This window comes from Enterococcus sp. DIV0008, assembly GCF_050542615.1.
Classification (GTDB): domain Bacteria; phylum Bacillota; class Bacilli; order Lactobacillales; family Enterococcaceae; genus Enterococcus_D; species Enterococcus_D innesii.
This window is the reverse complement of sequence record NZ_CP172937.1, coordinates 2,863,581-2,978,923: the sequence shown is the minus strand read 5'-3', so window position 1 is coordinate 2,978,923 and position 115,343 is coordinate 2,863,581. Positions and strand designations below refer to the sequence as shown.

The following is a 115,343-nucleotide window of genomic DNA, read 5'->3' as shown; positions in this document are numbered from 1 at the left end:
CTTGATCAGTGCATTGGATCAGCCAACCGATGGGGAAGTGTTTTTTGAAGAAAAAAATATCAAAACGATCGGTTATGAAGAATATCGCCGCAACAAGATCAGTTTGATTTTTCAAAGTTACAACTTGATCCCTTATTTGACGGCTTTAGAAAACGTCCTTGTTTCAATGGCGATTTCAGACAACAAACTACCAGATCAGCACGATCAAATTGCGTATCGTTTGCTGGACTATATCGGCATCAATTCCACGAAAGCCGATCGTTTCGTCAATCAGCTTTCCGGTGGGGAACAGCAGCGGGTCGCCATCGCTCGTGCTTTAGCGACCAACGTTGATATCATTTTAGCCGATGAACCTACCGGGAATTTGGATGAAGGCATGGAACAAGAAATCGTGGATATTTTTAAAGAACTAGCGGCGATCCACAACAAGTGCATCATCGTAGTGACCCATTCGACTGAGATCGCCAAGCAGTCAGATCAGACATTTTATTTAAAAAAAGGTGCGTTGACAGCCTATGAGTGATTTTTTATCGAAGTTTGAAGAAGAACCGAAAGAGCCAGACAAGGAATCAGCTACAGCTAAAGCACCTTCTTCCCGTGCTTCCCGCAAAGAAAAAGGTTCAGCTTCTTTAGAAGAGGGGATCGAACACGATCCCTCCTTCAAAAAGAAGCGGCGGAAAAAAAGGCTGCTGGGACTAGCTGCCCTGCTCGGACTCTTTATACTCAGCGGCTTTTTATTTTTCCAATTGGCGTATGTCCGGTTGGATAACTTTGTGGACAAAGAGATCTCAGAGGTCAGGGAATGGGCGGCGGAACATGATCTTGCGGTTGCTGTCACACCAGCTTATAATGAAGCCCCAGCCAATCAAGTGATTGCCCAAGAAGAAGCTGCCAGAAGCCGAGTCAGAAAAAGAAGCACGTTGCATCTAACGGTTAGCCAAGGACCAGATCCAGAAGAGAAATTGGCGTTGCCAGACTTTATGGAAATGACCAGAGACGAGGCAGCAGAGTGGATCGAAAAAAATCAAGCCAGCAATTTGACGATCGTCGATGAATACCACGATGAGATCGAGGAAAAAGCACCGATTCGAGTAGAATTTACCAATAAAGAAGTCTCACGAGAAAACTATCATCGTCGAGATGTCGGACGAGTCTTTTATTCAAAAGGCGAAGAAACCTTTGAAAAAGATATTGAGGTACCTGACTTTAAGGATAAAACCCGTTCAGAGGTAGAAACATGGGGGAAAGTCCATGAGCTGGACCTAGAAGTCAAAGAACAGGCTTCAGACACTGTGGAAGAAGGCAAAGTCATTGAACAAAGCGTGGCACCAAAAGAAAAAATCGCGAAACGGGATGCGTTTCAAGTAACGATTTCCCTAGGAAAAGGAGTCACCGTACCGGACTTTTCAACGATTTTACCAGATGATGCCCAGGACGCTGTTGAGGGCGTCAATGTACGGGTGCGGATGCAGTTTACTCAGAGTCTGGCTTACGGACAGCTGATCTCCCAAAGCGAGTCCGCCGGGACAGTCCTGACTAGCAAAGATGACCAAGGGATTGACGTCGTCTACTCCGCAGGTCAACCGTATATCAGAGATTATCGTCGAGGAGAATACCTTGAAGGAGATCTGCAAAAGCTTTTCTTTGATGAATTCCGTTCAAAAGGGGCGAACATCAGCTATCAAGTCCGTTACGTCAACTCAGCAGAACCCTACGGAACGATCGTGGGGATGAGCAAGTTCAATCAGTTTCTGCCGTTAGAAGATACGATCACCTTTGATATCAGTTTAGGCAATCAGACAGCCCCAGCGGCACCTGATCCTGAATAGTCGCTTTCTTTTTTTAGTCAACCTGCAAAAGGAGGAAACCCATGCGTCATCAAGAGAATTTTCAAGAACTTAGGAAAAAGCTGTTTGTCTTTTTACTAAGCGGTATGGTAGCATTGTTGCTACACATGTGGATTCATCAATCAAGTGTACACATGCGGATCGTTTCAACAGAACGTTTTATTGGAGAACAATTGGAATGATCCTAAAGGAATGATTGTGCTTACCGAAAAGTGATTGAAAAAAGAAATGATGAGTGTAAAAGGGGGACTGACCGATGCGGATCTTATTCGTAGAAGATGAGCCATCGATCGCAGAAGCGGTTGCCAGCTTATTGAAGAAACACCATTATTCCGTTGATTTGGCCTTTGACGGCGAAACCGGATTAGATTATGCTACGAGTGGTGTATATGACATTCTCGTTTTGGATATCATGCTGCCAAAAATCGATGGGATCACATTGCTAAAGACGTTACGCAAGAAGAACATCCGGACGCCGATCATTATGTTGACGGCCAAAAGCGAAGTCGATGACAAGGTGCTTGGCTTAGATGCAGGAGCCGATGATTATTTGACGAAGCCTTTTCAAATGAAAGAGCTGCTGGCGCGGATCCGTTCGCTAGGCAGAAGAAAAGACTTGGATTACCAAGAAGACCAGTTAGCATTTGGCAATGTGGTCTTGGCGCGTAATGAGCTGCAGTTGGCTACGAAGACCAATCAAGTGGTGCTGTCACCAAAAGAAATGAAACTGATGGAGCTATTTTTAGCCAGACCTAAAGTGATTTTATCAAAAGAAACCATCATCAATAAGATTTGGGGCTTTGATCCCGATGTGGAAGAAAACCGTGTTGAGATCTATGTATCTTTGCTGCGAAAAAAACTGACGCTGCTAGAAGCGGATATCGGCATTCGCACGATCCGCAATGCCGGGTATATTTTGCAGAGCAAGGAGCCGCCATGTTAAAAAAATTGCGAAATAAAATGCTATGGTTCAATATGGCATTGACCTCGATTATTGTCTTAGGTGCCTTTACCTTTATCTATATTTTGAATGCCACGCAAATCGAAAATGAGATTCAATCACTAATCTCGCAAGAAGCAAACAGTTTAGGTGCGGCACCTCTAGAGGAGGACGAAGTAAGGCAATCACTAATCGATCCAGAATATCCAATGATTTTGACCGTCATCAATAGTACCAGCGATCTCAGAGAAATTGGCTTAGTTGTCAGCGATCAAGTCGACGTTGAGATCCAAAGTGATGATGAGGGTGTCGATGAGAGCGAACTGTATGCCGCTTTGGTCGATACAGCAACGAAGCAAGGAGCAGTACCAAACGAGGTGAAGTTGAATGATCGTTATTGGCGCTATTCCCTCTTTTTGGTGGCTTCTTTCAGCCATTATTCCATCAATAATGAGTCAATGGGAATGTATTCCACCAGCATCAATAGCTATGAGCCATATTACCAAGTAATGTTTTTTGATGTCACCGATTATAAGACTAGTCTGAGAAATCTAAGAAACACGCTTTTGCTCATCGGCGTTTTAGCTTTAGCCAGTATTTATATCGCTAGCTTTTATGTCGCCAATCGAGCCTTACGACCAGTTGAGCTGGCTTGGCGCAAACAAAAAGAGTTTGTTTCTAACGCATCCCATGAGTTGAAAACACCACTGGCGATCATTCAAGTCAATGCTGAGGTATTAGCTGGCAGTCCAGAAGAAACCTTGGAAAGCCAAATGAAATGGCTGGAAAACATCCAGTTAGGTTCCGAACGGATGGATGAGCTAGTAAATAGTTTATTGATGCTGACCAAATTCGAAAGTGCCGAGCAAGAAGTCGTGCGTTCGGTGATCGATGCCAGTCAAGTCGTGCAAAGTGTTTATCAAAGCATGGAGGCCATTGCGCTGGAAAAAGGGATCCACTATCAGGAACAGATCGCTAAACAGGTGCGCCTTGAAAGCAATGAGCAAGCCTTGCGGCAATTGACCATGATTTTGGTAGACAATGCCTTGAAATATACACCTACTGGAGAAACCGTCACAGTGGTACTCGTTGAACGCCAACGAAAAACGGTGCTGCAAGTCTCCAACAGTGGTTGCCCGATCCCTGAAGAAAAAATTCCCTATGTCTTTGATCGCTTCTACCGCGGGGATCCTTCTCGCAACCATCAAGACGGTGGCTATGGGTTAGGTTTAGCCATCGCCAAAGCCATCACAGAAATGCTGCAGGCGCAAATCAGTTTGACGGTGGATCAAGACGGCGTCAATCACTTTGAAGTTTTATTTCATTGAAAAATGAGCTTTACCGTTAGGAAATAAAAGATATGTTGCTGCGCTCATCAAACCTTTTGCCGCATCTCGAGAAAGTCTCGCTTCCTCGAAATGCGGCTATTTATGCAGCAAAACGCATTTTTAGGAGAAGGGGACACCAAGGGAAAAAGTTTTTTTATTTCTCCTTGCAATTTTCACAAAGTTCGGCTATGATAGGTGTGTAATCGGTTACACAGGAGGGGAGCAACATGCCAACAATTAAAGATGTCGCCAATTTAGCTGGCCTTTCCGTGGCGACAGTTTCAAGAGCCATGAATGGGACTGGCTATGTGAGCGAAAAAGCCCGTGAGAAAATCCATCAGGCGATCAATGAATTGAATTATTCCCCCAATGAAGTCGCACGTTCGCTGTATCAGAAAAAGTCAAAATTGATTGGTTTGCTACTTCCAGATATATCCAACCCGTTTTTTCCGCTAGTAGCCAAAGGCGTCGAAGACTTTCTACAAAAAAAAGGCTATCAAGTCATCCTTGGCAACATTCAAGAAGACAATGAGAAAGCCAATGAATATTTACGTGCGTTTGAGCAAAACAATGTGGCGGGGATTCTTTCCGCTGTCGAAAATAAAAATCGTACCCAAAGCAATATTCCGACGGTCGTCTTGGATCGGATCGATCAAGATGTCGAATATGGGGTTTATTCGGATGACCTTCAAGGGGGCGAACTTGCTGCTGAAGCGATCTTAAAAGGTGACCCCAAAAAGGTAGTCGTGATTGCTGGGCCTGAATCTGTCACCCGTGCTCGGGATCGTTTATTGAGTGTTGAATACACATTGAAAAAAGCACAAGTTCCTTATGCACTAGTGAAATCCACATCCTTTCTCTTAGAGGATGCGACCTTGACAGCGAAACAAGTTTTTTTAGAACATCCCACTGTCGATAGTGTGATTGCCCCAAGTGATACCCATGCGATTGCCATCATGCAAGAGGCTTATCATCATGGCGTAAAGATCCCAGAACAACTTCAAGTGATCGGCTATGACGATATTCCCATCAGTAAATTGGTGGTGCCACGCTTGACGACGATCCATCAGCCTGCTTATCAAGTAGGTTACAAAGGAGCAGAAATGCTCTTTGCATTGATCAACGATCAATTTATTGAACAGAAAAAAATCATCCTTCCTGTTCATTTAGAAGAAAGAGAGACAGTAAGAAATGGAGGAACGTCAATTGAATAAGATCATCGTCATTGGTAGTATGGCAACAGATTTTGTAGTCACTACGAAGGTGAAACCCAATCAAGGAGAAACGGTTTTTGGGGAAAAATTTGACACGAACTTTGGCGGCAAAGGAGCAAACCAAGCCATCGCCGCTAGCCGTTTAGGTGCAGAAGTAGCAATGCTAGGCCATGTAGGAACTGATCGTTTTGGAAATGAAATCGTCGAAAACTTAAACGTGAACGGCGTTTCTACGGAGAATGTGGAACCCGTTACACATTCTCCATCTGGTGCCGCGCATATCATTTTGCATGAAAATGACAATAGCATCATTGTCATACCCGGTGCCAATAATGCGCTTGATTTAGCTCGCTTTTCCGAAATAAAAGGAAACATCACAGAGGCTGATTTAGTGATTTTGCAAAACGAGATTCCCCAAGAAGCCAATGAAGCCATCATCGACTGGTGTTGGGAAGCAAAAATCCCTGTTTTATATAATCCAGCACCTGCGAGAAAGCTCAATCCGCGTATGTTATCTAAGGTGGGGTATCTGACCCCTAATGAACATGAGTTTAAGTTACTTTTTCCCAATCAAAAGCTTGCTGACGTTTTAGCAGCCTACCCTAATCGATTGATCGTTACCCTAGGTGCCAAAGGAGCGATTTTTCACAACGGGAAGTCGGAGGTCTTAGTTCCTGCCTTTCCAGTTGCTGCGGTCGATACTACAGGAGCTGGGGATACCTTCAATGGTGCATTAGCAGTAGGGATTTTAGCAGGTGTTCCCTTAGAAAACGCCATTGCCTTTGCCAACTTAGCAGCAGCGATCTCCGTCAAAGGATATGGTGCTCAAGGCGGAATGCCTACATTAAAGGAAATGAAGGAGAGTCCATTGTATGAAGAAGCATGGGGCATTAAATAGTGAAATCGATAAATTATTGGCGGATTTAGGCCACACCGATCAGCTTACGATCGGGGACTTGGGGTTGCCAGTACCCACAGGGGTGAAAAAAATCGATCTGGCATTAAAACTAGGTAGTCCGAGTTTTGAAGAGGTGTTATCGGTAATGCAACAAGAGATGGCAGTCGAGGCGATAGTTTTAGCAGAGGAAATAAAGACGGAGAATGCGGAGCAGTGGCAATTGATTCAAAAAACGTTCCCGAATGTTCCGATTCGTTTTGTTCCACATGAGGCATTCAAAGAAGAAACAAAGGAAAGCAAAGCCATTATTCGAACAGGGGAGGCGACACCCTATTCGAACATTATTTTACAAGCAGCCGTTATCTTCTAAAGAGACAGGAGGAAATCATGTGCAAGTCGAGATGAGCAATATTGAGAAATCCTTTGGGAAGAATCAAGTGTTAAGAGATGTCTCATTAACATTGTACCCTGGAGAAATCCATGCCCTAATGGGAGAAAATGGGGCAGGCAAGTCAACGTTGATGAACATTTTAACTGGGTTACATGCCAAAGATGCAGGGACGATTTTGATCGATGGCAAAGAAACGAACTACGCCGATCCGAAGGAAGCCGAACAAGCCGGTGTGAGCTTTATCCATCAAGAAATGAATAACTGGGAACAGATGACTGTATTGGATAACTTATTCTTGAATCGGGAATTGAAAACCACCTTTGGGCTACTAGATACGAAGAAAATGGCAAGCAAAGCGCAGGCAGTCTTTGAACAGTTAGGGATTCAGATCCCCCTTCAAAAAGAAGTGGATGAACTTTCAGTCGGGCAACAGCAAATGATCGAGATCACGAAAGCGCTGATGACTGATGCCAAGGTGTTGATCATGGATGAACCGACTGCTGCCTTGTCGGATAAGGAAATTAATAATTTGTTTCAAATCATTCGTCGCTTGAAAGAAAACGGCGTAGCGATCGTTTATATCTCTCACCGAATGGAGGAGATTTTCAAAATAAGTGACAAGATCACTGTGATGCGGGATGGTCTATCGATCGATACGAAAAAGACGGAGGATACAACGATGGAAGAGGTCGTGAAGAAAATGGTCGGTAGAGAGTTAGCTGATTATTATCCAGAAAAACAAGCGCAGATCGGTGAAGTCGTTTTTGAAGTAAAAAATTTAACAGCAGCTTCTAAAGTTTACCAAGGCATCAATTTTCAAGTCAGAGCAGGTGAGATCCTTGGGTTCTCAGGTTTAATGGGTGCTGGACGCACAGAAGTCATGCGAGGAATATTTGGTTTAGATGAAATTGAAAGCGGTACCTTAATCGTCGAAGGGCAAGAAGTGAAAAACTCTTCGCCTTCAAAGGCAATCGCCAATGGCTTTGGCTTTCTAACAGAAAATCGGAAAACGGAAGGCTTGGTCTTAGACTTTTCCCTGACCGATAATATCAGTTTGCCCAGCATTGATAATTTTGTCAAAACAGGCATGGTCGATAGCAAGACTGAAGCCAGTTTCGTTGCGTTAATGATCGAGCGCTTACGCATCAAAACGATGAGTGCCCAGAATTTAGCCAGCGAGCTTTCTGGTGGAAATCAGCAAAAAGTGGTTTTGGCGAAGTGGATCGGTGTCGGACCAAAAGTATTGATTTTAGATGAACCGACACGCGGAGTAGACGTAGGTGCCAAACGAGAGATTTATCAGCTGATGAATGAGTTAGCGGAACGTGGTATTGCGATTTTGATGGTTTCTAGTGATCTACCAGAAGTGCTAGGTGTCAGCGATCGCATCATTGTTTTACACGAAGGAAAAATATCAGGGGAACTCTCTCGGCAAGAAGCCACACAAGAGAAGATCATGACGTATGCGACAGGAGGAAACTAATATGGAAAAAAGTGGTATGAAAACAAAACAACTCTCGGAATCAATTAGTAAATTGGGACCTTTACTCGCTTTGATTGCTCTAGTGGCTGCTGTCACTGCCTTAAATCCAAGCTTTTTATCACCCAGTAATTTGTTGAATCTTTTGCGGCAAGTCGCAGCGAATGGCTTTATTGCATTTGGAATGACCTTTGTCATTTTGACTGGGGGCATTGATTTGTCTGTAGGGTCCACCTTGGCACTTTCCAGTGCCTTGACAGCAGGAATGATGGCCAATGGGGTGTCACCTTTAGTCGCTATTTTGATTGGGTTACTAAGCGGAGCGATCCTTGGTGCGTTGAATGGACTACTGATCTCAAAAGGAAAAATGGCGCCGTTTATCGCAACCTTAGCAACGATGACGATCTATCGGGGCGCTACCTTAGTGTACACCAATGGAAATCCAATCACTGGACTAGGTGACAGCTTTCTATTCAGCTTTATTGGTCGTGGGTATCTCTTCGGGATTCCTTTTCCAGTCGTATTGATGTTTCTCGTGTTCTTTCTTTTGTTCTTGTTGCTTCATCGCACCGCCTTCGGACGAAAAACCTATGCCATCGGTGGCAATGAAAAGGCCGCTTTTATTGCTGGGGTGAAAATCGATAAGATAAAACTGATCATTTATTCGATCTCTGGATTGATGGCTTCAATCAGTGGCATGATCATCACTTCTAGGTTGAATTCTGCGCAACCAACAGCAGGGCAAGCCTATGAGATGGATGCGATTGCAGCAGTCGTTTTAGGTGGTACGAGCTTATCTGGTGGAAGAGGCAGAATTTTTGGCACGTTGATCGGGGCATTGATCATTGGTACGTTGAACAATGGTCTAAATCTATTGGGTGTCTCAAGTTTTTATCAACAAATCGTTAAAGGGATCGTGATCGTAATTGCAGTGTTACTGGATCGGAAAAGGAAATAAAAAATAGGAGGATCTATTATGAAAAAAATGTTTTTATTGGCAGCAGGCTTATTGGTACTTTCTGGATGTGGAGCGGCAACATTGGACAATGGTGGCAGTAGTGAGACACAAAGTGAGGAAAAAGCAGCTTCAGAATTGACAGTTGGTGTATCGATCTCCACCCTCAATAACCCGTTTTTTGTTTCCATGCAAGAGGGGATCAATCAATTGGCTGAGGAAAATGACACCGATGTACGCTTTGTTGATGCCCAAGATGATACTGCCAAGCAAAGCAATGATATTGATGATTTGATCCAACAAGGCGTGGATGTGCTTTTGATCAATCCCGTTGATTCTGCTGCTATCGTCCCAGCTGTTGAAGCCGCTAATAATGCCAACATCCCAGTTATTGCCATCGACCGTAGTAGCGATGGAGGAACGCTTTTGACGACTGTTGCCTCCAATAATGAAGAAGGCGGGAAAATGGCAGCAGAATTTATCCTCGAACAATTAGGGGAAAACGCAAAAGTGGTAGAACTTGAAGGCGTCCCTGGCGCTTCTGCAACCAGAGAGCGGGGAAAAGGCTTTGATGATTATGCCAAAGACAAACTGGATGTTGTTGAAAAGCAATCCGCAAACTTCAATCGAGCAGAAGGATTAACGGTTATGGAAAATATCCTCCAAGCCAACAATGACATTCAAGGCGTCTTTGCACAAAACGATGAAATGGCTTTAGGGGCAGCCGAAGCGATTGGAAACCGAGAAGGCGTAGTGATTGTCGGGTTTGACGGTACTGAAGACGGTCTCAAAGCCATCGAAGAAGGTAGAATGACGGCAACGATCGCTCAAAAACCAGAAGAAATGGGCCGCCTTGCTTTGCAGGCAGCGTTTGACCATTTCCAAGGGAAAACAGTCGCTGAACAAATCGATTCACCATTAGAGTTGGTGAAAAAATAATTTGGCGCTCAATGCATTTCCTACTTTTAACATCGAAAGCCCCTCTTTGGCTGACCATTCAGGTCACCAAAGAGGGGCTTTCTTTAATGCGTGATGTTTCGTTTACTTGTTGCTAGTTAAATCCAATAAGCGGTCTTTCAAGTCTTCTTCTAGATGACCCAATTCCACTTCGGCAGCCCGACGTTTTTCTTTTCCTTCTTTTTGGATCCGTAATGTTTCTTGGATCGTTTCCACAAGGTCGTTTTGTGTTTTTTGCAATGTTTCGATGTCGACGATGCCGCGTTCGTTTTCTTTCGCTGTTTCAATAGCAGAAACTTTCAACATTTCTGAGTTTTTCTTCAATAGATCATTGGTGGTCTCAGAAACTTGACGCTGTGCCGTAACTGCATCTTTTTGACGCAATAAAGTCAAGGCAATGACTACTTGGTTTTTCCATAGTGGGATCGCTGTATTGACAGAAGCTTGGATTTTTTCTGCTAACGCTTGGTTCGTGTTTTGGATCAGGCGAATTTGCGGTGCCTGTTGGATCGTGATTTGACGTGCCAAGCGCAAGTCATGAGTCCGTTTGTCTAAACGATCTAGGAATTGCGTGTAATCGTTGGCGATCTGTACGTCCATTTGATCATTCGTTTCTTCTGCTTTTTTCATAGCTTCAGGAATGATTTTGGTTTGCAATTCTTGCATCTTCAACTCGCCAGCGGCAATGTAGATGTTCAATGCATCGAAGTAATCTTTGTTCTTTTGATACAATTGTTCCAACATCAGGTTGTCTTTTAGCAAACCGTCTTTTTCTTTATCCAATTTGACGGCGATCTTGTCGATTTGGGCACCGATTTTTTGGTATTTAGCGGTGATTTCAAAAATGGATTGTTTGACTTTACCAAACATCCGCTTGAATAAGTTACCTTCACCTGCACGCAGTTCGTCCGGATTGGCTTCTTGCAAGCGATACATCAACTCCGTCAATGAGTCGCCCACAGGTCCAATATCGGCTGCTTGGACATGGTTTAACATGGATTGTGAAAACTCCCCAAGTTTGGTTTGGGCAGCTGCACCATAGGTGATGACCGCTTGTTGGTCAGTTGCATCGATCTTGCTGGCTAATTCTTGGGCCTGTGCTTGACGCTCTGGCGGTAATTTATCAATCAAACGCGGTGCCGTTTGCTGTTCTTTCAGCTGACTGATCTCCGCTTGTTGAGTGGTGGTCAAAGTGTCGACAGGGGTTGAAAATGGGTTGTTCAATAAATCGTCAAGCGTATCCGTTACGGGTTTTGCTTGATTTGGTGTTTCACTCATAATAACTCCTCCTAATAAGTGTCTGCTTTCGAAAAAAATCTAGCCCAGGCTAGATTTTTTTTTTTAGATTCTTTTCTTGTTGCCAATCAGAATCTATCCCTATTCATTATCTCGTTTTATGCTTTGTTTGGCAATGGATAACTCAACATCCATGTCATCAAGATCGTCTGCTACAAATTGGGAGTAGTCTTTGGCGATCAAGGAAGCCATTTGCTCGATGATTTGGGTGCTTTCTTCGATTTTATCATAGGTCTCACGACTTTTGATCTCATGGCTATTGATTTCAATGAACTTATCGGTCAAATCGACCATATTGGGCAAGTGGGTATAAAGGAAATGACTTGCCAAAGGCAGCTTGGTTGGTTCTTTTACGAGTTCTTTGAAAAGAGCTTTTGAGGCACGCAAAGCATCGTGACGCAAGTCAATGGCTTTTAACTTGTTATTGCTAGTGATATTTTTTTGGTATTTATCGATTTGGTGTTTCGTCTGATTCATCGTTTCCCGGAACAATTCGATCTCACGAGTAGTCATCCCGCTTTTCAAGTAATGGGCTTCTCTTTCTCTCGTTAAAGAAGGCAAAACTTGTGGATCGGTTGCTGGAACTTTACGTCCTCTGATACCGACGTAGACTAAAATCGCACCGACGATTAATAATAGGCTCGCAAATGAATCGCCTACTACGTTAAAAATAATACTGATGAGGACGATCGCACCAACGATCAGCCAGATGTTTTTTTTCATTTTTCCTCCTCCTAAAAATCTCTTGGACAAGTAGATTGGGTTATTCGACATCTTTATTTTAGCATGTTCACTAAAAGAAAAATATCAGACTTGGGGTGGATTTTCCGATATTTAGTAAATTCATAAGCTTTCTTGCTATTTCTTAAGAAGATATTTTTTCCAAATTATGCTAAAGTGTTTGATAGATAAGACGTATGAGGAAAGTTAGGTGTCGATAGATGTTAGAATTTAAAGATTTTGAAGAAAAAACGATCCAACGAAATGAAATTTTCCATGGCAAAATCATTGATGTAGTGGTTGATGATGTCTCCTTGCCAAATGGCGGGACCAGCAAACGAGAACTCGTCTTTCACCCAGGCGGTGTGGCCGTGATCGCCTTGACGAGTGAGAACAAGATGCTGTTCGTTCGCCAATTCAGAAAACCATTAGAGCGAGTGATTTTAGAGATACCAGCAGGAAAAATCGATCCAGGAGAAGGTGCTCGTCCGGATTTGACTGGCGCCCGGGAATTAGAAGAAGAGACTGGCTATCGTGCAAAAACGCTGGAGCACGTTTCTTCTATGTACCTTTCACCAGGCTTTGCGAATGAAATCTTGCACGTCTATTATGCGAAAGAGCTGGAAAAAGTGACAAATCCATTGCCGCAAGACGAAGACGAAGTGCTGGAAGTCTATGAATTGAACTTAGAGCAGGCACAAGCCGCTATCGCTGATGGAACGATCTGTGATGCGAAGACCGTGTTTGCAATCCAATTTTGGGAGTTGCTGGAATTGAAACGGAGGAACGGACTTGCCTAAAGAACCATTGATCACCCGCAGTGAGCTTCGACGCCGACGCGAAGAAGAACAAGCGGCAGCTGAACGCAATCAGCAAATCGTAGAAAAACAAAGCAAGAAAGAATGGAAACAAAAAGAAAAACAAATCGATAACCACTACCGAAAAGTGCGCAAGAAAAACAAAGAAATCACGAAGACCCGTGCGGGCGAGAACCAAAAATCTCGGGATCTGAATCGCTTTTTAATGAAAGCCATCGTGATCGTCACTTTATTGTTAGTCGTCGTCGGTTTAGCGATCTTTTTGTTGTGATTCATCTAGTACTAAGAAAAAGCCGCCCCTGCATCTTCTGCAAGTGCGGCTTTTTTGTTATTCGGTCGGCTTTTTCAAAATAGCTAAAAACATGGCAGCTGGCTGATTCATGAACAAATGATCCGCTTCATGAAAAACGGTAAAGGAAGTGTCGGTAAACCCAATCGCCTCTGTCAGTTGAGTCAATGCAGCAGGGTCAAACCCATTATGAACCAGCGGGTGAGACACGGCGGGATTTTTGAGGAAATCCACTAGGTAAAGGGTTCCTCCTGGCTGCAGTAAGGCGTATAGTTTTTCCAGCATAGCGGCTGTGTCAGGAATATGCAGCAAGACGAGGGATAGCAGCACCGCATCTGCTTTTGCTTGCAAGGATTCTTGCAGCAGATCGTGGACAGTTGCAGAAGCATTGGCCAGCTGCAGTTGGTTGATTTTTTTTTCAGAAACCTCGATCATGTTAGGGGCAGTATCCCAGATGGCTAAGTGCTGGACATAAGCTGCTAAGGGCAGACTTACCAGGCCGGTACCGCCGCCGATATCGATCAAGGTTTGGTGCTGGTTGTCTTTAAAATAAGGGTCAAGGGTTTGGGTGACCAAGTGTGCTAACGCGATTCGCTCAGGGGTATCGTATTTTGCTGCCATGGCGTTGAAAATTTCAGACATAAGTGCCTCCTTTTATAATGACAAAAAACTGTTCGTTTCGTCAAAACTAGTTTATCATGAAAGGAGAAAAACACGTCAGTAGATACGTGGGAATTTCTGTTGTTTTTCATTTCAAAGGATGAAAAATAAACGAGAAGCAGGAGGCAAACACATGAAAATTGGTATTATTGGTGCAATGGAGGAAGAAATCAAGGCGTTGCGGGAACAGTTGATTTCACCGCTTTCTTGGGAACGCGGCGGCGCACTATTTATTTCAGGAAGTATCGGCAATCATGAAGTGATCGTTGTTCGTTCAGGTATCGGCAAGGTTCTGGCATCGATCACCACTAGCTTACTGATCCAACAATATGGGGTCAATATGGTGATCAATACTGGATCGGCTGGTGGGATTGGTGCCGGTTTACAAGTAGGGGATTTAGTGATCTCAGATACAGTGGCGTATTTTGATGTCGATGTGACGGGATTTGGTTATGAATATGGCCAGCTGCCTGGCGGGATGCCCTTGTATTATGAAGCCAGCCGCTACTTGATCAGTGAGATGACGAAAGCCGCAGAAGCGACCCATCATACCGTGAAAAAGGGATTGATCGTTACCGGCGACAGTTTCATCAATGACCCGCAAAAAGTACAGGAGATTTTAGGACATTTTCCAGATGCCTTGGCTTGTGAGATGGAAGGAGCCGCGATCGCACAGACCGCACAGCAATTCAATATTCCTTTCTTGATCGTGCGCGCGATCAGCGACACCGCCGACCATGCAGCGACTGTCTCTTTTGATGAGTTTATCTTAGAAGCTGGCAAGCGTTCCGCTGAAATGGTCTTGGCATTCGTTGAAACATTAAAGTAACTTAAAAAACAGGAGAGCCGATCCGTAAGAGGAGGAAGGAAGCATGAGAGCATTACTATCGATTGATTATACGTTTGATTTTGTTGCAGATGAGGGACGATTGACCACGGGGGCTGCTGGGCAAGCGATTGAAGCTGCCTTAGTGGCTCGCACGCAAGCCTTTATCGAAGCCGGTGAGTATGTCGTTTTTGCCATTGATCGTCATGAGGAAACAGATAACTATCATCCTGAAAACCGTTTGTTCCCACCCCATAATCTTGCGGGCAGTGCAGGTCGACATCTTTACGGCCGTTTAGCCCCGCTTTATGAAAACTATCAGGAAGCGCCAAATGTCTATTGGATCGACAAGCGCCATTACTCAGCGTTTAGCGGTACCGACTTGGACATCCGTCTGCGGGAAAGAGGGATCACGGAATTGTACTTGACCGGCGTTTGTACCGATATCTGTGTCTTGCATACAGCAGTGGATGCCTATAATTTAGGCTACCAACTGGTGATCGATGCAGATACCGTTGCCAGCTTTGACGCGGTCGGACATGAATGGGCACTGCGCCATTTTGAAAATACCCTTGGCGCGAAAATCATTTCTGCGAAGGAGGAAGCGTAAATGGGATGGATGGATCAATTAAAAGCAAATTTCAGCTTCAGTGAACTGACTAGTCTTTATCAAGCGTATCAAAAGGGAGATCTTGATGTGAAGGCATTGTTGAATAATGACTTCTTGCAAAAGTATACGGATTTTCAGAATTTGGATGAGTTTATGGCTAAATTAGGCATCCAGAATGAAAACCAAATCTTCGACTTTCTAAAAGACCGCCCCAATCGGCAAAAAGCCGATCAAGTCGTCAATGAGCATTCCCAATTCGATTCTGTGATCAGTATGATGAAAAAAGCTTTGCAGAAATAAACAATTGGCGAAGAAAAAGCGCAAGCAGAAAAATCTGCTTGCGCTTTTGTTTACCAAATCTGCACACGATCTTCTGGTGCACGATACATAGGGTCACCAGGTTTGATATCAAAGGTTGTATAGAATTCATCGATATTTTGAACTTGGATATTGGCCCGTAGTTTAGCTGGTCCGTGGACATCGATCGACAGTAAGAGCTGTTGGTATTGTTCTTTGGCTTTTGTACGCCAGATCTTTGCCCAATTGGTGAAGAAGTCTGCTAAAGAAACATCGCTTTCTTTTTGCGCTGCTTCTAGCGCACAGCTTAGTCCGCCTGCGTCGGCGATGTTTTCAGAAACAGTCAATGTGCCGTTGACGGTACCGCCGGCAAAGGGCAGGCCATCAAACTCGTCGATCATCGCTTGAGCTAAGCGTTCAAAGTGGGCCAAATCTTCCTCTGTCCACCAATTGTTTAAATTACCATATTCATCAAATTTTGCCCCGTTGTTGTCAAAGGCGTGGGAAATCTCATGAGCAATGACCGCGCCGATCCCCCCATAATTTGCGCTGGTGGATTGCTCCAAACTATAAAAGGGTGCTTGTAAGATTGCCGCTGGGAAAACGATCACGTTTTTAAATGGGTGATAGTAGGCATTCACGGTAGCGGCGGACATTTCCCATTCCTCACGATCCACGGGCTGCTGCCATTTTTTGAAGGCATCTTCTCGGAACAAACGATTGAAATGCAGGGCATTTGCCAGCAGACTTTTCTCTTCATCGGTATGCAACTGGTCATAAATGACAGGAACTTGATCAGGGTACCCGACATGGATACCTAAACGATTCAATTTGATAATCGCTTTTTGGCGGGTTTCTTCACTTAACCACGTGTTGTTGCGCAAACGCTCTTGGTAGACAGCAATCATTGTTTCCACCATATGTTTGACGTCTTTTTTCGCTGTTTCCCCAAAGTACTTGCGTCCATAATAATCACCGATCACTTGACTGAAATGACCCATCGTTAAGTAATAAGCCGCTTTTTGTTGGGGAGCCGCTTCATCGATCCCTGATAAGTAGCGACTGTAGGTTCCGCCTAACTGACGCAATTCTTCACTCAGATAACTAGTATAGCGCAAGCTTTGGTTGACGATCATCCAGCCTTTCAAGAGTTCAAAATGGCTATCAGAAACAATAATGTCAAAGGCTTCAAAGTAAGCGGGTTCCGTTACGATCAGCTCTTCCGGTGTACCTGGTAAAAGGGCCGTCAAGAGTTGTCTAAAATCGATCTTGCTAGCTTGCTTTGCAAATTCCTCCAAGGAGCGAGGATTGTAGTTTTTGCTATAATCCGCACTTTCTTCCGCACTGCGGACGTGAGGGGCGATCAATTTATCAAATGCGATCGCTTGCTCTACCAACGATTCCGCTTCTGCTTGGTCTTTTCCGTAAGCAACTAACACGTTGACGGCCATCTCAAAGTAGACTTGTAGCATTTCGCCTGCTTGGGGATTTTCTGTGTAATAGGTTTTATCCGGCAAAATAGTAGCAGGCGGATAGACCGATAAAGTATTCATTTGCGCATTTTTCATGTCTGCATCGACATCTAGTTGAAAAGGTAAGGCGATACCATCTAAAACGAAACTTGCCAGTTGCTGATTCAATTCCTCATAAGAACGCAATCCTTCGATTTTTGCTAATAGTGCATTTGCTTCAGTAGCGCCCGCTGCCTCTCGTTGGGCAAAATCGCTGGCTAAGCGGTAAAAAGCCACAGCATCCTTCATACGGCCTTTTGGCGTAGCATGGGGATCGTGTGCCATATTTTCAAATTCTGCGATCATTAAGGAATCGATTCCGTCAACGAGATCTTGGAATCCACCCGTAGCGGGTTTATCTGCTGGAATAACAGCGGTCTCCAGCCACTCGCCATTTACATAGTCATAAAAATCATCTTTTAACAAGGTTGTCATGTCTTTCGCTCCTCTCGCTTTCTACTATTATGAAACAAAATCTGTAAGGACGCAAAGAAAAGTTTTCTAGACGAAAAAGGGTTTTGATCCAAGTAGGAGGAGAATCTAAGGTATAATAAGAAAAAAGGCAGGTGAACGAGATGGAACAAGTAGAGTGGAAAGGGATCGCCGAAGAGCGGTTTCGTCCGTATAAGCAGTGGGTCACTCCTTCAGGGTATTTATGCGGCACCTATGCGGCAGCCGTCTTTTTGGCCTACTATCAAGATTACATCGATGAAACGATCATCCCGAAAGCGTTTCGCAGAAAAAAACAGCGGGATCTGACAGTAGTGACGGAAATGCTGCGTGTGCTGATTCAGCCTCATGGGTTGCCGACGATCGCTTGGCAAGTCAGTCATGGATTGACTCGGTTTTTCGATCAATTCCAATTGCCTTACCGCGGACGTGCGACCGTTGTTGGCGGTTGGCATCGAGCGTGCAAACGAATCGACGAAGGTAAACCGGTGATCATCGGTATTTTGAAGCCTTTAGGTAGCACATATGGCAATCATTGGGTCGTGGCTTACGCCTACGCTGAAACCGCCAGCGGAGAACGCTATTTTAAAGTTCATGACAACTGGGGTAACTACAAAAAAGTGATTCCCGCCAGTTGGGTAAACGGTACCGTCACACTTCCTTGAACGAGAAGGTTAAAAAAACAGTCACTTTGTGCTAGAATAGAAGAAAACAACCACATTCATTGGAGGCAATCATGGGCGAAAGTTATAAAGATAGTTCGTTGAAAATTTTTAGTTTAAATGGAAATTTACCATTAGCAGAAAACATTGCGAAAGTTTTCGGTACAGAACTAGGGAAGTCAAAAGTGACACAGTTTAGTGATGGAGAGATTGCCATCAATATTGAAGAAAGTGTGCGGGGCGACCATATTTATATCATTCAATCGACGAATGAACCCGTCAATGATCATTATTTAGAGTTGTTGATCATGATCGATGCGATGAAACGGGCTAGTGCGAAGACCATCAATGTCGTTTTGCCTTATTACGCATATGCACGGCAAGACCGAACTGCCAACCCGCATGAGCCGATCACTGCAAAATTGATTGCCAATATGCTGGTGGAAGCAGGGGCTTCTCGGATTTTGACGCTTGATCTGCATGCCGTTCAAGTTCAAGGATTTTTCGACATCCCAGTGGATAATCTCTTTACGATCCCATTGTTTGCCCATTATTATCGCGAACAAAAAATGACTGGTGACGACTATGTCGTTGTTTCACCAAAAAACAGCGGTGTCCAACGGACCCGTAGTTTGGCAGAATACTTAGATACAGCGATCGCGATCGTCGATCAAGATGAAGCCGATGGCGGCTATGTGATTGGTGATGTCGTTGGGAAAAAATGTATTTTAGTTGATGACATTTTAAATACCGGCCATACATTGGCAAAAGCGGCAGACTTGTTGAAGGAAGCTGGTGCCAGCGAAGTGTATGCTTGTGTGTCTCACGCCTTACTTTCGCCGCCAGCTAAAGAAATTTTGGATCAATCAGCGATTGAAAGGATTTGTGTCACCGATTCTTGTTGGACCAGCGAAGAACGCCATCCAGAAAAACTGCACTACATTTCTTGTGCTGAATTGATGGGGGAAGCCGTTCGCCGCATTCACGAAAATACACCAATGAGTCCATTGTTCCGCCTGGAAAGCAAAGAGTATAAATAAAAATATGAAAAGCACCCGCTATCCTTAGGGACAGCGGGTGCTTTTGCGTGTGGGGGAAGTGGACCAAACACAGTGGATCAGTTCAACTGATTGCGGTTCAAGACCGTTTCTCGTTTGATCAGCTTATGTGGTACGACCAGCTGTACGCCGTTTGAATCTTCATGATTCAATTGCGCCATCAGCCGTTCGGTAGCGATTTTTCCTAAGGACAACACGTTGATATCGATACTAGTCAAATACGGGTGTGTCAAAGTAGCAAAGATCGAATTGTTGAAACTGATGATGGATAAATCGTCGGGAACTTTGTAGCCATACATCGTCGCTAATTGAATAATCCGCACAGCAAACAGATCATCGATCACGACGATGGCCGTTGCTTGGGATTCTTTGATCGTTTCTTCAAACGTGACGTAATCTTCTGCTTTTTCAAAGGTCAATGCTGGATAAAAGGGAAGATTTGCCAGCATCATGGCTTTTTGGTAGCCGAAGAAACGCTCGAAATACAGATTTTCATGGGTCGTATTAGTAGCAAATAAAATCTTCGTATGCCCTTGGGCGATCAGATGCTCGGTTGCTTGCTTGCCTAACAACTGGTTGTCATTATCGACAAAAACGATTTTGTCTTCATTGCTGTATGGTTGACCAATCAAGGTAAAGGGGACTTCTTTTTCGACCAGATAATCGATGATGGGGTCTTTTTCATCGGAATAGACCAAAATAAAGCCATCTACTTGTTTTTGCAGGTGCATCCGTTCCACGTTTTTTAGTAATGTAGCAAAGTCACGGGCGGAGGCAACGGCAACCGTCATTTGATGATGGCGGGCCTCTTCATTGATGGCTTCGATCGTTTCTAAATAAAAGGGGTTTCCTAGTCGTTCTTTCGAATCAAGAGGCGGCAAGATCACGCCGATGGCACTGGATATCTGTTTGCCGAGATTTCGAGCTGCAAGATTGGGGACATAGCCCATTTCTGCCATTACTTTGCGCACTTTCTTCTTGGTATCTTCAGAAATGCTGGGATGATCGTTTACGACACGAGAAACCGTGGATGTAGCGACGCCAGCCTTTTTGGCGACATCTTTGACCGTAATGCTCACTGATTTCCCTCCTTTTTTAGCTTATAGTATCACAAAGTGTCGGCACAAGGGTAGAGCCAATCAAAAGAAAGAAGAAATGCAGACATTTCTTCTTTCAGAAGGCTTGTTTAGTTAATCGCTGTACTGATTTCGTCTTCTAAAACATAGTCTTTGCCATACACCTTGATTGGCAATGCCTCACCGCTGATTTTTTTCAAAGTCACCGTCGACTCATTGACGGAAACGAAGAGCAGACGTCCACGATAGTTGATGTGGAAGGCATAGCGGCTCCACGTTTTAGGTAAGAATGGCGCAAACCCTAAGTGGTCGTGATCGGTTTTCATTTGAGCAAAGCCTTGAACGATCGCTAACCAGCTGCCGGTCATAGAAGTGATGTGCAAGCCATCATCGGTATCATTGTTGTAATTGTCCAAATCAAGACGAGCAGTCCGCTCATACATTTCCAACGCTTTTTCTTCCATACCTAATTCCGCTGCCAAAATCGCATGAATACTTGGGGAAAGGGAAGATTCATGCACTGTCATCGGCTCATAGAAATCAAAGTTCCGTTGTTTTTCTTCTTTGCTGAATTGATCGCCGAAGAAGTAGATCCCTTGCAAAACATCGGCTTGCTTGATAAAGCAAGAGCGCAAGATATGATCCCACGACCAATTTTGGTTTAACGGCAAGTGTTTTGGATCAAGATCGGAAACGGGCATCAAGTCTTTGTCTAAGAAGGTATCATGCTGGACGAACACACCAAGCTCTTGGTCTTCTGGGAAGTACATATTGTCGATGATGTCTTGCCATTTAGCTTGTTCTTCGTCTGAGATCGTGACAGTCGCTTCGTCTTTGAAGGCTTCATAGCTGGCTAAGGTATAAGCTAAGACCCAAGTAGCCATTTTATTGGTGTACCAGTTGTTATTGATATTGTTTTCGTATTCGTTTGGTCCTGTAACGCCATGGATCATGTATTTTTGCTGGCGTTTTGAATAGTGGACACGATCTGCCCAGAAACGTGAGATCGCGCTTAACACTTCTAATCCTTCTTTTTTCAGGTAACTTGTATCGCCAGTATAATTCGTATAGTTGTAGATGGCATAAGCGATGGCACCATTTCGGTGGATTTCTTCGAAAGTGATCTCCCACTCATTGTGGCATTCGATCCCAGTGAAGGTCACCATTGGGTAAAGGGCACCTGCTAAGCCTTGTTTTTGCGCATTGATATGGGCTTGCGGCAATTGGTTGTGACGGTATTTCAACAAGTTGCGGGTCACTTCTGGTTTTGCTAATGCCAAATACAATGGGACTGCATAGGCTTCGGTATCCCAGTAAGTCGCACCGCCATATTTTTCACCAGTAAAGCCTTTCGGTCCAATGTTCAGACGCTCGTCTTCACCATAATAGGTTGAGAACAATTGGAACAGGTTGAAACGAATCCCTTGTTGCGCCGCAGCATCGCCTTCAATGATCACATCAGCTAAATCCCAGCGGGCTTTCCAAGCAGCGACTTGTTCTGCACGCAACGCATCATAATCTGCTTTGTATAAAGTGCCTAATTCGGTGACTTTTGCTGGATGATCATGAGCGGGAACATCACGACTCGTAACGATCAAGACTTCTTTGATCAATGAGAAGGTGTCACCGGCTGCCCCAGAAAAAGCAAAGGTATCAGCGACGCAAAGTTCGCTTTTCACGGAATCGATCGGTGTTTGGCTATGACGCATAGCAGAAGTGACAGTGAAGCGTTCAATGTCAAAATTATTTTCTACAGTCCGAGTGGTCAAGTAATGGAAGGTTTCGGTTTGGCCATGATCTAATTCTTCCCAGAAACGTTCGTCGTAGTTGCTGTCTTCGTTATGGACGTTGTTATCTAGTTTAGAAACGACTTTGATCTCAGCGTCGCCTTCAATGATCTCAGCATCCATCTTAATGAGGGCAAGTTCACGTTTTACGATGCTCAAGAAGCGTTCAAAAGAGAATTTAACCGTTGCACCTGCCAAAGACACAGTGTAGTTACGGCGCAAAATCCCAGTTTCCATGTCTAGTTCTAAATAGAAATCACTTGGGCTGATTTTTGCTAAGTCGACTAACTGGTCGTTGACAAATAGGTCCATCGCAATAAAGTTGACCGCGTTGATCACTTTGCCAAAATAATCAGGATAGCCGTTTTTCCACCAGCCAACACGGGTTTTGTCTGGGTACCAGACACCTGCGATATAAGTACCTAAGTGATGGTCGCCGCTATATTGTTCCTCAAAGTTGCCGCGCATTCCCATGTAGCCATTCCCGATGCTTGTTAGCGACTCTTGCAGTCGACGATTTTCTTTATCTAAGGTAGATGTCGCGATTTTCCATGGATCGATCTCGAACAATCGTTGGATTTTTTTCATGAAAGTCCCTCCAGAATCTTTTTGATATCTCTATCATAAGCGCAAACGATTGCATCGTCAAGTGAAAGTTGTTGCGTTTGTAGATTTTCCTGTTGGGAAACATAAAGAAGGAAAGATTCAGTTAGATAAAGGCGAAAAAGCGAATAGAATACCTTTTGATATTTCTGGGTTTACAAAATCTTTTTTCTCCGTTAGAATGAAATCATTAAGAAACCGATTGCGTAAATCGATTCAGGGAAGGAAGAAGGAAGATGAAAAAATTATTGAGCTTCGAATTTTGGCAAAAATTCGGAAAAGCGCTAATGGTGGTTGTCGCTGTTATGCCAGCCGCTGGTTTGATGATCAGTATTGGGAAAACGATCCCAATGATCAATGCCGACTGGGCATTTTTGATCACTACAGGAGGCGTCATTGAAAACATTGGTTGGGCAATTATTGGTAACCTGCACTTATTATTTGCATTAGCTATTGGTGGTAGTTGGGCAAAAGAGCGAGCTGGTGGGGCATTTGCTGCTGGGATCGCCTTTATTTTGATCAACCGGATCACTGGTTCGATCTTTGGCGTGACAAGCGCGATGTTAACCGAAGAAGGCGCCTTCACTCATACGTTGTTTGGGACAAAGATCATGATCGACGGCTTCTTTACTAGTGTACTAGAAGCACCGGCTTTGAACATGGGCGTCTTTGTCGGGATCATCGCCGGTTTTGTGGGGGCAACAGCCTATAACAAATACTATAATTTCCGCAAATTACCGGATGCGCTTTCCTTCTTTAACGGCAAACGCTTCGTCCCTTTCGTGGTGATTGCCCGTTCAGTGGTCGTCGCATTAGTATTATCGATCGTTTGGCCTTACATTCAAGCCGGTATCAATAATTTCGGTTTATGGATCGCGCAATCACAAGAAAGTGCGCCCGTTTTAGCACCGTTCTTGTTTGGAACCTTGGAGCGGCTGCTCTTACCATTCGGGCTGCATCACATGCTGACGATCCCGATCAATTACACCGAATTAGGTGGAACCTACACGATTCTTTCTGGAGCACAAGCCGGCACCCAAGTCTTTGGACAAGACCCCTTATGGCTTGCTTGGGCAACGGATCTAGTGAACATGCGCAATGCTGGCGATACGTCACAATATCAATTTTTATTGGAAAACTTTGTTCCTGCCCGCTTTAAAGTTGGACAAATGATTGGTTCCTCTGGGATCTTGATGGGCTTGTCTTATGCCATGTATCGCAATGTCGATGCGGACAAACGGCACAAATATACCTCTATGTATTTATCAGCTGCCATCGCTGTCTTCTTGACAGGGGTAACGGAACCGTTGGAGTTCATGTTTATGTTTGCTGCCGTACCGCTTTACATCGTTTATGCAGTCGTACAAGGGGCTGCGTTTGCGATGGCGGATATCGTCAACTTACGGGTCCACTCTTTTGGGAATATCGAGTTGTTGACCCGTACCCCAATGGCGATCAATGCCGGCTTAGGACAAGATTTGATCAACTTTGTGTTAGTGACCATCGTCTTTGGTGTTGGGATGTATTTCTTGGCCAACTTCTTGATCAAAAAATTCAACTTTGCAACACCAGGTAGAAACGGCAACTACGAAACAGAAGGAGCCAGCGATGCGCCAGCAACAGCTTCGGCGGATGGCAATTTGAACCCAGATTCGCAAGTCGTGAAAATCATTCATTTATTAGGCGGACGTGAAAATATCGCCGACGTTGATGCATGTATGACCCGTTTACGGGTCTCTGTGAAAAATCGAGAAGCGGTCGGCGATGAAAAAGCATGGAAAGCCGCAGGGGCTTTAGGCTTGATCGTAAAAGACAACGGCGTGCAAGCAGTCTATGGACCGAAAGCAGATGTTTTAAAATCAGACATTCAAGATATCTTAGATTCTGGTGTCACGATTCCCGAACCGACGGCTAGTCAAGCACCAGTAGAAACCACTACCCACCAAAGCCAAGGCGTGACCGCTGAACTAGCTGCCGTTGCCACTGGAGAAGTGATGCCGATCACCTCTGTCAAAGACCAAGTGTTTGCGGAAAAAATGATGGGTGACGGTTATGGCGTGCGCCCAGAGCAGACGATAGTTGTCGCACCAATCAGCGGGAAAGTCACCAACATCTTCCCAACGAAACATGCGATTGGCTTGCTTTCTGATGAAGGCATCGAAGTATTGGTTCACATGGGCTTAGATACCGTTGACTTAAACGGTGCCCCCTTTACGGTAGCTGTCACTGAAGGACAACAAGTGGCGGTAGGTGACAAGTTAGCGGAGATGGATCTCGCTGCAGTAAGTGCTGCTGGCAAAGACACCACCATCGTTGTAGTGTTGACCAACAGCGATCAAATCGATTCCTTTGAATTGACCCAAATCGGTAAGCAACAAGCAGCCGCAGTTGTTGGAATCGTAAAATTATAATAAAATGACAAGCGGGTCGACTCTTTTGTTGACCCGCTCTCTTTTATTTTTTAAAGGAATCGTACAAGCAAACCGAGAGAAGGAGCCTTATTCATGAAGGTATTAACATTGAACACCCATAGCTGGTTAGAAGAAAATCAGCTCGAAAAATGCAAAATGATCGCCAAAGAGATTGCAACAGGCGACTATGACATCATCGCCTTGCAAGAAGTCAACCAAACGATCGCTGCTCAAACCATCGTTCCTGATGGGCTTTATTGCCCCACAGATACGCTGGTGGAAATCAAGGAGGACAATTTTGCTTTACGCCTAGTGGAAGAACTGCAACTGTTAGACTGTGATTACTACTGGTCATGGACCTACAGTCACGTAGGCTATGACATTTACCACGAAGGCAATGCCTTATTGTCCAAACAGCCCATCATTGCCAAAGAATACCTTGCTTCACAAGCCACGGATGTCTGGGATCATACCACACGCAAAAACCTGAGCGGCGTGACTGAAGCCGATGGACAGATCGTACAAGTCGTTAGCTGTCATTTTTCTTGGTGGCAAGACGGTAAATTTGCCTACGAGTGGCAACAGACAGAAGCATTTTTAGCAGAACGGGCAGATACCTTATTGATCCTAGGAGATTTCAACAACGATGCGGCCAGTTCTGGTCATCAACTCGTCCTTGACAGCTCCTTACAGCTGCAAGACAGCTTTTTAACGGCTACCGAAACGATCGGTGAAGCCTCTGTCGTTAAAGCTATTGATGGTTGGCAAGACAATCGAGAAGCATTGCGGATCGATTATGTTTTTGCATCCAATGACCTGCAAGCAACGGAATATGAAGTCGTTTTTGACGGAACGCGTACTCCGATCGTCAGCGATCACTTTGGAATCAAAGTGGTTTTTGCTTCAAAAACAGAGCCAAACTAGCAGAAACGACAGCAAAAAGCAGTGCCAACCGGCACTGCTTTTTTTGGGGGGGAAGTTAAATCGCTGATCGAACAAGGAGGAAAAAGAATAAACTCAATAAAAGAATGAATGCTAATGCCCCATAGGTAAAACTCTTTTCGCCCCAAGTTGCGTTTTCCTCCTGACTCGAAAGACTTCTTCTTGTAAAAAAGACGAGTCCTGCGCCGATGACATTCGCTGTCAGTAACTGCTGGAAGAAGATCAGGAATAAATACTGTCCCAAAAGGCCTTTTTTACTCATGGAAAACCGTTGAATAAAGTACAGGCAAGCCCCTTGCAGCAAAAGGAGACTACTTAACAAGACCCCTAAAGCGGCTAACGGTTGCGAGTTGAGGTACTGGGCAAAGGTCATCCCATGGTTGAAGGCAGTCAAGGAAAGATAAAGATAGTAAGCACCGGCGATCAAAAGCCAATAACTCAGTAAAATCAATGGAAACGCCCATTTTCGTTTAGTCATGGTTGCCCTCCTGTAAAGTGAATAGTCCGTAGGAACGGATCAAATAATCAATCAAGCAGCTCAGTCCGATCAAAGACTGACTAGGGATTTTCTTGCGGCCGATTTGAAAAAAATCGCAATAATAGGTCAGATGGAACGTTGAATGGCGAGCAAAATAATTATCTCCTGGCGCACTCAATGTCAAAACGGGAATCTGACGAATCGCAAAAGTCGTCAGATTCTCTTTGACGTTTTCTGTTTCGCCGCTGAGTGAGGCGATGATCACACAATCTTCGGCAGTGATCATCGGCATGACCATATCAAATTCCGTTTTGTTCGGCAATACGATCACTCGTTTTTCCATAGAAAGCATCATTTTGGAAAACTCCTCCAGTGCTTTCTTTTGGGAAAACCCAGTTGGGTAGCAGTAGATGGTTTTGCTGCGGTCAAACAAGCGGTTGAGGGCAGCTAAGTCTACCGTTTTTAAATAGTTGAGGGTGGCGAAAATATCCTCTTGTTGTTTTTCAAAAATCGTTTTTTGCTGCGAAATCGTTGTTATCTGTTCTTGCTGATGCCGTAAAAAATATTTGAACTCGGAATAGCCAGAAAAACCAAGTTTTTTCGTCAACCGTAAAATAGATGACTTTGAGACGTGAACCTGCTCGGATAGCTCGACGATCCCCATAGATAAAACGGTATCGCCGTTGGAAAGAATATAGTTCAGAATGCCACGATCAAGTTCACTTAACTCCGATTGGTGCTGTTGAATCAAATACTGTAATTTCACAAAAACCCCTCCTTATGGATTAAGTATAGCTGAAAAGCCAGGAGGGGAGGCGAAGAACGCTGGCTAGTGTAATTCTGGCCAAAAGGCTTGATTTGCTTCAATCAATTCATCGAGTAATTCTTTGGCTACACGGGCATTTGGGACCACTTTTGAAAGAATCAGTGCTTGCCATAGCTTCTGATAAGAACCCTCTGCCCAAGCTTCCACGACTAATTTTTCTACGGCTACTTGTTGTTCCATCAATCCTTTTTGGAAGCGAGGGATCTTGCCTTGTGTGATTGGTTCTGCTCCGTTACTGCCGACGATACAAGGCACTTCTACCATTGCTTGCTCATCAAAGTTGACGATCGCTCCTTCGTTAGGCACGATCAACAGCATCCGTTCTTGCGTGTTATAAGCAATCGCTCGTGCAAGGTCAACAATGTAGCTGGCGTGTTCATCCACTTCAAGCGTGGTGTCAGTCGCTGTTTGGTTTTCTACGATGCGTTGGCATTCACCAAAGACGTGTTTTTCGCGGCCAGCCATGACTTCATTTGCCCGTGTAAAAGATGGGTTGGTGTGCGCCACTTCATCTTGAGGGAAAAAGTAATACTTCAAGTAGGTATTTGGCAAAGTGGATGGATCAACCTCGTACACTTCTTTTGCTTTGGCAAAGGTGTGCATCCAGCTGGCATCAGCATGTTGGCTCGCTTCGATTTCTTCTGGCAATGAATAGCCGTATTTTGCCACATGCGCCTGGATCTGTGGCAGCAAATCATTGCCAGCTTTGTCTCGTATATCTGTCCACCAGCCAAAGTGATTCAAGCCATAATAGCGAACCACCAATTCTTTACGAGAAGCTAAGCCGATCGCTTGCGCCATCCGCTCTTCGATTCCCACTGGCATATCACAAATATTAATGATCTTAGCATCAGGGCGTAATTTACGAGTAGCTTCTGCGACGATCGCTGCAGGATTGGAATAATTCAACATCCACGCATCAGGAGAATATTTTTCCATATAATCGACTAACTCCAATACACCGCCGATAGAACGCATCCCATAAGCGATCCCGCCAGGACCACAAGTTTCTTGGCCGACCACACCATATTTCAAAGGGATTTTTTCATCCTTTTCGCGCATTGCATACAAGCCAACTCGGATATGCGCCATCACAAAATCGACATCCTGAAACGCGGTTTCGGGATCAGTGGTTGCTAAAAAGCTGATTTCGGGTGCACGTTCTTTCAATAAAATCTCACAAGCTTGTGCCACTTTTTCTTGTCGTTCTTCCAAATTGTCGTAAAACTTGATTTGGCGAATCGGAAAACGATCCAAGTGTTCCAAAAGCATCAAGACGATTCCTGGGGTAAAAGTACTGCCGCCTCCGGCGATCACGATTGAAAATTTTTTCATTTTTGTTTCCTCCTTAGTCTGATACAGCTAATAATTTTTCGAATTGTTCTCTCACTTGTGGCACATCCAGGCCAACGATCACTTGGAAGGCGTTGCCGTTGCGAACGACACCATGGGCACCAGCGCCTTTAAAGATATCATCTGGCAGCACTTGGTCTTGATCTTTGACGGTGATTCTTAGGCGAGTGGCACAATTAGTGACTTTATCAATGTTGTCGCGACCGCCAAACCCTTCTAAGTAGACTGCGGCTTGTTCGGTGTAGCGATTGGCACCAGCAATCACTGGAGTTCCAGTGTTGGCTTGTTTTTCTTTGTAATCTTTTTTGGTGTACAGTTTGACTTCGCTATTGTTTTCTTCCCGTCCTGGTGTGGCTAACTTAAATTTGAGGATCAAGAAGCGGAAAACAAGGAAATAAAGGGCAGTAAAGGCTAACCCGATCACCAGCTGCGTGAAGATCATACTGCGATGATTTTGAAATAGCGGAATCCAGACCTTCGCTAACAGATCGATCAAGCCGCCCCCCATATCTCCAACGACCCCGAAGGCAAACATCGTTGCCGCCATGGTCGCTGCTAAAACAGCGTGCACCGCAAAGAGGGGTGGTGAGATAAAGAGGAAGGTGAATTCCAATGGCTCGGTGATACCAGCTAAAACGGCAGTTAAAGTGGCAGGGATCAAAATCGCTAAGACCTTCTTTTTGTTCTCAGGCTTGGCTGTGAAATAAAAAGCAGCAGCGATCCCTGGAGCAGCAAAGATCTTAGAATTGCCATGTAAAGCAAAGCCCCCTTCAGGGAAAAGCTCTTTCAATGGTCTGGTGGATTGGGCAAATTCTTGTAAATGTGCCATCCAGTATTTGGAGATTCCTTCTTCGACGACAGCGGGACCAAAAACAAAAGGGGTATACACGAAATGATGGAGACCTGTGGGAATCAATATTCGCTCTAAGAAAGTATAGAGCCAGACCCCAAAGACCCCAGCACTTGCTAGAAACCCTTGCATGGACCCAATGCCAGCTTGGACTTTCGGCCAAATCAATGCGATCAAGAAAGCAACTGGCAGCATTAAAAAGAAACCGAGGATCACGACAAAGGAAGAGCCTTGGAAGATTCCGAGAAAATCAGGCAGCTTCGTATCGAAAAACTTGTTGTGAAGATAGACGACGATCGCCGAAATAAAAATTGCTCCGATAATACCAGTATCTAATGTTTTGATGCCAGCGATCATTTTCAAGCCACTCTCACCGCCGGGATCAGCTGCAAAGTTGACACCGAAGAAGTTACCAAAGTACTCGATCATGCCAGAAATAAAATAATTACAAGTAATATAGACGACAAAGGCTTCCATTGCCGCTCGCGCATTGGCTTTTTTTGCGAGACCGATCGGTAATCCAATGACAAATAATAATTCCATTTGGTTGAAGACCGTCCACGCTCCGTTTTCAATGATCGTCCAAATGTTGTTCCAAGTAGAGCCTTCAGTGGCGATGCTCCCCACAAGCATCGGATTTTTAAAGATAATACACAGCGCGACCATGATCCCTGAAAAGGAAAACAAGAGGACCGGGGTAAACATCGCACCGCCAAACCGCTGAACTTTTTCCATCATAATTTCTTAACATCTCCTTTCAATTTTTACTACAACCTCAGTATAGAAAAGAAAGATAGCGGTTACAATAAAACGAGGCAGCATAGGAACGTAGAAGCAAACAAAGAGAAAAGGTGGCAACTGTGGGGAAATTTCCCATAAAAAAACAAACCTGCGAAAAACAGGTTTGTTTGCTACGTACGTGTATTTAAATTTCGACGTTGCCATAACGATTGGCAAGGGCGGTGCGGATCAAGCGCTCTGCCAAATGCTCATTTCTTGCGAGAAGCGGTCCGTGGAAGTAAGAGCCGAACACATTGCGGTAAACCACGCCTTCGGTTTGGTCTTCACCATTGTTTCCTTGTCCTTGGATGACTTTCCCCAATGGTTTTTCCCCTTTACCTAAGAAAGTACGACCATTATGGTTTTCAAAGCCATAGTAGGTCTCATCGAATTCTTCATTGTGGATCACGATGTCACCGATGAACCGGTTGTTTTCTTGGCTCAAGGTGTAATGATCCAAGGCGCCGATCCCATTGATTTTCTCGCCGTTGGCACCGATGTAGTAATGACCCAGCAATTGATAGCCGCCGCAGATCGCCAGCATGACGCCATCATTTTCGATATAGCTGGTCAAGGCTTCTTTTTTTGATTGGATATCTTGTGAAACGATCACTTGTTCAAAATCTTGTCCCCCACCGAAAAAGACGAGATCATATTTTTCAGGATCGAAGGGCTCGTGAATGCTGACGACTTCTGCGTTGAAGGTCACGCCTAATTTTTCGGCCACGTAGCGCAGCATCAAGAGATTGCCGTTGTCGCCATAAGTATTCAAAAGATTTCCATACAAGTGGGCAACATTCAGTTGATACTTAGTCACGACTCATTCCTCCTTTGATATAGCCTTTTTCCGCAAGTTTTTTGCGTAGCTGCAAGACTGCAGTGTAAGTCGCTAAAATATAGACTTTTTCTGTAGGTAAGTCTGCGATTTGCTTGATGACGTCATCAAGTTCAGGGGTTTCAATGATTTTCTCTTCAGGGATCCCTGCAACTTTTAGCCGCAACGCCATATCTTTGTGACGATCACCACCAGCGATCACTTGAGGAATCCCCATATCGGCAAACGCTTCATGGTCGCCATCCCAAATCCAGCTGACGTCGATCCCATCTGCGTAGTTGGCATTCAACAAGCTGACTAGCGAGAAAGGATAGGGTGACAGGCCGATCATATCAATGACTTGGTTCAAACCAACAGGGTTTTTAACTAAGACTAACGTACATTCTTTGTCCCCGATGCGGATCACTTCTTGGCGACCAAAGACTTTTTCGTCATAGGCCAAACCAGCTTTGATTTTTGCAGGTGCTACGCCATAATATTCCGCAACCGCAGTTGCCGCCAGCGCATTGTAGACATTGTACATCCCACCGACTTCGATGCGATAGTCATTGCCATCGATCACAAAATCAGCAGAGGTGTTGTCCATTGCGGTCATTTCCGTCAGTTTATAATCCAATTCTGGTCGATGGAAGCCGCAATTTGGGCAGTAGTATTTTCCAAGATTGGCATAGGTGATCATTTTATAATGCAAAATGTGATGACACTCAGGACACAACACGCCATCCGTATTGTAATGGGCCATCTGCTCTTCATCTGGCAAATGATCAAATCCATAGTATTTTCGCGGATTGACAGTTGCCACCGAATTGAACAGTGGCGAATCCCCATTGCAGAGGATCGTTGCTTCCGGTGAGTTTGCGGCACCTTCAACGATCATTTTATAGGTCGTATAAATCTCGCCATAACGGTCCATTTGATCACGGAAAATATTGGTGAAAACGAACAATTCCGGTTTGATGTACTTCGTTACTTTGCTGAGACTGGCTTCATCAATTTCTAAAACCGCAAATTTTTTGCCTTTTTTAGGGCGTGCCGATAGAAAGGTTGAAACGATCCCTTGGACCATATTGGCGCCGGTGGGGTTCGTCAATACTTCATCAAATTCTTGGCGCAAAATATTGACAGTCAAGGCAGTTGTCAATGTTTTGCCGTTGGTGCCTGTGATCACGACGACTTGGTAATCTTTCGCCAAATGATCTAATATATGTGGATCAACTTTTAATGCTAATTTACCAGGCAGGCTTGAGCCGCCTTTGAAAAAGTTCTTTAATACCCATTGAGAGGTCTTACCGACTGAAACAGCCAGATGACTTCGTATTCCCATAATGTAACCCTCCATTAGAGCGAATGCTTTCATTGTGCAAATTCAATTTATCATACCATATACCAAGAAAAAGGTTAAATTGCTTTTGCGATTCTTTAAATTTCTGCAAAGACCATTCTGATAAATGGCTCTTTTACTTGCGCTGATCAAAGGCTTGAAAAGCAAAACAGCAAACCTTCTGTCAGGTTTGCTGCTGCTTTAACCGATAATGATTTTTTCCGTTGGGTACTCGTAACCTAAGTCACGTGTTTCTTTTGGTACGAATAACATCAAAGTGTACAGCATACCGACACGGCCAATAAACATCAAAAGAGCAATCACGAGTTTGCCAATAGTTGATAAATCGCCCGTGATTCCTAAAGAAAGCCCTGTGGTTCCAAAGGCCGAGGAAACTTCAACAATGATGGCAATCAAAGGAATATCCTCGATGGCGGTCAAGAATAAGACACAAAAGAAGCACATGCCCATCGAAAGCATGAAGACTACCACCGATTTGCGGACGTCATCTTGATCGATGCGGCGACCAAAGATATTGATATTGTCCTCACTTTTTAAGAAGGCATAGAGGTACAGCCCAATGATGGCAATGGTCGTCGTCCGAATCCCGCCACCAACAGAGCTGGGACTACAACCAATAAACATTAGCAAGGAGAAAACGATCAACGTCGTGGTTTGGAAGTTGCCTAAGTCATGGATCTGCAAGCCAGCATTCCGCGTTGTCATAGAATAAAACATGCTGTTCATCCACATACCACTAAAGCTGTAATCTTTGAATAAATAATCTTTCTCAAGGAAAAAAATCGCCAATGTGCCGCCGACAAAGAGGATCACAAAAGCCAAAACAGCAATTTTTGTGAACAAAGAAAAGCGAAAAGGCAAGCGGCGGCGTTGTTTTTTCATTTTAAAAAGGACCCATTCCCGAAAGTCCATGATCACTGGAAATCCGATCCCCCCGATAAAAATCAAAATCATGATACACGTCAGGAAGAAATAATCATGGGAAAACGGCAAGATGGAATTGCCCGTCACATCAAAGCCAGAGTTGGTCACAGCAGAGATCGCTTGATAAAACCCATAAAAGATCGCGTCTCGCCAATTGTCATAATACCCGTAAAGATGAAAATAAACAGCGAAGATCGTGCCTGCTACCAACTGACAAACTAAAATGATGGTAAACGTCGTTCGAATCATCCGAACGATCCCGCTAAGCTTCGGCTGGTTCATATCCGTCATGATCAACTGGCGCTGCTTTAAACTGATTTTGCGCCGTGAAACGATCGCAAAAAAGGTCGAGATCATCATGATCCCTAAACCACCGACTTGAAAGAGGACTTCCAATAAAATGACCCCGCGGTCGTTAAATACGTCATTGATCGGGAAGGTAGTCAACCCTGTGACACTGACCGTGCTGACCGCCATAAAGAACAGATCGATAAACGCGACATGAGAGCCGGGTTCCCGAAAGAAGGGGAGTGAAAAAAGCCCCAAAGAGACCACCGTCATCACGATATAATAAAAAACGATCACTTGGATCGAAGACACATTCTGGGAAATAAATGTTTTGCTCCTGCGCTGTGTCAAGCGAGCAAAGCGGGTAAAGTTCATTACAAAAAACCCCTCACTAAATAAACTATCCCCAGTATACCAAAGAACCAAGTAGATTTGAAAGAAAGCAGGATAGAATTTATGAGCAGCAGAAATTGTGCAAGGAAAAGCTTTTGGAAAGTGTCGTTGAGAAGAAATGATCAGACTGTGCTTCTTGCGGCAGCTTGATTGTTTAAGAAACTTAAAAACTCGAAGCAAATCAGTAAGGATTTCTCGATTTCAGAAGAAAACGCTAGCAATTTATGAGAAGATAAAAGAAGTAAAAGATAACAGCGACGATCCGCACGGAACAATAGCGAGAAAGCGGACAAAAAAGCGTATCAAATTTTTTGAAAATCGAGACGGAAATGGGGAAGATCATGAAAGACGTAAAAATTATTTTTTTCGATGTTGATGGCACACTGATCGATATGAGCAAAAAGCAAATCTCTGAAAGAATGTTAGCCACATTAAAAGCCTTGAAGAAGCAAGGGATCCTGTTGTGCATTGCGACTGGCAGAAGTCCCATCGCGTTGCCGCAATTTGAAGGCGTGACCTTTGATGCGTTTTTGACCTTTAACGGATCGTATTGTTTTAATCAAGCCGAGGGGATCCACCAAAACCCCATTCCTAAAAAAGATGTTCAGCAAATCATAGAAAATGCCACGGCACTCAAGCGTCCAGTAGCGATCGCTACGAAGGACCGAACGGTTGCCAATGGCAAAGATGCTGATTTAGTTGAGTATTTTTCCTTTGCCCACCAAGAAGTGATCGTGGCAGAAGATTTTGATGAGGTGATCCAGCAGCAAGACATTTTCCAAGTGATGCTTGGCTCAGGGAAAGAAGACTACGCCAAAGTGATGGCAAATACCACAGAGGCGAAAATCACCGCTTGGTGGGATCGGGCAGTCGATATTATTCCAGCCAGCAGCGGAAAAGGAAGCGGCATTGCCAAAATGCTGGCTTACTATGGCTTGGATAAATCCGAAGCCATTGCCTTTGGGGATGGCAACAATGATATTGAGATGCTGGAGGCAGTCGGCTGGGGTCTAGCAATGGACAATGCTTCGGACAAGTTAAAAGCAATCGCCGACGAAGTGATCGGTCACGTAGCCGAGGAAGGCATTTATCATTACTGCTTAGAAAACGGGCTATTGGGTGAAGTCGTGCAGTGATGGGCAATGCGCCAGTTGCTGTCGCCCGCTAAGAATATGCGCAGCCAGGATCGCTACTGCGTGTCTGTTTCATCAAATAAAAAAACTGTTTCCGAAATGCATTAGGGAAACAGTTTTTTTATTATAAAGTTGTTTAGCAATGTGTACGGTTTACAGCGCCTCCACCGCTTCGATCGCCTGATAGACTTTTTCGGGTGTGATCGCAGGATCGATCAAAATAAAGGTTTCTTCTTCTTTGACAGCATAGGTCAGAACCGAGGCGAAGTAATCCCGATCAAGGCGCGTCACGTGGAGATCCTTCAGCTTCATTGGCAAGTGCAAAGCTTCGTAAAACGGCCGTAATTTTTCAATCACATCAAAATCATTGGTATAGGCAAGCTGGACCCAAATGCAGTAGGCGACTTTGTTGCCGTGCAAGACGCTATGGGTCTCACTCAAATAAGACAAGCCGTCATGCAGCGCATGCGCACCGGACGTGCGGCCAAATTCGACTGCAAAACCGCCAACTTCGCCTGCCAAAGCAATGATCGCATCGGTGATGCGGGCAAAGGCGGGGGTCAGCTGCCCGGTTTCTAAGTCTTTGACGGCTTGGATCGCATCGGCAATCAGCAAGTTTTTGATCAAAAGAGCGCTTTGGAAACCTAGCCGTACTAAGGCAGTCTTGTCGTCTTCTGCCATGTTGCGGACGATGGCTTCCATTTCATAATATTTGGCTAAGGTATCAGCGATCCCTGCGATAAAGTAATCAACAGGTGTGGCTAGTAAAAAACGGGTGTCGACGATCGTCATGTAGGCACCTTTTTTGGCATAGTCGATTTTACAAATCGTATGATCGGGGTAATAGGCGACGATCACCGGGGTGAAGGGGGCACAGTTAGAAACCAATGTAGGGATCACGATCAATTCTGCACCAAGGGTTTGGGCGGTGATTTTTGCTGTATCAGCGACCTTGCCACCGCCGATTGCCACCACGGCATCTGCTTGCTGAATCGCTTCAGCTAAGGTTTGCGCATTTTCATAACTCGATGATCCATCGTAGCGGTAGATCGGGTAGTCGAATGAATGAGGGTAATAGTTCGAAAACACATCGAATGACTGCTCCCCAGTAATTACTGCTACCTCTTGGAACTCTCGTAAATACTCCGGCAAATCAGTTAAGACCCCATCGCCCGTAATATACCGATTAGGACCTGGACGGACTTCATTGGCTAACATCAAACAAACACTCCTTTATAATCGTCAGAATTTTCTAATCAGTGTATCGCGAAAATGCCCTGACTGTCAATTTCCTTTTGGCAAAAAAAAACAGAAAACAGCCGATCTGCTGACGAGGCAGATCGGCTGTTAGTGATGAATTGTAAGGAACGTTCCCCAAAAAGTTAAGCCCAGTTTTGGCGAATAAAGCCGGCTCGACCGGAGCCTTCGCTATAAGCATTGTAATGGGCTGCATTTTTTTTGTAAAAATCTTGATGATAGTCTTCTGCAGGATAAAAAGGTTCTGCTGGTTCGATCTTCGTTACGATCGGACGGTCAAAGCGGCCACTAGCTTGCAACTGCGCCTTTGATTTTTCCGCAATCGCTTTTTGTTCTTCACTATTGTAAAAAATCACTGGACGATAGGAATCACCACGGTCGGCAAACTGACCAAACGCATCTGTGGGGTCTGTCTGTTGCCAATAGATGGCAACCAATTCTTCATAAGAGATGACTTCAGGATCAAAGGTGATCTCAACTGCTTCGGTGTGACCGGTGGTACCTGTCGTTACTTGTTGGTAGGTTGGGTTAGGCACATGGCCACCAGTAAAGCCAGAAACCACTTTGAGGATGCCTGGCAGCGAATCAAAAGGCTTCACCATGCACCAAAAACAACCGCCAGCAAAAATTGCCGTATCTTTCATAGGTATTCCTCCTTTGCTTCTATGGTATGCTTCTAGTAGAGAAAAACAAGAGATATGCTTAGAAAACAGGGCAATGAAGAAAGGAAGTTTGCATGGAAAGTATTTTGATTTTACTTCGAGGTAATTCTGGCAGCGGCAAAACCACTATTGCCAAAGCTGTTCAGCACGTTTTTGGGGAAGAGGCAGTGCTGATTTCACAAGATGTTTTTCGGCGAGAAATTTTTTGTGTCAAAGATACCCCTAATAATTTAGCCAGCGGTTTGATGAAAAAAGCTGTCCTATATGCGAAGGGGAAAGTGCCGGTGGTACTTGTTGAAGGAATTTATTCTCGTGAAAAATACCAAGACTTTCTCGACTTTCTAATGAAACTCTTTCCCAAAAAAAAGCTAGTTTATTATTTTGATCTTTCTTTTGAGGAAACGGTCAAAAGACATCAGACCCGAATGCAGCGAGACTATTTTTCCGAGGAAACGATGCGTAAATGGTGGCTTGAGCGAGACTTGCTTTTCCCAAAAGGATCTTCAGAGGAAAGACTGATCAAAGAAGGCCTAACGATAGCAGAAACGGTCGATCAGATCATCGCAGATTATCAAGAAACAAGAAGGAGTGATTGAATATGACGCGAATCATTGAACAAGGAACAGACCAAGAATTGGCTGCGTTAGAAACAGCATTAACAGCTTACACAAAGCACCAAAAACCATTTACACAAACAGAGACCTATCAGAACTTTAGCAGTGTAATCAAAAAAGAGGGTGTGGTGATTGCTGGTGGCATTGCCTACGCCTCAATGTATCATATCGGCTATCTTGACACCCTGTGGGTCAAAGCATCCGAGCGGGGAAAAGGGTATGGCAAGCAGATTCTTACGGATCTTGAACAGCAGTTGAAAGCATTTGGCTGTGAAAACTGTCAGACGGCGACCTTTGATTTTCAAGCGCCAGATTTTTATCAGCGAATGGGTTATGACGAAATTGGGAGAATCGCCCATACGCAAAATCAGCTAACAGAAATTTTTCTAGTAAAGAAATTACATGATTGATTCCAAATTGATTCTCAAATAAACCTTTGAACAAGGAAAAAACCAATGAGAGAGAGGCACAACCAATGTTAGATAAATCAATTCCATATGCAGAAATCTGGATGAAGCGAGCGCACAAAAACACACCGATCCAGCCCCTTCAATCCGATAACTATTCGCTACGCAGCTACCAAGCAGGAGACGAAAGGCACTGGGCACGGATCGAAACATCCGTCGGAGAGTTTGACAATGAGGCCGAGGCATTGGCGTATTTTGAAAAGGAATTTATGCCCGAGCAAGCACAGCTAGGACAGCGAATGTTTTTTGCCCTTGATCAATCAGGTACACCGGTCGGTACGGCTACCGCTTGGAAAAAAGCCAAGCAAGACGGCACACTGGTTCCACTAGTCCATTGGGTAGCAGTAATGCCGCAAGCCCAACGCCAAGGGATCGCTCGCGGCTTGGTCACGCAAGTCGTTTCTGTCTTGGAGGCAGCCAATGAATCGATGTATCTTCATACGCAAACTTGGAGCCACGCAGCAATCAAGCTCTATCAGCAGCTTGGATTTGCGATCATTGCAACAGATATCAATGGGAATGAAAATCCAGAATACCCACTGGCTTGTCAAGTATTGGCAGAAGTGGCCCAAAAAGCCAGAAACGAGTAAGAGATGCTGGCGGAAAAAAATCCGTTAACTTTTCGTAAAACTCTTGCGTAAAAGGCGGCATGTGTCGAATTTAAGTCTGTAAAAATTCTCCTTTTTCAAGTATAATACCAAAGGAGTATGAGGAAGGATGGGCGAGATGGCACAGCTTTTTTTTAAATATGGCGCAATGAATAGTGGGAAAACGATCGAGATACTGAAAGTTGCTCACAACTATGAAGAACAAGATAAACCAGTCGTGATCATGACAAGCGGATTGGACACGAGAAGTGGCGTGGGAAATGTTTCGAGTCGCATCGGCTTAGAACGAGACGCGATCCCGATTTTTGATGAAACGGATCTGTTCCATTTGATCAAAGACCTGGGTTATAAACCTTATTGTATTTTGATCGACGAAGCGCAGTTCCTAAAGAAGCATCACGTGCTGGCTTTCACCAAAATCGTGGATGAGTTAGGTATCCCTGTGATGGCCTTCGGTTTGAAAAATGATTTCCGTAATGAATTATTTGAAGGCTCAAAATACTTGCTGCTTTACGCAGATAAAATCGAAGAGATGAAAACCATCTGCTGGTTCTGTCATAAAAAAGCAACCATGAACTTGCACTATATCGACGGAAAACCCGTTTACGAGGGCGATCAAGTACAAATCGGCGGCAATGAAGCGTATTATCCAGTTTGCCGCAAGCATTACTTTCACCCGGGAATGAAAAAAGAAGGAGAATAATCAATGTACGATCAGTTACAAGCAATCGAAGACCGTTACGAAGAATTAGGCGAATTACTAAGTGATCCAGCCGTGATCTCTGACACCAAACGCTTCATGCAGCTTTCAAAAGAAGAAGCCAATACACGGGAAACGGTGGAAGTCTACCGCCGTTACAAAGAAGTCGTTGAAGGAATCAAGGATACCGAAGAAATGCTTGGGGAAAACCTTGATGCGGAAATGGCAGAGATGGCCAAAGAAGAACTCTCTGACTTGAAAAAAGAAAAAGATGTTTTAGAAGAACGCATCAAAATCTTGTTATTGCCAAAAGATCCGAATGATGACAAAAACATCATCATGGAGATCCGTGGTGCAGCAGGCGGCGATGAAGCAGCCTTATTTGCTGGCGATCTTTTCAATATGTATCAAAAATATGCGGAAAACCAAGGTTGGAAAGTCGAAGTCATGGATGCCAACGTCACTGGGATCGGCGGCTACAAAGAAGTCATCATGATGATCACTGGCGACAACGTCTTTTCAAAATTGAAATATGAGAGCGGCGCCCACCGAGTGCAAAGGGTACCGTCTACCGAATCACAAGGCCGAATCCATACGTCTACGGCAACGGTCGTGGTTATGCCTGAAGCAGAAGAAGTCGAAATCGATATCGCAGACAAAGATATTCGAACCGATATTTACCATGCCTCTGGTGCTGGTGGTCAGCACGTCAACAAAACAGCTTCTGCTGTTCGTTTGACGCACTTGCCAACAGGGATCGCTGTTGCGATGCAAGATGAGCGTTCACAGCTGAAAAACCGTGAGAAAGCGATGAAAGTCTTGCGGGCACGGGTCTATGACCAAATGCAGCAAGAAGCACAAAGCGAATACGATGCAAACCGTAAATCAGCAGTGGGTACCGGCGATCGTTCTGAACGGATTCGGACCTATAACTTCCCACAAAACCGCGTAACAGATCACCGTATCGGGTTGACTATTCAAAAATTGGATCAAATTTTAGCTGGAAAACTCGATGAAATTGTTGATGCACTGATCGTTTACGATCAAACATCAAAATTAGATGAGATGCAAAATGGCTAAAACCTATCGAGAAGTCCTTTCACGGGCTTCTTCTTTTTTAGAAACGAAAGGGCTGGACGGGTATGCGATCCAATACCTGTTTTTACAGCGAAAAAACTGGCAGCAACTCGATTGGCTGCTGCAGATGGACCAACCCATCCTAAGGGAAGATGAGGCACAGATCGCAGCAGATCTTGAACAGCTGCTACAGCATGAACCCCCGCAATATTTACTGGGGTATGAAGAATTTTATGGGCATCGCTTAAAAGTGACTCCTGCAACCTTGATCCCGCGTCCAGAAACCGAAGAGTTGGTGGAAAAGTGTTTGGCAAAAGTACCAGCAGATCAGCCACTACGAGTCGTAGACATCGGTACAGGTACTGGAGCGATCGCCATTGCCTTAAAATTGGCACGTCCCCAGTGGACCGTAAGTGCCGTGGATCTTTCAGCAGAGGCATTAGCCGTTGCTAAAGAAAATGCGGTAACCTTAGGCGCAGAGATCCGCTTTTTCCAAGGAAATACTTTAGAACCTGTGGCAGATCAGCAATGGGATCTGATCATTTCCAACCCGCCGTATATCAGTGCTGAAGAGTGGCCGCTGATGGATATCAGCGTACGGGAAAAAGAGCCTAAAATGGCGCTTTTTGCTCAAGAACAAGGGTTAGCGATCTATAAACAATTAGCACAGCAAGCACCGAAGTGTTTGGCGCCAAGTGGGCAAATGGCGCTAGAAATCGGCTTTCAGCAAGGACCCGCCGTTCAACAACTGTTTGCAGCCGCTTTTCCCAACAAAGAAGTCACCGTAGTAAAAGATCTTGCGGGTCAAGACCGGATGGTGTTCGTCAGTCATCCACAAGATGTGGATAAATAAATTTTTTTACACAGGAAAAATTACAAAAACCTTATGAAATGAACGTCTTCTAAATAAACCGAGTTATAAACAGGGTTATCCACACTTGACAAACGACTTATCCACAAAATGTGGAAAAGAAACCAGAAAATGTTGATAAGTGTGGAAACTTCTCAAAAAAGGATGTGGATAAATTGTGGAAACAAAAATTTTTGATCAATCACAGTTAAACGAAGCAGCAGCTATTTTAGCTGAAGGGGGATTAGTGGCGTTCCCGACGGAAACCGTCTATGGACTAGGGGCTAGCGCGCTTTTGCCCAATGCTGTTGCGCAAGTATATCAAGTCAAAGGACGACCTAGTGACAACCCTTTGATCGTTCATATTGCCGAGCCAGAGCAGTTGGAACCGTTTGTGGATAACAAGCATCCCTTCGCTGATAAATTGATGGAAACTTTCTGGCCGGGGCCCTTAACCTTGATCTTTTCGATCAAAAAAGACAGTTTACCTAGCATCGTTACTGGCGGCTTATCCACAGCGGCTTTTCGGATGCCCAACAACACCAAGACGTTAGCGTTGATCAAACAAGCCCAACAGCCATTGGTTGGTCCTAGCGCGAATACATCTGGTAAACCAAGCCCAACATCAGCTGCGCATGTTCAGCATGATCTGGCAGGCAAAATTGCTGGCATCTTGGATGATGGGGTGACGCAGATCGGTGTCGAATCAACAGTCTTAGATTTGAGTGACCCAACGGCGCCGCCGGTCATCTTACGCCCTGGTGCGATCTCTAAAGAACAGCTTGAAGCAGTCTTACAAACGAAAGTCCTCGTCGATCAGCACTTAGTAACAGAAAGTGAAGCACCCAAAGCGCCAGGCATGAAATACAAGCACTATGCACCGAATACTAACGTCATGATGGTCAATGACCAAGATTGGTCGGCAGCCATGGATTGGGCAAAAGAACAGCAGCTTAAGGTAGGTGTTTTAGCTGGACCGACGATCGCCGAGCAAGTCCGCTTTGAAGCGGCAGCCATTTATTTATTTTTTGATGACAGTGTGGAAGCCGCGACAAAAGGGCTGTTTGCGGGGTTACGGGCGTTAGATGAATCGATTGCTGAGCTAGATATCTTATTTGCACCCACGTTTCCAGAAAGCGGCTTAGGGGCTGCTTATATGAATCGGTTGAAAAAAGCTGCAAATCAAAGTTTCTTTCAAGAAAATTAGCAAAAAACCAGAATTCATTATAGGTAGCTTATGAAGAAATGTGATACAATGCTACCATTAAGGTAAAGGGGTGTTGTAAGCATGGATTATCAAACGTTTGATCCCGAATTGTGGCAAGCGATCGAAAAAGAAACGAATCGTCAACAAAACAATTTGGAATTGATTGCGTCTGAAAATATCGTTTCAGAAGGTGTAATGGCTGCGCAAGGTAGTATTTTGACAAATAAATACGCTGAGGGTTATCCAGGTCGTCGTTACTATGGCGGTTGTGAATTTGTTGATGTGGTAGAAAACTTAGCAATTGAACGGGCGAAAAGTATTTTCGGTGCGGCATATGCCAATGTTCAACCGCATTCTGGTTCTCAAGCCAACACAGCAGCTTATTTAGCGTTGATCGAAACAGGCGATACAGTATTAGGGATGGATCTTTCCGCAGGCGGTCATTTGACCCATGGCTCACCAGTGAATTTCAGTGGCAAGACCTATAATTTTGTTAGTTATGGTGTTGATCCTGCAACAGAAGTCATTGACTACAATGTCGTTCGTATTTTGGCGCGCAAGCATCAACCGAAACTGATCGTTGCCGGTGCCAGTGCTTACTCACGTACGATCGATTTTGCGAAGTTCCGTGAAATCGCTGATGAAGTTGGCGCAAAATTGATGGTGGATATGGCGCATATCGCTGGTTTAGTAGCGGCTGGTCTTCATCCAAACCCAGTTCCTTATGCGGACATCACGACTTCTACGACCCATAAAACATTACGCGGCCCTCGAGGCGGCTTGATTTTAACAAATGATGAAGACTTAGCGAAAAAAATCAATAGTGCCGTTTTCCCTGGCATCCAAGGCGGACCATTAGAGCACGTGATCGCAGCGAAAGCTGTCGCTTTTAAAGAAGCACAAGATGAGTCGTTCAAAGAGTACTCTGAACAAGTCATCCGCAATGCGCAAGCAATGGCGAAAGTCTTCAACCAAGCACCACAAGCCCGCTTGGTCTCTGGTGCAACAGACAATCACCTATTATTGATCGATGTGCGTGGCTTTGATTTGAACGGAAAAGAAGCAGAAGCCTTGCTGGATCAAGTCAATATTACCGTCAATAAAAACTCGATTCCTTTCGAATCATTAAGTCCTTTCAAAACGAGTGGGATTCGCGTGGGGACACCAGCGATCACTAGTCGTGGCTTTAAAGAAGAAGATTGTGTCGAAGTAGCGAAATTGATCGTCAAAGTTTTAGAAAAACCAAATGATGAAGCCGTCTTGGCAGAAGTAGCGGCGCAAGTCAAAGAATTGACGGACAACTATCCACTTTACAAAAACAAATAAAAGGGGACTGTGACAGAAGTTAAGGTCAGACAAGACGTCTCACGCGTTTTTCCTGCGCTCCAGCTCTTTTTGATCACCAAAAGTGAAAAAGGGGCTAGAATGAACGTAGAGGCGTGTTACATGCCGTCTTGTCTCCTTCCTTCTAACACAATCCTTTTTTTGAGGAAAAGCAGCATTGCCTGGGGCAGATGGTTGTAACAAGAGCCGATTTGCTTTAAAATAAGAGAAAAACCAAAGGAGATTTTTTTAAATGGGTAAATTTCAAGTAATCGATCACCCGCTGATCCAACACAAATTAACAATGATCCGCGACAAGAACTGTGGAACAAAGGTTTTCCGTGAAGTTGTTAATGAAATCGCAATGTTGATGGCGTATGAAGTGTCTCGCGACATGCCGCTTGAAGATCTAGTGATTGAAACACCAATTGAAGAATCAACACAAAAAACACTATCTGGTAAAAAGGTAGCGATCATTCCGATCCTGCGCGCAGGTCTAGGCATGGTTGATGGTATCCTTGAATTGATCCCAGCCGCAAAAGTTGGTCATATCGGGATGTACCGTGATGAAGAAACGCTAGAACCACACGAATACTTCGTAAAATTACCTGAAGATATCGATGAACGTCAATTATTTATCGTTGACCCAATGTTAGCTACGGGTGGTTCAGCGATCATGGCGATCGATGCACTGAAAAAACGTGGTGCTTCAAACATGAAATTCGTCTGCTTAGTTGCTGCACCAGAAGGCGTGAAAGCATTGCAAGATGCCCATCCAGATGTTGACATCTACACTGCAAATCTTGATGAACGCCTAAATGAACACGGCTATATCGTTCCTGGTTTGGGCGATGCCGGTGACCGTCTATTCGGTACAAAATAAATCAATACAAATACGACAACGGCAACTGCTTCAAGTTTTGCCTCGTCAATGACGCCATGGAAGAAGATCGACAGCCAAAACGGTTCGATCGGTTATCCATGGCTTTTTTTGCGTTTTTCAAAAAAACAGACAATGAAAAAAGGAGAAAATCAACTGATTTTCTCCTTGCATTAAACGGGTTATAGTTTGGTTAATTGTTTGTAATTGATGATCAATACACCATTACTTTGCGAAACTAATTTCTGGTTTTCTGGGGTTTCGTTCAGCTCGACCACCGCAGAGTTTTTCAACTGCTTTGTGATGGTACCAGTTTGTTTCTTCCCATGGAACGTGAACATGACAGGAGTAGCGACCTCAAACGTTGAACCTTCTTGTGACGGGACAATTGTTGTTTCGAATTTACCAAATGTTGCCATGTAAAAACCTCCTTGATACTTCTATTATATCACAATTTTCGGAAAATTTCAGTAAGTAGATTTTTTTCAGCAGACCTCTTTACAAAACAACCGTTTTTGCATATAATTTTCTTTGTGCCATACAACGCCAGCTTAGCTCAGTTGGTAGAGCAACGCACTCGTAACGCGTAGGTCACAGGTTCGAATCCTGCAGCTGGCATAAGAAATGAAAAACCATGAATCTTCTTTTAGAGGATTCATGGTTTTTCTTTTGCAGGCGATAAGTAATCTAAATTTTTCCTGATTTACCCGATAACTGTTCTTATTCGCCCATTAGCATTACATGGCATGTCCTATTTCGCACACGATTTTGATCGAAATCAACAAAATAGATATAGCCTACAGAGCCGATCTCTAGCTTGCCATTACTTAAAATAAAGCTTTCGCTTGCACCGAAAAAACTCGAGCGAATATGTGCATCGCCGTTTAAAATCGTTGCTGGATCTGTTGGGTAGTTTGGATCGTCCAGACTCATCAAAAATTCTAAATGCTTTGGTCCAGGATAACGATAATCGGTATTTTCTGATAGTTCACGAGGAATAATTTTATCGAGAATTCGGTTTAAATCAACTTGAAGAAATTCATCTCCGTTAAAGTCTGTATCATGCATGTATTCTTCAAAGATAACAGAACAAGTCGTATGGGGAGACTGTACGAGACAGATTCCATTTGAAATTCCGCTTTTTTCAACCATTGCTTTCACTTCTTCTGTGATGTTGTGGTAAGACACTCGATTCCCGTTAGAAGTTAACGTCAGTTGCTCTTTTAAAAATTTCACAGTGTTAATCCTCCTTTTTGTGCTTCACCGCTTGTTTGATCATTTCTGTAAGGGTTTGAACTGGATCATCTGCTTGCACAATACCGCTTGTCCCTCCGGTACCATCAGCACCTGACGACAAAGCTTTTTCAACATCGGCAGCACTAGATATACCAGCAGCCTGCAAAATCAGGATTTCTGGATCAATTTCCCGAACAACACGATTTGTTTCCGTCATGTATTGAAGATCACTGGTTTGTCCTGTCCCAATTAGTTCGGTTGGCTCGCAAACCATCACATCGGGTTTTAGGGAAGCCGCGGCTCTCGCTTCAGTCAATGAATTCGCACAGACAATTGTTAAGAGACCCAATTCATTTGAGCGCTGAATCGCTTTAGTCAGTTCTTGCAATGTCATGGGGTGTTCAGCATGGTTTAAAAAGGTAGCTTCAGCTCCGGCTTCTGCCACTGCTTCGGGTAAAACATAGCCCATTCCACGACCAATTTTGATTCCGTCTAAATGTTGGACAGTGACGAATAAATGTGTTGTTGCCTGTTTAATTAAAGAAACGTCTGCATGCTGAACAGTAAATAGAATGTCGATGTCATACAAAGATGACAACTCATCAGCAGCTTTTGCCAATGCCAATGCTTGTTTTCCATAAAGATAGGCTTTAGGATTGATGACAAAGAATGGCGTTCTTAAAGTTCTTTTTTTCATTAGCTTTCTCCTTCACGGTAAGGTTTGGTATGAAAGACTGTAAAATAGTGCTCGAGTGTCTTGGACATTCCATTGCTTGCTGAATGAAGTAAATCGAAATAGTCATTTGGTTGATTTTTGTGAATTTCATTCATAGCAGCAGTGACAAAGTCAGTAAAAATATTTATTTTCCGGATACCTTCTAAGGCACATTTTTCAAGGTTTTCATCGCCAGAAGAGGATCCGCCATGCAGAACAAGAGGAACATTGACGGCATGGTGTATTTCCTTTAAAACGTCAAAATTTATTTTGGGTATCCCTTGATAATGTCCGTGAGAGGTGCCAATAGAAACTGCCAACGAATCAACCCCGGTTAATTTGGCAAATGCAACAGCCTCAGAAGGTTCTGTGTAAATAGATTGACTATTTACGGCTGATTCCAGACTGTTTTCCGACCCAACGTGCCCGATTTCGGCTTCAACAACGACACCATTTTTATGAGCGTAATCGGCGATCTCCTTTGACCGACGGACATTTTCTTCGAATGACTCCTCAGAAGCGTCGATCATTACGGAAGTAAAACCTAAATGAATGGCTCTTTTGATGACCTCTTCATCGGTACCGTGATCTAAGTGCAAAGCGATAGGTGTAGTGCTTTTTTTTGCTAAAAATTTTCCAATCATGGCAGCCTCTTCTAAAGTCAACATGTTCATATGGGACTGAGCGAAGGCCAATATCAAAGGCTTGTTTAAACGTTCAGCAGTCTCCGCGTATGTTCTTGCACTAGTTAAGTCGAAAAAATTTGCTGCGGGTAATGCATAATTGTGTTTTTCTGCATGTGCGAATAGTTCTTTTGTTGTGACCAACATAGGGCATTCTCCTTATTCTTTGATTTTCTTTTCGATTTCCGCGTACATTTCTTCTGTACCAATCCCTGTTAAGAGTGGCAGCCCCATAATTACGCGATCTTTGATTGAGTCTGGAACAACCGTTGTACTCACCACGATGTCATAGTTATCAATTTTATTCATCTCATCTGCCACTTTGGATTGATACAGTTTCACTTGATCAGTCATCCCTTTTTCTTTCAGCCATTCTTTTACCTTATTTGTTACAATTGTTGAAGTTGCAACACCTGTACCGCACATAATCAATAGTTTTTTCATTATCATTTCCTCCTATAATTTCGATGTTTGTTTCTTGGGACGAATTTTATTTACATAAATCAATCCAAACAAAACAGAGACGCCAATTATGGCTAAACCGCCCCAGCTTAATATTTTGGTTAAGCCGACATAAAGGAATGTGGTCCATAAACCACCTTCAGCCATAGCAGTGATCATAGAGTTTCCTTGTAGATCAAAGTTTGCGGATCGAGCAGCAGTAGTGACAAGCGGTGCTGCCCACGAAGTAATATAGAGAATGCTTACCATATAAATCGTTCCAGCAATTACTGTTCGAATGATGTTTCCTCCAAAAACAGCAGCCATCAAGCAAATCAGAAAGGGAATGGTTGCTAAATCACCAAAAGGCAAGGTCGTATTGCCAGGTAGAACTACGGCTAACAAAATAGTGATCGGAACTAGCAGCAATGAGGAAGAAAGGACAGCTGGATGACCAACCGATAATGCTGCATCCATACCGATGTAAAGCTCTCTTCCAGGAAACCGTTTTTTGACGAATTCATTTGCAGATTCAGAAATAGGCGTTAGACCTTCCATCAGTAAAGCAACCATTTTAGGCATCAAAACCATCACAGCGCCTGTTTGGACGGCTAATTGGCCGACACCTGCTGTGTCATATCCGGCAAGTATTCCCATGATGAGACCAATCAAAAAGCCCATAACAGTAGAGTCACCAAAGACACCAAATTTTTTCTGAATGGTTTCTGGATCTGCTTTCCAATCTTTTAGTCCCGGAATACGATCAAAGAGCCAATTCATCGGAAGTGCAAAGATGAATCCTGGTGCGGCGGTACCATGAGGAAAAGTGATATTAGGAAATCCGTAGAACTTATTAATGATCGGACCTAAAATATCTCCCATTAAAAGAATCATCATCAAATAGATGACGGTGGCCGCGATCCCCATTGCAAAGTCTCCAGTGAGGGCATAAATCAGAGAAGAGATGAAGGCTGCGTGCCAAATATTCCAAATATCTACATTCAATACTTTAGTCAGCCCTAAAATGATGAGTAAAACATTTAGGACCACACCAATCGGAATCGCAAGGCTTCCTAAAATCGTCCCGTAAGAAATTGCCGCTGCGGCAGGCCATCCGACATCAATCGTTGTCAAATTTAATCCTAGACGTTCAACCATATGCTGGGCGGCAGGACCCAAGCTGCTGCTTAGAAGGTCAATCACCAAATTCAATCCAACAAACCCGACACCAACAGTTAAGGCTGAAGTAAAGGCTTTGCCAGGCTTGGTTCCCAAAATTATTCCAAAAATAAAAATTAAAATAGGCAAAACAACGATTGAACCTAGATCAACGAACCACTGTAATGCATTTAACATAATTGTTCCTCCTTTTTATTGCAGTCCATTTTTTTCAATAATCGAAAGATACGCTTCTTTAGTCGTTACTGAGGATAGGGCTTCCAAAACCCCTGGTGTTTGAAACATAGAGATAAGATTTTGTAGCATACCCAATTGCTCATGTGGTTCCTTCAATGCAAGCATGAACAACAGAGATACATCGATTTTCTTTTCTTGCGAACCCATTTCAATAAATGAAAGGGGAGAGGCAAGTGACATAAAAGCGACTTGGGATCGTAAAACAAATTTGCTGTCCGTATGTGGGATCGCTACCCCAATGCCGTTAATTTTTAAACCTGTAGGAAAGGTTTCTTCTCGCTGTACGATATTTTGATAGAACTGATCATTTACACAATGAGTTTTGATGAGTTCGTCTGCTAATAGTCGAAAAGCTTCCTCTTTTGTTTTAGAATCTTTTTCAAGTAACACGATTTGGTGATCAAAAAACATGATCAATTTCCTCCTCTTAACAATCTTTGATACAGTTCTTCTTGCGTTTGACTATTAACGATCCATTGAATTTCTTCGGCTGAGTTAAACAATCCGTAAATCGAAGCGATCAACTCTTTTGCCTCGATCATGTTTTCTTCAGCAATCGCAAGCAAAACAATTAGTTGGATTTTTGTGTCTCCCCAAGTAATTGGCGCATCGAGGGTGAGAAAAGCAAGTTTTGTTTCTTTCACTGTATGTGGATCAGCATGTGGAATGGCTACTCCCGTCTTTAAGCCAGTGCTTCCTAGTTCCTCTCGTTCAAATAGAGAATGCTTAAATTTTGTTGTAACAAGCTTTTTTTTCAGATAATCATCTGCTAAAAAATCCAGTACATCTTTTTTTGTTCGAAACTTTTTTTTGACAAAAAGGAAAGTAGGATCTAAATATTTTTGTAATAAAGTCGTTTTCTGGTATTTTTTTGAGTAAAAATTTTTCTCATTCTCATTAAGATTAGATATCTTTGCTGAGATTCTTCCTATTTCTTCGGTAGTAGGAAGCGGCGAAATATAAATAACTGGCGGTGCTGTAATGTCCAATGGAATAGTTGATATGATCAGATCAACAGTTTCAAGAGATGTACTGACCAGTTTACTCAAAGGAATGATCTCCAATACGGTATCAGCAGCGATCGTTTGTTTGATACGGTTAAAAATCAACTCCGATGTAGCAAAACCAGATTGGCAAACAATTAGTATATGGTTAGTAATTTTTATCTTTTCAAAGGCTAGCTGAAAATGGATCGTCAGAAAAGAAACTTCGTCTTCTGTTAATAAGATTTGAAATCGCTCCTCTAAATCTCCAATTGCATATTTGGTCAATGTATACATTGTTGAGTATTGTTTTTTGATACTTTTTATCAGTGGGTTTTTCAATAAAATTCCTGTCTTTGATCGATGGATCATGGGAACGATATGAGCCAATAATGTTTGCAGCAATAATTTATCTTGTGTCAGATCTGCGTTTAACATATGTGACATTTTTTGAATAATTTGTTTCGTACAATTTGTGATAGTAGATTCGTGAGGCTCATCCATTTGACCAAAAGGCTCGATGCCGTGTGCTAATAACAAGGAACATACATATTGAATATCTGTATCACTAAATTGAACAGGTAGTTGCTGTTGGATCATTTCAGAAAAATCAACCGCGATCATATAGAATTTCATTCGTCTAAGTTCGTCAAATACTAGCTGCTCTTGTTTTTCAATGTGTTTATCTATAAGAAGTCTTGAAAGAAAAATTCGCAATGAAAGCTTCAAAGATTCAATAGAATAATTATTGACTGGATGGCCGATTGTTTGAGTCATGTCTGAGACAAATTTCTTCGTTAAATCGAGAACCTTAGAGTCAAAGAGATTGTTGACCAAAAGATTTTCACTGGCTTTGGCGTCGGTATACTTCTCTAAAAAAGATTTGAATACGTTTTGAGCAGCAGATTCAACTGAGGTTAGCTTGAGTCCGCTAGTAGTCATTTTTGTTGATACTTGATGGAATCGACAGAAAGCAACGATTTCATCAACATCTTTCTTTATTGACTGGTTGCTAATATAAAAATATTCAGAGAATTCCTGATAATGCATTGGTTTTACTGAAAACAGATAGTTAGCGAAAATAAAGATTTTACGATAATTAGGTGAAAATAGTTCGAGTTTAGTCTCTTTTTTTGCTAACAATCGATAACCATTCTGTTTTGCTGATTCAGAACCAGATAAAAAGATTCCTTTTCTTGGTACTTTTTTGAGAGCTAGTCCCGAATCTTTTAGTTTCTTTTCTAAAGTCGTTAAATTGTTATAAACCGTTTTTTGGGATACATTTAACTGCTTTTGAAAAAAAGAGGCAGGGCGAAACTCCGTTTGTTCTAATAGTAGTTGCAACAGCAGTTGTTCTCGATTATTTAAAATCATTGGTTCACCTCCGGAAGCGCTTCCTTAATTGTATTCTAGTGAAATTATGTGGTGGCGTAAATAACATTTCATTACCACATTAATGTGGTAAATAGGCTCGTCGTGCATCAATTTATATTTTGGACAAAGTAGTTAAGAGTAGTCATATGTTGCTATCTATTTGAAACGAAAACTAGGTGGCGATCTATCATGGAGTTAAAGTTGCTTTATTCTGTTACATTGAGGAAAGATTTATCAAAAATAAAGAAGAATACTTAGAATAAGATATTTTTATTAAGTAAGGAGAATAGACGAATTCAGCGAGTTTTCATTGAAAAGTATGTCGCTGAACTTCCTATCTAGTACATATACGATCGTTTTACTCTGATTGATCAGATATGAATCAGAATATAGCCCTTCTTTCACTGTAATTCTAAACAATTTCGGATTGTTTTTAACCCTCTTTTCCCGAAAATCATTAAAGTTTCTAAATTTTTTGTGAATGCTCGTGGACAATCCTTTCTTTTCTCCTCAAATATCACTATAATGGATAAAGATTCTACAGAAGAGAGTGTGGACATGGAAAATTCACGAATAAAAACGAACGATAATCGAATTGACTACGGTGTGATTCTACCCGTATTTTTATTATGTCTGATTGGTGTGGCGTCCTTGTATGTGGCGTTGACCCACGATCCAAATAACCCGAATATGTTGCGAACTTTAGGGTTTCAAGCTTTATGGTATGTGCTAGGTATTATTGCGGTGATTATTATCATGCAGATCAAATCAAAATGGCTTTGGAAATTGACGCCCTATATTTATGGAGCCGGATTAGCCGTCATGTTGGCGCTTTTGAAATTTTACGACCGGACAATGGCTGCCTCGACAGGGTCAAAAAACTGGTTCCGTTTTGGGGCCTTTACTCTCCAGCCGTCAGAGTTGATGAAGATCGCCTATATTATGATGTTGGCCTTAGTCGTCACACAGCACAATGTCAAGCATCGGGAACGAGATCTGAAAACAGATGGGTTGCTGATTGCGAAAATGTTGGCCGTCACGATTCCAGTACTGATCCTGATCACCTTGCAAAACGACTTTGGTACGATGTTGGTCTTTCTGGCGATTTTCGGTGGGGTCTTCTTGATGTCGGGGATCTCTTGGCGAATCGTTGTGCCAGTGATTGCGGCATTCGTGATTCTCGGCGGCGGAACGATTTTCTTAGTGACTACCGATGTTGGTCGTGAGTTGCTGTACAATACAGGGATCTTTAAAGAGTACCAGTTCGCCCGTATCGATTCGTGGCTAGATCCTTTTCATGATACCCAAGGGCAATCCTTCCAATTGGCGTACGCTCTGATGGCGATCGCCTCTGGCGGGATGTTCGGGAAAGGATTTAATGTCAGCGATGTGTATGTACCAGTCCGAGAATCCGATATGATTTTTTCGGTGATCGGTGAGAATTTTGGGTTTATTGGCAGCGCGTTTGTCATTTTATTGTATTTTATTTTGATCTATCGGATGATCCGCGTATGTTTCGATACCAACAATGAATTTTATGCTTACTTGGCAACTGGGATCATTATGATGATTCTCTTCCATGTGTTTGAAAACATTGGCGCAAACATCGGTCTCTTACCGTTGACGGGAATTCCACTGCCGTTTATTAGCCAAGGAGGATCTGCCCTATTAAGCAATATGATTGGGATCGGTTTGATTTTATCGATGCGCTATCAAGCTGAGACCGCACCAAAAACACTTTAAGGAGTTCACATGATTACATTTTATTGGTACCCAAAATGCAGTACATGCCGAAATGCGAAGCGTTGGTTAGAAGAGCACGAGATTCCCTTTGAAGCGATCGATATGGTGACCACACCGCCTCAACCGGAACAATTGCTGGCTTGGATCCAATCAAGCGAAGCACCGTTAACCCGTTTCTTTAACACAAGCGGCATGAAATACCGTGAATTGCAATTAAAAGAAAAAGTGCCGACCATGACTGCCCAAGACGCAGCCGACGTGCTGGCAACCGATGGTATGTTGATCAAGCGCCCACTGCTAGTTAGCGGCGACCGCTTTTTGATTAATGGATTTAAAGAAAATGAATATGAAGGAGTCTTACTAGAATCATGGAAAAGAAATGCTTAAGAAAAAAAGATAATTTGTGGGTTTTGTTTAACGGGAAAGAATATTGTGTCGGTTTAACAAAAGAAGCGCAAGAAGAACTTGGTGCGGTCACGTTTGCTTCGATTCAAAAAGCAGGAACTGCTTTAAAACAAGGAGAGACCCTTGTTGAGCTAGAAGCGGAAAAAGCAGTCAGTGAATTTCCAAGTCCATTGACGGGCGTGATTTCTTCCGTAAATGAAAAAATCGATCAATCCATTGATACCTTAAATGATGAAGACGAAATGAATGCTTGGCTGGTCAGCTTCAAAGAGGTTGACCCAAGTCAATTTGAAGCTTTGTAAGTCAAATCTGTAAAAACGACTATTTTTTCAAAAAGAATTGACAGTCGGATAAGACGTTGCTATAATTTGCTCAATAAATGAATGCTTTGAAAAGAAGAGTACATGTTCTTAACGTACACAGAGAGCCCTGTTTGGTGCAAATGGGCAACGGAGAGAGGATGGAAGATGGTCTTTGAGCATGAGAGGTGAGTGGAAACAAGCCTATCACGGGAGGCACCCGTTACAGTGCAGCAGTATGCGAAGCAATTCAAGTACTGAGCGAGGCTGTTGATGTGAATCGACAGTAAATCAAGGTGGTAACGCGGAAGTTGTGCTTTCGTCCTTTGTAACAGTATAATGTACAGAGGATGAAAGCTTTTTTTGTGTTTAACCAACCAAAGAGGAAAGATGGGAATAACATGGCATTAATCGAATTGTCGCATGTAAAAAAGTCATTCGGCAAAAAGCAAACGGCTGTCCACGCCGTCAATGATGTTTCACTGCAAGTGGAAAAAGGCGATATCTATGGAATCGTCGGCTACTCTGGTGCTGGGAAAAGTACATTAGTTCGTTTGTTGAACGGCTTAGAATTGCCGACAGCAGGAGATGTAGTCATTAACGGTCAAAATATTTTGGCATTGAAAAACAAAGAATTGAGAAACTTCCGCAAAAAAATCGGCATGATTTTTCAGCACTTTAATCTATTATGGTCTCGAACGGTGGCGGAGAACATCGAATTGCCATTGGAGTTGGCAGGCGTTGAAAAAGCAAAACGCCGGCAACGAGCGCAAGAGCTGATCAAGTTAGTTGGGTTGGAAGGACGGGAAACTGCCTATCCGGCACAATTGTCTGGCGGACAAAAGCAAAGAGTCGGGATTGCTCGTGCACTAGCGAATGAACCAGAAATTTTGCTGTGTGATGAAGCAACGAGTGCGTTAGATCCACAAACAACAGAAGAAGTGTTGGATCTCTTGCTTTCCATCAATAAAAAATTACATTTGACGATCGTGCTGATTACCCATGAAATGAACGTCATTCGCAAAATCTGCAACAAGGTCGCGGTGATGGAGCACGGGCAGATCGTGGAAGAAGGATCAGTACAATCGGTTTTCCGTAACCCGCAGCAGGAAGTGACCAAACGTTTTGTTCAGCAAGATTTGGAACCAGAAGAAGATGTCGAAGAACTACGACAAGCCTTCTTACGAGAAAATCCGCAAGGGCATTTAGTGACCTTGACATTCACACAAGACAACGCCAATGAACCAGTCATTTCACAAGCGATTCGCCGCTTTCAGATCGATGTCAATGTCGTTTATGGAAAGATCCAACAAACCAATGAAGGATCCTTTGGCGGCTTGACGGTCTTATTGACAGGTGAAGCAAATGAGATCGAAAAAGCGATCACCTTTTTCAAAGAGCAGCAAGTAGGCGTGGAGGTGATTGAACGTGGATAAGTCATTTGTAGAAACCTATTTTAATTTTGAAAAAGTCGATTGGGCCAACATGCAGCAAGCAACCCTAGATACCTTGTTTATGACTTTCTTCTCCATGGTTTTAGTGGTTGTGATCGGTTTGCTTCTAGGATTGGCGCTTTATTCACTAGGGCGTAAACAAACGGCGGGAGCCAACATTTTCTATAATGTGGTTTCCATCATCAGCAACGCCTTTCGCTCAACACCATTCATGATTTTAATGGTCTTGATCATTCCCTTTACAACGTTATTAGTCGGTTCGTTCCTAGGGGCAAAAGCAGCGATCCCAGCATTAGTTTTATCGGCTGCGCCGTTTTATGCTCGGATGGTGGAAATTGCTTTTCGTGAAGTCAATCCTGGTGTGATTGAAGCTGCAGAAGCGATGGGCGCTAGTTACTGGGAGATCATTTATAAGATCGTGATCCCAGAAAGTGTTCCGGCATTGATTTCAGGACTGACAGTCACAACGATCTCAATGATTGGTTATACCGCCATGGCAGGCGCGATTGGTGCCGGTGGGCTAGGCGCTTTGGCTTGGCAAGAAGGATTTCAACGTGGAAATTACACTGTTACCCTTGTCGCAACAGTGATTATTTTAATTATCGTTTTCATTATCCAAGGGGTCGGCGATTTCCTTGCGAAGACCACCGACAAACGGTAAATGAAACGAAGAACAAAAAGTGGAAAATATGGGAGGAAATGGATATGAAAAAGATTTTTGGTATTGCAACAACGTTATTATTAACTGCCGCTTTAGCTGCTTGCGGAACGGGCTCAAATTCAGGAAGCTCTGACTCATCTGCGGCTGAGGGAGAATCAACAAAATTAGTGATCGGTGCATCAGTTACCCCTCATGCGGAAATTTTAGAACAAGCCAAACCTTTACTAGCAGAAGAAGGCATTGACCTTGAAATCAAAACCTTCGATGATTATGTGTTGCCAAACAAAGCATTGGAAAATGGTGATATCGATGCCAATTACTTCCAACACATTCCTTATCTAAACAAACAAATCGCAGACAATGGCTATGACTTTGTCAATGCCGGTGCGATCCATATCGAGCCAATGGGTCTTTACTCAAAACGAATCTCTGATATTTCGGAACTAGAAGATGGTGCAACGGTTCTTACCTCCACTTCTGAATCTGACTGGGGTCGTATCCTAACGATTTTACAAGATGCTGACTTGATCACCTTAAAAGACGGCGTTGATACAGAAACGGCAACCTTTGATGATATTGCTGAAAATCCGAAAAACTTAGAATTTAAACATGACGTCGATCCATCTCTTTTGGCGACTGCTTATCAAAACGACGAAGCAGACCTAATTGCCATCAATGCGAACTTCGCCTTCGGAATCGATTTGAATCCAGCGGATGATTCTGTTTTGTTAGAAGCGGATAATTCTCCTTATGTCAACGTGATCGCTGTCCGCAGTGGTGATGAAGATAGCGACAAAATCAAGAAATTGATCGAAGTGTTGCATTCAGACGAAATCAAAGACTTTGTTGAAAAACAATGGCAAGGTTCAGTGAAAATCGTTGATGCTGACGCACAATAATTTACTGATAGTAAAATGATTTTAAAAAGAGCGTACCGCTATTCAAGCGGGCGCTCTTTTTGTTGGGGAAAGGCAATGATCGGTTGGAAAAAAGAGAGCTCTTGCCAAATGCATTCATAAAGCAAGGGAAGCTCAGGGTGCTTCTTTAAAAGTTTTTCGTAATGGGGAAGCTGTGTCAATAAAGCCTGGACCAAACGTCGGGAACGTTCAGATAAGCGAGGGTTTAGTGGCGGATAGACAAATAAATTGCCTTCCAACAATGCCCCCAGCAGATGGGTTTGAAAAATTTTCGGCAAAAGAACCTCTAACGGCTGTTGGAGCGGATGCTCCAACAAAATCGGCGTGATGATTCGTCGCAAAAGGAAGGCTTCTTCTGTTGGCACATAGAAAGGTTCCAGTGTTAGCAGCTGTTTCCATAAAAATAAGTAGCTGCGTTCACCAACTAAATAAAAACGTGGCACAAAACATGTTGGATAAATTTGCTGAGTAAACGGGGCGGGGGTGCTAGGATAAAAAGCCTTTGCTCGTAACTGATGGATCTTCTTCAGTTCTTGAAACGCTTGTTTGGGGGAAAGCGTTGGGTTTGCTAAGAGGGTAAGGCGAAAAAGCAAATAGCGCAGTTGTCGTTCATTGCCAGTAATCAAAGGATAGCTGCGGCGATCGATAGCTAGTTGATAAGGTGCTAAAAAGCTGGAAAAGGCTGAAAAGCGCCGATGCAAACTGGATGGGCTAAGATAATAGCGTTTGTAGAGATCTGCAAAGGAAATAGTCGGCATTTTTAACAAGAGCAAGAGAAGCTGATAATTCACGCTTTTGTTGAACAGTGCAGCAATCATTTCTGTATGGGACAGGGAGTGGCCGGTTGATGGCTGCTGCAAACGATGGATTGCGCGAATATGTCCTTGTTCTACATCATAGTGGAAGGAAAGATCCTCGTTTAAATAGCTTGATAACAGTCGACGGATCGTTTTGACAGAGAGATTTTGGGCGGCAGCAGCTTTACTCAAGGGGAGGGGATTTTCGGTTAAGAGTGTTGTGGACAGTCGCAGCATTTGCATAATATCTTTTTCAAGAATATTTTTCAACATCATGCACCTCTTTCAGCTGAATTTTACAACTGTCCTTATTATAAGGGAAATTCACTCGTTATTTTAATGCACAAAAAATAGTCAATAAAACGTAATAAAAAACGAGGTTTTTTGTCGAGCATTTATTTGAAATTGCTGCTAGATAAAATTAAATGAGAGGAGGGATGCAAAAAAAAACCACCTTCTAAAACAAAAAGGGTGGTTTTTTATATAGGTATCGTTATAAAAAATCAATATGAATGGACGTTAACGGGTCTCACTAGGCAATAAAATCGTTTGCCGTTGCCCATCGTCATATACATAGACTTTTTGGGGATACAGGTCGGAATACCGGTACGGTAGATCAACACCAAGTTCGATTTGACTTTGGGCTTGAGAAAAAAGCAGGGTGACACGACCATGATTGTTTTGGACTTCAAAGGTGAGCAGATTTGTCAACGGAATAAACCCTTTTAAATCAAGATCAATGATTAACCATATACTATCGATCAGTTCGCTAGGTAGTGTTTGAACAATACCGCCAGAAGCGTAACGACTGCGGTGATCATCAAATGTTTCAAACATAATAAACCCCTCCTTCAAGTAGGCTTGCCATTAACATCAAATTTGTCTATTTATCATAATGAAGAACCGTCAAAAATGCAACTACTTCTGCTTTTCTTTTTGGTCAGCGACGCATTTTAAATATTCTCTTAAAAATTTGTTGGGATGGTTGGACAAAGTTTTGCAATGACGCCTTTCAGCGGAAAATAGCCAGTTGCAGCGCACTAGCCCTTCGTAAGAATGAAAAAGACTCTTAAAGGGAAAGCCCTTCAAGAGTCTTACATTTCTTAGAACTGTCTGTTGATTGAAGACGCGATTATAAGAATGTCGGTCTATGATTATTCTTCGTCTTCACCGATAACTGCTGGCTCAGCAGCTTCGCCGGCTTCTTCATCTTCAGAGATTTCTTGTGGTTCAGTAACCGCAACGATTTGTTCTTCTGGATCGGTCACGATCGTGTACTCGTCGTTCTTAGGCAGATCAGCCACTGTTAATGAATCACCGATCTCTAATGACGTTACATCGATCTCAACACGTTCCGGCAATTTGTCTGGTGTTGCTGATACAACGACTGTATACAAGTTTTGTGCTAGAACACCACCAGCTTTGACACCAGCAGATTCGCCAATCAAGGTTACTTCTGCTTCTACTTCGGTTTCTTCATTCATATCGACAGATAGGAATTCAACGTGGGTTAAATTGCGTGTGAAGGTATCTGATTGATACTCTTTGATCAGTGTATTAACTTTTTTACCTTCTAAACTAATCGTAATAACGGTATTCAATCCATTTTCACGCAAGATCTTTTCTAATTCTGCTGCATTGACAGCAATCGGTGTGCTTTCTACTTTGTACCCATTGACAATTGCAGGTACTTTTCCTTCGTGACGCAACTTGTTCCGTAAAGAACGTGGGCGAACTTCTCTTTTCGTAACTTCTAATGATACTGACATAACTCAATTCCTCCTAAAATTTTCTCGTTAATAACGAGATTTTTTAAGCAAATTTTGTTAACTCTGCACATTAAGTGGTACGTGAGTGAAAACACGCAAAAGGGCAGTTGTGTACACAACTGCCCCAGAAAGTTTTGGTTCAACTTTTCTCCACCAGGTCATAACGCTGTGTATGAGAAACTATATTTACTTTACTCTTTAACCTTACGCAAAAAGACAAAGAAAGTCAAATCATATGAAATCCCAGCAGTTTCCTTTCGCTAGATCCTGAGCTATAATAGCCACTATGGAGAAGAACTTATGCGTTTAGATAAAGTGATCGAGCAACAATTGAATACTTCTCGGAAAGAGATGAAACGGTTGTTCCAGCAAGGAAAGGTCCTTGTGGATCAAAGGATTGAGCGAAGACCTGAGCGCAATGTCGATAGCGCCATCCATCAAATCATCGTTGCGGGTCGGCAGTTGGAGACGCAGGAACGCTATTATATCGTCAACAAGCCCAATGGTGTTGTTACAGCGAATGTTGATCAACAGCACCAGACAGTGATCGATTTGATTGCACCAAAGGACCAGCACCCAGATCTTTATGCCGTCGGTCGATTGGATCGGGACACGGAAGGGTTGGTATTAGTTACGACGAATGGTCAGTTAGGCTATGACTTGCTGCATCCCACGAAAAAGGTGACCAAGCGATATGAAGTGGTGGTCAATGACTTGGTGACCCCTGAAGATGTGGCGGCATTTGCCACAGGGATCACCTTTCATGGTGGTGTCACTTGCAAACCAGCTGCCCTAACGATCATCGATGTCCGAGCGGATCGTTCCTTTGTTTCGTTAGAAATTGCTGAAGGCAAGTTCCATCAAGTGAAGAAGATGTTTCTAGCTCGGGGAAAAAAAGTGATTCAGCTGAAACGAACAGCGATGGGTTCGCTGGTTCTACCAGATGATTTAGCAGTGGGCAGTTATCGCTCGTTGACGCAAGAAGAATTAAAAGGATTGGCGGCGCATTTCCGCTGAGAAAGAGGGAGAAAATGAAGTATAAAACATTATTATTTGATGTCGATGACACGATCCTCGACTTTCAAGATACCGAAGATCAAGCCTTAAAAGCACTATTTGAAGCTCATGGCTTGGAAATGACCCCAGAGCGCAAACAAAGCTATCAAACCATCAATCATGATTTGTGGCAGCAGTTTGAGCAAGGAAAAATCACGAGAGACCAAGTCATCAATGAGCGTTTCGGCTTGTTTTTTGAAACGCAAGGCATTCAGGTCGATAGTTCAGCAGTTGAATTGGCGTACCGAGAATTTCTAAATGAAGGACATAAACTGTTAGACAATAGTGATGAGGTCTTAGCGGAGTTAGCGCAACATTTTGACCTATACGTGGTGACCAACGGGGTTTCTGAAACCCAATACCGCCGCTTGGAAGATGCCAAATTAAAGCCCTATTTCCGTGATATTTTTGTTTCAGAAGATACAGGGTATCAAAAACCAATGAAAGAATATTTTGACTACGTGTTTGCTCGCATACCAAACGTAAAAAAACAAGAAACAGTCATCATTGGCGATTCACTGACTTCAGATATCTTAGGCGGACAATTGGCAGGGATTGATACGATTTGGTTCAATCCAAAGAAAAAAAACAGTGGTGAGATTCAGCCTACTTACGAGATCGAACGTTTGCAGCAATTACTTCCTTTATTACAGCACTGATTCTACAGAAACAGTAGTAATTTGCCGAATTTTCGCTATAATAGAACCAGTGTGAATTTTTTAAGATGAAAGAGGTTAATTGAATGACGAATGGCAAGCCCATTATTATTGGTGTGACAGGTGGATCAGGTAGTGGAAAAACAAGCGTGAGTCGGGCGATCTTTAATCATTTCCCCAACCATTCTATTATGATGCTTGAACAAGACTCCTACTATAAAGACCAAAGTGATCTGAGCTTTGAAGAACGGTTGAACACCAACTATGACCATCCTTTTGCATTTGATACTGATTTGTTGATCGATCACTTGCAGCAGCTGCTTGCATATCAAACGATCGAAAAACCTGTCTATGATTATGTCGCTCATACTCGCAGCGAAGCAACGATCATTCAAGAACCCAAAGAAGTCATTATCTTGGAAGGGATCTTGATTCTAGAAGATGAGCGATTACGTAATTTAATGGATATTAAACTTTATGTTGATACAGACGATGATATTCGGATTATTCGCCGAATCAAACGTGATATGGAAGAACGTGGCCGGACGTTGGATTCTGTGATCGAACAATACTTGACGGTGGTAAAACCAATGTATCATCAATTCATCGAACCGACAAAACGGTATGCTGATGTCATCGTACCAGAAGGCGGCGAAAACCACGTAGCCATCGATTTGATTACGACCAAAGTAGCGACCTTCTTATCCTAAGTTTTTTTAACCGTCGATGGGAATGTTTCTATGAAAAGTAACCATTGATTCATGAAAAAACTGCTGATAGGCACTCTTTCTTGAGAAATGCGTATCAGCAGTTTTTGATTTTATAAAAAAACAGTAGTATTCCGACTATTTTTATGGTAAAGTAATCCTCATGCGACGAGTCGAGAAGGTCTAGCATTAGCTGACCAGATTGATAGCAGAGGCACACCGCGTAAGCAACCTACCGGATTTGTAGGGTGTCGGAATATTCCTTTTGTGGAGATAGGGTATTCTACTAGCAATAGTACTGTGAGTGAAGAAAGCTGTGAACATTTTTGTTCACAGCTTTTTTTGTTTATTTAAGTGAGGGAACAGCGATAAATGGTGGAAGATTCTCCCCAAGGATGGTAACCAGTGCCAATCGGTTCAAAAGCAAACTGCTCATAAAAAGTAGAAAGATCCGTACATAGATACAGAGAATCAAAACCAGCTCCAGCAGCACGTTGCTTGGCTTTTTCGATCAAAAGGCGGGCACCGCCTTGGCCACGCCACAAAGGGTCCACATACAAGGCGCAAAGCCAAGGGGTCAAATCCATCCGACTGATGAAGTCGTTGGGGATCAAGCCGCCGCAGCCGATGATTTGATAACGTCCGTCTGCTGCGATTTCTTCGTTGACCAGTAGCAGCCATTGCGGCAAACTGCTTGTTGAAAAACTATGGGTCAGGCTGTCTTCATAAACCATGAGGGAGTCGGGGCTAGCCCACTGATTTTGGAAGTAACGAATGGCTTCTGCCAAGTATTCAGGGTGTTCTTTAAGGGTGATGACCTGCATTTGTTTTTCTCCTTTATCCTTCTTTAGGTAAGCGAATCTGAAAAATAACCCCTCGTGGCTGCAAATCTTTGACCTGGATTTGTCCTTTGTGCTCTTCGACGATTTGCTTGGCGATCGCTAAGCCTAAACCATAGCCGCCGGTCTCCTTGGAGCGGGAACGATCCTCGCGGTAGAAGCGGTCAAAGATGCGAGCTTTCTCTTCATCGGAAATAGTTGGGCCAGTATTTTTGACCTCGAGCAGCCATTGCTTGTTAGAAATCTCCGATAAGAGCGTAATTTTATCACCGCTGCTGGTATATTTTAAGGCATTATCTAGGAGAATCACGAGGACTTGATGAATTTTCTTTTGGTCAAAGCAAGCGGTCGTTTTGGCAAAATTTTCGACAATAAAATGTTTTTGATCCAATTCGGCAATTTCTTTGAAAGGTTTGACTAAGTCATCGATAAACGGAGCTAATTCGACGGTTTCTTTCGTTAACAGCAGTTGATTGGAATCACTGCGGGCGATCGTCAGCAGGTCCGCCGTTAAACCAGTCAGCCGCCGGGTTTCCGCTAACGCTTGGGCAATGCTTTCAGATTCTTCAATGATCGTATGATTGGGCTTGGTAAACAGGCGCTCCAGACTGTTTTGAATGATCGTCAATGGTGTGCGCAGCTCGTGAGAAGCATTTTCGACAAATTCTTGTTGTTTCTTCCACGAGGCTAAAATCGGGCGCATGTTCAAGCTGGAAAGCAAGTAGCTGATCCCGATCGAGAGAATCCAGAAAAAAATCATCGATAAAATCAAGATGGTTTGGAAATTGTTCATGGCATTTTTGATTTGATTGGTGTTCGCTAAGACTTGGATATAGCCGACCCCGGCGTCATTGGTTGGGGCTTTAGTGGTGATTGAGCGAAACAAAAGGGTTTCTTCTTCCTCTGACAAGGACTGATCCACCACTGAAAAAGACGTGATACTGTCTAAGTGGCTCGTATCTAAAGATAGACTTGCCAATTGTGAAAAACGTCCGCCTAAGGTCTGTTTGTTTAAAATCTCGCCGTCCTCAGACCAGAGGATCAACTGGGTATTGAAGCGATTGGTCCCAGGGATCTTTGGCATGGCACTATCCGGCGGCAATACCTCTAGATTGGATTGCGAAGCGCTGATCTCTGCTTGGATCAAGCGGGTATCTTTGACTGCTTGTTCCAAAGAAATGTCGGTTTGTCGATAAGCCGATTGGTTGAATAATTGGAGGACGATGGTTCCTAAAAGTAAGAAAACCAAGGCAAAGGCACTGACATTTAGGAGAAAAGAGTGCAGTCGTTGTCTCTTAGTGCGTTCTTTGTTCATAGACTAGGCTCCTTGCATGATATAGCCGACATTTCGCAACGTGCGGATCTCTTTGTCGATTCCTGTCTGGCGCAAGTGTTTTCGCAGATTGCTCATGTAGACTTCGACGACAGTTAGGGTCGTTTCTGAATCAAATCCCCAGATGCGATCAAAAATCTGTTCCTTGGTCAAAATAATGTTTCTATTTTGTAGAAAATAAAGCAGTAGCTCAAATTCTTTCCCTTGAATCGGTAAAAGCTCTCCTTGGTAGCTGACCTCGTTGGTGCCAAGGTTACAGAGCAATCCATTATATTCCAGTGTATTTTCATTGAACAAACCTAAGGAGCGTTTTAGTAACGCTTTGATCCGCATCAATAACTCTTCCCGATAAAAAGGCTTAGTCAAATAATCATCAGCCCCTTTTTGAAAGCCGGTTACTTTGTCTTCTAAGCCGTCTTTAGCGGTCAAAATCAGGACGGGTGTTTGGAGTCCTTTTTTTCGCAATGCTGAAAGCACCTCATAGCCGTTCATCTCAGGCATCATCAAGTCAAGAATAATCAAGTCATAGATCCCCGTTTCTGCCTCGTACAAGCCTTCGCTGCCATCATATGCTTGCGTGACTTCACCGATTTCGCTGATGATTTCTTTCATATTTTCAGATAATGTTTTGTCATCTTCGATTACTAATAATTTAATCATGTTCCCACCTCTTTAAGGATAAGAATAGCACGAATAGCATAAAAAATGCTTAAAAAAACTGTTTTGTCTTAAGCTGCATTTAAGATAGCTGCCGTAAATTCAGTGCATGGATTTCAAGGGAGGAACATTTTATGAAATTAAAAAAAGTCTTTCAAAGAAAAGAGACGAAATATCTATTAACTAAGGAGCAATTTCCAGCATTTCTTGGCGAGTTGCAGCAAAAAATGGCGATCGATGAATATGGGCAACACACGATTATGTCCTTGTATTACGATACCCAGGATTACCGCTTTATTCGTCATTCGATGGACAAACCGAAATACAAAGAAAAATTTCGGGTCCGTAGCTATGGGGTACCGACAGAACAACAGTTGATTTTTTTAGAGATCAAAAAGAAAGTCAGTGGCGTGGTCTACAAACGCCGCGTTCCGATGCCCTATGCTGACTATTGCCGTTGGATGCAAACGGGGGTCTTGCCGTCAATGGAGGAAGCCCCGCAAATCGCCGCGGAGATCCACTGGTTATTTAAGAAAAACCCGGACCTACTGCCGAAAGTCTTGATTGCCTATGATCGCCTGTCGCTGTTTGTTGATGATGATAGTGAATTTCGCGTGACGTTCGATCAAAACATTCGCTTTCGCACCTGTGATCTCATGTTAGGTTCTGGCAGTGACGGTGCGCTAGTCGCACCGAAAGTCGGAGTGTTGATGGAAGTCAAAGCCCTCGGCTCTTATCCAATATGGTTTGTGGAACTACTGAACAAATACAGTGTGCGCAAAGGCAGCTTTTCAAAGTATGCCCAAACCTATCAACGGCATTTATTCAAGAAGGAGGAACGGTTACATGTTATCTAGTCTATTTTCTGGCGATACGAGCACCCTTGAATGGAGTAGCTTATTGATCTGTATCGCCGCCTCATTGCTTTTAGGGTTATTAGTGGCAGCGATCCATATGATCCGCAATGTCTATACGAAAAACTTCGTCATTACCTTGGCAGTCTTACCGATTCTCGTTCAATCGGTGATCATGCTAGTCAACGGCAATCTTGGCACAGGGGTGGCGATCTTAGGCGCTTTCAGTTTGATTCGTTTCCGCTCGGTTCCCGGGGGTTCTAGAGAGATCACCAGCGTCTTTTGGTCGATGGGGATCGGTCTGGCAACTGGGATGGGGTATGTCGGCTATGTGGTCATTTTTTCCATTATCGTGGCGCTTTTCTTGACCCTTTTATATACGGTACCCTTTGGCGATCGACAAGCTACGAGTGAACGGGAACTGAAGGTCACGATTCCGGAAGATTTGGATTATCCGCAATTATTCGATGATCTCTTTGAAAAATATACGCATTCTGCCAAACTGACATCGGTTCGAACGACGACGATGGGAAGCTTGTATGAATTGCGCTATCAGTTGCTGTTAAAAGACCAAGCGCAAGAAAAGCAAATCATTGATGAAGTTCGGGTTCGTAATGGCAATTTACCTGTTGTTTTAGGCAAGCTCACCGCTAACCGCGATGAGCTGTAGAAGGAGGAACCTTTTATGAAAAAACTCATTTATCCACTCTTGCTCTCATCGCTGCTCTTAGGCGCTTGCGGGCAAACCGATAGTACTAGCACGAGCAGCAGTTCCAGTTCCGCAGCAGCTGTTTCCGGTTCGGCCGCAGTGACCAACGTTTCAACGACCCTTGATGATTCTGTGGACTATTACGGTAGTTACGAAGAAGAAGATGTTGATGCTTCCTACGATGAGTCAACTGCTACGCAACTTGAATTGAATGGCAGCGACACGACGGCTGTTGATGGCGTTTCAGTGGAAGACCAAACCGTGACGATCACCCAAGCCGGCACCTATGTCGTCAGCGGGTCGTTAAGTAATGGGCAACTGGTTGTCAACGTCAACAAAGAAGAAAAAGTCCATCTGATCTTTGCCGGTGTCACGATCACCAATGAAGACGGGGCGGCCGTCGTCATCGAACAAGCAGAAAAAGTCATCACGACCTTAGCCAGTGATACGACGAATACTCTGACGGATGGCAGCAGCTACACCTTGGCTGAAGGCGAGACAGAACCAGATGCTGCCTTTTATAGTAAAGAAGATTTGTCCATCAACGGCGATGGGACGCTGGTGATCACAGGAAATTACAGCAACGGACTGCGCAGCAAAGATGATTTGGTTTTAGCAGGTGGTACGATTGAAATCACAGCGAAAAACAACGCCATCAAAGGAAAAGATTCCGTATCGATCTTGGCGGGGAACTACACACTGAACACCACTGAAGGAGATGGCATCCAAGCGAATAATACGGAAGATGCGGAAAAAGGCTACGTTGCGATCGATGGTGGTACCTTTACGATCCAAAGTGGTCGTGACGGGATCCAAGCAGAAACAAATTTAAGCGTACAATCAGCTGATATTACGATCAAAACGGCTGACGGGGCACAAAGTCAATCGCTAGTGACGGATGAAAGTTACAAAGGATTGAAAGCTGGCGGTGTGATGACCATCAGCAGTGGTACCTTTGCGATCGATAGTGCGGATGATAGCCTGCATGCCAATGATACGATCAACATTGCAGGTGGCACGATCACTGCCAGCAGTGGCGATGATGGGATTCACGCCGACAATGAATTGACGATCTCCGACGGAACGATTTCTATCGAAGAATCCTATGAAGGACTAGAAGCAAGTGTAATCACGATTGCTGGTGGCACGACACACGTCGTGGCTAGCGATGACGGGATCAATGCCGGTGGTGGCAGTGATACGGATGAAACAACGGGACAATTTGGTCAAGACAGTTTTGGTGGCGGCCCTGGCGGTGGCGATACCGCGGATGACAGTAAACAGATCACGATCACTGGTGGAACGTTGGTCATTGATGCCGAAGGGGACGGCCTAGATAGTAATGGCAATGTCACCATGAGTGATGGCGTCGTCATCGTAAATGGTCCAACGACCGGAGGTAATGGTGCTTTGGACTATAACGGCACATTTGAACTCACCGGCGGCGTCTTGTTAGCGGCAGGCACGACCGATATGGCCATGAACGTTAGCGGTGGTAGTCAACAGTCGATCGGAATCAGTTTCGATCAAACCCAATCAGCAGAGACCCTAGTGACCTTAAAGGATAGTCAAGGACAGACGATCTTGTCTTATGCACCAAGCAAAAGCTACCAACACGTGGTTCTTTCTAGCCCAGATTTGACCGATAGCAGCTATACATTGGTCAGTGGGGGAACAAATGATGCACAAGCAGTCTCCGGTTATTATGCTGGCGGAACCCTTAGTGATGGGACAGAATTAGGAACATTGTCCGTCACGGATACGATCGCTAACTTGACCCAATCAGGTGCAACGGCGACAACCAATCAGATGGGCGGTGGTTTTGGTCGTTAGTTGAAGTTTCGCCAATCATCACCAAATGTTTATCCAAAAAATCAACAGATCGCAGGAAGCAGCTGCGGTCTGTTTCTACGATTCAAAAAATCAGGAGATGGTTTAAGTTCAATTTAAGCTAGGATCCTTATAGTCGAAAGACAATAAATAGCTATTCAGGAGGAACAAAGATGAATTTTTTGAAACGAGGTCTTCAAAGTTTATGGGCGAAAAAAGGCCGGAGCCTGTTGCTGATCGCCGTATTTTCTGCAATCTTGATTTTTGTATTAGCGGGTTTGACGATTCGCAGTGCGGCATTGGTAGCGACTGAAAATGCTCAGAAAAGTGTTGGCGCAACTGTGACGTTGCAAGCAAACCGCGAGCAGGCTTTTCAGCAAAGAAGTTCTTCTTCTGACAGCGATGACCAAAGCACCCGACCAGATCCAGGGAGTTTTCAATCGACGCCCGTAGCGATCACTGATGCCCAAGCGATCGCTGATTTAGACGGGGTTGCTTCATATAGTTTTGAAGTCAGTACCTCGGCTGATGCCGTCAGCGGGATCGAACCGATCTCTAGCAGTGACTCCTCGACAGAGTCAGGAACAACCGATAGCAGCGAATCGGGGCAAATGGGCGGTATGCCAGGAGGTATGCCTGGTGGGAATATGAGTACGGGTGATTTCCAAATCACTGGCGTATCAACCAGTGCGGCGTATACGACTTTTTCGGAAGGAACAGCGACGATCACGGATGGAGAAGGCATTACTTCTGAGGATGAAGGTACGAACCAAGTCCTGATCGAATCCTCACTAGCTGAAGCGAATGATTTGGCGGTCGGAGATACGTTTTCGATCACTGATGCAGAGGACAATGAAGTAGAAGTGACCATCAAAGGGATCTATGAAACGAGTGAAGTTGGCAACAGCATGAGCCAAATGTTTAACTTTCTCAACCCAGCCAACACGATCTTTGCTTCGTATACCCTTGCCAATACGTTGAGCGGCAATGAGGACACCATTGATTCGGCCACCTATACCTTGAGTGATCCGTCTGAAATGACAGCATTCGTGGAAGAAGCAGAAGGGTTGATCGATACAGAAACCTACAGCATCCAAACCAACGATCAAATGTATCAATCGATGCTGACACCGTTGAATAATGTCGCTAGCTTTGCCAAAAATATTATTGTCTTAGTTGCTGCTGCCGGTATTATTATTTTGACGTTGATCGTGATGATGTCGATTCGGGAACGTCGCTATGAGATTGGCGTATTGCTCTCTTTAGGTGAGTCACGGGCCAAAGTGATTCTACAATTTTTCACAGAGATTTTTGTCTGTATGGTGTTTGCTTTAGGGATTGCGGCCGCTAGCGGCAATCTTGTCGGTAATGCTGTCGGAGAGCAATTATTGGCGCAACAAACGGAGACGACGACTGACCAAGCAGCCACTGAAAACGCTGGTCCTGGAGGCGGGGAGATGCCGCAAATGGGCGGCAATCGTGGTGGTTCTTTCCCATCCTTCACCCAATCAGCAGAAGTGGAGTCCTTAGAAATCACCGTTTCCCCTCAACAAATTGGTCTATTGGCATTACTCGGTCTAGGGATCAGTTTTGGCTCGATCTTACTCTCTTCCGCGGGCATTTTGCGGTTGAATCCGAAAAAAATCTTGGTTTCTTAGGAGGAACGACATGACATTACGAACAGAACAATTAGGCTATTGGTATCAAAGCGAAGCAGAAGCGCTGTTTCGTGGCGTTGATTTGACCTTTGAACCTGGCAAGATGTATGCGATCTTAGGTTCCAGCGGATCGGGGAAAACAACCTTCTTGTCGCTGATCACGGGCCTAGATACCCCGAAAGAAGGAAAGATCCTTTACAACGAAGAAACGTTAGCGAAAATCGGATTGCGGGAATATCGTCGCAAAGATGTTTCCATCGTGTTCCAAGCCTATAATCTACTGCCTTATATGTCGGCACTGGACAATGTGATCACAGCCATGGCGATCGCCAAGTCACAGCAAGCCGATAAAAAGGCCTATGCTTTAGCCAACTTAGCCAAAGTTGGCATCACAGAAGAGCTGGCACTGAAAAAAGTGACCCAATTATCGGGTGGGCAACAGCAGCGGGTCGCTATCGTTCGCGCGTTGTGCTGTGAGCATGAGCTGATCGTAGCCGATGAACCGACTGGAAACTTGGATGAAACGACCTCCAAAGAAATCGTTAAACTGTTTCAAGAAATTGCCCATGAGCAAAAAAAATGTATTATCTTAGTGACCCATGAACAAGAAGTAGCAAAGGCTTGCGATGTCGTTTATGAGCTGAAGGAACGAGCCTTTTCTAAAGTTGATAGGTGAGCTTAACTGCTCGTTAGTGAAAGAAAGATCGTCATTCTAGTTCCCTCATTGAGCAAGACTGAAATGAAAATACCGCAAAGTCTGCTTGCATCTTCTAGGTGCTCCTCTTACAATAGAAGTAATTGTAAACGAAGAAATTTGTGAGAGGAGCAAGCAGATGCGGCTTTTTATTGACGGCGACGGTTCGCCAGTGAAAAATGAAGTGATTGAACTGGCTCAGCAGTATCAGCTGCCGGTAGTGATCGTGACCAGTGTCGATCATTATACGACCAAAGATTATCCTGCCCACGTTCACTTTGTCTATGTCGATAAAGGCTCGGATCGCGCGGATTATGAAATCGTGAAGGAAATAGAACCCGGCGATTTTCTCGTCACTCAAGATTATGGCTTAGCCTCGTTGGTCTTGCCGAAAAAAGCGCGGGTTTTTCACCATAATGGCACAGAGTATTTGCCAGAAACGATCGATTTTTTACTCGGACAACGCTACTTAGGTGCGCAGATGCGTAAAGCAGGCAAGCGCACAAAAGGACCGAAGCCTTTTACGAAAGAGGATCGGGAAGCCTTCAAACGAATCTTTGAAAACGAATTGCGACAGACCCTTGCAAAATAAGCACCCTCAAGACCCAGCTTCTGCATGAAACACGGGAATTGAAGGTGCTTATTTATTTCTTACGAAAACGATCATAGAAGTATTTACCAACTAAAGCCACAATCGCGAAAAATGCCAAGGTATATCCGAAGATCCCCATCTGATGGACGAAAGCTCCTTGTTGCGGACTGGCCACCACCAATAAAGAAGAACCAAGGATGACCGCAGCTAGAATAATACCGATCACCAGTCGATTGACCATCTGATCAAAGCGGTCCAATAGCTGTTTTTGTTCGCGGATTTCTAGATTCAACCGGTGTTTACCAGTCGCAAACGTGTCTAAGACAGCCAAGGTCCGATCAGGAAGATGGCTAAGTGCCCGCAAGCTTTTTGCGGTTGCCAAGGCGCTTTTTTTCACCTCATCTTCAATACTCAGCTGCTGTAGGAAATATTTTTGTGCAAAGGGCTGAGTGACTTCCATCATTGACAATTCGGGGTCTAAAGCTTTGATTACACCTTCCAAGGTGCCAAAAGCCTTGATCAGCAAGGTGATGTCTCGATGCATCTGCAGTTGGTTATCATGGCAGATTGTGATGACTTCCGCCATCACTTTTTGCAAGTCGATATCCTTTAGCGGCATATTATAGTAATTTTCAACAAATTTTTGTAGGTCTTGGTAGAAGGCGACTTCGTCAAAGGAACTGCCGCTGCTGTTGCACAACCGCAAGACAGCTTTACCGACTTCTTGGGTGTCTTGGGTATAAAGAGCAATCAACGCATCGGCTAAACGGCTGCGTAAAGACTGATCCAAATGCCCCATCATCCCAAAGTCCAAGAAAATCACTTGGTAAGGCGGCATGACCGCTTCTTCTTGCCATTTCAACGAATAATCGACACCACCAAGGACACCGACGCGCTGCTTGACCTGAAATGGTTTTGGTCGATTGGCTTGATCTGTGAAGACATGTAAAAAAAGATTGCCAGGATGCGGATCAGCGTGAAAGAAGCCATCTTCAAAGACTTGCTTCATAAAGTTTTCGACTAATAGCGTGCCCACTTGTTTTTTCACGGCTTTCACGGACTGATTGTCATAAACGATGTCTTGATTGTTGCGGGTCAGCAAGCAATTCAAGCTTTCACCGGCCATGTAATCCATGACTAATACTTTTTGAGTACACCATTCGGGATAAACTTTAGGCAATGCCAACTGCGGGTCTTGGTGATTGTTGCGGTAGAATTCCTGTGCATTTTTCATCTCTTGCAAAAAATTCGTTTCATTGGCAAGGGATCGTCGGACTTCGCTTAGCACGCTTTTTAAATCCACTACATTGGCTTCTGGAATTGCGCGAACCAACGGCAGGGCTTTTTCAAAAAGATCGAGATCCACTTGGATCGCCGCAATGATCCCCGGATGCTGTACTTTGACGATCACTTCTTTGCCGCTGAGCAAGTTTGCTCGATGGGCTTGTCCGATGGAAGCTGAGGCGACTGGAATTTCATCAAAAGCGGAAAAAACTTCCGTTAGCGGTTGCTGCAGTTCTGCTTCCAGCAGTGCTTTGACCTTGGGAAATGGATCACTTTTGACATTGTCCTGTAGCTGCTTGAAGGCATCAACGAAGGTGCTGGAAAGCAGATCATTGCGGACCGAAAGCATCTGCCCGATCTTGATAAATGTTGGTCCTAATTCTTCAAACGCTTGACGCACCATTTCGGGGTGCTGCTGTTTGCTGATATTTTGAACGACTTTGTATTTCAAAAAGACTTGAACGATTTGTTTTAATCGTCCTTTTCTAGAAGGAGCGGTTTGTTCTGTCATAAGTCCCACCTCTTTAAACGTGCCGTGATATATTCATAGTACTGACAAAATCAAAAACATTCAACTAACGACTGTGTAAGCTTAAAGAAATTTCTGCAAGATTTAATGCCGGTTGGTCGATTTTGTGCTAAAATGTGGAAGACTTAGTTTGGTAGAATCAATGAATACAGGAGGAAATTCTTTTGAAAATCATTTTATTATACGGGGGACGCAGTGCAGAGCATGAGGTATCACTGTTATCCGCTTTTTCAGTTGTTAATGCTGTATATTATAATTACTACCAAGTTCAATTAGTAATGATCACCAAAGAAGGACGCTGGTTAAAAGGCCCGTTATTGTCTGAGGCGCCAACGTCACCAGATACTTTGGCATTGACCAACGAAGAGACCAAAGGGGAAGAAATTTCACCTGGGGAAATCTATGAAGAAGACGCGATCGTCTTTCCATTGCTCCATGGACCAAACGGCGAAGACGGCACGATCCAAGGGTTTTTAGAAACCATCGGAATGCCTTATGTCGGAGCCGGTGTCTTGACTAGTGCCTGCGGGATGGACAAAATCATGACCAAGTACATCTTGCAAGCTGCGGGAATTCCGCAAGTTCCGTATGTACCAGTCTTGAAAAATGCGTGGAAAGAAAATCCGAAAAAGATTTTTGATCAATGCGAAGGCAGTCTCCTTTATCCGATGTTTGTCAAACCAGCCAACATGGGCTCAAGTGTCGGTATCTCGAAAGCAGAGAACCGCGAAGAACTGCAAAATGCGTTGCAAGAAGCGTATCGCTACGATACCCGAGCGATCGTTGAACAAGGAATCGAAGCTCGTGAGATCGAAGTCGCTGTTCTTGGAAACGAAGACGTGCGGACCACCATGCCGGGAGAAATCGTGAAAGATGTTGCCTTTTATGATTACAATTCCAAATACATTGACAACCGAATCGAGATGCAGATTCCTGCACAAATTCCCGAAGAAACACAAGCCAAAGCCCAAGAGTTTGCGAAAAAAGCCTATACAATGCTAGGCGGCAGCGGATTGAGCCGTTGTGATTTCTTTTTGACCAATAAAAATGAGCTCTTTTTAAATGAGCTGAACACGATGCCAGGGTTCACTGAATTTAGCATGTACCCACTGTTATGGGAGAAGACCGGCTTGCCTTATGGGGATTTGATTGAAGAATTGATCCAATTAGGGATGAATCGTTTCAACCAAAGACGTTCGTTCTTGACCAACGTAGAAGCAACCGAAACGGAAGCAGAAAACGAAAACGAAGCAGAATAAATAGCAGGAAGAAAGCCAGCTCAACTCAAGGAAAATACTTGAAGCGATCTTGTGCTTTCTTTTTTTGTAAAAAAGGAGCGAACCTGATGAATTTTACTGTAAAAGAAGCCGCTGCCGTATTTGGTCAGCAAATTGAAAATGAAACGCCACTTGCCTCTGTGGAATTCGACAGCCGTCTGATCAAAGAAAACAGTCTTTTTGTTCCCTTAGCGGGGACCCGTGATGGACATGAATTTGCCCAGCAAGCCAAAGACAATGGTGCGATCGCCACACTGTGGAGCCATCCTACGATCGAACCACCGCAAGACATCCTTGTGATTCCTGTCACGGATACCGTCAAAGCGTTTCAACAATTGGCACGAGCGTATAAAGAAAAGCTTGCACCGAAAATCATCGGTATTACTGGAAGTAACGGGAAAACGACCACCAAAGATATGGTTGAAGCGGTCATGGCCCAAAAGTACCAGACCTATAAAACCCAAGGCAACCACAACAATGAATTAGGCGTGCCTTTGACTATCTTGCATGCACCAGAAGATACCCAAGTGTTGATTTTAGAAATGGGAATGGATCATGCAGGAGAAATCGAAGTCCTTTCGCGCTTAGCAGAACCTGATGCAGCAGCGATCACTTTGATTGGGGAAGCCCACATTGAAAATTTAGGATCCAGAGAAGGGATCGCCAAAGCCAAAATGGAGATCACCGCAGGATTGAAAAAAGACGGCTTCTTTATGATGCCGGCAGATGAACCATTGTTAGAGCCCTTTGTTCCTAATTTGACGCAAACCATTGAAACTTTTGGCTTAACTGAGGGAGACCTGCAAGGAGACATCGTAGAGGAATCGCAAGACCATACGATTTTTACGGTTGCAGGTACCACCTTTACCCTGCCGGTATTAGGCGGCTATAATGTCAAAAATGCCTTGATCGCGATTGGGTTAGGACGTCATTTTGGTGTAGCAGATGAAGCCATCAAGGAAGGCTTGGCGCATTTTCAATTAACGAAAAATCGGACCCAATGGGTGACTGCCGATAATGGGGCAGCGATTTTGAGTGATATTTACAATGCCAATCCGACAGCCATGGGTCTCGTATTGGATAGTTTCCGCAAATTGCCATTAGCAGGACGACGGATCGCCGTATTAGCAGATATGCTTGAATTAGGACCAGATTCTGCACAAATGCACGAGCAGATGGCCGCACACTTAGACGACTCGTTCCAACTAGTTTTTCTTTATGGCAAAGAAATGCAAGCATTGCACAAACGACTAGCTCAGTCACCACTTGCTGACAAGGTGCGCTATTTTGCGATCGATGAAAAACCGCAACTGATCGCCTCCTTAAAGGAAACTTTAGAACCTTCCGACAGCTTGGTAATCAAAGGGAGCAATGGCATGGGCTTGAGCGAAGTCGTTGATGCACTAAAAGGAATGTAAAGGGGAGTTGAAATCTTGCTGAAACTTTCAAAACGTGTTATACTTATCTAACGCCGAAAGATGAAGCACAGAATGATTACTGTAAAAAACATTGACGTTTTGAGATAAAATGATGGCTGAGACAAACAACACTTGTTTTAGCCTTTTATAATGCCTTCGTGAAGCGGTTTTTCGGTACCAAGAGAAAGATAAGAGTAAATGGGACTACTCTTGTGTTTCTGAAGAACTAACCTACGCTTCGATGATAGAAAAACAGGCATCGAAAAGATGACCAGCCTAGGAGGATCCATTTGAAATTTAAAGATCTAGAATTATCCAACGAATTATTGACTTCTGTTGAGCGTGCCGGCTTTGAAGAAGCAACACCCATCCAAGAAGCAACGATTCCATTAGCCTTAGCAGGCAAAGACGTGATCGGTCAAGCACAGACCGGTACTGGTAAAACCGCCGCATTTGGTTTGCCAATGTTAGAAAAAATTGACCCAACGAACCATCAACTACAAGGATTAGTGATTGCCCCAACCCGTGAATTAGCGATCCAAACCCAAGAAGAATTGTACCGTCTTGGTAAAGACAAAAAAATTCGTGTACAAGCAGTTTACGGTGGAGCCGATATCGGCCGTCAAATCCGTCAACTAAAAGATCGTCCCCACATCGTAGTTGGTACACCAGGTCGTATGTTAGACCATATCAACCGCCACACCTTGAAATTAGGCACCGTTGAAACGCTTGTATTAGATGAAGCGGATGAAATGTTGAACATGGGCTTCTTGGAAGATATTGAAAAAATCATCAGCCAAGTTCCAGATGTTCGTCAAACGTTGCTATTTTCAGCAACAATGCCGCCAGCAATCAAAAATATCGGCGTGAAATTCATGAAAGAGCCTGAACATGTACAGATCAAAGCCAAAGAAATGACCGCTGATTTGATCGATCAATACTATGTTCGTTCAAAAGACTACGAAAAATTTGATATCATGACTCGCTTATTGGATGTGCAAACGCCAGAATTGACCATCGTTTTTGGTCGTACGAAACGTCGTGTCGATGAATTGGCGCGCGGCTTAGAAGCCCGTGGCTATAAAGCAGAAGGCATTCATGGAGACCTTTCTCAACAAAAACGGATGAGCGTTTTGCGTTCATTCAAGAGTGGTCAACTAGATATCTTAGTTGCCACAGACGTTGCAGCTCGTGGATTGGATATCTCTGGCGTGACACACGTATATAACTACGATATTCCTCAAGATCCTGAAAGCTATGTTCACCGGATCGGACGTACTGGCCGTGCTGGAAAAGGCGGAATGTCTGTGACTTTCGTTACACCAAACGAAATGAGCTATCTGCACGTCATTGAAAACTTAACGAAAAAACGGATGACACCAATGCGCCCACCGACCGAAAAAGAAGCATTCAAAGGTCAACTAGGTGCCGCAATCGAATCTGTTGAAACCAAATTGGATGAAAATGGTTTGGATAAATACTTGCAAGCAGCCGACGATCTATTAGAACGTTATTCTGCACAAGATTTAGCAGCATTGCTTCTAAAAACCATGGCGAAAGATCCTGCTGATTTAGCACCAGTCAAGATCACACCAGAGCGTCCATTGCCTCAAGGGAAAAAATCATTCAACAAAAATGGTCGTCGCAGCAATAACAGCAATGGCGGCAATCGTAACCGCAAAGAAAACGGTGGGAACCGTGGCGGCGGCAACGGCAATAAAGCCCGCGGCAACTATTCAAAAGATGGTGCCCGTAAAAACAACCGCCGCAGCAACGACAAAAAACGCGGTTTTGTTATCAGAAATAACCAAGACTAATTAAGTTTGTGGACCTTGTAAGTAAACTTGCAAGGTCTTTTTTTATATAAAAAACAAATGCCAGTGATTGAAAATCTTAATCTCCGTATAAACTCGTCAGATTTGAATGGTAATTCGCCATTTTTTTGGTAGAATGGTAACTAGCTAAACAAGGGCCAATTCCAATTTGGAAACCCCTATCTTAAGTAAAGGTAGCGAGAAGAATGATCAAAGGAATCGGGATCGATGCAGTCGAGCTGCCTCGAATGAAAGAATTAATTGAAAAAAAACCGCAGTTTATAACGCGTATTTTAACAGAGAAGGAAGCAAAATTATTTGCCCGTTTGCCCCTGAAACGTCAAGTTGAGTTCCTCGGGGGGCGCTATGCCTGCAAAGAAGCGTTCTCGAAAGCTTGGGGGACAGGGATCGGCAAAGTTTCTTTTCACGATATTGAAGTCTTGACCAATGAATTCGGTGCACCGATCGTCACTAAAGCACCGCACCCTTTAGAAAAAATTTTTGTCAGTATCACTCATACAAACGATACTGCCTTTGCACAAATTATCTTAGAAGTATCGGATAGCGAGTAACCTGAGTGGAAGTCGTCACTTGGTGAAGAAAATTACGATACTTTATGGACGAACAGACGACTACATAAAACCAACTTAATTTGTTTGTCTGATCAAGCACTAGTAGAAAGAAGGAACTGGAAATGGTGGTTGCTTACCATAGACCAACGAAAGCGATTATTGATACAACAGCGATTACCGAAAACATCAAAAATGAGATTGCTCACTTACCAAGTGAGACGTTTCTTTTTGCGGTAGTCAAAGCCAATGGGTACGGGCACGGAGCGGTACAAACGGCTCAAGCAGCCAAAGAAGGCGGCGCAGTAGGTTTTTGCGTTGCGACGATTGATGAAGCGATCGAATTGCGAGAAGCAGGGATCAATGAGCCGCTACTGATTTTAGGAGTTGTGAACGTGCATGACATTCCCTTACTTGCGGAATACGATTTTTCTTTTCCAGTCGCTTCGATGGACTGGTTGGTAGAAGCTGATACTTATTTAAATGAAAATCCTATAAAGACATCCCTTAAAGTACATGTCAAAGTGGATACCGGCATGGGGAGAATCGGCTTTTTAACCCCAGAAGAAGTGCGTCAAGCCGTTCTTTGGTTGGAAGATCATCCCTCTTTTGATTGGGAAGGAATCTTTACCCATTTCTCTACAGCTGATCAAGCTGATACGACTTATTGGGAAACCCAGCACCAGCGATTTAAAGAAGTCTTAACTGTTTTGCCTTATTTGCCGACATATATACATACAGGCAATAGTGCGACCTCCTTGTGGCACAAAGAGGCTGTTGGGAATATGGTCCGTTTTGGGATCGCGATGTATGGATTGAATCCGTCAGGTCATACATTGAAGGAACCATTCTCCTTAAAACCAGCCCTTTCACTTGTTTCTGAACTGATCCAAGTGAAATTACTTGAAAAAGGAGCGGGGATTGGCTATGGTGAGACATATATCACGCCCCGTCAGGAATGGATCGGCACCGTGCCTATCGGTTATGCGGATGGCTGGTTACGAAAAATGCAAGGATTCTCGATCTTAGTAGAAGGCGAACCTTGTGAAATCGTCGGTCGGGTGTGTATGGATCAACTGATGATTCGTTTGCCGAAGGAATTTGCTGTCGGTACAACGGTCACGTTGATTGGTGAGAATCATGGGAAACGAATTACGATGCAGGATGTTGCAGACCAGTTAGAAACGATTCACTATGAAGTAGCGTGCACCCTCTCAGCAAGGGTTCCGCGAGAATATAAAAGTTAGGGTGGTCCTATGGTAAAAAGGGGAGATATTTATTTTGCCGATCTTTCACCAGTCGTTGGATCGGAGCAAGGCGGAATACGGCCGGTCTTGATCATTCAAAATGACTTGGGCAATCACTTCAGTCCCACCGTGATCATTGCGGCGATCACGGCAAAAATGGCGAAGCCGAAATTACCAACCCACATTGGGATTTCCGCTTCTTGCACAGGGATTGGCAAAGACTCCGTCATTTTGATGGAACAGATCCGCACGATCGACAAAAGTCGGTTGAAAGAAAAGGTTTGTCATTTAGACGATAAAGTGATGTGTGAAGTCGATGCTGCTTTGATGATCAGTATTGGTGTGGAGCCGACCTTTGCCACATCAACGATCGAGGTGTAAAACAGCAATGGGGTATTTATTTTTAATAGCAGTTGTCATTTTATTGATTCTCTTTACTTATAAACATATTCGCCGTTTTCTTTCAGAAACCAAAAAGCGCAACGAAACCATGGAACAAGGGTATTACCTTGTGAGTCATACATATGAAGAGAAACGGGAACAGACCTATTATTATGGCGTTTTTCAACAAGGAGACAAAGAACTAATATTAGAAATGTCACTCCAGCTTTATTTACAGCTACAGCCACCGCAACGGGGGATGTTGACCGCAAAAGAAGGCCGAGTCCTTTCTTTTGAAGGGTGATCTTGTCAATAAAGCAACGCCCATGGGGAAAGAGCCGAAATAAGCAGGAAAGAACCGCTCTATTTTGTTCATAGGAGTAGGTTCGACTCCTGCTTTTTTTGTGCATGTCTTTGTGAGAGTGTTTCTATGGATAAATGAACCGTTAAACGGAATAAAGGAGACCTTTAAAAAAGAGCAATGCAACAAAAAATTGCTGCTGAAAGACTGAGAGGAAGGGACAAGGCACGGTTGCTTTTCACAAAGAATTCAGTTATAGTATGTAGCGACTAGTTTGAAAAGAGGGAAAAAAGTGAACCCATCGATTTATGGACTTACCAAATCAGATTTATCTTTGTGGATAACTGAACAAAATGAAAAGAAATTCCGGGCCAACCAAGTGTGGGAGTGGCTCTATGAAAAACGAGTAACCAGCTTTGAAGAAATGACCAATCTACCGAAGCCTTTGATTGAGAAACTGTCGGCAGCCTTTGTGATCAATCCCCTGAAACAGATGGTGGTACAAGAAGCCAGTGACGGGACCGTCAAATATTTATTCCAATTGCCAGACAATCACATGATTGAAACGGTCTTGATGCGTCAAGAATATGGCATGTCCGTTTGTGTGACGACCCAAGTCGGCTGCAACATCGGCTGTACCTTTTGTGCTAGTGGGTTATTAAAGAAACAACGAGACTTAACGGCAGGCGAGATCGTGGCTCAAATCATGTTAGTGCAACACTATTTTGATGAACGCAACGAGGGAGAACGAGTCTCTCACGTAGTCGTCATGGGGATCGGCGAACCTTTTGATAACTATGACAATGTGATGCATTTCTTACAGATTATCAACGACCCGAAAGGCTTAGCGATCGGCGCGCGGCATATTACCGTGTCAACCAGCGGCTTAGCGCATAAAATCAGAGAGTTTGCGGAAAACGGCTTGCAAGTGAACTTGGCCATTTCGCTGCATGCCCCAAATAACGAAGTCAGAACCTCTATGATGCGGATCAATCGGAGCTTCCCAATTGAAAAACTGATGGCAGCGGTCGATTATTATTTAGAAAAAACCAATCGCCGCATCACGTTTGAGTATATCATGCTGGATCATGTCAACGACCGACCGGAACATGCCCGTCAGTTGGCAGCATTATTGAAGGATAAAAAGAAATTGTCTTACGTCAACTTGATTCCTTATAACCCAGTGAGTGAACATGACCAATATGCTCGAAGTAAAAAAGCCGATGTGTTAGCTTTTTATGACATTTTAAAGAAAAACGGCATCAACTGTGTGATTCGTAAAGAACATGGGACAGATATTGACGCAGCTTGCGGACAGCTGCGAAGCAAACAAATGAAAAAAGAAGCCTCTGCTTCTTAAATACGTAAAATAAAAGAAGGACTGCACAAGCGCAGTTCTTCTTTTGTTTTTTATTATCTAAACATTAAAAAAACGCCTTAAAGAAAGCGTATTCCCGCAAAGAAAATTCAAAAAATATTGTTTTACAAGAAAAAAATAGATTATACTAAAGGCTGGTATTCATTAAAAATAACTTATCGTGAAAGGATGATTTGATGGAATGGATTAAATTAATTGGTATTCTAGTTATTTTAGTCGGCTTTTTGCTGAAGCTAGATACTATTGCTGTCGTAATCGTTGCTGGTTTTGTCACCGCGCTTGTGTCGGGGATTTCTGTTGTTGATTTTTTAACAATGTTAGGAGAAGCGTTTGTCAATAATCGACTCGTGACACTGTTCTTGCTGACGCTACCAATGGTCGGCTTGTCGGAACGTTTTGGCTTGAAACAGCAGGCCGTCATATTGATTGAAAAAATCAAAGGCTTGACACCAGGGAAGTTTTTGAGTTTGTACTTATTTATTCGGGAACTTGCTGGCTTTTTCTCTATTCGGATCCAAGGACATACGCAATTTATCCGCCCAATCGTTAACCCAATGGCGCAAGCTGCTGGGGAAAATAAATTTGGGGAACTGGATGAAAAAGATCAGGAAAAAATCAAAGCTCGGGCTGCCGCTAATGAAAATTTCGGGAATTTCTTTGCGCAAAATACCTTCGTGGCTGCTTCTGGTGTGCTGTTGATCGTAGGAACGTTGCAATCTCTTGGGTATGATGTGGCAGCTAGTTCAATCGCGCAAGCCTCATTGCCGATCGCATTGATCGTCTTAGTCATTGCTACATTGTCGAACTTGCTCTTTGATCGAAAATTAGCAAAAAAATATGGCAAGAAGGAGGAGAAATAGATGGAAGGAATCGTTAACGGATTATTGGAATTCTTTTATATCTTGATCGGATTGCTGTCGATCATGACGGCTGTACGGGTTTTTCGTGAAGCGGATCATCCTACCCGATTAGGCACCTCTGCTTTTTGGTTACTGCTAGGGATCGTCTTTGCTTTCGGGAATTTCTTGCCGTATCTTGTGGACGGGATTTTGATCGTTTTGATGGGCTGTTTGACCTTCTTCAAACAAGTGCAGATTGGTAAAATCGTGAACGTGGATGATGAAAAAGCAGAAGCATCGGCTAAACGGATCGGTAGTACGATCTTCGTGCCATGTATCAGTTTAGCATTGATCGCTGTAGTGATTTCTTATACGCCATTAGGGGGCCAAGTTGGGATCGGGATCGCATCGATCTTAGCACTCTTGTTGGCAGTCGTGTTGACTTCCGCTAAACCCAAAACAGTGCTGGACGATTCTGATCGGATGCTTCGTCAAGTCGGAACTGCGGGTATCTTGCCGCAGTTATTAGCAGCACTAGGTGTCATTTTTAACGCTGCTGGTGTCGGTGATGTGATTTCTCAAGGAATCTCTGGTGTCGTGCCAGAAGGCAATCGTTTTATCGGTGTCGTGGCTTACTGTTTAGGAATGATGATCTTTACTATGATCATGGGAAATGGCTTTGCGGCATTTACTGTTATTACCGCCGGCATTGGTGTACCTTTCGTAATGGCGCAAGGTGGCGACCCCGTCGTTGCTGGTGCGTTGGCAATGACCGCTGGTTTTTGTGGCACATTGCTGACTCCGATGGCAGCCAATTTCAACGCATTGCCAGTGGCCTTGTTAGAGATGAAAGACCCCAATGGTGTCATTAAAGCACAAGCCCCAATTGCTTTAATATTGTTAGTGATTCACATCGCTTTAATGTACTTTTGGGCATTTTAGTGGTAAAACAGAGATGGAAGGATGATGGAAATGAAATTATTAATTACCGGATTTGATCCATTTGGCGGAGAAGCAATCAATCCTGCCTTAGAAGCAGTGAAATTACTGCCAGATACAATTCATGGTGCACAGATCGTGAAAGCAGAGATCCCCACTGTATTTGGGAAATCAGCGGCGATCGTCGAAGAGAAAATTGAAGAGATCCACCCAGATGTCGTCTTAAACATCGGTCAAGCGGGCGGACGGTTTGCCATCTCACCAGAACGAGTGGCAATCAATGTGGATGATGCCCGGATTCCTGATAATGAAGGCAATCAACCCGTCGATGAAGTGATCCAAACAGAAGGAAAGCCTGCCTACTTCACACAACTGCCGATCAAAGCAATGGTAGAAAACATGAAAAAAGCCGGAATACCTGCAGCCGTTTCTAATACTGCTGGAACCTTTGTCTGCAACCACATCATGTATCAAGTACAATACATGATCGATACAAAATACCCGGAAATGAAAGGTGGTTTTATCCACGTGCCGTTTATTCCTCAGCAAGTCGTCGATAAAGCAGGACAGCCTGCAATGAGCATCGAAGACATCGCCAAAGGATTAACTGCAGCAGTGGAAGCCATCGTTGATTATGCCGACAAAGAAGATTTAAAAGCGATTGGCGGCGCGATCCATTAATCATTGAAGGGCATCCTTTCGCGGAGGCAACAAGTGTCCTTGAAGCGAGAAGACCTGATCCTATGGGATCAGGTCTTTTTTTGGACTGTTTTGAGAAAATTCATTGGTGATTGCTGTATATTTACACTTCTATCAGGGGTTTCTCATTTTGACGGATCAAATGAAAAAGAAAGGCAGAAAACGAATGTAAGTTACATTTAACCATGTTTTTTTATTATTATTTTTGCATTATTTCTTATAAATAAAGAAAGGAAAAATAGCATTTAACGAGTGTTTGATGAGAGTAAGGTAAGTAAATACCAATAAAACTTTCTTCCAAAGGTGTTTTTTATCGAAAAAGGGATTGCTTTTTTAATAATTATTAATTAAAATCTTATCTAACTTCAGAAATCGAATGATTATTCTGAAAATTAATTCAATTAAGGGGTAGGACAGGATGAAAAATAAATGGGCCTATGGTTTAGTAGCTGTGTGTGGCGTGGTGTTAGCCGGCTGTACAACAGGCGGAACAAATAGTTCAAGCAATGACACAGCAACTAGCGGCGATAGCAACGCAGAACAAGTATTTAACGTAGTGGTTTCACAAGAAATGCCAAGTGCGGATCTCTCATTAGCAACCGATACGATCAGCTTCAGTGCGTTGAACAATGTATATGAAGGACTGTATCGTTTGGATGCTGACAGCACACCACAACCTGCTGGTGCAGCTGAAGCAGCTGAAGTCAGCGAGGATGGACTAACTTACAAGATCAAATTGCGTGAAGATGCGAAATGGTCAAATGGTGACCCTGTTACAGCAGCGGATTATGTCTATGGCTGGCAACGGACGGTCAAACCTGAAACTGCATCAGAATATGCGTATCTATTTTCACCAGTCAAAAATGCGGATGCCATCACAGCTGGCGATACCGATCCATCAGAGCTAGGCATCAAAGCAGTGGGGGATTACGAATTAGAAATCACCCTAGAAAAAGCAACACCTTACTTTGATTACTTATTAGCATTTCCATCCTTCTTCCCACAAAATCAAAAAGTAGTGGAAGAAAATGGCGATCAATATGCATCAACCAGCGACAATGCCGTTTATAATGGACCATTTGTCTTGACTGGTTTTGATGGACCAGGAACGGATACAGAATGGGCTTATGAAAAGAACGATCAGTATTGGGACAAAGACACTGTTAAATTACAAACGATCAACGTAAGCGTCGTGAAAGAATCCTCAACTGCCTTGAATCTTTTCCAAGATGGTCAAGCAGATGATGTCATCCTAACAGGTGAACTGGCGCAACAGATGGCTAACGACGAAGCATTCGTTTCTCAACCAGAAGCAACGACTTCTTACTTAGAATTGAATCAACGTGATGAAGATTCACCTTTCCGTAACGAAAACTTGCGTAAAGCAATCTCTTATGCGATCGACCGTGATGCCTTAGTAACATCGATCTTAGGTGATGGTTCAATTGCTTCAACTGGTTTGGTGCCGGAAGGCATGACTTTCAGCCCTGGCGATCATACAGACTTCACAGAAGCAGCTGGCAGCGTCATTAGCTACGATCAAGAGAAAGCAAAAGAATATTGGGAAAAAGCCAAAGAAGAATTAGGAATCGATTCATTAGAATTTGATATCTTAGCTTCTGATACAGACTCAACCAAGAAAATCATTGAGTACTTGCAAGACACGATCGAAAAAACATTGGACGGTGTGAAAGTCACGTTAAGTCCAGTTCCATTCTCTGTTCGTTTGGATCGTTCAAATGCGGGTGATTTTGATACAGTAATGGGCGGTTGGGGTGCTGACTATGCCGATGCAAGTAGCTTTACTGACTTGTTTACGACAGGCAACTCATACAACCGTGGTCAATGGAGCAGTGAAGAATACGATGCAGCTGTAAAAGCAGCAGGTACGACCAATGCCAATGACCCTGACAAACGTTGGGAAGATTTAGTCAATGCAGAAAAAATCATTATGAATGAACAAGGTGTCATTCCAGTTTATCAAAAAGCGGAAGCACACTTACGTGCAACAAAAGTCAAAGGTGTTGTTGCTCACGCAGCAGGCGCACAATACGACTACAAGTGGACATCAATCGAATAATCACGAGTAGTTGACTTGAAATGCCGAAGAAAAGGCTGGGACAATTTCTTGTCTCAGCCTTTTGCTTCTCATTTCAACGAGTAAAAATATAAGAATGAAATTAACTAGTAGCAATCATTAAAAAGAGCAATGAAAGGAATAACAAGAAGACACCAGGCCATAACCAAAAGGCGTAACTCTGTTTGCCAACTTGGGATAATTTCAGATAATCTGTTTTATTTTTGGAAAAAGCTTTCTTCATGGAATATTGAAAACGGTCAAAGAAACCAGAAGCAAATACCCATAAAAAACCGCCAATGATCAAAAAGAACAGCGCCCACAAGAAAAGGGCATCTGAAAGAGCTGCTATGGAAAATTCATTTTTTATGGCTAACCATCCGCCAGAAATTGCGAGGCATAGGAGGGGTATGAGCCCACTACTTTTTTTTATTTTCATGATCTGACTCCTTTTTAATGATTCGTACTATGTTAATTTACATAATTATTGAATAGAAGTCAAAATACTTAAGGGGGAAACTGCGTGAACAGCTTTTTGAAATATTTATTGAAACGAGTGTTCTACATGGTCTTAACGTTATGGCTGATTGCCACGATCACCTTTTTCTTGATGCAATTTTTGCCAGGAACACCATATACGAATGCTGAAAAATTAAGTCCAGAACAAATTGCCTTGCTAAATGAGCAAGCAGGATTGGACAAACCGATCATTACCCAATATTGGCTTTATTTGACCAATCTACTAAAAGGTGACTTTGGGATCTCTTTCCAATTTAAAAACCAGCCAGTAGCGAATTTACTATCAGGAAGAATCGGACCTTCACTGCAACTAGGGCTACAAGCGATCATCTTTGGTACCTTCTTTGGGATCATTTTAGGAACGATCTCTGCGATGAAGCAAAATACTTGGATCGATACAACGTCTACCTTAGTGGCGATCTTAGGGCGTTCGATCCCTAACTTTGTCTTTGCCGTTTTGCTGCAATACATTTTTGCCATCAAACTAGGGATCTTGCCGATTGCTAAGTGGGAGACCTTTGCTAGCACGATCCTACCGACCGTCGCCTTAGCGATGTCGCCGTTAGCGGATTCCGCCAGGTTTATTCGAACCGAGATGGTGGAAGTGCTGCATAGTGATTATGTCGAGTTGGCACGAGCAAAAGGATTGAGCCGCTGGGAAATTGCCTTCAAGCACGGTTTGCGGAATAGTTTGATTCCGTTATTGACGTTGTTAGGACCGCTAGCTGTCGGTTTGATGACGGGTTCTCTTGTCGTAGAAAATATTTTTGCGATCCCAGGTATCGGTGAACAGTTCGTAAAATCAATCATGACCAATGACTATCCAACGATCATGGCGGTAACAATTCTTTATTCCGCGATGTTGGTCTTTGTGATTCTTGTTGTTGATATTTTATATGGAATCGTTGATCCGCGGATCCGAGTTTCAGAAGGGAGTCGTGGCTAATGGCAGAGAAACCTTACACAGCAAATGATGTTGCTGCCATCGATGCAGCCAAATTTCAACCGTTACAAAAAAATACCAATGAAGAGCGTGAAGCGATCGCAACCCCTTCATTAACCTTTTTCCAAGATTCATGGCGTCGTTTGAAAAAGAACAAAGCCGCGGTTTTCTCAATCATTTTGTTGCTGATCATTATTGCGATCTCAATCATTACGATTTTTGTCTCGCCACATGATCCAACTGCACAAAATGTGACCTTTACGAATCTGCCGCCGAAAATTCCCGGTATCAACATCAATGGCTTAAACGGCTATGCGATGGTGGGAGGCGAGCTAGTAGATAAGTATGCAGCTGCCAATGTTCCTGACGGGACGTATTTCCTTTTAGGAACGGATGGATTAGGTCGTGACTTATTGAGTCGTTTATTTGTAGGAACACGTATCTCCTTATTGATTGCGTTTATCGCAGCGATGCTAGATATCATCTTTGGTGTAACCTATGGCTTGATCTCTGGTCTTTTAGGTGGACGGATCGATAATGTGATGCAACGTTTCTTAGAGATCTTATCTGGTATTCCCAACTTAGTGGTAATGATCTTGATGCTGGTAGTTTTCGAACCAGGGATCTTCTCGATCGTGGCAGCAATGGCGATCACTAACTGGATTCCAATGGCGCGGATCGTACGGGCCCAAACAATGAAACTAAAAGATCAGGAATTCGTTTTAGCCGCAACGACACTGGGGGAAAGTCGTCTCAAGATTGCGATGAAACACGTATTACCAAATATTTCCAGCGTGATCATCGTACAAATGATGTTCAGTATTCCCTCGGCGATTTTCTTCGAGGCCTTCCTAAGCTTTATCGGGCTAGGACTAAAACCACCTTCAGCATCTTTAGGGATGTTACTAAGCGATGGCTACAAAACCTTCTTGTTCCTGCCTTACCAAATGTGGGTGCCGGCTGTGACCTTGTCTGTGATTATGATTGGGTTCAACTTGCTGGCAGACGGTTTGCGTGATGCCTTTGATCCGAAAATGAAAGAGTGATTGCGATGAAAAAAGTCTTAGAAGTGAAAAACTTAGAAATTTCTTTTGACACCTTTGCTGGGAAAGTCCAAGCGATCCGTGATGTCAGTTTCGATCTATACAAAGGAGAAACCTTGGCGATCGTGGGCGAATCCGGGAGCGGCAAGTCCGTGACAACCCGTAGTATCATGGGGTTGTTAGCCAGCAATGCCAATGTCGATAATGGCCAGATCCTCTTCAATGGGACGGACATTTTGAAAAAATCCGAAAAAGAACTGCAAAAAATCCGTGGCAAGGAAATCGCCATGATTTTCCAAGATCCAATGACTTCACTAGACCCAACGATGCCGATTGGTAAGCAAGTGGCAGAGTCATTGATGAAGCACAACAAAATCAGTAAAAAAGAAGGCTTGCGACAAGCGTTGGAATTACTGAACCTTGTCGGTATCCCGAATGCTGAGAAACGCTTGAAAAATTATCCGCATCAATTTTCCGGTGGTCAGCGGCAGCGGATCGTTATTGCGATCGCGTTGATCTGCTACCCACAGATCTTGATTGCAGATGAACCGACGACTGCATTGGATGTAACGATCCAAGCACAGATCTTAGAGTTATTAAAAGATATTCAGAAGAAAATCAATTCGTCCATCGTCTTTATTACCCATGACTTAGGGGTCGTTGCCAATGTGGCTGACCGAGTAGCCGTGATGTATGGTGGGAAAATCGTCGAAGTGGGGACCGCAGAAGAAATCTTCTACAACCCGCAACATCCGTATACTTGGGGCTTGTTAGGCTCGATGCCGACGTTAGAAGGGACAGGCGATCGGTTGTACGCGATTCCTGGTTCACCACCGGATCTGTTGGACCCGCCAACAGGGGACGCTTTTTATCCACGAAACGAATTTGCTTTGCAGATCGATGCAGAACAGCAACCACCGTTCTTTGATGTTTCACCGACTCACAAAGCAGCAACGTGGCTGTTAGCGCCGCAAGCACCGAAGGTAACTCCGCCGGATGAGATCTTGATTCGCTGGAAAAAATTCCAAGAAAAAAATACTCAGGCATCTGTCTAAAGGAGGAGAAACGGTTGGAAAAAGTTTTACTTGAAGTAAAGAATCTTAAACAATATTTTAACGTTGGCCGCAAAGACGAAGTCAAAGCCGTCGATGATATCTCCTTCCAAATCTATGAAGGAGAAACCTTTGGTCTAGTAGGCGAATCCGGAAGTGGAAAATCGACCACTGGACGGACGGTGATTCGTTTGAATAACCCTACCGGAGGCGAAGTTCTTTTTGATGGACAAGATGTTATGAAAATCAAAGGCAAGAAACCGCTGGCTGATTTTCGTCGGGAAGTCCAAATGGTCTTCCAAGATCCTTATGCCTCCTTGAATCCCCGGATGAAAGTTCGGGACATTATTGCTGAAGGAATCGATATCAACGGATTAGCCAAAAATGAAAAAGAACGCAATGATCGGGTGGATGAACTTTTGCGAACGGTCGGACTCAACCCAAGTCACGGGACCCGTTATCCCCATGAATTTTCAGGGGGACAACGTCAACGGATCGGGATCGCCCGCGCGTTAGCCGTCGATCCAAAATTCATTATCTGTGATGAACCGATCTCGGCATTGGATGTTTCGATCCAAGCCCAAGTCGTTAACTTGCTGCAAGATCTGCAAGAAGAGCATAAATTGACCTACTTGTTTATCGCTCATGACTTATCGATGGTCAAACACATCAGCGACCGGATCGGCGTGATGCACAACGGCAAACTACTAGAAGTGGGAACTAGTGATGAAATCTATCATTACGGGGTTCATCCATATACTGAAAGTCTGTTATCAGCGATTCCACTGCCAGATCCTGACCATGAGCGTCAACGTAAACGGATCAAATACGTCAGTGAACCAAACGATAACCAAGAACGAGCAATGGAAGAAATCGCACCAGGACATTTCGTTTATGCCACGAAACAAGAAGCCAAGATCTACCAAGAAAAGTTAGCACAAAAAAAGGGGAACTAGCGTCAAAGGTATAGGGAGTGTTAGGAGGAGATGAAACTGGGTGTTTTAAAAGCATACAAATTTCGGATCTATCCTAATGGACAGCAAAAACAGTTTTTCATCGAAACTTTCGGCTGTGTACGGTTTACGTACAATCAACTGCTGGAGGCGAAGATGGAAGAGCTGGCCAACAATGAAGCAAAGCAAGGGTTGACGCCAGCCAAACTAAAAAAGGAGTATCCTTTTTTGAAGGAGACCGATAGTTTGGCATTGGCGAATGCACAACGGAATCTGGATCGAGCGTTTCGAAATTACTTTCAAAAGCGGGCTGGCTTTCCAAAAATGAAAACCAAAAAAAGTATCTGGCAATCGTATACCACCAATAATCAGCAGCACACCATTTATTTTGAAGAGGATCAAATCAAGCTGCCAAAGCTTAAAACACTGGTTCCCGTAAAAAAGCATCGGGAGATCAAAGGGAAAATCAAATCGGCAACGATCTCAGCAAAAAACAACGAAGAGTTTTACATCTCGATCCTTTGTTTGGAAGAGATCACGCCACTCCCGAAACAGCAAGCGTCTATCGCGGTTGTTTATGATCCACAGCAGTTGGTCAAAGCCAACCAGCCGGTACCCATCACCTGTGAACATGCCATCCAAACGAAGCAAAAGCTGACACGAGCAGAACGCAAACTTCAGGTGAAAGCTACGGCGGTCAAACGGAAAAAAATCCTTTTGACTCAGGCACGAAATTATCAGAAGCTAAAAGGAAAGGTCGCTCGCCTTTATCGTTTTCACTGCTGTCAAAAGCGGGAATTCATCGATCAAGTCAGCTACCATCTCGTAAAACAGTATGATACGATCTATTTGGAACAAATCGCAGAAGATACGGTTTTAAAAGCTGGTCATTACAGCATCAGTGATTGGCATCAATTCGTTCGTAAAATCCAGTACAAAGCGCAGTGGTACGGTAAAGAACTGCGTTTTGTCACGTTGGATACGCAGGACCAACAGAAGCTAGAACGGCTCTCAGGCGAAATGAGTAGCTGAGCCACTTGAACTGGAAGGAACGCCAGGGATCGCCTAGGGTATAGAAAAAATCTTTAAGATTTTTGTTTCTAGGAACCACGTTCACTAATTATGATTAACCAGCAACCCCCTGCCAAACTAAGGTCTGACAGGGGGTTGTATTTTTTTACATTTTATCACCTAAAAATGCATCATTTAAGCGATAGATCTTTGAGGGACGCCCGATGCCGACGGGCTTTTCGCCAACTTCCGTAAAATATTGGAGCATGGATTTTTTGAAGTTGGAATGATCGATCATTTTAAAATCGATCCCTAAAAACTTGGCGAATACTTTACGGGCTTCCGTGATCGTAAAGTCTTTGCCTAACACAAGAAGCACTTGCGGCTCGTGTTCCATCTTGTTGGCAACCCGTTTGAAGGCTTTGAGAATGATCGCGCTGTGGTCAAAAGCCAACGTATCTTTTCCAACAGAGGCGCCAGTCACCAAGTCAAGAATGATCTCGATCTCACCGCTGGTCAAATAGATTTGATTGGCTTTTCTTTCCAGAGAGAACCAGCGCACTTGATTCGCATCGTCCCCAGCACTCAAAGGCTCTTCACCAATAAATGCCAAATAGCTGACGGTGATTACCCACCCACGCGGATCACGACCAGGGGTGCTGAAGGTATGCAGCTGTTCGATGTTTTGCTTGGAGATGGTGACCCCAATCTCTTCTTGGGTCTCACGGATTACACTTTGCCCCGTCGATTCATTGGGATTGACGAAGCCCCCTGGCAATGCCCAAGAATTCCGGAAAGGATGCCCTTTTCTTTGGATCAGCGCAATTTTGAGTTGTTCTTTTTCTTTGTTGTAACACATCAACACCATATCGACGGTTACGGAGGGTTTCTCGTATTTTGGCTGATCTTGTGCCTGATACCACGTAAGAAAGTCTGCTTCAGAAGCTTCTTTTTCAAAGTAGTGCTTTTCAGCTGATTTTGAGGTAAATTCTTTCATTGGTTTCTCCTGCCTTAGATAAAGTAAGTAACTGAGCGCGATGGTTTTCCTTAACGGAAAAAATAAGGAACGATCAAATTAATGAAAAACAATGCGAGATAAAGCCAAGAAGACCGAGGGTGTTCTTTGAGCGCTGAATAACCCCAATGAGCGATCCAGAGCAGAAAAGCTACCCGTAGGATTGCCAGCGCTGTCGCAAAAAGCGCCGCGTAATCATGGCTGTTGAAGTAAGCAAACAAAAAGGGGTAACCTGTGGTTGAAAAGAGCAAGTGCCCCACAGAAAGCACGGTTAAAAGCAAAAAATGCTGTTTGTTTTTTCGGGTCATAGCGTTCCTTTCTATAAGTGAAGTCTTCCTCATTATAGCAAAAGAAGTACCTGTTAATCAAAGAGAGATAAAACAGCTTTATTTCCTATGAGATTTGTTGTCAGGATCAGATTCTTCCCCTAGAACATTGAAGTGAACGGCTATCTGCGCTATGATAACTAGTAGAAAAGAAATACTCAAATCTGCTGGTTTATTTGCTGCGTTTTAAGGACCAAAACGATTCCTTTGCTTCTTTTAGAGCATGAAGAAAGGTCTTAGGTTGTCCGCTTTTTTGATTAAATTTATAGCATTTTTGGGTTGCGAACTGTATACTACCTAAGTATACACTTTACTAGTGAAAAGGAGGACTTGCGTCCATGGCTGAAAAAGAAACATTCTATATTACGACGCCAATTTATTATCCAAGCGGCAAGCTGCATATCGGGAATTCTTACACGACGATCGCTTGTGATGCGGTAGCACGATACAAACGATTGATGGGCTTTGATGTCTTTTATTTGACGGGTGTCGATGAGCACGGTCAAAAAATCGAGAAAAAAGCAGAAGAACTTGGCGTAGATCCGCAAGAATATGTCGACAAAATGGCAGCTGACGTCAAGAAATTATGGAACACACTAGACATCAGTTATGACAAATTTATCCGTACAACGGATGACTACCATAAAACAGCCGTTCAAAAAATCTTCCAGCAATTGCTTGATCAAGGCGATATCTATCTTGGAGAATACGAAGGCTGGTATTCCGTTTCTGATGAAGAATACTTTACCGAAACGCAACTAGCAGAAGTTTACCGCGATGAAGAGGGCAAAGTCATCGGCGGTAAAGCGCCAAGCGGTCATGAGGTAGAATTGGTGAAGGAATCTTCTTATTTCTTCCGCATGAGCAAATATGCCGATCGTTTGGTTGAATACTATGATGAACACCCAGAGTTCATTCAACCAGAATCACGTAAAAATGAAATGCTGAATAATTTCATCAAACCCGGCTTAGAAGACTTGGCTGTTTCCAGAACGACCTTTAAATGGGGCATCCCAGTCACTGCTAGTCCTGAACACGTGGTATATGTGTGGATCGATGCGTTATCCAACTATATTACGGCATTAGGCTATGGCTCAGACGACGATTCTTTGTTCCAAAAATACTGGCCAGCTGACGTGCATATGGTTGGGAAAGAAATCGTGCGTTTCCATACGATTTATTGGCCAATCATGCTGATGGCCCTAGACTTGCCATTACCGAAAAAAATCTTTGGCCATGGCTGGTTGATGATGAAAGACGGCAAGATGTCGAAATCAAAAGGCAATGTCGTTTATCCAGAAATGTTAGTGGAACGCTATAGCTTAGATGCGTTGCGTTACTATCTATTACGGGCGGTTCCTTTTGGTAGCGATGGTGTATTTACACCAGAAGATTTCGTCTCTCGTTTGAACTACGATCTAGCCAACGACTTAGGAAACTTGCTGAATCGGACGATCGCCATGATCAATAAATATTGTGATGGTTTAGTGCCGGACTATGCCTCAAAAGTGACACCTTTTGATAGCGAGTTGTCAACGACTGCTGCCAATGTGGTCGGTCGTTACCATGAAGCCATGGACAAAATGGAATTCAGTACGGCATTATCCGAAGTTTGGACATTGATTTCTCGCGCCAATAAATACATTGACGAAACCCAACCATGGGTGCTAGCCAAAGAAGAAGAAAAGCGCGCAGAATTAAATAGTGTGATGGTTCATTTGGCGGAAAGCTTACGCATCGTCGCAATCTTATTGCAACCGGTGATGACAGAAACACCAGCCAATATTTTCCAACAACTAGGGTTAGCTTCTGTTGCCATGGATCTGAAAGATTTACGCTTTGGTGAATTTCCAAGTGGCACGAAAGTCGTTGCCAAAGGCACACCGATTTTCCCTCGTTTGGAACTTGAAACAGAAGTAGGCTACATCCAAAAGAAAATGGCTGAAGGGACACAAAGTCCAGAAGAAACGGTGAAATGGGATCCAGAAGAAACCACACTGCAATCAGAGAAAGCCGAAATCAAATACGAAGACTTCGATAAGATCGAATTAAAAGTGGCAGAAGTCGTTGACTGTCAAAAAGTCAAAGGCGCCGACAAGCTGCTGCAATTCCGCTTAGCTGCTGGGGATGATCAAGATCGTCAAATTTTATCGGGGATCGCTGAATTTTATCCAGAACCACAAGATTTGATCGGCAAAAAAGTCGTGATCGTTGCCAACTTAAAACCACGGAAAATGCGGGGGCAAGTCAGCCAAGGAATGATCCTTTCGGCAGAAGACAATGATGGTCGTCTGCAAATCGTGGAAGCACCAAAAGGCATGCCAAACGGCTCGATCATCGCTTGATTTTTAGGAGAAATCCTTTGTTGAATTTCAGCGAAAATAAAATTGCCAGACCCGAAAAGTTTTTGTATAATGTAGGTTATTGATATGAACATGAGGGAGTAATTGGCGGATTTTATCTGCGGCAGTATCACCATCCTGAAAGAAATTTCTGGTGCTGTCTTAAACAGTGAGACTTATGTATGCTTAGACAGTGCATACATAAGTCTATTTTTTTTCATATCATGTACAATAAAGGAAGAGTAACTATAAAAGGAGGAGAAACATGTCAGAAGAAAATAAAAAGGAACAGCTTTCGCAGGCGTTTTATGCGCAAGAAGCGCAGCATGTTCTGGAAGAAATGCAAACAGATGCCAATGGATTAACGAACGATGAAGCGCAAAAACGCTTATCTGAGTATGGTCCCAACGAATTAGAAGAAGGCAAAAAGAAATCGATGGCACAAAAATTCTTTGAGCAATTCAAAGATTTGATGATCATCGTTTTGCTAGCGGCGGCGATTATCTCAGCAGTCGTTTCCCATGAAGTCGTGGACTCAATTATTATTTTAGCAGTTGTCATTATCAACGCGATCATGGGTGTTGTTCAAGAGGCAAAGGCAGAGCAGGCCATCGAAGCGCTAAGGGAAATGTCCACCCCAAATGCCAACGTCTTGCGTAATGGTCATACCGTCACCATCAAGAGCGATGAATTGGTTCCGGGGGATATTGTCCTATTAGAAGCTGGCGATGTCGTACCGGCGGATTTACGCCTCTTAGAAGCAAGTTCGTTAAAAATTGAAGAAGCCGCTTTGACCGGTGAATCCGTACCAGTCGAAAAAGAATTGACTGTCATCGACGGGACGGATGTCGGGATCGGCGATCGCGTCAATATGGCTTATTCAAACAGTAATGTGACCTATGGCCGCGGAAAAGGGGTCGTGGTCAATACAGGGATGGGAACTGAAGTTGGGAAAATCGCTGGCATGTTGGCTAGCGCCCAAGAAACCGAAACACCGTTGAAGCGTAACTTAAATGAACTAGGAAAATTCCTGACGATCGCCATCATTATCATTGCAGTGATCATGTTCTTTGTTGGAACGATCTTTAACAATACGTCATGGGTCGACATGCTATTGACTTCGATCTCATTAGCAGTAGCGGCGATCCCAGAAGGGCTGCCAGCGATCGTAACGATCATCTTAGCCTTAGGTACGCAAGTCATGGCGAAACGAAATGCAGTGATCCGTAAATTGCCTGCGGTTGAAACCCTTGGGGCAACCGATATTATCGCTTCTGATAAAACTGGTACTTTGACGTTGAATCAAATGACCGTGGAAAAATTGTTTGTCAATAACAAACAACATGCTGCTTCAGAAGATATTCCGTTAGACAACATGGCATTAAAAGTCATGAATTTTGCCAATGATACAAAATTTGGTGAAGAAGGCAACTTGATCGGTGATCCGACCGAAACTGCCTTGGTACAATTTGGGATGGATCAAGGATTCCATGTGCGGGATCTCGTCAATCAAGAACCACGGATAGCGGATCTGCCATTTGATTCTGACCGAAAACTAATGAGTACGATCCACCAACAAGAAGACGGACGCTATTTAGTTGCTGTCAAAGGTGCGCCGGATGTCTTGCTAGGCAGAACCTCCAAAGTGCTATTGGATGGCCAAGAGCTGCCAATGACCGATGAGGAAAAAGAAAAAATCTTATTCAACAATACCGATCTGGCAAAACAAGCGTTACGGGTATTGGGGATGGCCTACAAATACGTAGACCAAGTACCAGAAAACTTAGAATCAGAAATTGTCGAAAATGACCTCGTCTTTGCTGGCTTAGTCGGAATGATCGATCCAGAACGGGCAGAAGCAGCCGATGCGGTACGTTTAGCCAAAGAAGCTGGAATTCGTCCAATCATGATCACCGGAGACCACCGCGATACAGCTGAAGCCATTGCGGGACGTTTAGGGATCATCAAACCGGGCGATGATGATGCCGTCTTGACTGGTGCTGAACTCAATAAAATGAGCGATGAAGAGTTCGCTCAAAAAGTAGCCCACTATTCAGTCTATGCGCGGGTATCACCGGAACATAAAGTCCGCATCGTCAAAGCTTGGCAACAAGAAGGCAAAGTCGTTGCTATGACCGGTGACGGGGTCAACGATGCACCATCACTGAAGCAAGCCGATATTGGTGTCGGCATGGGGATCACAGGTACCGAAGTTTCTAAAGGTGCTTCTGATATGGTCCTAGCCGATGACAACTTTGCTACGATCGTCGTAGCAGTGGAAGAAGGACGAAAAGTCTTCTCCAATATTCAAAAAGCGATTCAATACTTGCTAGCCGCTAACCTAGGGGAAGTTTTGACCTTGTTCTTAGCAACCTTGTGGGGTTGGGACTCGCTATTGCCGATCCACTTGCTTTGGATCAACCTAGTAACGGATACCTTCCCAGCAATTGCCCTAGGAATGGAGCCTGCTGAAAAAGATTTAATGAAACATGCACCGCGGGGACGCAGTTCCAACTTCTTTTCTGGTGGTGTGATGAGTAGTATCATCTACCAAGGGATCTTAGAAGCGGCAACCGTGCTGTTCGTTTATTGGTCAGCGATCCAATGGCCCGTTCACAATATGTACGATGCGATCCATGCCGATGCCTTAACGATGGCTTTTGCCACGTTAGGATTGATGCAGTTGTTCCATGCCTTCAACGTCAAATCGATCCATCAGTCGCTCTTTAAAGTAGGGGCATTTAGAAACAAAGCCTTCAACTGGGCGATCCTGTTGTCCTTTGCGTTGATGCTAGTGATCTTCATCGTGCCAGGATTAAATGATATCTTCCGTGTTGCACACCTTGACTTGTATCAATGGGGCATCGTTTTAGGCGCCTCCTTTGCGATCATTCCAGTCGTTGAGATCGTCAAAGCGATCCAACGAGCAATGGGACGCAAATAAGCCAAAATAAACGAAAAAACAATCAATGGTCTGCTGTCCTTCTCCATGGGCAGCAGGCCTTTTTTGCTGGCTTATTTTCGATAAACCCTGTGTCTGTTTCTTGACCTTTTCATTTGCAGTAAGAAACGGTAAAATAGAAGATAATAACAAAGAAAGTAGGGAACCCACTGTGCGACCAAACTTAGGTTTTTATGTACAAACAATCAACGATCTTGTCAAAGAAACAGAAGCAATCGGGGAGAAAATGAATCCCAATTATGAAGAGATCCGCAAAGCGATTGACGAGAAAAAAGAAGCCGAGGTAACACCTGAGCGGCTAGCTGAGATTACCAGAATTTTTAAAGAAGGCACGGATAAATACCGCTTGATGCTGGAAAAAATCAGCAAATTGCGTCCACCAGCGAATGTGATGGGGATCCATAAAAAATTCGAGCGGGCGTATATGAAATATGTTGCCGGCTGTGATGAGATGATTTTGAGTCTGGATAACAAAATCGACCAAGAAGCCTTTGATGCGGCAGAAGCTAAGCAAGATGAAGCAACGGATGAAATTTCTTTTGCTATCCAACGGATGACCGCTTTATTGTTAAAAAAATGATAAACATTCAAGTTAAACAAGAGTTATTTAATTTAACTGTTATGTTTTTCACATGTAAAGTTTTTTTATCGGAGGTATAATGAATTCACAACCAACAACCTTTTTATTTTTCATTTTACTCCTTTTGCCATCAGGACTAACCAACCTGATGGTTTTTTTGTTTTTCAAGTGTTTTTTAATGAGACGTTTCCAGCGATAACGGGTTTAGTTTGTGAATAAAATAGAAAGATAAAGCAGCAGTGAGTACCGAACTTGCGCTTTTTTGTCGATCAATGCTATACTTAGGGCACTATTAAACGAAATGAGGGATCCTCCATTGAAAAATTAACCAATTTGTTGAAAGCTGCATGAAACTGTTCCTCCAAGGGGATAGTCTGCAGATTTTCAGGATTGGTTGACTTTTTCAATGGGGGATCTTTTTGTGTACCTCTAAAAACTGATTCTGAAAATAGCTTTAGTCTACTCTATTCCGTGAATAGAGACGAGGTATATTTATGTCGAATATCAGTATTAATCATTTAACTTTTGGCTTTGATAGCCAGGAACGGTTGCTTTTTGAGGATGCCAACTTGAACCTTGATACACAATGGAAATTAGGGTTGATTGGCAGAAATGGTCGCGGCAAAACGACCTTGCTGCGTCTGCTGCTCAATGAATTGCCTTATAGCGGCTCGATCACCCATGAGCAACAATTTGTTTATTTTCCCTTAACCGTCGCTGATGATCAGCAATTGACGCTTTTTGTTTTACTGGAATCTGGCGAATTTGAGCAGTGGCGTTTGGAGCGGGAATTGAACCTGCTGCAACTTGATCCAGAAGTGCTTTGGCGTCCCTTTGCGACTTTATCTGGCGGCGAGCAAACGAAAGTCCTATTGGCGCGGTTGTTCGTTGATGAAGAGAATTTTCCTTTGATCGATGAACCGACCAACCATTTGGATGTGACCGCTCGCCAACATGTTGCCCGCTATTTGCAGCAAAAAACCGGGTTTATCGTTGTGAGCCATGATCGACAGTTTGTCGATGAAGTCGTCGATCATGTATTGGCGATCGAAAAAAGCCGCTTGGTGTTGTACAAAGGGAATTATTCAGTCTATGAGCTGCAAAAGCAGCAAAAAGATGCCTATGAGCAAGAACAAAACAGCAAGTTGAAAAAAGAAATCGGGCGTTTGAAGCAGACAGCAGCCGAAAAAGCGGAGTGGTCCCGAGGACGCGAACGGGACAAATTAGGGTCGCCGACCAAAAAAGGCAGCGGGGCAGTCTATGATACGGGGGCGATCGGTGCCCGAGCGGCACGGACCATGAAGCACTCGAAAGCGATCGTTAAACGGATGGAAGATCAAATTCAAGACAAGTCTGCGTTGTTAAAAGACATTGAGTGGATCGATCCGCTGAAAATGACCCCACTGGTTAGCCATCATGACGTGTTGCTGGAAGCAGAGCATTTTCAGCTCGGCTATGAGCAGCCTTTGTTTAAACCGCTGACGTTTGCGATCCGTCAAAAAGAGCGCTTGGGGATTCAAGGGGCCAACGGATCTGGCAAGTCCAGTTTGATTGCGAGTATTTTAGGTACTTTCGATGGACAGCAGACAGGGACGATCAAAACAGCCCACGGGATCACTATTAGTTACGTCCGGCAAAATTATGAGGACAACCGTGGGATGCTGACAGAATTTGCCCAAGAGCATGGCTTGAATTATCAAGATCTGCTAAATAATTTAAAAAAACTTGGCTTGGAAAGAACTGTCTTTCAAACCCCGATCCAGCAAATGAGTATGGGGCAACGTAAACGCGTGGAGCTAGCCAAATCATTAGCAACACCAGCGGAATTGTTTATCTGGGATGAACCGCTGAATTATTTGGACGTCTTCAATCAGAAGCAATTAGAGGAAGTGATCCATTTGGTGGAGCCTTCTATGCTGATCATTGAACACGACCGTTATTTTCTTGAGCAAGTCTCAACGAAATTGCTGACGTTGACGATCGATGAAAAAGAATGAATAAAGGGAAAAAAGGACGATTGTTTTCTTAAATAAATCGTTCTTTTTTTGTTATTTTAAACGGGAATTTACTGGCAGGTTTAGTAAATAAATACTAAGGGTGCTTTTGATAAAAAAGAAGTGTAAAAATAGTGTTATTATACACAGCTGCGTATATTTGATAAAATTCATTCATTTTTTCATGAAAATTTTCGAAAAATGACGAAATGTTCGTGTTTAGTGGGTGCAATCCCCTTTGGGCTACTCATCGTTTTCTCATTATTAGGTAAATTAATTAAAAATTCTTTCATAATTCCCAATGATTTTTACAAAACATTTACAATAATAGTATCGAATAAAAACATTCGTTTGTTATGATTAAAATCGAATTTCTTTGAGCGTTTGACCGAAACATCAAGAGTTCGTTTTTTTTGTGACTTGAAATGCCAGTCAACTATTCGGAGGAAAAAGAGAAAATGGAGGGGCAGTTTTGATAGAAGTAGTCGGGTTGAAGAAGGTTTTCGATAATAAGTTTGAAGCCTTGAAAGCAGTAGATTTTACAATAGAAAAAGGCGATTTGGTTTGTTTGTTGGGACCGAGTGGTTGCGGGAAATCGACGATATTGAATTTGATCGCGGGGTTGTTAAGTCCCACCGATGGAGATATCCGCTTTAATGGTACTTCCGTTGTTAAGACGGAGCCGAAAGACCGCAATATCGGGTTTGTTTTTCAGAATTATGCCCTTTATCCCCATATGACTGTGTTAGAAAATGTCATGTTTCCCTTGACAGTCGGAGAGAAAAAAATCAAGAAAAATGAAGCACAAAAAATTGCTGAGAAGTTCATGAAACTGACCAATATTGAAGAATTAAGTCAGAAAAAACCTGGAACCCTTTCCGGTGGACAGCAGCAACGGGTCGCTATCACTCGTGCTTTGGTACAAAGTCCAGAAGTCTTACTGCTGGATGAACCATTGAGTAACCTAGATGCCCGTTTGCGCTTGAAGATCCGTGAAGAGATTCGTCGGTTAGTCAAAGAAGTAGGTATCACCACGATCTTCGTGACTCATGACCAGGAAGAAGCTCTTTCTATCAGTGATAAGATCATTTTGATGAACGAAGGGATCATTCAGCAAAATGATGATCCGCAAAACCTTTACTTAGAACCAAACAATCTTTTCGTAGCGAAATTTATTGGTAATCCAATCATCAACATCTTGCCAGTAGAAGTCAAAGAGGGACAAATGATCCATCCAGCGTTTACGATCCCGGTTGACCGCTTTACCGACATTCGCTTCAAAAAAACATTGACAGACGGCCAATATACGTTAGGTATTCGTCCAGAAGATGTGCTGACCACTTTACAAGCAGGGTTGTTCCAAACAGAAATCAAGAGTGTAGAGCTGATCGGACGAGAACGAATCTTGAACTTTGATCTGGCTGAAAAACATATGAAATCGATCGTTAGTATTGAAGAGATCATTGAAGAAGGCGCGCAAGTGTCATTTGATTTTCATTACAAAAAAGCCTTTATCTTTGATGAAAAAGGAGAGCGGGTCTACTAATGTTCAAAAAAAATTATAACCCTGAGAATCAACCAAAGGCGTGGCTGTTTTTACTGCCTTCATTGGTCATTATTTTCTTATTCAGTGTGTATCCGCTGTTTCGTTCCTTCATCATGAGTTTCCAAAAAGGAACCTTGATTAACCAACAGTATGCTGGGCTTGAGAACTATCAAAGGGTTTTAACGGACCCCGTATTCTTTCGAGCACTGCAAAACACAGCGCTGTTTGCTTTTGCGGTCGTGCCGATCTCGCTGATTCTCTCATTAGCGATTGCTTGGATCATTTTTGAAAAAGTCAAATACAAAAGTTTTTTTGAAACGATCTTCTTTATGCCCTATGTCACAAGTACGATTGCGATCGGGATCGTGTTTCGTTACTTTTTCAATGGCTCTTACGGGATCATTAATTATCTGCTAGGTCTTGTCGGCATTGCGCCAGTCAACTGGCTGGATAATGTCAATATGAGTATGACGACCTTGATCATCTTTGGCGTTTGGACGAGCCTCGCCTTCAACATTATTATCTTGTTGGCAGGAATGCGCAACATCGACAAAGAACACTACAAAATCGCAAAAATGTTTGGCGCCACCGATGGCGAGATTTTTCGGAAAATCACCTTTCCGCAGTTGATCCCGACCTTTGCCTTCTTGTTAACGGTCAATCTGATCAGTGCCTTTAAAGTCTATACTCAAGTATATGCCTTGTTTGGCGGACAGCCAGGGATCGCCCGCAGTGCAACCACGGCAGTCTTTTATATTTATGACAAATTCCATATCGCCGGACGTCCGGGGATTGCAATGGCGGCAACCGTGATCTTGTTCATCATTATTTTGCTCGTCACCTTTATCCAAAATAAACTTTTGAAGAAAGTGGGCGAATAAACGAATGAAAAAAATTGTGACGATTGTTTCGATGTTGTTTTTAGCAATTTTAGCAGTGATCACGCTGTTTCCCTTTGTCTATATGATCTTGGCTGGGCTAATGACCTACAGTGAAGCAACCAGTATTCCACCGACGATCATGCCGGAGTCTTTCCAGTGGAGCAACTACGGGGAAGTCTTTACCCGAGCACCGTTTTTACGCTACTTCTTTAATACGGTCTTCGTTTCTGCGGTGACGACTATCGCGACGCTGATCACGGCGATTCTAGCTGCCTTTGCATTAACAAGTCTTGAATTCAAATACAAACGTCTCGTGATTGGCTTGATGATCTCGTTATTGATGGTTCCTTATGAATCGATCATTTTCACCAATTACAATACGATTGCGCGGATGGGCTTATTGAATACGTATAGTGCCTTGATCATTCCCTTTTTGACCAGTATTTTTTACATCTATTATTTAAACGGTTATTTACAAAGTATTTCTAATACCTTTTATAAGGCAGCCAAAATTGACGGTGCCAGCGACCTAGCTTATATCCGCCGGATTTTGATCCCCATGTCAAAACCAGCCTTAGTGACAGTCGGGATTCTGACGTTCATCTCTAGCTGGAATTCCTTCTTATGGCCGTTGTTAGTGACCAATGAGAAAAAATACCGCCTCTTAAATAATGGGTTGGCTGCCTTTACCACAGAAAGCGGCAGTGACGTTCATTTACAAATGGCGGCAGCGACCTTGACCGTCATTCCAATTCTGATCATTTACTTGATCTTTAGAAAAGAAATTATCAAAGGAGTGGCTAAAGATGGCATCAAAGGATAAAACAACGATCACCTTCCATAGCGGGATCTTAACGATTGGAGGGACCGTCATCGAAGTTGCGTACAAAGATGCCCATATCTTTTTTGACTTCGGTTCGGAATACCACCCAGAAACACCTTTACCAGATGAAGAATTACAAACTCTAGTCTCCCACCGTTGGATACCAGAACTGAAAAATGTCTACGATCCACGCTTAGACTACACGTATCAAGGCAGTGAAACGAAAGAATACCAAGAAACAGCAGTCTTCCTCTCCCATGCCCATCTGGATCACTCAAAAATGATCAACTTTTTAGACCCAAATATTCCTATGTACACCTTGAAGGAAACCAAAGCGATCCTTGAAGTGTTGAATCAAAAAGGGGACTTCTTGCTGCCCGTTCCTCATGAGGAAAAAAGCTTTGTCCGTGAATTGATCGGCTTAGAACCGCACGATGTGATTCGAGTCGGGGAAATTGAAGTCGAGATCATTCCAGTCGATCATGATGCTTATGGAGCGGCAGCTTTGTTGATTCGCACGCCGGATCATTTTATTGCTTATACCGGTGATTTACGTTTGCATGGCTATCATCCAGAGCGTACCAAAGAATTCTGTCAATTAGCCAAACACACGGATCTATTGATGATGGAAGGGGTCAGCATCAGCTTCCCAGAAAGAGAACCAGATCCCAATGCGATCACGGTGGAAAGTGAAACAGAATTGATCGAGACGTTTGTGCGTTTGGTCAAAGAAAATCCCCAACGACAAATTACCTTCAATGGCTATCCAGCCAATGTCGAGCGCTTTATGGCGCTTGTCGAAGCCGCACCACGGACGGTTGTTCTAGAGGCGACCCAAGCCGCATTGCTGAAAGAAATTTTCGATAAAGATGTACCGTTCTATACGATCGATGATCAAGTACCAGCGACCCTCGATCCAGCCTTTGCTATTTCATATCAGGCATTATGTGACGACACGAGCCAGTACCTTTGGCAAGCAGTCGCGCATTTTGAAAACTTGCAAACAGGTGGATTGTATATCCACAGTGATGCACAGCCGTTAGGCGATTTTGATCCAGCTTATCAAGTCTTTTTGGATCAACTGGCAGCACTGGAGATCGAATTTGTCCGTTTGCCAAACTCGGGACATGCAAAACCAGCTGATTTAGATCAGATCATTGCCTGGATCGAGCCCCAACGATTGGTTCCAATCCATACGCTGAAACCAGAAAATCTGGTGAATCCGTACGGTGAAAGAATATTGCCGCAACGCGGTGAAAAAATTATTTTAGAGTGATAGAGGAGAGGAAAAAATGAAAACAAAGAAACTTGCATTTGCAGCAGCTGCAGCCGCGACATTGGTATTAGGGGCTTGTGGAAACAACAACGATTCATCTGGTTCTACGGAAAGTGATGAAATCGTTACAGAACTAAGCGAAGATACGACTGTCACCTTTTGGCATGCAATGAATGGTGCGCAAGAAGAATCATTGACGAAATTGACGGAGCAATTCATGGACGAAAATCCAAACATCAAGATCGAATTGCAAAACCAATCCAGCTACTCTGATCTACAAGCAAAGGTGAATTCAACCTTGCCTTCACCAAAAGATCTACCAACTATCACCCAAGCATATCCTGGTTGGTTATGGAATGCTGCCCAAGATGACATGTTGGTTGACCTTGGCGAATACATCAACGATGATACTATCGGTTGGGGTGACCAAGAAGAGATCCGCAGTGCCCTTTTAGAAGGTGCACAAATCGACGGCGTGCAATACGGGATTCCATTCAACAAATCAACAGAAATGCTGTTTTACAATGCAGACATGTTAGACGAGTATGGTATTGACGTACCAACAAACCTGGAAGAATTAAAAGAAGCTTCTCAAGAAATCTATGAAAAATCAAACGGTGAAGTAGTCGGTGCTGGTTTTGACTCATTAAACAACTACTACGCCATCGCAATGAAAAACCAAGGCGTTGATTTTGACAAAGACTTGCAACTAGACAGTGACGAATCAAAAGAAGTCATCAACTACTACCTAGATGGTGTCAAAGACGGCTACTTCCGAATCGCTGGTTCTGATCAATACTTGTCTGGACCATTTGCTAACAAGCAAGTCGCAATGTATGTCGGCTCAATCGCAGGGGAAGGCTTTGTTAAGAAAGATACTGAAGGCAAATTCGAATATGACGTAGCAGCTCGTCCAGAAGCCATCAACTTGCAACAAGGAACTGACTTGTACATGTTCAACAGCGCAACACCAGAGCAACGTACGGCTGCTTTTGAATACATGAAATTCTTGACTTCTCCAGAAGCGCAAAAAACATGGGCAATCGATACCGGCTACATGCCAGTTGTTGAATCTGTTTTGGAAAGCGATGAATACAAAAACAATCCTGAAACAAAAGTAGCTGCCAAATTAGAAGACGCAACCAAAGAATTGTTCTCGATCCCAGTGATTGAAAATGCTGATCCTGCTTACAATGAAATGCGTTCAATCATGGAAAACATTTTGTCTAATACAGATCAAGATGTCGATCAATTGATTGAAAATGCAAAACCACAATTAGAAGATGCTTGGAACCAATAATTCTGAATTTCTTCGTCAAAATAGGGTATAATCAGGGAAACACCTGAGAATGAAACACCAAAGGGTTTGTGCCATAAGGTTTGAAGACACAAGGAAGCAGAAAATGCTGGCTTTCGAAGGGTTTCGACTTATGCGCATGCCCTTTTGGTCTATTGAGGGGAAAAGGAGTCTTTTGAATGAAAATCACGTTTTTAGAAACGAGCGATATGCATGGCTATGTCTATCCAACCAATTTTGCCGATGATACGGAACAAGGATTCGGCGTGGCAAAAGTTGCCACCAAAATGAAAGAGCTACGTCAAGCAGCCTCCGGGCCGGTCGTAACGATCGAAAATGGCGACTTTATCCAAGGCTCGCCCTTAAGCTATTACATCGCCAAGAGCCAGCATTCCGTTGCCGCATTGACCGCTGTCGTCAACCACCTAGACGTTGATGTTCATGTCTTAGGCAATCATGAGTTCAACTACGGTCTGCCTTATTTGCAAGAAGCGATCGCCAGCTACCAAACACCAGTACTGGCAGCGAATATTTTAAATGAAGCGGGAGAACCATTTTTTGGGCAAGCCTACACCATCATTGAAAAAGAAGGGGTCAAGATCGCGATCTTAGGAATGGTGACGCCGTATATTCCTCACTGGGAACAGCCTGCGACGATTCGCGGGATGCAGTTTGTCAGCATCGTTGAGACAGCGAAAAACTATGTACCTTACTTACGAGAACAAGCCGATATCGTTGTTGTCAGTTATCATGGTGGCTTCGAGCGTGATTTAGTCACTGGGGAACCGACTGAATTATTGACCGGCGAAAATGAGGGCTATCAATTATTGCAGGAAGTCTCAGGAATCGATGCCTTCTTCACAGGACACCAACATCGTGAGATCGCCACAAAAATCAATGGTGTTCCCGTTGTACAGCCCGGTTATCGTGGAAGCTTTATCGGCGCCATCGAATTGACGGTTGAAAAAAATCACACAGGGGTTCATGTCACAAACAGTACGGCTGCGTTGATCCCTGTTGCGGATGCTCTCCCAGATCAAGAGACGTTGGCTTTGTTAGCACCCATCGAAGAAGAATTACAAACATGGCTAGATCAGCCGTTAGGCAAAGTCAGTGGGGATATGCGAGTCACCGATCCGATGGGGGCACGCTTGAAAGAGCATCCTTATATTGAATTTATCAATCGTGTTCAGATGGCTGCCAGCGGCGCCAAAATTTCTGGCACTGCTCTTTTCAACAATGAAGGCAAGGGCTTTGGCTCAACCATCACGATGCGGGATGTGATCACCAATTATATTTACCCAAATACGTTAGCTGTAGTCAAAGTAACAGGTGCTGAATTAAAAGCCGCTTTAGAACAAACGGCGGATTATTTAGCCGTTGTTGACGGTCAGATCGTGTTCAATCCTGCTTTTATTGAGCCAAAACCGCAATATTATAATTACGATATGTATGAAGGCATCGAGTATACGATCGATCTTAGCCAACCCGTCGGTCAACGAATCACCCGCTTGGATTTTGAAGAAAAAGCCATTGCGATGGACCAAGAATTAGAGATCGTCATCAACCAATATCGTGCCGTGGGCGGTGGCAACTACGCGATGTTTTCTGCCGAAAAAATCGTTCGTGAGATCCAAGTCGATATGACAGAACTGATTGCTGACTATTTAAAACAGCATCCTCAGATCGAAGCTACGACGAATCAAAACTTTCTAGTGACGTTATAATAGCAAAACAGCCTGCGATGAAGGAATCATCGCAGGCTGTTTCTTAATTTTCTACATTACGTACATAATCATCAAAGTACTTTACCAAATCCGCTTTGACTTGTTGATAGTCTTCTTCGGAATAGTCTTTGTCTTCTAGTTTTGCTTCGAAAAATGGCATCGCCAATTCTTCTCGTAAACGATCCAACACTTGTTCTTGGTTCATAACGTCACCTTTTTCACTTTTGATTTGATTTCATCATAACAAATGAAATGAGGCTGTCAATGCTTCGTAAGTGTCTTTCATTTTTTCTAAACGATTTTTTAAAGAAACAAAGTCATCGTCATCATGAAAAAGGACTTGTTTTAATTCAAAATAATAGATCTCAAAAGCATCAAAGAAAGCAATGACTTCCGCTGTTTGCAGCTCTTTGGCAGTATCGCAGCGAATATAGGCTTTTTCAGCGATCGCATACGTTTCCGCAGTCGTTAATAGGACCAATGATTCATTGTACTTGCGGCTCGTCACTAGTTCAAAGGTTGACTGACATTTATTGTAGATATTAGAAAAATCTTTGAGCACAAGTTCCTTTGGTGTTTTATCAAACATGGGGGAATCCTCCAAAACTTTATTTTTTGAATAAGACGCAGACACATTCTGGTGCGTAGATGTCTTTTTCTAAGACAGTCAATTTGCCAGTGGCTTCATCGCGTTTGTATAACGTTAGGTTATCAGAATTTTGGTTGGCACAAACCAGATAATCGTTTGTCGGGTCCAAATCGAAATCGCGAGGGAAGTCGCCTTCTGTTGAGATTGATTGAACAAAAGCCAGACCAGCGCCTTCATCGGTTACTTCAAAAACAGCGATTGAATTATGGCCGCGATTTGAGCTGTAAACAAAACGTCCATCGTTCGAGATACGTACCGCAGCGCCACTGTTGAAATCCGTAAAGTCCGCAGGGATCGTTGGCACTTTTTGGATTTTCTCAAAACTGCCATCTGCTTGATTGTAGCGTAAAACAGTCAATGAGCTGTCTAATTCGCCCACTAAGTAAGCGTATTGGTTATTTGGATGGAAGACCAAGTGACGTGGACCAGTTCCGTCTTCTGCCACATAAACGGCAACTTCTGTCAGTTTGCCATCTTCTGAAATATCATAAGTATAGACCCGGTCCGTTCCAAGGTCACAAACTGCTAAACGTTGGTCTGGTGTTAAGTCAGTATAATGGACATGAGGTTTGTCTTGGTTTTCATGAGAGCCGACGGGTTCATCATGGTAGATGCTGTCTGTTGCTTCGATGCTGCCATCTTCTAGAATTTTATAAACATTCACTTCACCTTTGTGGTAGTTGGCACCATATAAAAGCTGACGGTTTTCATCAACTGCTACATAGCAAAGGGGTGCGCCTTCTTCCGTTGCGGTATTCAGCAAGGTAAAGTCTGGAGTATAAGCAGCGGCGCCGCCGTTGCCAGCTACTTCTGTGACGCTGTAAACTGCTTCTTTTTTACTGCGGGCAAGATAAGTCGGACTTTTTTCTTCCGCACATAAGGTCAAATCGGTCAGTGTTCCTTTTTCCGTATCTAAAGCGATCGAATAGATCCCTTTACTTTCGCGACGAGTGTACGTACCTAAATAAATCGTTTGCAACATAAAAAAACCTCCTAATAGTTTCATTCCTCTTTAATTCTACCATAGAATGCGGTTTTGGGCGGGCAGAAAAACTCTTTATGTTATAATAAACGAGAAGATAGAAAGGGGAGTTTGTCATATGAAAAAAGGGACGATCAAAGAAATTGGTCCACAAGCGATCGATTCACAAGAAAGAATGATCATCTTCTTTGGGGAAGAAGCGACCGACACACTGCGAGAATATTCAGTCATTCAAACGATTCCTGATTCGCAAGCGTTAGTCGTCAAAAAAGGGGATCAGATCACTTTTGGTGATCAGACCTATCAAGTCCAATATGTAGGAACGGTGGCTAACCAAATCCTGCAAACGATCCAGCATGTGACCTTTGTCTTTGACGAAGAGCCGGCGGAAGATCCGCTTTCAAGTGCGATTTATTTAACGCCAACTGTTTTGCCGAACCTCGAAGTCGGCATGCAAGTGACGTACAACTAGGAGGCAAAGAATGTCATGAAAGAAACGCAGAAAAAGCCGCATTCCTGGTTTTGGAAATGGTTTTTAAACAATCAAGCAGTGACCAGCTTGCTGGTCATTTTATTGATTCTCTTGATTTTGCTGCTCTTTACGAAAGTGTCGTATTTGTTTGAACCTGTCTGGCAATTTTTGGCTATCGTCGGATTGCCAATCATTTTGGCGGGCATTTTATATTACTTGATGAATCCAACTGTTGACTACTTAGAACGCAAAGGGATCAAGCGAATCTACAGTATTTTCGGTCTCTTTATTTTAGTGGTTGGTCTGATCGTCTGGGGTGTGGTGGTGATCATCCCTAAGATTCAAGAGCAATCCATGAGTTTTGCGGATAATTTGCCAGGCTACTTGACGATTATTGAGAATAAGGTAAATGAAATCTTGTCTGATCCAATCTTCTCGCAAGTCCAAGAGCAGATCGAAGCTTCCAATGAGAAGTTGATTTCTTCTCTGACGGATATCGTCCAAAACCTTTCCCGCAGCACGATTCAAAATCTAGGTAGTTTCTTCGGGGCTGTTGCGACGATCGTTTTAGCGGTCATTACCATGCCGTTTATTTTGTTCTACCTACTGAAAGATGGCCGCAAACTAGCCCCTTATTTTGTCAAATTTTTACCAACCAAAATGCGCCAGCCGTCACTGATCGTTTTAAAAGAAATGAATGACCAGGTATCCTCCTATATTCGGGGACAGCTGACAGTGGCGTTTGCGGTCGCAGTGATGTTTATGATCGGCTTTAGTATTATTGGCTTAGATTATGCCATCACACTAGGCATTGCAGCTGGCTTTTTAAATTTGATCCCTTATTTAGGATCTTTTTTGGCCATGATTCCAGCGGTCTTTTTAGGAATTGTTGGTGGGCCGGTATTGCTGATCCAAGTCCTGATCGTCTTTGTCATTGAGCAGACCATTGAAGGACGCTTGATCTCACCGTTAGTTTTAGGAAACGAATTGTCGATCCATCCTGTCACGATTCTTTTAGTCCTCTTGACTTCAGGAAAACTATTTGGCCTTGTTGGGGTCATTTTAGGGATTCCTGTCTATGCAGCTGCCAAGGTGATCATTACCCATGTATTTGAATGGTATACGCGGGTTTCCTCCTTGTATGAAGACGAAGAACCGATCCCCGAAGCACCATCAGAGGAGACACCCGAAGTCTAGCAACTTCGAATGTAAAAGAGTCCATACGTATTATCAACGGTACAGCCTTTTTCTGTGGGCTGTATCTTTTTTGTACAGATAAAAGAGTCAGCAATCATTGGGAAGTAACGGATGATCTACAACCTATGAACGGTGATTTGTGAGAAATCGACAGCTATTTATTCAATAGAAAGAGCGAGGGATATTGTCTTGAGCTCAATTGACTTCGAAGGAACAAAAGAATATAATCGAGTTATATAAATTATTTATATAACTAAGATATAGGAGTATGATGGATGCCAAAACAACGAATAACAAAGGAAATGGTGGTTGATGCTGCTTTTGAGATTGCACGAAAAGGCGGTATGGAGCAAGTGATTGTCAAGAACATTGCTGAGAAGTTAGGCTGTTCAGTCCAACCCATTTATAGTTACTGCACCAATATGGAGGGGCTGCGGACCGAGGTAGAACAGAGAGCACGGCAATTTTTACAAGAGTATTTAGCAGCCCATATTGACAAGCGTGATTTGTTTCGTAGTACCGGACATGCGTATGTGCAACTGGCGAAAGAAGAACCCCATATTTTGAGAATTTTTGTCTTACAAAAAAGAGCGAATGTTTCTTCATTAGAAGAGCTGTATCAGTTGGAAACGAATCCTCAAGTAGCAAAAAGGATTGCCGCCGATTTGAACATTAGCATAGAAACCGCCAAACAGCTACACTTGCATATGCTGATTTACACCATCGGAATCGGCACGATTTTCTCAGTAACGACACCCGGTATTCCACTAGATGAAATCTATGCACAACAGGAAAAAGCGTACGAAATGTTTTTGAAACAGGCAATAGATTCCACAGAAAAATAAGTCGCAGTCCTAACTGCAGGGAGGAGTTCCCCAATGAAAAACGGCATTATTGTTTACCAATCGAAATACGGCGCTGTCAAAAAGTATGTTCACTGGCTTCAAGAAGCAACAGGTTTTTCTAGCGTAGAAACTCCAAAAGCGAAAATAGCTGAAGTAATGGATTATGACACAATTATCTTCTGTGGGGGAATCTATGCTTCCGGCATTGCTGGACTGTCCTTTTTAAAAAAGAATAGCAACCAGCTAAAAGACAAAGAGATACTTATCTTTTGTGCGGGAGCCTCTGCTTCTGAAGAAGATGTGGTGAAAAAACTCAGAGAACAGAATCTCACGGGTCCGCTAAAGGACATTCCCCTTTTTTACGGAAGAGGGCAATGGCAGGAAAGCAAAATGACCTTTTTTGATCGAACCTTAGTGAAAATGTTAAGAAAAGCGTCCGCTAAAAAAGAGCCACACACCTATGACCCACAGACGAAGGCGCTCATGGAAGCCAATGGACAGGATTGTGATTGGACGGATAAAAAGTACTTGGTTCCGTTGGTGGATTATTTGGAACAGGAACTGTTTTGAAAGAGCAAACAAGTTTTTTGAGGTTTTATGAATCAAAGGAACAATGATAAGTCAGAGAAAAAAATGAAGTGTTCTTACTACGCATTTATGTTCTGTTTGCTACCAAGAATTTGCCAATATGTTCTTAGAAAGTTTTCAATCTATTTCTAAAAATCAATGATTAAATCGAATACCGATCACGCATGGGCTGATGCCTTATGTGTGATCGATTTTTTTGTTTTTACCCACATCGCTTATCCCATTAGAAAAAGAGATGCAACGGCTTCCTTTTTTAGTTTCTCAGTTAACTACATCCAATGAGGTCGTTTTTTTGCTTTGAATGAGGCAAATTCTTGTGAAGTTGAGGGGGACATCAGCTCTTTCAAGTGCTAGAAAAATAAGTTACGAAGTTATCGCTGGCTTTTTAATGGTCCTCTTTTTAAATGCCAAAAATCTTCTATTTCGCGCTTTTTCAATGCTTTAAAGGATTTGACACATTGCTGCAAGAAATACATATGGTCGAGAAAAACATCGGTTGCGTATACTGAATCTAAGACAAAAGAAAACCTTGTGAGGTCAACAAAATGTGGATTTTAGCAATTGATATTGGCGGTACTGCTATTAAATGTGGGTTAGTGAATAGTCAGGGGGAACGTAAACAATTGACTCAATTTCCCATGAACAAGGAATATTCCACAGTCACGCAACGTATATGTCGACAGATCGATGCATGTTATGCAGCAGCATTTGATGGCATTGCTATTAGCTCAACGGGACTGGTTGATCCCCGAAGCCAAGAAATCGGGATGACATCCCCTTTATATGAAGGATTTGGTAAAAGACTGGTTAAGCATTTGCGCAGTACATACCAATGTCCAGTGGCTGCCGAAAATGATGGCAACTGTGCGTTATTGGCAGAAAAGTGGTTGGGTCACGCTCAAAATTGTGCGTCCTTTGCGACAATTGTTCTAGGTACATCCGTTGGCGGTGGCTTGATGATCGATCATCAACTGGTTCGCGGCAAACACTTACTAGCAGGAGAGTTTGGGTATATGCTTTTTCCGACCGAAAGGAAGGATTGGGAACTTTGGAGCATCGCAGGGTCAACCAGAACCTTAGTAGAGAAAACAGCAAAACGCATCGGAGACCCAACAATCAATGGTCAGCGTATTGATACACTGGTTCAAGAACAAGATCCGCGATGTCTGCCAGTAGTAGCTGATTTTGTCGATAAGCTGGCGGCAGCTTGCTATAGCCTGCAATATATGATTGATCCGGAAATCATCTTGATTGGCGGTGGAATCAGTGCGAGCCGTTTCTTGATCCCACATGTAAACGCACGATTAGCTATGATTGCTGAGCAGATTCCCAGTACGGTTATCGTGCCAAAAATTTGTGCCTGTCGTTTCGGCAATGAATCTAATTTGTTGGGGGCTTGTTATAACTGGTTAAGAATATACAAGCCTGATAGCTGACTTGTAAAAAAGCATTGTTTTTTATTGAAATAAAGCGTATTTTATTAGAGTATCATACATTCTTTTCTCCTAAATAAGTACCGATAAATGAAAGCGTTTTTGAGCTTTCGAAATAACAGAGAATAGGTGATGCAAATGGGAAAGTACACGGAACTGAATCGTCAAAAACTATTTAGGGGAATCATTCGTGCCATCAGCTCTTATTTAATCGTGTTTTTAGTGCCTTTTTTAGCCGTGTCATGGATTTGGTATGATACCTCTGTCAAAAGTATCAATGAACAGGTGATGCTGACCGCTAGAAACCAATTGATTCAGTTGAAATATTCTTTAGAAAATACGTTTATTCAATTGAATTATCTGACGCAAAAAATGACCAATGATCATGTTGTCTCATTGACATATTTGCAGCATCCTTACTTGACCAAAGAAGCAAGAGAGGCCATGCAAACATACAAAATCACCAACGACTTAGTCGAAGAAGTCTATTTATATTATAAAGAGTCCCCAGCAACCTTGTATTCAACCGTCGGATCATTCTCTTTTGACACATTTTTGAAAAAAGTACTGCCGAAAAATGAAATGGGCCAGGAACAGTTAGCCGCACAATTGGATTCCTCAGCGCCTACATTGTTGACATTAGAAGGCGCCGGTGAGGAACAGCGCTATTCCCGCTTTTTTTATATCGTTCCCATTCAAAGTGAAGAGATGACTGTCTATGGCTCAGCGATCTATGAAATCAAAGAGAACAATTTGAAGAGAATTCTTGATCTTAGCAATAACG

Annotated in this window: 114 protein-coding genes, 1 tRNA gene and 1 other annotated feature (2 of these 116 cut by a window edge); of the genes, 79 read left to right on the top strand and 36 right to left on the bottom strand. The window is 43.4% G+C overall.

Annotated elements, in window-relative coordinates:
• The 11 genes from IGI84_RS13960 to IGI84_RS13910 all read left to right on the top strand — a co-directional run.
• On the top strand, positions 1-523 hold the 3' portion of the coding sequence (locus IGI84_RS13960; RefSeq protein WP_008379303.1) for an ABC transporter ATP-binding protein. The gene continues 152 nt to the left of window position 1, outside the view; only the last 523 of its 675 coding nucleotides appear in the window; its start codon lies beyond the left edge, outside the window; it ends in the stop codon at positions 521-523.
• The gene (locus tag IGI84_RS13955) at positions 516-1,829 is read left to right on the top strand and encodes a PASTA domain-containing protein (protein ID WP_220426510.1); all 1,314 of its coding nucleotides are present in this window, start codon (positions 516-518) and stop codon (positions 1,827-1,829) included. Before IGI84_RS13960 ends, IGI84_RS13955 begins: the two co-directional genes overlap by 8 nt.
• Positions 1,830-1,870: 41 nt before the next feature.
• Positions 1,871-2,029, top strand: coding sequence for a hypothetical protein (locus IGI84_RS13950; RefSeq protein ID WP_170920075.1), 159 nt, complete (start codon positions 1,871-1,873; stop codon positions 2,027-2,029).
• Between the two features lie 74 nt (positions 2,030-2,103).
• Positions 2,104-2,790 carry a response regulator transcription factor gene (locus IGI84_RS13945; RefSeq protein WP_086291614.1) on the top strand — a complete coding sequence of 229 codons (687 nt, stop codon included), beginning with the start codon at positions 2,104-2,106 and terminating at the stop codon, positions 2,788-2,790.
• A complete protein-coding gene (locus IGI84_RS13940; RefSeq protein ID WP_368255598.1) occupies positions 2,784-4,115 on the top strand; it encodes a sensor histidine kinase in 1,332 nt (443 codons plus the stop codon). Before IGI84_RS13945 ends, IGI84_RS13940 begins: the two co-directional genes overlap by 7 nt.
• Before the next feature lie 227 nt (positions 4,116-4,342).
• Positions 4,343-5,329, top strand: a complete 987-nt coding sequence (locus tag IGI84_RS13935) for a LacI family DNA-binding transcriptional regulator (protein WP_220426508.1) — start codon at positions 4,343-4,345, stop codon at positions 5,327-5,329.
• On the top strand, positions 5,322-6,227 hold the full coding sequence (rbsK, locus tag IGI84_RS13930) for a ribokinase (RefSeq protein WP_220426507.1): 906 nt from the start codon (positions 5,322-5,324) through the stop codon (positions 6,225-6,227). Before IGI84_RS13935 ends, rbsK begins: the two co-directional genes overlap by 8 nt.
• Positions 6,202-6,597, top strand: coding sequence for a D-ribose pyranase (gene rbsD, locus IGI84_RS13925; protein ID WP_060792556.1), 396 nt, complete (start codon positions 6,202-6,204; stop codon positions 6,595-6,597). The genes rbsK and rbsD overlap by 26 nt, the downstream gene beginning before the upstream one ends.
• A gap of 19 nt (positions 6,598-6,616) precedes the next feature.
• Positions 6,617-8,101, top strand: coding sequence for a sugar ABC transporter ATP-binding protein (locus IGI84_RS13920; protein ID WP_034857601.1), 1,485 nt, complete (start codon positions 6,617-6,619; stop codon positions 8,099-8,101).
• Position 8,102: 1 nt separating this feature from the next.
• Positions 8,103-9,056 (top strand): ABC transporter permease, encoded by a 954-nt coding sequence (locus IGI84_RS13915; protein WP_086337773.1) that lies wholly within the window; start codon positions 8,103-8,105, stop codon positions 9,054-9,056.
• 18 nt (positions 9,057-9,074) lie between these two features.
• Positions 9,075-9,992 (top strand): D-ribose ABC transporter substrate-binding protein, encoded by a 918-nt coding sequence (locus IGI84_RS13910; RefSeq protein ID WP_192940725.1) that lies wholly within the window; start codon positions 9,075-9,077, stop codon positions 9,990-9,992.
• 102 nt (positions 9,993-10,094) lie between these two features.
• Here the strand turns inward: IGI84_RS13910 and IGI84_RS13905 are convergent, their stop codons facing one another.
• A complete protein-coding gene (locus tag IGI84_RS13905; RefSeq protein WP_077452316.1) occupies positions 10,095-11,288 on the bottom strand; it encodes a toxic anion resistance protein in 1,194 nt (397 codons plus the stop codon).
• Between the two features lie 99 nt (positions 11,289-11,387).
• Positions 11,388-12,029 (bottom strand): 5-bromo-4-chloroindolyl phosphate hydrolysis family protein, encoded by a 642-nt coding sequence (locus IGI84_RS13900; protein ID WP_081117808.1) that lies wholly within the window; start codon positions 12,027-12,029, stop codon positions 11,388-11,390.
• Between the two features lie 218 nt (positions 12,030-12,247).
• Between IGI84_RS13900 and IGI84_RS13895 the strand changes: the two genes are divergently transcribed.
• Both IGI84_RS13895 and macP read left to right on the top strand, forming a co-directional pair.
• Positions 12,248-12,826 (top strand): NUDIX hydrolase, encoded by a 579-nt coding sequence (locus IGI84_RS13895; protein WP_081117807.1) that lies wholly within the window; start codon positions 12,248-12,250, stop codon positions 12,824-12,826.
• Positions 12,819-13,115, top strand: coding sequence for a cell wall synthase accessory phosphoprotein MacP (macP, locus tag IGI84_RS13890; protein ID WP_005227820.1), 297 nt, complete (start codon positions 12,819-12,821; stop codon positions 13,113-13,115). Before IGI84_RS13895 ends, macP begins: the two co-directional genes overlap by 8 nt.
• Before the next feature lie 57 nt (positions 13,116-13,172).
• On the opposite strand, the gene IGI84_RS13885 is transcribed toward macP, so the two are convergent.
• Positions 13,173-13,775 carry a class I SAM-dependent methyltransferase gene (locus tag IGI84_RS13885; protein WP_220426506.1) on the bottom strand — a complete coding sequence of 201 codons (603 nt, stop codon included), beginning with the start codon at positions 13,773-13,775 and terminating at the stop codon, positions 13,173-13,175.
• 151 nt (positions 13,776-13,926) lie between these two features.
• Between IGI84_RS13885 and IGI84_RS13880 the strand changes: the two genes are divergently transcribed.
• The 3 genes from IGI84_RS13880 to IGI84_RS13870 are packed head-to-tail and all read left to right on the top strand — an operon-like array spanning position 13,927 to position 15,529.
• Entirely contained in the window at positions 13,927-14,622 is a 696-nt protein-coding gene (locus tag IGI84_RS13880) for a 5'-methylthioadenosine/adenosylhomocysteine nucleosidase (protein WP_220426505.1), read from the top strand.
• A gap of 43 nt (positions 14,623-14,665) precedes the next feature.
• Positions 14,666-15,229, top strand: a complete 564-nt coding sequence (locus IGI84_RS13875; protein WP_074934050.1) for a cysteine hydrolase family protein — start codon at positions 14,666-14,668, stop codon at positions 15,227-15,229.
• A complete protein-coding gene (locus IGI84_RS13870; RefSeq protein ID WP_005227832.1) occupies positions 15,230-15,529 on the top strand; it encodes a hypothetical protein in 300 nt (99 codons plus the stop codon).
• A gap of 50 nt (positions 15,530-15,579) precedes the next feature.
• Here IGI84_RS13870 and IGI84_RS13865 read toward each other — a convergent pair whose 3' ends face one another.
• Complete coding sequence (locus IGI84_RS13865) at positions 15,580-17,472, bottom strand: M13 family metallopeptidase (protein ID WP_201705375.1); 1,893 nt, start codon at positions 17,470-17,472, stop codon at positions 15,580-15,582.
• A 140-nt stretch (positions 17,473-17,612) separates the two neighbouring features.
• Between IGI84_RS13865 and IGI84_RS13860 the strand changes: the two genes are divergently transcribed.
• Both IGI84_RS13860 and IGI84_RS13855 read left to right on the top strand, forming a co-directional pair.
• Entirely contained in the window at positions 17,613-18,152 is a 540-nt protein-coding gene (locus tag IGI84_RS13860; RefSeq protein ID WP_005233534.1) for a C39 family peptidase, read from the top strand.
• A gap of 71 nt (positions 18,153-18,223) precedes the next feature.
• On the top strand, positions 18,224-19,189 hold the full coding sequence (locus IGI84_RS13855; protein ID WP_005233536.1) for a ribose-phosphate diphosphokinase: 966 nt from the start codon (positions 18,224-18,226) through the stop codon (positions 19,187-19,189).
• A gap of 77 nt (positions 19,190-19,266) precedes the next feature.
• On the opposite strand, the gene IGI84_RS13850 is transcribed toward IGI84_RS13855, so the two are convergent.
• Positions 19,267-20,286, bottom strand: a complete 1,020-nt coding sequence (locus IGI84_RS13850) for a LacI family DNA-binding transcriptional regulator (RefSeq protein WP_005227844.1) — start codon at positions 20,284-20,286, stop codon at positions 19,267-19,269.
• A 107-nt stretch (positions 20,287-20,393) separates the two neighbouring features.
• Positions 20,394-22,658, bottom strand: coding sequence for a glycoside hydrolase family 65 protein (locus IGI84_RS13845; protein ID WP_077452310.1), 2,265 nt, complete (start codon positions 22,656-22,658; stop codon positions 20,394-20,396).
• Positions 22,659-22,909: 251 nt separating this feature from the next.
• Between IGI84_RS13845 and IGI84_RS13840 the strand changes: the two genes are divergently transcribed.
• Together IGI84_RS13840 and IGI84_RS13835 are read left to right on the top strand one after the other, a co-directional pair.
• The gene (locus IGI84_RS13840) at positions 22,910-25,084 is read left to right on the top strand and encodes a PTS transporter subunit IIBC (RefSeq protein ID WP_074536166.1); all 2,175 of its coding nucleotides are present in this window, start codon (positions 22,910-22,912) and stop codon (positions 25,082-25,084) included.
• Between the two features lie 93 nt (positions 25,085-25,177).
• Positions 25,178-26,008 (top strand): endonuclease/exonuclease/phosphatase family protein, encoded by an 831-nt coding sequence (locus tag IGI84_RS13835; protein ID WP_167821411.1) that lies wholly within the window; start codon positions 25,178-25,180, stop codon positions 26,006-26,008.
• Positions 26,009-26,063: 55 nt separating this feature from the next.
• On the opposite strand, the gene IGI84_RS13830 is transcribed toward IGI84_RS13835, so the two are convergent.
• The 7 genes from IGI84_RS13830 to IGI84_RS13800 all read right to left on the bottom strand — a co-directional run bounded on the left by IGI84_RS13830 (position 26,064) and on the right by IGI84_RS13800 (position 34,128).
• Positions 26,064-26,504: a hypothetical protein gene (locus IGI84_RS13830; protein WP_005233546.1), complete on the bottom strand. Its 441-nt coding sequence runs from the start codon at positions 26,502-26,504 to the stop codon at positions 26,064-26,066.
• Positions 26,497-27,270: a MurR/RpiR family transcriptional regulator gene (locus tag IGI84_RS13825; protein ID WP_077452306.1), complete on the bottom strand. Its 774-nt coding sequence runs from the start codon at positions 27,268-27,270 to the stop codon at positions 26,497-26,499. The genes IGI84_RS13830 and IGI84_RS13825 overlap by 8 nt, the downstream gene beginning before the upstream one ends.
• 63 nt (positions 27,271-27,333) lie before the next feature.
• The gene (locus IGI84_RS13820; RefSeq protein WP_008379332.1) at positions 27,334-28,665 is read right to left on the bottom strand and encodes a 6-phospho-alpha-glucosidase; all 1,332 of its coding nucleotides are present in this window, start codon (positions 28,663-28,665) and stop codon (positions 27,334-27,336) included.
• A gap of 13 nt (positions 28,666-28,678) precedes the next feature.
• Entirely contained in the window at positions 28,679-30,271 is a 1,593-nt protein-coding gene (locus IGI84_RS13815) for an alpha-glucoside-specific PTS transporter subunit IIBC (protein WP_220426502.1), read from the bottom strand.
• A 187-nt stretch (positions 30,272-30,458) separates the two neighbouring features.
• A complete protein-coding gene (locus IGI84_RS13810; protein ID WP_005227859.1) occupies positions 30,459-31,130 on the bottom strand; it encodes a type 1 glutamine amidotransferase in 672 nt (223 codons plus the stop codon).
• Positions 31,123-32,472: a Mur ligase family protein gene (locus IGI84_RS13805; protein ID WP_077452305.1), complete on the bottom strand. Its 1,350-nt coding sequence runs from the start codon at positions 32,470-32,472 to the stop codon at positions 31,123-31,125. The genes IGI84_RS13810 and IGI84_RS13805 overlap by 8 nt, the downstream gene beginning before the upstream one ends.
• Before the next feature lie 198 nt (positions 32,473-32,670).
• The gene (locus IGI84_RS13800) at positions 32,671-34,128 is read right to left on the bottom strand and encodes a TrkH family potassium uptake protein (RefSeq protein ID WP_226818252.1); all 1,458 of its coding nucleotides are present in this window, start codon (positions 34,126-34,128) and stop codon (positions 32,671-32,673) included.
• A gap of 308 nt (positions 34,129-34,436) precedes the next feature.
• Here IGI84_RS13800 and IGI84_RS13795 point away from each other — a divergent pair, with 308 nt between their 5' ends.
• Positions 34,437-35,231 carry an HAD family hydrolase gene (locus IGI84_RS13795; protein ID WP_368255582.1) on the top strand — a complete coding sequence of 265 codons (795 nt, stop codon included), beginning with the start codon at positions 34,437-34,439 and terminating at the stop codon, positions 35,229-35,231.
• 150 nt (positions 35,232-35,381) lie between these two features.
• On the opposite strand, the gene IGI84_RS13790 is transcribed toward IGI84_RS13795, so the two are convergent.
• The gene (locus IGI84_RS13790; RefSeq protein WP_086291623.1) at positions 35,382-36,446 is read right to left on the bottom strand and encodes an iron-containing alcohol dehydrogenase family protein; all 1,065 of its coding nucleotides are present in this window, start codon (positions 36,444-36,446) and stop codon (positions 35,382-35,384) included.
• Positions 36,447-36,610: 164 nt separating this feature from the next.
• Positions 36,611-37,129 (bottom strand): peptide-methionine (S)-S-oxide reductase MsrA, encoded by a 519-nt coding sequence (gene msrA, locus IGI84_RS13785; protein ID WP_077452300.1) that lies wholly within the window; start codon positions 37,127-37,129, stop codon positions 36,611-36,613.
• 92 nt (positions 37,130-37,221) lie between these two features.
• Here msrA and IGI84_RS13780 point away from each other — a divergent pair, with 92 nt between their 5' ends.
• The 9 genes from IGI84_RS13780 to upp all read left to right on the top strand — a co-directional run bounded on the left by IGI84_RS13780 (position 37,222) and on the right by upp (position 44,876).
• A complete protein-coding gene (locus IGI84_RS13780; protein ID WP_220426500.1) occupies positions 37,222-37,743 on the top strand; it encodes an AAA family ATPase in 522 nt (173 codons plus the stop codon).
• 2 nt (positions 37,744-37,745) lie between these two features.
• Positions 37,746-38,171: a GNAT family N-acetyltransferase gene (locus IGI84_RS13775; protein WP_077452298.1), complete on the top strand. Its 426-nt coding sequence runs from the start codon at positions 37,746-37,748 to the stop codon at positions 38,169-38,171.
• A gap of 65 nt (positions 38,172-38,236) precedes the next feature.
• On the top strand, positions 38,237-38,818 hold the full coding sequence (locus IGI84_RS13770) for a GNAT family N-acetyltransferase (RefSeq protein ID WP_220426499.1): 582 nt from the start codon (positions 38,237-38,239) through the stop codon (positions 38,816-38,818).
• Positions 38,819-38,954: 136 nt separating this feature from the next.
• A complete protein-coding gene (locus tag IGI84_RS13765) occupies positions 38,955-39,539 on the top strand; it encodes a thymidine kinase (RefSeq protein ID WP_005227882.1) in 585 nt (194 codons plus the stop codon).
• Positions 39,540-39,542: 3 nt separating this feature from the next.
• Positions 39,543-40,616, top strand: coding sequence for a peptide chain release factor 1 (gene prfA, locus IGI84_RS13760; protein ID WP_005227884.1), 1,074 nt, complete (start codon positions 39,543-39,545; stop codon positions 40,614-40,616).
• Positions 40,609-41,466: a peptide chain release factor N(5)-glutamine methyltransferase gene (gene prmC, locus IGI84_RS13755; RefSeq protein ID WP_220426498.1), complete on the top strand. Its 858-nt coding sequence runs from the start codon at positions 40,609-40,611 to the stop codon at positions 41,464-41,466. Before prfA ends, prmC begins: the two co-directional genes overlap by 8 nt.
• A 175-nt stretch (positions 41,467-41,641) precedes the next feature.
• Positions 41,642-42,670, top strand: coding sequence for an L-threonylcarbamoyladenylate synthase (locus tag IGI84_RS13750; RefSeq protein ID WP_220426497.1), 1,029 nt, complete (start codon positions 41,642-41,644; stop codon positions 42,668-42,670).
• A gap of 81 nt (positions 42,671-42,751) precedes the next feature.
• Complete coding sequence (gene glyA / locus IGI84_RS13745) at positions 42,752-43,996, top strand: serine hydroxymethyltransferase (RefSeq protein ID WP_142437369.1); 1,245 nt, start codon at positions 42,752-42,754, stop codon at positions 43,994-43,996.
• Between the two features lie 250 nt (positions 43,997-44,246).
• Entirely contained in the window at positions 44,247-44,876 is a 630-nt protein-coding gene (gene upp, locus IGI84_RS13740; RefSeq protein ID WP_005227894.1) for a uracil phosphoribosyltransferase, read from the top strand.
• 179 nt (positions 44,877-45,055) lie between these two features.
• Here the strand turns inward: upp and IGI84_RS13735 are convergent, their stop codons facing one another.
• Positions 45,056-45,292, bottom strand: a complete 237-nt coding sequence (locus IGI84_RS13735) for a hypothetical protein (protein WP_005227896.1) — start codon at positions 45,290-45,292, stop codon at positions 45,056-45,058.
• Positions 45,293-45,418: 126 nt separating this feature from the next.
• Here IGI84_RS13735 and IGI84_RS13730 point away from each other — a divergent pair.
• A tRNA-Thr gene (locus IGI84_RS13730) sits at positions 45,419-45,491 on the top strand.
• A 102-nt stretch (positions 45,492-45,593) separates the two neighbouring features.
• Here IGI84_RS13730 and IGI84_RS13725 read toward each other — a convergent pair.
• From IGI84_RS13725 to IGI84_RS13695, 7 genes are read right to left on the bottom strand one after another with little or no spacing between them, the layout of a single operon-like run.
• Positions 45,594-46,109 carry a YjbQ family protein gene (locus IGI84_RS13725; RefSeq protein ID WP_008379364.1) on the bottom strand — a complete coding sequence of 172 codons (516 nt, stop codon included), beginning with the start codon at positions 46,107-46,109 and terminating at the stop codon, positions 45,594-45,596.
• A 4-nt stretch (positions 46,110-46,113) separates the two neighbouring features.
• Positions 46,114-46,806, bottom strand: a complete 693-nt coding sequence (locus tag IGI84_RS13720) for a triose-phosphate isomerase (RefSeq protein WP_200126461.1) — start codon at positions 46,804-46,806, stop codon at positions 46,114-46,116.
• Entirely contained in the window at positions 46,806-47,654 is an 849-nt protein-coding gene (locus tag IGI84_RS13715; RefSeq protein ID WP_200126459.1) for a class II fructose-bisphosphate aldolase, read from the bottom strand. Before IGI84_RS13715 ends, IGI84_RS13720 begins: the two co-directional genes overlap by 1 nt.
• Before the next feature lie 12 nt (positions 47,655-47,666).
• Complete coding sequence (locus IGI84_RS13710; protein ID WP_010749080.1) at positions 47,667-47,951, bottom strand: PTS sugar transporter subunit IIB; 285 nt, start codon at positions 47,949-47,951, stop codon at positions 47,667-47,669.
• Between the two features lie 12 nt (positions 47,952-47,963).
• Positions 47,964-49,304, bottom strand: a complete 1,341-nt coding sequence (locus tag IGI84_RS13705; RefSeq protein WP_016612941.1) for a PTS galactitol transporter subunit IIC — start codon at positions 49,302-49,304, stop codon at positions 47,964-47,966.
• A gap of 15 nt (positions 49,305-49,319) precedes the next feature.
• The gene (locus IGI84_RS13700) at positions 49,320-49,775 is read right to left on the bottom strand and encodes a PTS sugar transporter subunit IIA (protein WP_005233600.1); all 456 of its coding nucleotides are present in this window, start codon (positions 49,773-49,775) and stop codon (positions 49,320-49,322) included.
• 2 nt (positions 49,776-49,777) lie between these two features.
• The gene (locus tag IGI84_RS13695) at positions 49,778-51,721 is read right to left on the bottom strand and encodes a BglG family transcription antiterminator (RefSeq protein ID WP_086291631.1); all 1,944 of its coding nucleotides are present in this window, start codon (positions 51,719-51,721) and stop codon (positions 49,778-49,780) included.
• Positions 51,722-52,279: 558 nt separating this feature from the next.
• On the opposite strand from IGI84_RS13695, the gene IGI84_RS13690 reads away from it, so the two are divergent.
• The 6 genes from IGI84_RS13690 to IGI84_RS13665 all read left to right on the top strand — a co-directional run bounded on the left by IGI84_RS13690 (position 52,280) and on the right by IGI84_RS13665 (position 57,182).
• Positions 52,280-53,464: an FtsW/RodA/SpoVE family cell cycle protein gene (locus IGI84_RS13690; protein WP_034872154.1), complete on the top strand. Its 1,185-nt coding sequence runs from the start codon at positions 52,280-52,282 to the stop codon at positions 53,462-53,464.
• 9 nt (positions 53,465-53,473) lie between these two features.
• Positions 53,474-53,851 (top strand): arsenate reductase family protein, encoded by a 378-nt coding sequence (locus IGI84_RS13685; RefSeq protein ID WP_005233612.1) that lies wholly within the window; start codon positions 53,474-53,476, stop codon positions 53,849-53,851.
• Positions 53,833-54,171 (top strand): glycine cleavage system protein H, encoded by a 339-nt coding sequence (locus tag IGI84_RS13680; RefSeq protein ID WP_010749086.1) that lies wholly within the window; start codon positions 53,833-53,835, stop codon positions 54,169-54,171. The genes IGI84_RS13685 and IGI84_RS13680 overlap by 19 nt, the downstream gene beginning before the upstream one ends.
• A gap of 77 nt (positions 54,172-54,248) precedes the next feature.
• Positions 54,249-54,498 (top strand) — a binding site (T-box leader).
• Positions 54,499-54,569: 71 nt separating this feature from the next.
• Positions 54,570-55,604 carry a methionine ABC transporter ATP-binding protein gene (locus tag IGI84_RS13675; protein WP_077452289.1) on the top strand — a complete coding sequence of 345 codons (1,035 nt, stop codon included), beginning with the start codon at positions 54,570-54,572 and terminating at the stop codon, positions 55,602-55,604.
• Complete coding sequence (locus IGI84_RS13670) at positions 55,597-56,283, top strand: methionine ABC transporter permease (protein ID WP_140966487.1); 687 nt, start codon at positions 55,597-55,599, stop codon at positions 56,281-56,283. The genes IGI84_RS13675 and IGI84_RS13670 overlap by 8 nt, the downstream gene beginning before the upstream one ends.
• Positions 56,284-56,327: 44 nt before the next feature.
• On the top strand, positions 56,328-57,182 hold the full coding sequence (locus IGI84_RS13665) for a MetQ/NlpA family ABC transporter substrate-binding protein (protein ID WP_077452288.1): 855 nt from the start codon (positions 56,328-56,330) through the stop codon (positions 57,180-57,182).
• Positions 57,183-57,220: 38 nt separating this feature from the next.
• Here the strand turns inward: IGI84_RS13665 and IGI84_RS13660 are convergent, their stop codons facing one another.
• From IGI84_RS13660 to IGI84_RS13650, 3 genes are all read right to left on the bottom strand, one after another.
• Positions 57,221-58,273, bottom strand: a complete 1,053-nt coding sequence (locus tag IGI84_RS13660; protein WP_430600456.1) for a helix-turn-helix domain-containing protein — start codon at positions 58,271-58,273, stop codon at positions 57,221-57,223.
• Between the two features lie 243 nt (positions 58,274-58,516).
• Positions 58,517-58,834, bottom strand: coding sequence for a DUF960 domain-containing protein (locus tag IGI84_RS13655; protein WP_005233624.1), 318 nt, complete (start codon positions 58,832-58,834; stop codon positions 58,517-58,519).
• A gap of 317 nt (positions 58,835-59,151) precedes the next feature.
• Positions 59,152-59,766 (bottom strand): 50S ribosomal protein L25/general stress protein Ctc, encoded by a 615-nt coding sequence (locus IGI84_RS13650; RefSeq protein ID WP_005227923.1) that lies wholly within the window; start codon positions 59,764-59,766, stop codon positions 59,152-59,154.
• Positions 59,767-60,066: 300 nt separating this feature from the next.
• Here IGI84_RS13650 and IGI84_RS13645 point away from each other — a divergent pair, with 300 nt between their 5' ends.
• The 3 genes from IGI84_RS13645 (at position 60,067) to udk (ending at position 62,188) form a co-directional block, all read left to right on the top strand.
• Positions 60,067-60,783 (top strand): 16S rRNA pseudouridine(516) synthase, encoded by a 717-nt coding sequence (locus IGI84_RS13645; RefSeq protein ID WP_220426495.1) that lies wholly within the window; start codon positions 60,067-60,069, stop codon positions 60,781-60,783.
• A 14-nt stretch (positions 60,784-60,797) separates the two neighbouring features.
• Positions 60,798-61,481 carry a YjjG family noncanonical pyrimidine nucleotidase gene (locus tag IGI84_RS13640; protein WP_220426494.1) on the top strand — a complete coding sequence of 228 codons (684 nt, stop codon included), beginning with the start codon at positions 60,798-60,800 and terminating at the stop codon, positions 61,479-61,481.
• Between the two features lie 83 nt (positions 61,482-61,564).
• Entirely contained in the window at positions 61,565-62,188 is a 624-nt protein-coding gene (gene udk, locus IGI84_RS13635; RefSeq protein WP_005227927.1) for a uridine kinase, read from the top strand.
• A 347-nt stretch (positions 62,189-62,535) separates the two neighbouring features.
• Here the strand turns inward: udk and IGI84_RS13630 are convergent, their stop codons facing one another.
• Genes IGI84_RS13630 through IGI84_RS13620 form a run of 3 tightly spaced genes read right to left on the bottom strand, consistent with a single transcriptional unit; the run spans position 62,536 to position 65,017 of the window.
• On the bottom strand, positions 62,536-63,009 hold the full coding sequence (locus tag IGI84_RS13630) for a GNAT family N-acetyltransferase (RefSeq protein WP_220426493.1): 474 nt from the start codon (positions 63,007-63,009) through the stop codon (positions 62,536-62,538).
• A gap of 13 nt (positions 63,010-63,022) precedes the next feature.
• Positions 63,023-64,339 (bottom strand): sensor histidine kinase, encoded by a 1,317-nt coding sequence (locus IGI84_RS13625; RefSeq protein ID WP_140965377.1) that lies wholly within the window; start codon positions 64,337-64,339, stop codon positions 63,023-63,025.
• A gap of 3 nt (positions 64,340-64,342) precedes the next feature.
• Entirely contained in the window at positions 64,343-65,017 is a 675-nt protein-coding gene (locus IGI84_RS13620) for a response regulator transcription factor (protein ID WP_077452283.1), read from the bottom strand.
• A gap of 131 nt (positions 65,018-65,148) precedes the next feature.
• Between IGI84_RS13620 and IGI84_RS13615 the strand changes: the two genes are divergently transcribed.
• The 6 genes from IGI84_RS13615 (at position 65,149) to IGI84_RS13590 (ending at position 71,351) form a co-directional block, all read left to right on the top strand.
• Positions 65,149-65,871, top strand: a complete 723-nt coding sequence (locus tag IGI84_RS13615; protein ID WP_430600454.1) for a polyphosphate polymerase domain-containing protein — start codon at positions 65,149-65,151, stop codon at positions 65,869-65,871.
• Positions 65,861-66,538 (top strand): DUF4956 domain-containing protein, encoded by a 678-nt coding sequence (locus tag IGI84_RS13610; RefSeq protein ID WP_077452281.1) that lies wholly within the window; start codon positions 65,861-65,863, stop codon positions 66,536-66,538. Before IGI84_RS13615 ends, IGI84_RS13610 begins: the two co-directional genes overlap by 11 nt.
• A gap of 15 nt (positions 66,539-66,553) precedes the next feature.
• Positions 66,554-68,410 (top strand): carbohydrate-binding domain-containing protein, encoded by a 1,857-nt coding sequence (locus tag IGI84_RS13605; RefSeq protein WP_220426492.1) that lies wholly within the window; start codon positions 66,554-66,556, stop codon positions 68,408-68,410.
• 170 nt (positions 68,411-68,580) lie between these two features.
• Complete coding sequence (locus IGI84_RS13600) at positions 68,581-70,065, top strand: ABC transporter permease (RefSeq protein WP_220426491.1); 1,485 nt, start codon at positions 68,581-68,583, stop codon at positions 70,063-70,065.
• Positions 70,066-70,075: 10 nt separating this feature from the next.
• Positions 70,076-70,741 (top strand): ABC transporter ATP-binding protein, encoded by a 666-nt coding sequence (locus IGI84_RS13595; RefSeq protein WP_081117782.1) that lies wholly within the window; start codon positions 70,076-70,078, stop codon positions 70,739-70,741.
• 157 nt (positions 70,742-70,898) lie between these two features.
• On the top strand, positions 70,899-71,351 hold the full coding sequence (locus IGI84_RS13590; protein ID WP_015510428.1) for a YaiI/YqxD family protein: 453 nt from the start codon (positions 70,899-70,901) through the stop codon (positions 71,349-71,351).
• Positions 71,352-71,403: 52 nt separating this feature from the next.
• On the opposite strand, the gene IGI84_RS13585 is transcribed toward IGI84_RS13590, so the two are convergent.
• Complete coding sequence (locus IGI84_RS13585; RefSeq protein WP_142425211.1) at positions 71,404-73,146, bottom strand: ABC1 kinase family protein; 1,743 nt, start codon at positions 73,144-73,146, stop codon at positions 71,404-71,406.
• A gap of 182 nt (positions 73,147-73,328) precedes the next feature.
• On the opposite strand from IGI84_RS13585, the gene IGI84_RS13580 reads away from it, so the two are divergent.
• The 12 genes from IGI84_RS13580 to IGI84_RS13525 all read left to right on the top strand — a co-directional run bounded on the left by IGI84_RS13580 (position 73,329) and on the right by IGI84_RS13525 (position 86,106).
• Complete coding sequence (locus tag IGI84_RS13580) at positions 73,329-74,423, top strand: D-alanine--D-alanine ligase (protein WP_140965372.1); 1,095 nt, start codon at positions 73,329-73,331, stop codon at positions 74,421-74,423.
• Between the two features lie 86 nt (positions 74,424-74,509).
• Positions 74,510-75,859, top strand: coding sequence for a UDP-N-acetylmuramoyl-tripeptide--D-alanyl-D-alanine ligase (locus tag IGI84_RS13575; protein WP_194195227.1), 1,350 nt, complete (start codon positions 74,510-74,512; stop codon positions 75,857-75,859).
• Positions 75,860-76,149: 290 nt separating this feature from the next.
• Entirely contained in the window at positions 76,150-77,676 is a 1,527-nt protein-coding gene (gene cshA / locus IGI84_RS13570; RefSeq protein WP_077452275.1) for a degradosome RNA helicase CshA, read from the top strand.
• Between the two features lie 203 nt (positions 77,677-77,879).
• A complete protein-coding gene (gene acpS / locus IGI84_RS13565; protein ID WP_077452274.1) occupies positions 77,880-78,245 on the top strand; it encodes a holo-ACP synthase in 366 nt (121 codons plus the stop codon).
• Positions 78,246-78,367: 122 nt separating this feature from the next.
• On the top strand, positions 78,368-79,489 hold the full coding sequence (gene alr, locus IGI84_RS13560; RefSeq protein WP_194195226.1) for an alanine racemase: 1,122 nt from the start codon (positions 78,368-78,370) through the stop codon (positions 79,487-79,489).
• Positions 79,490-79,498: 9 nt separating this feature from the next.
• Positions 79,499-79,870 (top strand): type II toxin-antitoxin system PemK/MazF family toxin, encoded by a 372-nt coding sequence (locus IGI84_RS13555; RefSeq protein WP_005227961.1) that lies wholly within the window; start codon positions 79,499-79,501, stop codon positions 79,868-79,870.
• A gap of 7 nt (positions 79,871-79,877) precedes the next feature.
• Positions 79,878-80,174 carry a hypothetical protein gene (locus IGI84_RS13550; protein WP_077452272.1) on the top strand — a complete coding sequence of 99 codons (297 nt, stop codon included), beginning with the start codon at positions 79,878-79,880 and terminating at the stop codon, positions 80,172-80,174.
• 289 nt (positions 80,175-80,463) lie between these two features.
• On the top strand, positions 80,464-81,531 hold the full coding sequence (gene rlmN / locus IGI84_RS13545; protein WP_015510422.1) for a 23S rRNA (adenine(2503)-C(2))-methyltransferase RlmN: 1,068 nt from the start codon (positions 80,464-80,466) through the stop codon (positions 81,529-81,531).
• Positions 81,532-81,725: 194 nt separating this feature from the next.
• A complete protein-coding gene (locus IGI84_RS13540) occupies positions 81,726-82,409 on the top strand; it encodes a DUF969 domain-containing protein (RefSeq protein WP_005233676.1) in 684 nt (227 codons plus the stop codon).
• Complete coding sequence (locus tag IGI84_RS13535) at positions 82,410-83,330, top strand: DUF979 domain-containing protein (protein ID WP_430600453.1); 921 nt, start codon at positions 82,410-82,412, stop codon at positions 83,328-83,330.
• A 30-nt stretch (positions 83,331-83,360) separates the two neighbouring features.
• On the top strand, positions 83,361-84,008 hold the full coding sequence (gene pcp / locus IGI84_RS13530; RefSeq protein ID WP_081117776.1) for a pyroglutamyl-peptidase I: 648 nt from the start codon (positions 83,361-83,363) through the stop codon (positions 84,006-84,008).
• Positions 84,009-84,444: 436 nt separating this feature from the next.
• Positions 84,445-86,106: a peptide ABC transporter substrate-binding protein gene (locus IGI84_RS13525; RefSeq protein WP_077452269.1), complete on the top strand. Its 1,662-nt coding sequence runs from the start codon at positions 84,445-84,447 to the stop codon at positions 86,104-86,106.
• 100 nt (positions 86,107-86,206) lie between these two features.
• On the opposite strand, the gene IGI84_RS13520 is transcribed toward IGI84_RS13525, so the two are convergent.
• Positions 86,207-86,542: a DUF3899 domain-containing protein gene (locus tag IGI84_RS13520; protein ID WP_194195224.1), complete on the bottom strand. Its 336-nt coding sequence runs from the start codon at positions 86,540-86,542 to the stop codon at positions 86,207-86,209.
• A gap of 84 nt (positions 86,543-86,626) precedes the next feature.
• Here IGI84_RS13520 and opp3b point away from each other — a divergent pair, with 84 nt between their 5' ends.
• Genes opp3b through IGI84_RS13495 form a run of 5 tightly spaced genes read left to right on the top strand, consistent with a single transcriptional unit; the run spans position 86,627 to position 91,645 of the window.
• A complete protein-coding gene (gene opp3b / locus IGI84_RS13515) occupies positions 86,627-87,568 on the top strand; it encodes an oligopeptide ABC transporter permease (RefSeq protein WP_005227991.1) in 942 nt (313 codons plus the stop codon).
• Positions 87,568-88,611, top strand: a complete 1,044-nt coding sequence (locus IGI84_RS13510; protein ID WP_005227994.1) for an ABC transporter permease — start codon at positions 87,568-87,570, stop codon at positions 88,609-88,611. The genes opp3b and IGI84_RS13510 overlap by 1 nt, the downstream gene beginning before the upstream one ends.
• Entirely contained in the window at positions 88,611-89,663 is a 1,053-nt protein-coding gene (locus tag IGI84_RS13505; protein ID WP_216593164.1) for an ABC transporter ATP-binding protein, read from the top strand. Before IGI84_RS13510 ends, IGI84_RS13505 begins: the two co-directional genes overlap by 1 nt.
• A gap of 14 nt (positions 89,664-89,677) precedes the next feature.
• Positions 89,678-90,616, top strand: a complete 939-nt coding sequence (locus IGI84_RS13500) for an ABC transporter ATP-binding protein (RefSeq protein ID WP_005233685.1) — start codon at positions 89,678-89,680, stop codon at positions 90,614-90,616.
• Positions 90,617-90,646: 30 nt separating this feature from the next.
• Positions 90,647-91,645 (top strand): RNA-guided endonuclease TnpB family protein, encoded by a 999-nt coding sequence (locus IGI84_RS13495; protein ID WP_081117774.1) that lies wholly within the window; start codon positions 90,647-90,649, stop codon positions 91,643-91,645.
• A 145-nt stretch (positions 91,646-91,790) separates the two neighbouring features.
• Here IGI84_RS13495 and IGI84_RS13490 read toward each other — a convergent pair whose 3' ends face one another.
• Positions 91,791-92,621 (bottom strand): NUDIX hydrolase, encoded by an 831-nt coding sequence (locus IGI84_RS13490; RefSeq protein WP_194195223.1) that lies wholly within the window; start codon positions 92,619-92,621, stop codon positions 91,791-91,793.
• 50 nt (positions 92,622-92,671) lie between these two features.
• Positions 92,672-92,947: a hypothetical protein gene (locus IGI84_RS13485; RefSeq protein ID WP_194195222.1), complete on the bottom strand. Its 276-nt coding sequence runs from the start codon at positions 92,945-92,947 to the stop codon at positions 92,672-92,674.
• A gap of 356 nt (positions 92,948-93,303) precedes the next feature.
• Between IGI84_RS13485 and metG the strand changes: the two genes are divergently transcribed.
• The 10 genes from metG to IGI84_RS13435 all read left to right on the top strand — a co-directional run bounded on the left by metG (position 93,304) and on the right by IGI84_RS13435 (position 108,393).
• Positions 93,304-95,310, top strand: coding sequence for a methionine--tRNA ligase (gene metG, locus IGI84_RS13480; RefSeq protein ID WP_194195221.1), 2,007 nt, complete (start codon positions 93,304-93,306; stop codon positions 95,308-95,310).
• A gap of 262 nt (positions 95,311-95,572) precedes the next feature.
• Positions 95,573-98,251 (top strand): cation-translocating P-type ATPase, encoded by a 2,679-nt coding sequence (locus IGI84_RS13475; protein WP_194195220.1) that lies wholly within the window; start codon positions 95,573-95,575, stop codon positions 98,249-98,251.
• A 169-nt stretch (positions 98,252-98,420) separates the two neighbouring features.
• The gene (locus tag IGI84_RS13470; RefSeq protein ID WP_005228008.1) at positions 98,421-98,849 is read left to right on the top strand and encodes a hypothetical protein; all 429 of its coding nucleotides are present in this window, start codon (positions 98,421-98,423) and stop codon (positions 98,847-98,849) included.
• 494 nt (positions 98,850-99,343) lie between these two features.
• Entirely contained in the window at positions 99,344-100,846 is a 1,503-nt protein-coding gene (gene abc-f / locus IGI84_RS13465; RefSeq protein ID WP_430600451.1) for a ribosomal protection-like ABC-F family protein, read from the top strand.
• A 469-nt stretch (positions 100,847-101,315) separates the two neighbouring features.
• Entirely contained in the window at positions 101,316-102,389 is a 1,074-nt protein-coding gene (locus IGI84_RS13460; protein ID WP_220426490.1) for an ABC transporter ATP-binding protein, read from the top strand.
• Entirely contained in the window at positions 102,389-103,270 is an 882-nt protein-coding gene (locus IGI84_RS13455) for a carbohydrate ABC transporter permease (protein WP_008379450.1), read from the top strand. Before IGI84_RS13460 ends, IGI84_RS13455 begins: the two co-directional genes overlap by 1 nt.
• Before the next feature lie 4 nt (positions 103,271-103,274).
• Positions 103,275-104,093: a carbohydrate ABC transporter permease gene (locus IGI84_RS13450; RefSeq protein WP_005228015.1), complete on the top strand. Its 819-nt coding sequence runs from the start codon at positions 103,275-103,277 to the stop codon at positions 104,091-104,093.
• On the top strand, positions 104,077-105,369 hold the full coding sequence (locus tag IGI84_RS13445; RefSeq protein WP_220426489.1) for an MBL fold metallo-hydrolase: 1,293 nt from the start codon (positions 104,077-104,079) through the stop codon (positions 105,367-105,369). Before IGI84_RS13450 ends, IGI84_RS13445 begins: the two co-directional genes overlap by 17 nt.
• 16 nt (positions 105,370-105,385) lie before the next feature.
• Positions 105,386-106,669 (top strand): ABC transporter substrate-binding protein, encoded by a 1,284-nt coding sequence (locus IGI84_RS13440; RefSeq protein WP_081117767.1) that lies wholly within the window; start codon positions 105,386-105,388, stop codon positions 106,667-106,669.
• A gap of 176 nt (positions 106,670-106,845) precedes the next feature.
• Positions 106,846-108,393: a bifunctional metallophosphatase/5'-nucleotidase gene (locus IGI84_RS13435; protein ID WP_220426488.1), complete on the top strand. Its 1,548-nt coding sequence runs from the start codon at positions 106,846-106,848 to the stop codon at positions 108,391-108,393.
• A gap of 43 nt (positions 108,394-108,436) precedes the next feature.
• On the opposite strand, the gene IGI84_RS13430 is transcribed toward IGI84_RS13435, so the two are convergent.
• From IGI84_RS13430 to IGI84_RS13420, 3 genes are read right to left on the bottom strand one after another with little or no spacing between them, the layout of a single operon-like run.
• On the bottom strand, positions 108,437-108,598 hold the full coding sequence (locus IGI84_RS13430; RefSeq protein ID WP_005233739.1) for a hypothetical protein: 162 nt from the start codon (positions 108,596-108,598) through the stop codon (positions 108,437-108,439).
• Between the two features lie 33 nt (positions 108,599-108,631).
• Positions 108,632-108,982, bottom strand: coding sequence for a hypothetical protein (locus tag IGI84_RS13425; RefSeq protein ID WP_005233740.1), 351 nt, complete (start codon positions 108,980-108,982; stop codon positions 108,632-108,634).
• 19 nt (positions 108,983-109,001) lie between these two features.
• Positions 109,002-110,024, bottom strand: a complete 1,023-nt coding sequence (locus IGI84_RS13420) for a lactonase family protein (RefSeq protein ID WP_034878296.1) — start codon at positions 110,022-110,024, stop codon at positions 109,002-109,004.
• 118 nt (positions 110,025-110,142) lie between these two features.
• On the opposite strand from IGI84_RS13420, the gene IGI84_RS13415 reads away from it, so the two are divergent.
• The 6 genes from IGI84_RS13415 to IGI84_RS13390 form a co-directional block, all read left to right on the top strand.
• Positions 110,143-110,496: a PTS glucitol/sorbitol transporter subunit IIA gene (locus IGI84_RS13415; protein WP_086291653.1), complete on the top strand. Its 354-nt coding sequence runs from the start codon at positions 110,143-110,145 to the stop codon at positions 110,494-110,496.
• Positions 110,497-110,511: 15 nt separating this feature from the next.
• Positions 110,512-111,693 (top strand): AI-2E family transporter, encoded by a 1,182-nt coding sequence (locus tag IGI84_RS13410; RefSeq protein WP_077452243.1) that lies wholly within the window; start codon positions 110,512-110,514, stop codon positions 111,691-111,693.
• 275 nt (positions 111,694-111,968) lie between these two features.
• A complete protein-coding gene (locus IGI84_RS13405) occupies positions 111,969-112,538 on the top strand; it encodes a TetR/AcrR family transcriptional regulator (RefSeq protein ID WP_220426486.1) in 570 nt (189 codons plus the stop codon).
• Between the two features lie 33 nt (positions 112,539-112,571).
• A complete protein-coding gene (locus tag IGI84_RS13400) occupies positions 112,572-113,108 on the top strand; it encodes a flavodoxin domain-containing protein (protein WP_220426485.1) in 537 nt (178 codons plus the stop codon).
• 563 nt (positions 113,109-113,671) lie between these two features.
• Complete coding sequence (locus tag IGI84_RS13395) at positions 113,672-114,562, top strand: ROK family protein (protein WP_086291657.1); 891 nt, start codon at positions 113,672-113,674, stop codon at positions 114,560-114,562.
• A 129-nt stretch (positions 114,563-114,691) separates the two neighbouring features.
• Positions 114,692-115,343 carry the 5' end (the start) of a helix-turn-helix domain-containing protein gene (locus tag IGI84_RS13390; RefSeq protein ID WP_194195214.1) on the top strand. It continues 1,616 nt past the right edge of the window, so only the first 652 of its 2,268 coding nucleotides appear in the window; its start codon is at positions 114,692-114,694; its stop codon lies beyond the right edge, outside the window.

Bases quoted from the DNA above. Each gene is read 5' to 3' on its own strand.
- IGI84_RS13780 (WP_220426500.1), top strand. From the start codon at position 37,222: ATGGAAAGTATTTTGATTTTACTTCGAGGTAATTCTGGCAGCGGCAAA.
- IGI84_RS13840 (WP_074536166.1), top strand. From the start codon at position 22,910: ATGAAAAAATTATTGAGCTTCGAATTTTGGCAAAAATTCGGAAAAGCG.
- metG (WP_194195221.1), top strand. From the start codon at position 93,304: ATGGCTGAAAAAGAAACATTCTATATTACGACGCCAATTTATTATCCA.
- IGI84_RS13685 (WP_005233612.1), top strand. From the start codon at position 53,474: ATGATTACATTTTATTGGTACCCAAAATGCAGTACATGCCGAAATGCG.
- IGI84_RS13395 (WP_086291657.1), top strand. From the start codon at position 113,672: ATGTGGATTTTAGCAATTGATATTGGCGGTACTGCTATTAAATGTGGG.
- IGI84_RS13455 (WP_008379450.1), top strand. From the start codon at position 102,389: ATGTTCAAAAAAAATTATAACCCTGAGAATCAACCAAAGGCGTGGCTG.
- IGI84_RS13415 (WP_086291653.1), top strand. From the start codon at position 110,143: ATGAAAAAAGGGACGATCAAAGAAATTGGTCCACAAGCGATCGATTCA.
- IGI84_RS13420 (WP_034878296.1), bottom strand. From the start codon at position 110,024: ATGTTGCAAACGATTTATTTAGGTACGTACACTCGTCGCGAAAGTAAA.
- msrA (WP_077452300.1), bottom strand. From the start codon at position 37,129: ATGAAAGATACGGCAATTTTTGCTGGCGGTTGTTTTTGGTGCATGGTG.
- IGI84_RS13485 (WP_194195222.1), bottom strand. From the start codon at position 92,947: ATGACCCGAAAAAACAAACAGCATTTTTTGCTTTTAACCGTGCTTTCT.
- IGI84_RS13910 (WP_192940725.1), top strand. From the start codon at position 9,075: ATGAAAAAAATGTTTTTATTGGCAGCAGGCTTATTGGTACTTTCTGGA.
- IGI84_RS13905 (WP_077452316.1), bottom strand. From the start codon at position 11,288: ATGAGTGAAACACCAAATCAAGCAAAACCCGTAACGGATACGCTTGAC.
- IGI84_RS13625 (WP_140965377.1), bottom strand. From the start codon at position 64,339: ATGAACAAAGAACGCACTAAGAGACAACGACTGCACTCTTTTCTCCTA.
- IGI84_RS13900 (WP_081117808.1), bottom strand. From the start codon at position 12,029: ATGAAAAAAAACATCTGGCTGATCGTTGGTGCGATCGTCCTCATCAGT.
- IGI84_RS13830 (WP_005233546.1), bottom strand. From the start codon at position 26,504: ATGACTAAACGAAAATGGGCGTTTCCATTGATTTTACTGAGTTATTGG.
- alr (WP_194195226.1), top strand. From the start codon at position 78,368: ATGGTGGTTGCTTACCATAGACCAACGAAAGCGATTATTGATACAACA.
- IGI84_RS13735 (WP_005227896.1), bottom strand. From the start codon at position 45,292: ATGGCAACATTTGGTAAATTCGAAACAACAATTGTCCCGTCACAAGAA.
- IGI84_RS13880 (WP_220426505.1), top strand. From the start codon at position 13,927: ATGAAAATTGGTATTATTGGTGCAATGGAGGAAGAAATCAAGGCGTTG.
- glyA (WP_142437369.1), top strand. From the start codon at position 42,752: ATGGATTATCAAACGTTTGATCCCGAATTGTGGCAAGCGATCGAAAAA.
- IGI84_RS13410 (WP_077452243.1), top strand. From the start codon at position 110,512: ATGAAAGAAACGCAGAAAAAGCCGCATTCCTGGTTTTGGAAATGGTTT.
- IGI84_RS13805 (WP_077452305.1), bottom strand. From the start codon at position 32,472: ATGGGAATACGAAGTCATCTGGCTGTTTCAGTCGGTAAGACCTCTCAA.
- abc-f (WP_430600451.1), top strand. From the start codon at position 99,344: ATGTCGAATATCAGTATTAATCATTTAACTTTTGGCTTTGATAGCCAG.
- acpS (WP_077452274.1), top strand. From the start codon at position 77,880: ATGATCAAAGGAATCGGGATCGATGCAGTCGAGCTGCCTCGAATGAAA.
- IGI84_RS13615 (WP_430600454.1), top strand. From the start codon at position 65,149: ATGAAATTAAAAAAAGTCTTTCAAAGAAAAGAGACGAAATATCTATTA.
- IGI84_RS13475 (WP_194195220.1), top strand. From the start codon at position 95,573: ATGTCAGAAGAAAATAAAAAGGAACAGCTTTCGCAGGCGTTTTATGCG.
- IGI84_RS13660 (WP_430600456.1), bottom strand. From the start codon at position 58,273: ATGATGTTGAAAAATATTCTTGAAAAAGATATTATGCAAATGCTGCGA.
- IGI84_RS13640 (WP_220426494.1), top strand. From the start codon at position 60,798: ATGAAGTATAAAACATTATTATTTGATGTCGATGACACGATCCTCGAC.
- IGI84_RS13935 (WP_220426508.1), top strand. From the start codon at position 4,343: ATGCCAACAATTAAAGATGTCGCCAATTTAGCTGGCCTTTCCGTGGCG.
- IGI84_RS13700 (WP_005233600.1), bottom strand. From the start codon at position 49,775: ATGTTTTTTGATCACCAAATCGTGTTACTTGAAAAAGATTCTAAAACA.
- IGI84_RS13915 (WP_086337773.1), top strand. From the start codon at position 8,103: ATGGAAAAAAGTGGTATGAAAACAAAACAACTCTCGGAATCAATTAGT.
- IGI84_RS13620 (WP_077452283.1), bottom strand. From the start codon at position 65,017: ATGATTAAATTATTAGTAATCGAAGATGACAAAACATTATCTGAAAAT.
- IGI84_RS13940 (WP_368255598.1), top strand. From the start codon at position 2,784: ATGTTAAAAAAATTGCGAAATAAAATGCTATGGTTCAATATGGCATTG.
- IGI84_RS13540 (WP_005233676.1), top strand. From the start codon at position 81,726: ATGGAATGGATTAAATTAATTGGTATTCTAGTTATTTTAGTCGGCTTT.
- IGI84_RS13770 (WP_220426499.1), top strand. From the start codon at position 38,237: ATGTTAGATAAATCAATTCCATATGCAGAAATCTGGATGAAGCGAGCG.
- IGI84_RS13575 (WP_194195227.1), top strand. From the start codon at position 74,510: ATGAATTTTACTGTAAAAGAAGCCGCTGCCGTATTTGGTCAGCAAATT.
- IGI84_RS13765 (WP_005227882.1), top strand. From the start codon at position 38,955: ATGGCACAGCTTTTTTTTAAATATGGCGCAATGAATAGTGGGAAAACG.
- IGI84_RS13845 (WP_077452310.1), bottom strand. From the start codon at position 22,658: ATGAAAAAAATCCAACGATTGTTCGAGATCGATCCATGGAAAATCGCG.
- IGI84_RS13595 (WP_081117782.1), top strand. From the start codon at position 70,076: ATGACATTACGAACAGAACAATTAGGCTATTGGTATCAAAGCGAAGCA.
- IGI84_RS13665 (WP_077452288.1), top strand. From the start codon at position 56,328: ATGAAAAAGATTTTTGGTATTGCAACAACGTTATTATTAACTGCCGCT.
- IGI84_RS13405 (WP_220426486.1), top strand. From the start codon at position 111,969: ATGCCAAAACAACGAATAACAAAGGAAATGGTGGTTGATGCTGCTTTT.
- IGI84_RS13835 (WP_167821411.1), top strand. From the start codon at position 25,178: ATGAAGGTATTAACATTGAACACCCATAGCTGGTTAGAAGAAAATCAG.
- prmC (WP_220426498.1), top strand. From the start codon at position 40,609: ATGGCTAAAACCTATCGAGAAGTCCTTTCACGGGCTTCTTCTTTTTTA.
- IGI84_RS13710 (WP_010749080.1), bottom strand. From the start codon at position 47,951: ATGAAAAAACTATTGATTATGTGCGGTACAGGTGTTGCAACTTCAACA.
- IGI84_RS13895 (WP_081117807.1), top strand. From the start codon at position 12,248: ATGTTAGAATTTAAAGATTTTGAAGAAAAAACGATCCAACGAAATGAA.
- IGI84_RS13865 (WP_201705375.1), bottom strand. From the start codon at position 17,472: ATGACAACCTTGTTAAAAGATGATTTTTATGACTATGTAAATGGCGAG.
- IGI84_RS13645 (WP_220426495.1), top strand. From the start codon at position 60,067: ATGCGTTTAGATAAAGTGATCGAGCAACAATTGAATACTTCTCGGAAA.
- IGI84_RS13815 (WP_220426502.1), bottom strand. From the start codon at position 30,271: ATGATGGAAAAAGTTCAGCGGTTTGGCGGTGCGATGTTTACCCCGGTC.
- IGI84_RS13650 (WP_005227923.1), bottom strand. From the start codon at position 59,766: ATGTCAGTATCATTAGAAGTTACGAAAAGAGAAGTTCGCCCACGTTCT.
- IGI84_RS13715 (WP_200126459.1), bottom strand. From the start codon at position 47,654: ATGTTGGTCACAACAAAAGAACTATTCGCACATGCAGAAAAACACAAT.
- IGI84_RS13870 (WP_005227832.1), top strand. From the start codon at position 15,230: ATGGGATGGATGGATCAATTAAAAGCAAATTTCAGCTTCAGTGAACTG.
- IGI84_RS13430 (WP_005233739.1), bottom strand. From the start codon at position 108,598: ATGAACCAAGAACAAGTGTTGGATCGTTTACGAGAAGAATTGGCGATG.
- IGI84_RS13860 (WP_005233534.1), top strand. From the start codon at position 17,613: ATGGAACAAGTAGAGTGGAAAGGGATCGCCGAAGAGCGGTTTCGTCCG.
- rbsD (WP_060792556.1), top strand. From the start codon at position 6,202: ATGAAGAAGCATGGGGCATTAAATAGTGAAATCGATAAATTATTGGCG.
- IGI84_RS13445 (WP_220426489.1), top strand. From the start codon at position 104,077: ATGGCATCAAAGGATAAAACAACGATCACCTTCCATAGCGGGATCTTA.
- IGI84_RS13655 (WP_005233624.1), bottom strand. From the start codon at position 58,834: ATGTTTGAAACATTTGATGATCACCGCAGTCGTTACGCTTCTGGCGGT.
- prfA (WP_005227884.1), top strand. From the start codon at position 39,543: ATGTACGATCAGTTACAAGCAATCGAAGACCGTTACGAAGAATTAGGC.
- IGI84_RS13510 (WP_005227994.1), top strand. From the start codon at position 87,568: ATGGCAGAGAAACCTTACACAGCAAATGATGTTGCTGCCATCGATGCA.
- IGI84_RS13885 (WP_220426506.1), bottom strand. From the start codon at position 13,775: ATGTCTGAAATTTTCAACGCCATGGCAGCAAAATACGATACCCCTGAG.
- IGI84_RS13435 (WP_220426488.1), top strand. From the start codon at position 106,846: ATGAAAATCACGTTTTTAGAAACGAGCGATATGCATGGCTATGTCTAT.
- IGI84_RS13680 (WP_010749086.1), top strand. From the start codon at position 53,833: ATGGAAAAGAAATGCTTAAGAAAAAAAGATAATTTGTGGGTTTTGTTT.
- IGI84_RS13490 (WP_194195223.1), bottom strand. From the start codon at position 92,621: ATGAAAGAATTTACCTCAAAATCAGCTGAAAAGCACTACTTTGAAAAA.
- IGI84_RS13795 (WP_368255582.1), top strand. From the start codon at position 34,437: ATGAAAGACGTAAAAATTATTTTTTTCGATGTTGATGGCACACTGATC.
- IGI84_RS13610 (WP_077452281.1), top strand. From the start codon at position 65,861: ATGTTATCTAGTCTATTTTCTGGCGATACGAGCACCCTTGAATGGAGT.
- IGI84_RS13675 (WP_077452289.1), top strand. From the start codon at position 54,570: ATGGCATTAATCGAATTGTCGCATGTAAAAAAGTCATTCGGCAAAAAG.
- IGI84_RS13820 (WP_008379332.1), bottom strand. From the start codon at position 28,665: ATGAAAAAATTTTCAATCGTGATCGCCGGAGGCGGCAGTACTTTTACC.
- IGI84_RS13450 (WP_005228015.1), top strand. From the start codon at position 103,275: ATGAAAAAAATTGTGACGATTGTTTCGATGTTGTTTTTAGCAATTTTA.
- IGI84_RS13690 (WP_034872154.1), top strand. From the start codon at position 52,280: ATGGAAAATTCACGAATAAAAACGAACGATAATCGAATTGACTACGGT.
- upp (WP_005227894.1), top strand. From the start codon at position 44,247: ATGGGTAAATTTCAAGTAATCGATCACCCGCTGATCCAACACAAATTA.
- pcp (WP_081117776.1), top strand. From the start codon at position 83,361: ATGAAATTATTAATTACCGGATTTGATCCATTTGGCGGAGAAGCAATC.
- IGI84_RS13855 (WP_005233536.1), top strand. From the start codon at position 18,224: ATGGGCGAAAGTTATAAAGATAGTTCGTTGAAAATTTTTAGTTTAAAT.
- IGI84_RS13425 (WP_005233740.1), bottom strand. From the start codon at position 108,982: ATGTTTGATAAAACACCAAAGGAACTTGTGCTCAAAGATTTTTCTAAT.
- IGI84_RS13875 (WP_074934050.1), top strand. From the start codon at position 14,666: ATGAGAGCATTACTATCGATTGATTATACGTTTGATTTTGTTGCAGAT.
- IGI84_RS13630 (WP_220426493.1), bottom strand. From the start codon at position 63,009: ATGCAGGTCATCACCCTTAAAGAACACCCTGAATACTTGGCAGAAGCC.
- IGI84_RS13525 (WP_077452269.1), top strand. From the start codon at position 84,445: ATGAAAAATAAATGGGCCTATGGTTTAGTAGCTGTGTGTGGCGTGGTG.
- IGI84_RS13775 (WP_077452298.1), top strand. From the start codon at position 37,746: ATGACGCGAATCATTGAACAAGGAACAGACCAAGAATTGGCTGCGTTA.
- IGI84_RS13555 (WP_005227961.1), top strand. From the start codon at position 79,499: ATGGTAAAAAGGGGAGATATTTATTTTGCCGATCTTTCACCAGTCGTT.
- IGI84_RS13950 (WP_170920075.1), top strand. From the start codon at position 1,871: ATGCGTCATCAAGAGAATTTTCAAGAACTTAGGAAAAAGCTGTTTGTC.
- IGI84_RS13720 (WP_200126461.1), bottom strand. From the start codon at position 46,806: ATGAAAAAAAGAACTTTAAGAACGCCATTCTTTGTCATCAATCCTAAA.
- IGI84_RS13440 (WP_081117767.1), top strand. From the start codon at position 105,386: ATGAAAACAAAGAAACTTGCATTTGCAGCAGCTGCAGCCGCGACATTG.
- IGI84_RS13790 (WP_086291623.1), bottom strand. From the start codon at position 36,446: ATGTTAGCCAATGAAGTCCGTCCAGGTCCTAATCGGTATATTACGGGC.
- IGI84_RS13495 (WP_081117774.1), top strand. From the start codon at position 90,647: ATGAAACTGGGTGTTTTAAAAGCATACAAATTTCGGATCTATCCTAAT.
- IGI84_RS13600 (WP_220426491.1), top strand. From the start codon at position 68,581: ATGAATTTTTTGAAACGAGGTCTTCAAAGTTTATGGGCGAAAAAAGGC.
- IGI84_RS13520 (WP_194195224.1), bottom strand. From the start codon at position 86,542: ATGAAAATAAAAAAAAGTAGTGGGCTCATACCCCTCCTATGCCTCGCA.
- IGI84_RS13585 (WP_142425211.1), bottom strand. From the start codon at position 73,146: ATGACAGAACAAACCGCTCCTTCTAGAAAAGGACGATTAAAACAAATC.
- IGI84_RS13550 (WP_077452272.1), top strand. From the start codon at position 79,878: ATGGGGTATTTATTTTTAATAGCAGTTGTCATTTTATTGATTCTCTTT.
- IGI84_RS13605 (WP_220426492.1), top strand. From the start codon at position 66,554: ATGAAAAAACTCATTTATCCACTCTTGCTCTCATCGCTGCTCTTAGGC.
- IGI84_RS13400 (WP_220426485.1), top strand. From the start codon at position 112,572: ATGAAAAACGGCATTATTGTTTACCAATCGAAATACGGCGCTGTCAAA.
- IGI84_RS13695 (WP_086291631.1), bottom strand. From the start codon at position 51,721: ATGATTTTAAATAATCGAGAACAACTGCTGTTGCAACTACTATTAGAA.
- IGI84_RS13705 (WP_016612941.1), bottom strand. From the start codon at position 49,304: ATGTTAAATGCATTACAGTGGTTCGTTGATCTAGGTTCAATCGTTGTT.
- IGI84_RS13945 (WP_086291614.1), top strand. From the start codon at position 2,104: ATGCGGATCTTATTCGTAGAAGATGAGCCATCGATCGCAGAAGCGGTT.
- IGI84_RS13535 (WP_430600453.1), top strand. From the start codon at position 82,410: ATGGAAGGAATCGTTAACGGATTATTGGAATTCTTTTATATCTTGATC.
- IGI84_RS13955 (WP_220426510.1), top strand. From the start codon at position 516: ATGAGTGATTTTTTATCGAAGTTTGAAGAAGAACCGAAAGAGCCAGAC.
- udk (WP_005227927.1), top strand. From the start codon at position 61,565: ATGACGAATGGCAAGCCCATTATTATTGGTGTGACAGGTGGATCAGGT.
- IGI84_RS13590 (WP_015510428.1), top strand. From the start codon at position 70,899: ATGCGGCTTTTTATTGACGGCGACGGTTCGCCAGTGAAAAATGAAGTG.